The sequence below is a fragment of the Devosia sp. FJ2-5-3 genome, assembly GCF_029201545.1.
Classification (GTDB): domain Bacteria; phylum Pseudomonadota; class Alphaproteobacteria; order Rhizobiales; family Devosiaceae; genus Devosia.
Genome location: NZ_CP104007.1, coordinates 935,611 through 1,050,953, shown reverse-complemented (window position 1 = coordinate 1,050,953; position 115,343 = coordinate 935,611). Strand labels below are relative to the sequence as shown.

Sequence of the window (115,343 nt, the reverse complement as noted above, 5' to 3'; positions counted from 1 at the left end):
ACACCACAAAACCCCTCATCGCCAGGCTTCTGGAGCTCCGCGTCGACCAAATCACCACCGACGACCCCGAAGGCGTGCTTGATTTGATGGGTGCGGCTTAGGGCGCACCGTGCGACGAGAAGTCCTTCAGTAGCCCGCCCTGTGCAAATGCACGGGCCCAATCCCCTCGCCCCTTAGGGGACTTCGAGCCGGCCGAAGGCAAAATTGCTCCGGTGGAGCAATTTCAGGCGATAAGGCCATGAGAGCTATGCTCGAATGGCTGGTTGGGGTGAGGGGTGAATGCCCATCATCACACTACCGACACTGAACCCCTCATCCGGCGCTACACACCACCTTTTCCCCTCAGGGGAGAAGGGAAGTACCGAGAACCCTAAGCAGCCCCCAGAGTCTAAGTGGAGCTCTCCACACGCTCGATCAGCCCCCTCGCCCCTCAGGGGAGAGGGTTGGGGTGAGGGGTGAATGCCCATCAGTTGGCCGAAAAATCTTGAGAGATGGGCTCGACTGGCTGGCCAAGCTGAGGGGTGAAAGCCCATCATCACACCACTGACACTGAACCCCTCATCCGGCGCTTCGCGCCACCTTCTCCCCTCAGGGGAGAAGGGAAGTACCGTGCCCAGCCCCCTACTTCGGATCCTTCCGCGGAGCATCCTTCAGCATCTCAATAAGATACGCATGCGTCGCCGGGTTAGCCGCAATCACACACCCTGTACGCTCGTAAAATTCCGGCCCCCGTCCCCACCAATCGCTCACCACGCCCCCAGCCTCCTCCACCAGCAGCACGCCCACCGCCCAGTCGATCAGCCCGCTCTCCTCGAAATAGCCGGTGAGCCGCCCCAGCGCGACAAAGGCGCAGCTATTGGCCGAACTGCCCACAATGCGCACCGCCCCCACCTTGGCCCGGATCGCATCCAGCCGCGCATAAAACCCGTCATGGGTGAATAGTCCCGGCGTCGCCAACCCGGTGCCGATATTGAACAGCCCCACATCCGTCCGGCCACTCACGCTGAGGCGCTGGCCATTGCAGAACGCGCCCTGCCCCTTGATGGCGGTGAACATTTCCCCGTTCACCGGATTGAACAGCGCTCCGCAGACGGTCTCATTGCCGCGCCGCAGCGCGATCGAGATCGTGTAATCCATCCCGTTGATGAAATTGGTGGTGCCGTCGATCGGATCGACCAGCCAGCGGTGATCTCCCTCCCTTTCGACGGCTTCGAATTCTTCCCCGGTAAAACTCCAGTCCGGGTACCGCTCGAAGAGATATTTGCGAATGAGCAGTTCGCTGTTCTTGTCGGCGTCGGAGACGAAATCGGCAGGTCCCTTGATGCCGATTTCGATGTCCCGAAACCGCTCGAAATAGCCCTGCGTCAGGGCCCCGGCCTCACGCGCAACCGCCACCATGTCCGCCAATACGGCCTGGTAATCCATCACAAAATCTCCGCTTATTTTTCGGCCGGGCTGGGCTCGAAGCCGGGCGCATCGCGCAGCCGGCTCTCGTCGAGTTCGCCCTTGGTTTCGAGAATGGGATAGGCCACCGAGGCCAGATGCGCGTTGATGCGCTTGAGGTCACGCAGCATGTCGAGATGCACCGAGCTGGTTTCCATGGCCGCCGGCACGCGCTGGCGCACCCGCAGCAGATGCGCCTTGGCCGAAAGCGATTCCAGCCGTCGCACCTCGACCTTGGCCGCCACCAATTGCCGGGCCAGCACCGGGTCTCGCGTCATGAACACGGTCTGGCTGAGCTGCATGTTGGCGATGGTCTTTTCGTAAAGCGCCACGATTTCGGCAAAACCTTCGGCGGAAAATTTCACCTGCCGCTTGGCCAGCTTGGCGATGCCCTCATTGAGCCCGCCCTCGACCATGTCGCCCACATGCTCGAGATTGATGGCGTAGCTGATGATCTCGGTGGCCCGCGCCGACTCTTCCTCGTCGAGATCCCCATTATCCAGCCGGCTGAGATAGAGCTTTATCGCGTGCTGCAAACGGTCGACATCGTCGTCGAGCCCGGCAATCGTTCGCCGCGCCGCCGGCCCTGGTTTCCGCAACGCAGCCAAGCTGGCCTCGAGCATGTTGAGCACGATATCGCTGACCCGCAGCGCCTCCCGCGCCGCCGCGGCCAACGCGATCGTGGGCGTATCGAGCGCCGATTCATCGAGATAGCGCACGCCCCGTTCCGGCTGGGTCGGCGCCGGGATCGCCAGCGCCGCCAGCTTGCCGATCGGCCCGATCAGCGGCAGGAAAACCACGAGCAGGACAATGTTGAAGCCGACATGAATGGCAATGGTCAAGTCATGCGCGCTCGGCAAAACACCGACCAGCACCCGCGCCAGGGGAACGGCAAAAATGGTCAGCGCCATCGCCCCGATGGCCCGCACCACCAGATTGGCCAGCGTCAGCCGCCGCGCTTCATGCCCTTCGCGCAGCACCGCCAGAAAGGGCGGGATGGCGCCACCCAGATTGGCGCCGGCGACGAGCACGATGGCCAGCGGTGCCGACAAAATGCCCGATTGCCCCAACATGGCGACGAACAGCACGATGGCAAGGCTCGAAGAGGCCATCAAGGCCAGCCCGCTCGCCAGGATCAGCGCAAAGACCGGCGCCTCGCCCAGCCCCCTCAATACCGCGATCATCAGTTCGGATTCGCGCAGCGGCCCGGTGATATTGCCCACCAGCTGAAGCGCCAGCAGCATCAGCCCCAGCCCGAGGAATGCCCGTCCCAGCCCCTTGCCCCGCGCATCCCGACTGAGGGAAAACAACGTCACCCCGGCCAGCATCATCACCGATGCGAACCAGTGCACATCCAGCGACAAGATCACCGCCGCGATGGCGGTCCCCACATTGGCGCCCAGCATCACCGCCTGCGCCATACGCGGCCGGATCGCCCCATTGGCGGCAAACGACGCGGTGATGACGGCCGTCGCCGTGCTCGATTGCAGCGCCAGGGTCGCCATGAACCCGCTTAGCGCCGCCCAGAGCCGGTTTCCCGTGCCCTTGGCGATCCAATGGCGCAGCGAGGCCCCGAAGGCCCGCATCACCCCGGTCTTGATCAGCCTGAGCCCCCAGAGCAACAGGGCCCCGGCCCCAAGCAGGTCGATCAGCTGTATAGTAGAATGCATGTTCTCCTACCGAAGCAGAATAGAACATTTATTGTACGCTTATTCCCGCCGGAGGCCAGCCCTTTCCCACGGGTCGGCTCGCCTCAGCGCGGCGGAAACACCCGCCAGCGCTTGGGCCGGAACGCGATCTGGCTGCGCTCGCCGGCCGGATGATCGAATGGCAGGTCGATCTCCACCCGGTGCTTGCCGCCACCCACGTCCAGTTCCACCCGGCGCGTGCCACCCACACGGCGGCTGGTGGCCACGACGCCCGCCAGCCCCGGTCCGCCCTCGATCAGTTCCACATCATGCGGCCGGAAATAGAGATGGGCTTGCCCGTCGGGCTGATCCTTCGCAGCGACACCGATCGGCCGGTCGTCGAGCCAGAACTCGCCATTGCTCACCCGCACCGGCAGCGCGCTCGATTCCCCGATGAACCCGAAGACGAACGGCGATTGCGGATTGTCATAGACATCATCGGGCGTACCCACCTGCTCGATCCGCCCCTGGCTCATCACGCAGAGCCGGTCCGACAATTCCAGCGCCTCTTCCTGGTCGTGGGTGACGAAAACCGTCGTGTGCCCGGTCCGGTCGTGGATTTCGCGCAGCCATTTGCGCAGATCCCGGCGCACCTGCGCGTCGAGCGCCCCGAAAGGCTCGTCCAGCAGCAGGACGCGCGGCTCGATCGCCAGCGCCCGCGCCAAGGCGACGCGCTGCCTCTGCCCGCCCGAAAGCTGGTTGGGATAGCGTTTTTCAAGGCCGGACAGTTGCACGAGATCGAGCAATTCCAGCGCCCGGCGACGAATTTCACCCGCTGCCGGCCGCAGCGCCTTTGGACGCACCTTCAGCCCGAACGACACGTTTTCCAGAATCGTCATATGCCGGAACAGCGCATAATGCTGGAACACGAAGCCGATATTGCGCTCCTGCACGCTCTTGTCCGAAGCGTCCTCGTGGCCGAAAAAAATCTTGCCCGCCGTCGGCGCTTCCAGCCCGGCAATCAGCCGCAGCAGCGTGGTCTTGCCTGAGCCGGAAGGCCCCAGCAAGGCAATCAGTTCGCCCGAGCGAATGTCCAGCGAGACATCATGCAGTGCCGGAAACCGGTCAAATTCCTTGCGAACATTTTGTACGCTTACGTCCATGCGGGCACTCGGTTTCGAACTCTGGTCAAGACCCGGCGGAACAGGCCCCGCCGGAAGTGCCTAGACCCTATCTTCCAAGTCGAGATTAACAAGACCGCCCTCCTGCTTTTGCATCCGGCCCAGCGGAAAATTCTCCCATCAATGATGGTGATGGCAGAATGAAACGACCGCAAGCTTTTGTGCGCCCCTTATCGGCCCACCCCTCCGTCACGCCCCCTATGACGGAAGCCCGATCCTAAAACCGCCCGATTGTGAAGGTGTGGATAGAATGGCTTTTCTCTTCGCCTCGTCGCCCTGAGTACAAAATACCAAAGCCGCTGTGTTCCCGGCACAACAATGTCGATCCACTGAGTAGTGATTAACTGCGTTCGCTTCTAAAATCACAATCATCGAACATCTGGAGCGTCACATGACCACCAAGACCCTTCTCCTTGCAGCAGCTCTGCTGGCCGGCGTTTCCCTGCCCGCCGCGACCCTCGCGCAGGATTTCAACCCCGATGCCACCATCCGCATCGGCTCGCTCTATGAGCCGCAGAACCTCGACAACACGGCCGGCGCCGGCCAGGGCATCAACGAAGCCTTCAACGGCAATGTCTACGAGGCCCTGTTCCAGCTCACCGACGAGGGCAATGTCGAGCCCCGGCTGGTGGAAGGCTACGAGGTCAGCGAAGATGGCCTCACCTACACCTTCACCCTCAAATCCGGCGTCAGCTTCCACTCCGGCGACCCGCTGACCGCGGCCGATGTGAAATATTCCATCGAGCGCGTCACCGCCGAAGCCTCCAAGAGCTCGCGCAAGCGCAGCCTTTCGACCATCACCGCCATCGAGACGCCCGACGACCAGACCGTTGTCATCACGCTCTCGGCCCGCTCGGTGTCGCTGCCCTACAATCTCTCCTATGTCTGGGTGGTGAACGACGCGGCCGCCGACATCACCGCTTCGGCTGACGGCACCGGCCCCTATACGCTGGGCGAATGGCGTCGCGGCTCGGCCCTGGCGCTCGAGCGCAACGACGCCTATTGGGGCGAAGCCCCGACCAATGGCGAGGTGATCTACACCTATTTCACCGACGCCACCGCGCTCAACAACGCGCTGCTGACCAACGCCGTTGACATCATCACCTCGGTCCAGAGCCCGGATTCGCTCGCCCAGTTCGCCGGCAATGCGTCCTTCACCGTCACCGAAGGCGCCTCCACCACCAAGGAATTGCTGGCCTATAACGACCGCGTCGCCCCCTTCGACAATGTGAAGGTCCGCAAGGCACTCGCCCGCGCCACCGACAAGGCACGCCTGCTCAACTCCATCTGGGGTGACTATGGCACGCTGATCGGCTCCTTCGTGCCGCCGACCGACCCTTGGTATGTCGACCTCACCGGCGTTGATGCCTATGACGTCGAAAGCGCCAAGGCGCTGCTGGCCGAAGCCGGCTATCCCGATGGTTTCGAGTTCACCCTCGACACGCCCGACTACGATCCGCACCCGATCGTGGCGCAGTTCCTCCAGGCCGAATATGCCAAGATCGGCGTCAAGGTGAATATCAACATCATCACCGCCAATGAGTGGTACACCAAGATCTACCAGGAGAAGAATTTCGAGGCGACGCTGCAGGAGCACGTCAACCACCGCGATATCGTCTTCTACGGCAATCCTGACTTCTACTGGGGCTACAACAATCCCGAGGTCGTCCAGCTGATCGCCGACAGCGAAGCCGCCGCCACCGAAGAGGATCAGGTCGCCAAGCTGACCGAAGCCAATGAGCTGATCGCCGAAGACGCCGCCAGCAACTGGCTCTACCTCTACCCCCAGATCGTCGTCTCGGCCGCCAACGTCACCGGCTACCCGATCAACGGCCTGAACTCCCAGTTCTTCGCCTACGACATCCAGAAGTCTGAGTAGTCTGGGCTACCCCCTCCTAACCTCCCCCTCTCCTGGGGGAGGGACCCATCGAGTATGCTGAGACGCCTGTAAGCCACCGGCCGATCCCTCCCCCTTCTCAGGGGGAGGCCAGGTGGGGGTTCTCTCCGCAACCACCGGCCCCAGACGTGCCCCCAGCTTCCCTCGGGCTCGACCCGAGGGCCTCTCGGCAAGCCACGATGCCAAGGCGAGCGGATCACAAGCCCCCTCCCCAGCCCTCCCCTCAAGGAGGAGAATATCTGCCGGTGTGATCAACAGGATCGCGCCCCAAACGCGATCTGCCTCCCTCCCCTTGACGGGGAGGGCCGGGGTGGGGTGCGCAACGCGCTCGATCAACGGACCAACCCAAAACCTACAAACCCTGTGCCCACCGCCCCACCCCCGATGGCTTTGCACCCATCACCCCGCTATTCTGCGCAAACCAATGCGCAAGGAACCACCCCAATTCTCGCCTATCTCATTCGACGAACCCTGATCCTTGTCGCCTCGCTGTTCCTCGCAGCCGTGGTGCTTTTCGTGCTGCTGCGCCTGCTCCCCGGCGACCCGGCCAATGCCCTGCTCGGCGTCGGCGCCACCGAACAGCAGATCGCCGCCGCCCGCGCCCAGGTCGGCTCCGATCAGCCGCTCTATGTCCAATTCGTCAGTTTCGTAGGCAATCTCGCCCGGCTCGATCTCGGCACCTCCTTTGTCAGCCGCGCCTCGGTCCTCGAGGAAATCGGCAACCGCATGTCGGTCACCCTGCCGCTGACCTTCTTCGGCTTCATGCTCGCGCTCATCCTCGCCATCCCCCTCGGCATTCTCGCCGCCGTCCGCTCCGACAAATGGTATGGCACCGCCGTCTCCGTCATCTCCCAGCTCGGCATTGCCATCCCCGTCTTCTGGCTCGGCATCCTCCTTGTCACCCTCTTTGCCATCAATCTGCGCTGGTTGCCCTCGGGTGGCTTCCCCCTGCGCGGCTGGAGCAATTTTGGCGAGGCGGCCATCGGTATGATCCTGCCGTCCCTCACCATTGGCCTCGTCATGGGCGCCTCGCTCTTGCGCTATGTCCGCGCCGCCACGCTCGACGTGCTCGGCAGCGATTATCTGCGCACCGCCCGGGCGCTGGGCGCCAGCTTCCCCGAAGCCCTCCTCCGCCATGGCCTCCGCAATGGCGCGGTCCCGGTCATTTCCATCCTCGGCATCGAGCTTGCCAGCACCTTCCTCGGCGCCGTCGTCATCGAGCGCGTCTTCTCGCTGCCCGGCCTTGGCTCCATGCTGCTGCTCGCCATCCAGCAGCGCGATTATCCCAATGTTCAGGGCGTGCTCTTCGTCTCCACTCTGCTGGTCCTGCTCATCGGCTTTGCCGCCGACATCGCCCAGCGCCTGGTCGATCCGCGCTTGCGCGGCCGCACGAGGGCCTCGGCATGACCATCGCCGTCAGCACAAATTCATCGCGCCGCTTTTCCCTCACCCTCTGGGCCGGCCTCATTCTCGTCGGCATCCATGTCCTCACCGGCCTAGTGTCGATGGTCTGGCTCCCTTATGAGCCGACCGGCATGGTCGGCATGCGCCTTGAAGGGCCAAGCGCCCTGCACTGGATCGGCACCGACCGCTTGGGCCGCGATCTCTTCACCCAGCTGATGATCGGCAGCCGCATTGCCCTCATCGTCGGCCTGAGCGCGGTCGCCATCGGCGCTGTCATCGGCGTCACCCTCGGCATTCTCGCCGCTTTCGCCAGTAATTGGCTCGACGACGCGCTGGCCGCAGCGCTCGATATTCTCATCGCCTTCCCAACATTGCTGATCGCCATGCTGGTCGTGGCCGCCAGCGACACGGCAAGCCTCTGGTCGGCAACCCTGGCCCTTGGCATCGCCCTTTCGGCCATCGTCGCCCGGCTTACCCGCATTCTCGCCAAGCGGGTGCTGGTGATGGACTATATTACCGCCGCCCGCACCTCGGGCAGCTCATGGCCAAAGATCGTCGCCATCCACATCCTGCCCAATATCTGGCCGACCCTGTCGGTCAATTTTGCCCTGCAGTTCGGCCTCGCTGTCATTGCCGAGGCCTCGCTCTCCTATCTCGGCCTCGGCGCCCCGCCGCCCAATGCCTCATGGGGCCGCATGCTGCAGGAAGCCCAGGGCACGGTCTACACCGCCCCGCTCGGCGCCATCGTGCCCGGACTTGCCCTGGTCTCCCTCGCCATCGGCGTCAATCTCCTTGCCGACGGCCTGCGCGAAACCATCGATCCGACGAGGCGCGCAAAATGAGCCTGCTCAAGGTTGAAAACCTCTCCGTCCACGCCGGCAGCAAGGCACTCGTGTCCAACCTCTCCTTCACTCTGGAGAAGGGCGAACGCCTCGGCCTCATCGGCGAGTCCGGCTCGGGAAAATCACTGACCTCCCTCGCCATCACCGGTTTACTCCCATCGGGGATCATACCGACCGGCTCCGTCCATCTCGCCGGCCAGGAAATCATCGGCACCCCCGACCGCCAGCTCGACCGCCTGCGGGGAACGGCCGCCGCCATCGTCTTCCAGGAACCCCTCACCGCGCTCGACCCGCTCATGCGTGTCGGCCGCCAGATTGCAGAACCTTTGGCCCGTCGCGCCCGCCGCGATGGCCAGTCGCTCGATTCACACGAGCTGACTCTAAACGTTAACAGTCTGCTAACCGAAGTGGCACTTGGTGAGCACGAACGCGTTGCCCGTTCCTACCCGCATGAGCTCTCCGGCGGACAGCGCCAGCGCGTCGCCATCGCCATGGCGCTGGCCTGTCGCCCCGACCTTCTCATTGCCGACGAGCCCACCACCGCCCTTGATGTCACCACCCAGGCCGAGATCCTCGCCCTGCTCGACAGGCTCGTCCGCGACCGCAATATGGCCCTGCTCTTCATCAGCCACGACCTCCCGGTCGTAGCCAATAGTGTCAACAAGATCATAGTCTTGCGCCAGGGCGAAGCCGTCGAAGCGGGCGCGGTCGAAGAGGTTTTCACCCGCCCCCGGCACGACTACACGCGGAGCCTCCTCACCGCTGCCCGGCAGTTCGACGCGGCGCTGGAGGGGCAGAAATGAGTCTCGTTTCCCTGGACAATGTCAGCTTCGCCTACACAGCCAGTCGACCCATCCTGGACAAGGTCTCGTTTTCCATCGAGCCGGGCGAAACCATTGGTCTTGTTGGCGAATCCGGCTCGGGCAAGACCACCCTGCTCCGTCTTCTCCTCGGCCTCGCCCGTCCCGACAGCGGCGAAATCACCTTCGACGGCGCCCCCCTCGACCCGCGCAGTTCCGCGTTCATGCGGCACTACCGGCGGCAAGCGCAGGTGGTCTTCCAGGACCCCTATTCCTCGCTCGATCCGCGCCAGACCATCTACTCGATCATCGCCGAGCCTTTGAAATCATTGAAGATTCCCGGCCACCACGCAAAAATGGTGGCCGAGGCGCTCGACCATGTCGGCCTGCCCGCCGACGTCGCCAGCCGCTATCCGCACCAGTTCTCCGGCGGCCAGCGCCAGCGCATCGCCATCGCCCGGGCCATCGTTCCCGGCCCTAGGCTCCTCCTCGCCGACGAAGCCGTCAGCGCCCTCGATCTCACCACCAAGGTGCGAATTGTCGAGCTCCTGGCGCGACTTAGCAGCACCATGAGCCTCCTCTTCGTCTCCCACGACATCGCCGTCGTCGCCGCTCTCTGCAAGCGCATGGTCATCCTCGAGAAGGGCCGTATCGTGGAGGCTGGCGAGACGGCTAACATCCTGAAATCCCCGCAACATCCCTATACGCAGCGCCTGCTCGCCAGCGTGCCGCGCCTGACCCTGAACGAGGCTCAATCATGACCGACTACGCCACCGAATATGCCGATTGGCAGGCCCGCCGCCTCGCCGCCCTCAAGGCGCCCGAAGGCTGGCTCAACATTATCGCCCGCGTCTGGCTGGCCGAAGGCACCGTCACCCTGGGCAAGGCCGGCGACAATGACATCGTCCTCTCCGCTGGCCCCGACTATGCCGGCAGCCTCACTCAGGACGCTGAGGGCAATGTCACCTGGACGCCCGAAGGCGGTGAGCCGCAAAAGCTCGAACTGGCCAAGTACAAGCCACCCCGCTTCATGGCCGAAAATCTCTTGCTTGAAGTGACGACGCTCAATGGCGAGAACGCAGTGCGCATTCGCGACACGACTTCGGACGCGCCTAACCAGTTGGCACCAATCGAGTATTTCCCCCTCGACGAAAGCTGGCGCATCACCGCTGACTGGGTCGCGCTGGAGACGCCCAAGGGCCTCACCGTCGACACATCCAAGTCGATCCCGACCGATGTCGAGGCGACCCACAAGGCCGTCTTCACCCGCGACGGCATCACCTATGAACTGCTCGCGACACACGGCACGCCGGAATCCCCGCAATTCGTCATCCGCGACGCCACCTCGCGCGACAGCACCTATCCAGCCTCGCGCTTCGTCTTCGGCGAAAACGTCACCGACAAGACCATCGTGCTCGACTTCAACAAGGCCATCAACCCGCCCTGCGCCTTCACCGAACACGCCGTTTGTCCGCTGCCGCCGGCGGAGAACGTCCTGCCCACTCGCATCGAAGCCGGAGAAAAACGCCTGAAATCATAGGCTTCGGACAAAAAAATCGGCCGGCAGCTTCAATGCTGTCGGCCGCATTGTCTTGGGGCATTTAGACGTGCCTATCTTCGAACGGCCCTGACGATCGCAATGAGGATGCAAGCACCCACAAGGCCCGCGATCAGATAGCCGAACCAACCGCCGAACGAGATTCCGAGAATGCCGAACAGAAAGCTGGCGATGGCGGCGCCGACAATGCCCAATACGATATTGAGGAAAATCCCAGTATTGGTCTTCATGATGCTGGAAGCGATCCAGCCGGCGAGACCGCCGATAATGATCGCTGCGAGCCAACCAATGCCTGTTTCGTCCATACTGACCCCCATAAGGTTATGCCGGCCCGAGCGCCGGACCCAAGCTTAACGCCCGAAAACGTGATCTGGTTGCGTAGTCACTTTTCAGCGAGCGATCGAACCATGGATTTTGCCGAGAGTCGATCCACCCATCGTGATGCAGATATTCACGCCTCGCAGCAAGAGAGCCACTCTTCCCGGCAACCCGGCCAAGACTTTAACCGATCCTCAACCAGTTCATCCAAAACGAGGATTTGGTCCGAATCAGCCATCGTTGAACACGCATCTTTAGGACGCCATCGCTTATTGATCTCCCTATGGCTGGCATGGCGCCATGCCGGAGCATCCATGACCGACACCTTGCGAGCGTCGACGTCGGCGCTGAACAGCCAGCATTCAAGAAGACTTGTCGTTGCCTATCAATACGGCTCCCTGGCGCTTGTCGCGATTGGACTGGGCTGGGCCGTTGTCTTTGCCTCCATCGGCTGGTGGCCCGTCGTGGCGATGGACATTCTGCTCATTGCCATCGGCCTTCTCAGCTATCTCCTCATTCGTCGCGGACGCCTCAATATTGGGCTTCTCATCTCCCAGACGGCGCTGATCCTGCTGGCCGGAACTATTGGATTGCTTCTCGACGTGCCGAACGCCGAGGCGCCGCGCGTCTCTCATCTTTACCTGCTCGTCATCGCGGTACTGGGCTATCTCAACTACCGGCGCCAACCGTCGAGGGCGCAGTTCGCCCTGATCGTCATTGGGCTCCTGAGCTTCATCGCGCTGGCCAGCTCACCCCTGCCGACACCGATGGCCATGCCGGTTCCAGATTCCGTCCGGGTCATCGGCAGCTGGGTCAACACCATCATCGCCGTTTTGATGCTCTGCGCCTGTGTCTATGCGATGCAGGCCGAGTTTTCCCGGATGGGCGAGTTGAGCCGCGATCTGATGGCGGCCCTCTGGAACGACGAATTCCAGCTTGTCTACCAGCCCCAGGTCAATCGGGACCGCACGACGATCGGGGCAGAAGCCCTCCTCCGCTGGAACAGTCCACAGCGTGGAATGGTGTCCCCCGCCGACTTCATCCCCGAGGCCGAACGGTCCGGACTCATGGTCCGCATTGGCGGCTGGGTGCTGGAAAAAGGCTGCAGGACGCTGGCCGAATGGAACCGGCACCCCGATTTCAGCCACCTGACCCTGTCCGTCAATGTCAGCGCCAGACAGCTTCTGCACAAGGATTTCGAGCCCCTGGTGCGCAAGGTGCTTGCCTCCACCGGCGCCGACCCGCGCAGGCTCATCCTCGAGTTGACCGAGAGCGTGCTGATGACCGAGATGGAATTGGTCGTCGGCAAGCTCGAAGCCCTGCATGGGCTTGGCATTACCGTTTCCCTCGACGATTTCGGTACGGGATATTCGTCACTGGCCTATCTCCGCCGGCTGCCCATCCAGCAGCTCAAGATCGACCGCGGCTTTGTCCAGGACGCCGTCAAATCCGCCCGCAGCGCCTCTCTGGCCGAAAATGTCATCCGCATCGGCCGTGACCTTGGCCAGCACGTCCTTGCCGAGGGCGTCGAAACCGAGCAGCAACACGCCCTGTTGGCCAGCGCCGGCTGCGTGCAGTTCCAAGGATACCTCTACGGCAAACCGGTGACTTTGGCCGAGTTCGAACGCCGCATGGAAGACAAAACCCAAAGCCACGCAAGCACCGCCCTGCGGACGGCAGGCTAACGGACCGCATTGCGATTGACCGTCACCGGACAACGGTACCGTCAAAGACGATGACCGGACGCCCGCTCAGCGGATCCTCGATCCGTCGCGCCGCCACGCCATACACCTCGCCCAGAAGTTCGGTTGTCAGCACCGCATCGGGCATTCCCTCGGCCACGACATGGCCGGATTGCATCACCGCAAGCCGGTCGCAATAGCGCATGGCGAGGTTAAGATCGTGCAACGCGATGACGACCGTCGTTCCCGCAGCGGCAGTCCGCCGAAGAAGATCCAGGACCTCGATCTGGGCATGGATATCGAGATGGCTCGTCGGCTCGTCGAGAACCAGTAGCCGCGGCTGTTGGGCGAGGGCCCGCGCCAATTGCACTCTCTGCCGCTCTCCTCCTGAAAGCGTCGTATAAAGGCGCGGTGCGAGACCGGCCAACCCGACATCAGCCAGTGCCTGGCCGACGATCGCCTCCTCCCCGTCGGTCTGCTGCCAGATCGACTGGAACGGGATGCGGCCAAGCCCTACCACGTCGGCAACGGTCAGCCGCTCCTCGGTGCTGGCGGATTGCTCGACATAGGCACAAATTTGGGCCCGCTGGCGGCGCGGCATCGCCAAGAGGTCACTACCCTCGAACCGCGCAGAACCCGAAACGATGGGGCGAAGCCCCAGCAAACCTGACAACAGCGTCGATTTTCCGGCGCCATTCGGCCCCACCAGCCCGGTGATCGCCCCTGCGTCGGCACGAAGCGATGCGCCACCCACGATCGTCTTGCCACCTGCCTTCATGGTCAGGACGTCGACGATCAGCCCGTTCATGTGACGCGCCTGTAGCGCATCAGCACGAAGAAAAAGATCGGGGCCCCGACCAGCGCGGTGACGATCCCCACCGGCAATTCGCGCGGATCGAACAGGGTTCGCGCCGCCGTATCGGCCCACAGCATGACGATCGCGCCGACCACCATTGACCAGGGCAACAGCACACGGTGCCGCGCTCCAGTCGCCAGCCGTACCGCATGCGGCACGACAAGGCCGACAAAGCCGATGGCTCCGCCGATGGCGACCATGATGCCTGTGAGCAGCGCGGTAGCCACCAGCAATATCCAGCGCAGGCGGCTGACGTCGATGCCAAGGCTCGCTGCCGATACGTCCCCGAAAACGAAGGCATCAAGCGCACGAGCGGAGTAGAGGACAACCGGCGAACAGAGGGCCAATGCACCCGCCACCAGCGCCACATCGCTCCACAATGATCCGCTGAGCGAGCCCATGAGCCAGGCGAGAATTTCGCGATAGCTGTCGCCGGTCGAAGACCAGAAGATGAGAAAGGACGTAGCTGCAGAGGCCAGCGCGGAGATGCATATGCCGGAAAGAATGGCACGGGATGGCGTCGCTCCACCCAGAAGCTGCGCAATCCCAAGCGCCAGCCCCAGCGCAAAGAGCGCTCCGAAGAACGCACCGATGGGCATGAGCAGGGCCGCCCCGCTCAGCAACATCGTCACGGCCCCGAGCGCTGCGCCGGAAGAGAGCCCCAGGAGATAGGGGTCTGCCAGCGGATTGCGGGTCAACGCCTGCATCACCGCACCGGCGAGGGCCAACCCGGCCCCCACGCCGCTCGCGACCATGACGCGTGGCAGCCGCAATTCCCAGACAATCGCGTCGCGCAACCGGCTGACCGGGCTCTCCGGCACCAAACCGAGATGATGGAGAACGATGGACCAGGCTTCACCGGTCGAGATATCGGCAGGACCGAGCGTGACCGCAATCAGCGCACTGCAAATCAGCAGCGCGCAAAGAGCGACAAAGGAGGATAGCCGCAAGGGAGCCGTCATGATCACGACATATGGCGGAGACGCGAACCGCCGAGCCCCAGCCTCACTGCGAAAAATCCAGCGCCTGCAATTGCGCCGCCATGTCGACGACCGCGGGCACATTGCGCACGCCCGCCTCCCCCGCCGGGAATGGCACGACGAGATAACGTTGGTGGATCACCGCATCGAGTTCTCGCGTGATGGGGTTTTCGGCAAGGAGCTTTCGCTTCTGATCGGCCGAGTTCCACGCCGCATCGACCAGCACGACCACATCGGGATTGGCATCGACAATGGCTTCCCAGCTTGCCGCTATCCATCCGTCGTCGATATCGGCGAAAATGTTGCGCAGGCCCAAGGCCTCCATGATCATGCCCGGCGCATTGTTTCCGGCGCCCACATAGGGAGCCTTGGTGCCGGAAGAATACCAGACCGCACGCAGTCCGCGCGTGTCGGCGGGCGTCCCCGCCAGCAATTCACGTTGTTGGCCGACCAGAGTTTCGGCCGCCTCCGATACGTCGAAAATAGCGCCCATCTCCGCCATTTCGGCAAACAGACCTTCGAAATCGAGCTTGGGCGGCTTCACTGACCTGCAGGCCGCCGGGGCGACATAACTGGCGACGCCCAATTGCGCCAATGTCGCCCGCTCTCCCGCGCCATCGGCTGCAAAATTGCTTTCCCAGCCGCCATAGACGAGATCCGGCTCGGCCTCGAGAACCACCTCCTGGGACGGGAGTTTTTCCGACAGAACGGCGAGACCCTGTCCTGCGAACTCTTGGGGCACCGGGCCGTCCTGAAAGCCGACACCGACAATGCGTTCACCCAGCCCGAGGGCGAGGAGCAGTTCCGTGGCGGTAGACTTGATCGTCACCACCCGCTGCGGCGGGCCGTCGAACTGTACCGACAATCCGCAGTTTTCCACGATCAGGGGATAGTCCGTCGCCGCCTCCACGGCATGGCCAAAACCGAACAGCGCAATCAGGGTCACAAGGGTACGCATGGCTTTCAATCCTGCCGCTGCTTTGCGGCGGTGGTCGCGCGCTCCTCGGCCATCTCGGCCATGGCCGCCTGATAGCCCAGGCGATAAGCCTCCGCGGACCCAAAACGGAACATATCGTCGTCTCCGACACGGGTAAGACTGCGCGCGCCGGGAGCCTCGAGGTCGCGGACAAGCCGCCCAAGCCCGCGCACCACAGCCACGGGAATGCCGCTGGTCTTGCCCTTGACGAGATCGGCCGCCCCGGCGATTTCGTCGGCCACGACCGCCACGGTGACATGCAAGGGCCGCCCGTTGGCGTCGTTTGCCCCGCGCAGATCGTCGGTCAGTGTGAGCCCTGCCGCACCGATAGCCTGGTCCGTCTGCCCCACGCGCCAGGCTCGCCCGATCGTGTCGGTGATGATGACGCCGATATTGACCCCAAAACGCTGGCGCAGGCCCGCGCACAAAGCCCGTGCCGAATGATCCGGATCCGCCGGCAGGCGCAGCGCTACCCCTTCGGGAACATTGGACATGTCGATCCCGGCCGCCGCCATGATCAGCCCTTGCCGCGTTTCGACGATCTTCATGATCCCGCCCGGATGCACCCGCTCGGCCACGACGCGCACAGTGTCGTCCGCAATGGCCTTTTCGCGCTCGCTGGCCGGCACCTGCATGCCCTCGGCCTTGGAAACTATCTTGCTGGTGACCACGAGAATGTCGCCGTCGCGAAGAGTGCTTTCCGCGTCCGCACCTGCCGAGGCCTCGAGCGCATCCCCAATCAGTGCGACGAGGTCATCACCCGCCACGATTTCAGGAATGCCTTCCAACCCCCAGACAGAAAATCGAGGCATCACACCGCCCCCGTGATCGACCGCAGTCTGGGCAGGATATCCTTTGCGTAGAGGGAGAGGAACCGGCTTTGATCGGGGCCCGGCGCATGGAACACCAGATGGTCGAAGCCATAGTCGATATAGGTCTTGATGGCAGCGACATGCTCGTCCGGGTCGCTCGAGACGATCCATCGCTTGGCCACCCGCTCGATCGGCAGGGCCGCAGCCAACCGTTCCATCTCTGCCGGGTCCTCGACTGAGTGCTTTTCCTCGGCAGAAAGCGACAGCGCCGCCCAGTGTCGCGTATCGTTCAGCGCGCGCTCGGCATCAGTGTCGAACGACACCTTTACCTCGATCATGCGCTCGAACGGCTTCGCCTCCCGCCCCGACTCCGCCCGTCCTGTCGCGACATTGGGCAATAATTGATCGACATAAAGCTCTGCGCCCTTTCCCGACGTGCAGATGAACCCGTCGCCCTCGCGCCCGGCATATTTGGCGTTGAGAGGGCCGCCGGCAGCGATATAGATCGGCACGGGCTTATCCGGCTTGTCGTAGATCGTGGCGTTGACGGTCTTGTAATATTGACCCTCAAAGCTGACGCGATCCTCGGTCCACAACTGGCGAATGAGTTTAACGGCCTCGCGCAGGCGCGCCGACCGCTCCTTGAGCTCGGGCCATTCCATGCCGGTTGCCGGCACTTCGTTGAGCGACTCGCCGGTTCCAACGCCGAGGATGACTCGCCCGGGGAACATGGCGCCCAATGTGCCGAACGCATGCGCCACGACGGACGGGTGCAGCCGGAATGTCGGCGTCAGCACCGATGTGCCCAGCACCAGCCTCTCGGTCCGCGCCAGTACGGCCGCCATCCAGGCCGGCGCAAACGGGGCGTGACCGTCCGTGTGCTTCCAGGGCTGGAAATGATCGGAGACGAAGACCGAGTCAAAGCCCGCTTCTTCTGCCTTGATGGCAAACTGCATCAGCTTGCCCGGGGCGAATTGCTCGGCCGAAGCCTTGTACCCGAAGCGCATTTTCCAAGGTCTCCTCCGAAGCGCGGTGGGCTCCACCCCCACCTAACCTCCCCCTATCCAGGGGGAGGGACATATTCAGTTTGCCGCGGCCATCGTGAGCCACAGAATGCGTCCGCCCCTACCGAAACGCCGGGATCACATGCCGTCCGTAATTGGCGATGATTTCCTCTTCGTCGCCGCTATCGAGATAAATGTTGAACTGGGTCACGCCGGCCGCCTCGAGGTCGCGCACCTTGGCGATATGGTCTTCAGGCTCGCCGAGCACGCAAAAACTCTCCACCACATCGTCGGTGATGAAATCGAGATAGGGATTATCGGCCTGGCCGTGCTTGGAATAATCGTAACCCCGGCGCTTTTCGATATAGCTGGTCAGGCTCGCCGGCACCTTATCGCTGTCACTGCCGTATTTCTCGACGATGTCGGCGACATGATTGCCCACCATGGCCGGAAACCACTTTACCTTTTCGATGGCGCGCTTCTTGTCGCCAAAATAGGCCGGCGCAGCGGCCATGGAACGATAATTGGACATGTCCTTGCCCGCGGCTTTGCCGGCCTCGATGCACTGATCGGTAAACCATTTGCAAAGCCCCGGATCGGCAATCTGCAATACGACGCCATCGGCGTGCTCGCCGGCCGTCTTCAGCGCAAGCGGGCCATAGGCGGCAATCCAGCTCGGCATCTCGTGGCCGACGGCCCAGGGAAATTTCACCGCCGCCGGGATTTCGCCGTAACTGACTTCTTCGCCACGCACCATGGCCTTAGTCTTGTCGATGAAGTCGGCCACCCGCGCCAGTGTTGCCGGCTTCTTGCCCATGACGCGCATCGAGCTGTCGCCGCGCCCCACAGCCAGGTCGAACCGCCCGCCGCTCTGTTTGGAGAGCGAGCCAAAAGTGGAGGCGGCGACCGACCAATCACGCACATCGGGATTGGTCACCAGCGGCCCGAACCGCATGTCGGTGGTGTGCTCCATGCACATGGCGATGGCGGCATAGCAATCGCGCCACAAAATATGGCTGTCATAGAACCAGCAATAGGAAAAGCCGGCATATTCAGCCGCGCGGACCAGATAACGGGCGCGATCCGCCTCGATGAATCCCTTGAAGGTGATGCCGAATTCCATTGTTCCCCCGCTCTCCCCTCTCGGCCACAAATTTGACCAGACGATCAAATTTTTGATCTTGGCAGCGGTGATTGTCAACGGGGTATTCGCAGCACCGGGATACAATGCAAAGGGCGATCCAATTGGACCGCCCCGCTTGATCTTCTGTCTTGGTGCGGAGTTGCTACCGCGCTGCCCAGTTGAGTCCGCGCCGCAGGATGGTTCGCATCTGCGGCACTTCGAATTCCTTCGAGACATGGCCGAGCGAGGAATAGAACACCCGCCCCTTGCCGTGCTTGCGTTTCCACACCACGGGCATGGTCACCCCATCGATCCAATAGGCATGTTCGCCGGTGAATGTCGTGGTCGCCAACACCTCGTTGGATGGGTCCACATGCATGTAATATTGCTCGGAGGTGTAGGGGAAGCTCTCGATCCCCTCCATGATCGGATCGTCCGACCGGGTCACATCGACGCGATAGTCGATGACATTGCCGGGATGGGCCACCCACTGCCCCCCCACCATGAACTGATAGTCGACCGCATCGCGGAACGCGTCGCCCATACCGCCGTGATAGCCGCCAAGGCCCACACCGCCGGCTACTGCCGCTGTGAGGTTGGAAAGCTCTTCCTTCTCGATCTTGCTCATGGTGAAGATCGGCACGATCAGGCTGAGATCGTGAATGGTAGGATCGGCAAAGGCCTCGGTGGTATTTTCCACATAGACCTTGAAACCGTCCTCCTCGAGCATCGACTTGATGATTACGGCGCATTGCTCGGGCTCGTGCCCACTCCAGCCACCCCAGACGATCAGCGCCTCACGCATCTTTTTCTCCTCTACCATAACTATTGTAGCCGCCCCTCGCGCAATGATTGGGACAGTGGTGCCGGCCGTTCGACCGGCGTTGTGATCTCCACAACCTTGCCGCTCTCGGCAGAGCGCTGGAAAGCCTCCATCACCTCCAGCACATGCAAGGCCAGATCGCCATTGCAGCGATGCGGCCGGTTTTCGGCAACCGCATGAGCCATGTCCGCCAGCCCGATCGAGCGGTAATTGCCGTCGGCATAAGGCTGGTCGGTGTCGACATCAGCCCATTCGCCGCCCTTTTCGAGATATTGGATCTGACCACCGAAATGGTTCGGGTCGGGCACGATCAGCGTGCCTTCGGTCCCGTAGATTTCAAGCGGTACATGTTTGTGGCCGGCAACGTCAAAGCTCATCGTGACCTGCACCAGCGCGCCATTGGCAAACTGCAGGGTGCCCGACACATGGGTGGGCACATGAACAGGGATTACCTCGCCATTGCGCTCCTTGGCGGTGATCGTGCGGGTCGTACGCAGCATGGAGCCGAAGCCCGATACCCGTGCGACAGGGCCGAGCAGATTGACGAGATCGGTGATGTAATAGGGTCCCATATCGAGCATCGGGCCGCCGCCGGCTTCGTAATAAAAGCCTGGGCTTGGATGCCAGCGCTCGTGGCCTGGGCACATGAAATAGGCCGTGCCGCCGACCACCTGGCCGAGCTTGCCACTATCGACAATATGCCGGGCGCTCTGGTGCGATCCGCCAAGGAATGTATCGGGAGCCGAACCGACGCGCAGATTTTTCGCCTTGGCCGCCTCGATCAGTTTCTTGCCTTCGGCAAAGACGACACCGAGGGGCTTTTCCGAATAGACATTCTTGCCCGCTGCGATGGCACGCAGGCCGACCTCGACGTGAGCCTTGGGAATGGTCAGATTGAGAATGATCTCGATTTCCGGATCTTCGAAAATCGCATCCATCGACACAGCCTTGACGCCGAATTCTGCCGCGCGTGCTTCCGCTGCGGCCGGATTGAGGTCCGCTACGCCCTTTATGTCCAGAATGGGAAAGTTCTGTGCCGCCTTGAGATAAGCAGCTGAAATATTGCCTAGGCCAACTATACCGATGCCAACTTTGCGCATCACGATCTCCTCACCTAATTCCTTTGTCTCATGGATCCTTGCGGAGCGCCGGTCCGGTCGTGCTCCAAGGTGATCCATAAAGTTCACTCAGCGCCACGGCGGCCGCGCCGCGCGCCCAGACCTCGTCACCGGCCTCCTCGATGACGATCTGCGTCACCTCGCGCAGCGGTTCGGCCAGAGACCGCGCGAAAGAGGCCTGAAGCGGCTCGATCAGTCCCCGACCAAGCGCAAGGCTCGATCCGACAAGGATCACTCGCGGCGGCGCGAACAAGCCTGCAAGATTGGCAATGGCAATCCCCAATGCCTCGCCTGCCCGGCTCGCTGCTGCTGCAAACATGTCGTCGCCATCCGCCAGCAATCGGCGCACATGGCTCATCCCACGCCCGACGCGCATGGCTTCGCGAAGCCGCAAATCGGCATGCTCTCCGGACAATATGGCCTTCTCGCTGGCAATATCGGCGAGTTGCTCGGACTGGGCGGTCGAAACACCCATCATCATGTGTCCGAGATCGAGGCTCAATTCACGCGCACCCCGGAACAATTGCCCGTTATGCATCACGCCGAGACCCAGCGCGTCCTCCACCGAAACAAGCACGAAATCGTCGCAATCGCGCGCTCTTCCGAACCAGTGCTGGGCCATGGTTATGGCGTTGGCATCGCTCTCGGCAATGGTTGCCACGCCCAGACGTTCGGCCAGGAAGCTTGCCAGCGGCACGTCGCGATCGCGGAAAATCGAGCTCGACCGCACCCGCCCGGAGCCATGTTCGACGATCCCCGGAACAGCCAGCGCCACCGACGTCACATCCGCAAGACCAAGCCCCGCGTCGAGCACACAGCGGCGCACACCGTCTTCGACCAGATCGGCAAATACCGGCAGGGGCAGACGATCCACGCGTACCGGCAGCGTGAGGCTCGCAAGGATATCGCCCTGAAAATCGGTGACCACGAACACGAGGCCATTTGGCGCGATCTTGGCACCAACAACCCGCGCAGCCGAGGCGTTGAGGGTCAGCATGACGCGTGGCCGTCCGCGTCCGGCTCCATCGCGCAGATCACCCTCGTGTCGAGGCGTGATCAGCGCATCGTCGAGCAGCGACGCGGTGATGGCGGAAATCGTCGTGGCCGACAATTGCGTACGCTCGCCGATCTCCACACGGGAAATCGAGCCGGCACGCCGGATCGTATCGAGCACATGGAACCGATTGATCGCACGCATCAATTCGGGATCGGCTGTCTTCATGCCAAAGCCCCGTACCTCCCACCGCTCATTTTATCAGCATGGCGGATTAATTACTGGCTTATTGGCACATCCGACCGACCTCACACAAGGGGTTGAGCGAGCAAAACGCTCGCAATTACTCCACCCCCTTGACAGTTTCTCAGCAAAGCGCACTAATTAATTTGCAATCAGGACAAAAATGTCCGGTGGGAGGACTACATGAACACTATTATTGGCCGCCTTGCGCGGCATAGGCTAGCTATTGCCCTCAGCGCTGTTGCCTTGATGGCCGGAGTTTCTTCGGCCTCGGCACAATCTGTCATCAAATGGCTGCACCTGGAGACCAACGCTGGCCGCCTCGCGACCTGGCAGGAAATCGCCGCCGCCTATGAAGCGGAGCACCCTGACGTCAAGATCGAATTCCAGTTCCTAGAAAACGAAGCCTACAAGGCCAAGTTGCCGACGCTGCTTCAGTCGAGCGAAGCGCCGTCCATGTTCTACACCTGGGCCGGCGGCGTGCTCGAAGCCCAGATTGCCACGGGCGCTCTCCGCGACATCACCCCTGCCATGGACGCCGATAACGGCGCGTGGCGCAATTCCATCAACAAGGCTGCCGTCGACGGCATGACCTTTGATGGCAAGGTCTGGGCCGCTCCGGTTCAGTCCGGCGTCGTCTCTTTCTTCTACAACAAGGAACTCTTCGATCAGGCCGGCGTCGATGGCACGGCCATCGCGACCTGGGACGACTTCCTCGAGGCGGTCAATACCCTCAAGGCGGCCGGGATCAACCCCATCGCTGGCGGTGGTGGCGATAAATGGCCGCTGCATTTCTACTGGTCCTACCTGGCCATGCGCGAAGTCGGCCAGGACGGCTTTGCGGCAGCCAAGGGCGGCGAAGGTTTTGCCGGCGAAGGCTTTGTCCGCGCCAGCGAAAAGCTCATCGAACTGGGCGCGCTCGAACCCTTCCAGCCCGGCTATCTTGGCGCCACCTGGCCCGATGCGATGGCAACTTTTGCCGATGGCCGTGCAGCCATCGTGCTGGGCTTCGAAAACACCGCAACGCCCACCATCCAAGGCGGCGCGGCAACAGATGGCAAGGGACTTGAGCAGAGCAACATTGGCCGGTTCCCGTTCCCCGTCGTTGAAGGTGCTCCGGGCCTGATCACCGACGATTTCGGCGGCATCAACGGCTGGGTCGTCACAGCCAATGCGCCACCCGAGACTGAAGAATTTCTCAAATTCTTCACCAACCCTGAAAACCAGGCAATCGTAGCCGAACGCAACGCCATTCTTCCCACCACGATCGGTGCAGAAGTCGGCGTCAAGGATCCGTCCATGGCAGAGGCCGCGGCCCAGAAGGCCAAGGCCACCTGGCACCAGAACTACCTCGACCAGGATCTGGGTCCCAATGTGGGCCGCGTGGTCAACGACATGTCCGCCGAACTGGCCGCCGGCCAGATCTCCGCGGAAGATGCCGTCCAGCAGATCCAGGACGCCTTCTCGCTCGAGATGTAGTCCGGTGCGGCCTCGCCTCAATCAGGCGAGGCCGCTCCTCGCGCCTGACCCGCCCCGGGAGACTGATCCATGAGCCAAACCAGTTCGCTCGCCGCCGCACCCCCGCTCGCTACCCGCGCGCCGGCAGTTGCCCGTCGCAGCAAACGTCACGTCCGCGGCACCCTGCCCGTCCTGGTGCTGTTTCTGCCACCGGCCCTGCTGCTCTTTACCGTCTTCGTCATCCTGCCCATGGGCGAAGCCGCCTGGTATTCTTTCTACAACTGGAATGGCTATGGCTTGCCCACCCAATGGGTCGGCACCAAGAATTACGAGCTGATCTTCAACAATGGCGCGTTTCGCCAGGCCCTGATCAACAATGGGCTGATCATCCTCGTCTCCATCGTCATCCAAATCCCGCTCGCCCTCTGGATCGCCACCATGGTGACGCACCGGATCAAAGGCGCGGTGATGTTCCGCCTCCTGTTCTTCTTACCCTATGTCCTGGCAGACGTGGCCGCAGGCATGATCTGGCGCTTTGTCTATGACGGACAGTTTGGTCTCGTGGGTGGGCTCTTTACGTCCCTGGGAATGGAAGCCCCGTTCTGGCTGGCCGACCGCCAGGTTGCCTTTTACGCTGTGCTCGGCGTCATCGTCTGGAAGTATTTCGGCTTTCACATGATGCTCTTCGTGGCGGGCCTGCAGTCCATCGATAAGAGCGTGCTCGAGGCGGCCGATATCGACGGGGCCACAGGCTGGCAGAAATTCTACCGTGTCACCCTGCCCATGCTGGGCTCGACGGTCCGTCTTTCGGTGTTCTTTGCCGTCATCGGCTCGCTCCAGTTGTTCGACATGATCATGCCGTTGACCGGCGGCGGTCCGTCCAACTCCACCCAGACCCTTGTTACCTTCCTTTACAGCTTCGGCGTCATGCGCATGCAGGTCGGCTTCGGCTCGGCCGTTGGTGTCGTGCTCTTCGTCATCTGCGTCGTCCTCGCCTTCAGCTACAAGCGGATCTTCATGAAAAATGACTGAGACAACCGCACCCATCGACGCAGCCACCGCCGGCGGCGGGCGCAGCGAGCGCCTGCCCACCAAGGTCTATCTCTATATAAGCCTGACGATCCTGACCGCGATCATCATCATTCCGCTGCTGAGTACGGCCCTGGGGGGCTTCAAGACTCTCGGCGAATTGCGGGGCAATCCCTTCGGTTTGCCGGCCAACTGGCAATGGAGCAATTACGGCGACATTCTCTTCAGCCAACGCTACTGGCTGCAGATGGGCAATTCCCTGCTCATCGCCGCCCTGACGGTCTTCCTCACCCTTTCGCTCTCGGCCATGACCGCGTTCACCTTCGCCCATGTGAAGTTCTTCGGCTCGGGTTTCCTTTTGAACTACTTCCTCATCGGGCTGATGTTCCCGGCGGCAACCGCCATCCTGCCGCTGTTCATCCGCATCCGCGATCTGGGGCTGCTGGACACCTATTGGGGGGTTGTCCTGCCGCAGGTCGCCTTCGGGCTCGGCATGTCGGTGCTGCTGTTCCGCAATTTCTTTCGTAATCTCCCCAGCGAGCTCTTCGACGCCGCCTTTGTCGACGGGGCCGGATATCTGCGGTTCTTCTGGAGCATTACCCTGCCGCTCTCCCGGCCGATCATCGCCACCGTGGGTATCATCTCCTTCGTCGGCTCCTGGAACAGCTACATCCTGCCGCTCATCATGCTCAACTCCGAGAGCAAATATCCCTGGCCGCTCGGCATCATGGTCTATCGCGGCGAGTTCTCGACTGATTGGCAGCTGATCCTGGCCTTCATCACCCTCACCATCCTGCCCACCGTGATCGTCTTCTTTGCGGCGCAGAAACACATCATCGCTGGCCTGACCGCCGGCGCCGTCAAATAGACCCAGGAGCACTGCAAATGGCTGGTCTTGAACTCAGAAACATCGCCAAGAGCTATGGTGCCGTCTCGGTCATCGAAGGCATCGACTTGTCCGTGGAAGACGGAGAATTCGTCGCCCTGGTCGGTCCGTCCGGTTGCGGCAAATCGACGATCCTCCGCATGGTTGCGGGGCTCGAGGACATCTCGGGGGGCGACATCATCATCGGCGACCGCGTGGTCAATGACCTCACCCCGCGAGAGCGCAACATCGCCATGGTGTTCCAGTCCTACGCGCTTTACCCGCACATGACTGTTTACAAGAACATGGCGTTCAACCTCGAACTGTCGGGAAAGCCAAAGGCCGAAATCGACCAGCGCGTCCGTCAGGCGGCGCGCATGCTCGAACTCGAGCCTCTGCTCGAACGCAAGCCGAACCAACTGTCCGGTGGTCAACGCCAACGCGTGGCCATGGGCCGTGCCGTTGTGCGTGATCCCGCCGTGTTCCTGTTCGACGAACCTCTGTCCAATCTCGATGCAAAACTGCGTGTGCAGATGCGCTCCGAGATCAAGGCGCTGCACAAGAAGGTCGGTGTCACCTCGATCTACGTCACGCATGATCAGGTCGAGGCCATGACTCTCTCCGACCGCGTAGTGGTGCTCAATCACGGCGTTATCCAGCAGGAAGGCTCGCCAATGGAGCTTTATCGCCGGCCGGCCAATCTGTTCGTCGCCGGCTTCATCGGCTCCCCGGCCATGAACTTCTTCGAGGCCACCATCGAGGGCAATTCCGCCCGCACCGCCAGCGGCCTCAGCTTCGCGTTCAATGCTGCGGAGGCAGTCAGCGACGGCCAACAGGTTACTATCGGTGTACGGCCCGAGCATTTCCAGGCCGGCAGTGGCCCGCTGTCGGGCGAGGTCACCTTTGTCGAGCCCACCGGTGGACAAACCTTCGTCACCCTTGACCTCTCAGGCCAGCCGACAATGGTGCTGGTGTCGAGCGAGGAGGACATCGAGACCGGCTCGCGCCTTTCGGTCACCGCACCCCTTGAAAGGACCTATGTGTTCGACGGCCAGAGTGGTCGCCGCATCAGCAAGAACTGAGGGCCCCCTCAGTCCACCAGTTCTGGCCGATCCTTGAAGTGCAGCAGCACTTCGGGATTGGCGAGACCTGGATTGTTCTCCAGCGCCTTGCCATTGACCGCATCGCGCACCGCCAATTCGGCGATCTTGTTCGATCGCGTGCGCGGGATATCCGGCACGGCGAGAATTTTTGCCGGCACATGCCGGGGCGTTGCGCCAGCGCGGATGCGTCTCTTGATCTCGCTCACGAGCGCATCGTCGAGGACCACCCCTTCTGCCAGACGCACGAACAGGATGATGCGCTGGTCGCCCTGCCAGTCCTGCCCCACCGCGATGGCCTCGAGGATTTGCGGGATCGGCTCGACCTGCCGGTAGATTTCTGCCGTGCCGATCCGGATGCCGCCCGGATTGAGCGTCGCGTCCGAGCGCCCATGGATCACATAGCCGCCGGAGGGCCGTTTCTCGACATAGTCTCCATGGGTCCACACACCCGCAAAGCGCTCGAAATAGGCGGCGCGATATCGTGCACCATCGGCATCATTCCAGAAGCCCAGAGGCATGGAGAGATGGGCGTTGCGGCAGACGAGTTCACCTGCTCCCGCGACGACGGGCTTTCCCGCCTGGTCGAACCCGGCCACATCCATGCCCAGCATGGCACCCTGCATCTCGCCCCGACGCACCGGCAATGTCGGCACCCCGCCCAGGAAACAAGCGCAAATATCGGTCCCTCCGGAGATTGAGGCCAGATGCACATCGCGCTTCCAGTCCCGATAGATGTGGTCGAAACCGTCCGGCAGCAGCGGCGAGCCGGTGGACAAGATGGTTCGGAGATTTTCCAGTCTATGCGTATCCCGGGGCCGTAGCCGTGCCTTGTTGCAGGCATCGATGAATTTCGCCGAGGTCCCGAAAACATCGATTTCCTCAGCGTCGATGATGTCAGCCAGCCGTCCTGCGTGCGGGAAGGCTGGATTGCCGTCATAGGTCACCAGCGTCGCGCCCGAGGCGAGGCCCGATACCAGCCAGTTCCACATCATCCAGCCGCAGGTGGTGTAATAGAAAAAGCGATCGCCTGCCCGCACGTCGCAATGGAGCTGCTGCTCCTTGAGATGCTGCAGCAAAAGGCGCCCCGCTCCATGCACGATGCCCTTCGGCTTACCCGTCGTGCCCGACGAAAAGAGGATCGCGTGCGGCGCATCGAAACCCTGCCGCAAGAAGTCGATTTCTCCTGCCGCGTGCGGGACCAGCCAATCGTCGAGCGCGATCGCCGGCCCCTCATAGGCCGACAGATCCTCCACCGCGCCTAGGAGCACGACACGCTTTGGCGCACTTGCCGCGACGACGGCATTGATGGACGCAGTCGTGTCGAAGCGCTTGCCCCCATAGCCATAACCGGGAACGGCGACCAAGAGGCTCGGCTCAACCTGACCGAGCCGGTCCGCTGCAGCCGCCGGCCCGAAATCGGGCGAGCACGAAGCCCACACTGCCCCGATGGCCGAACTGGCGAGGTAGAGCGCGATGGCCTCGATATCATTGGTGACGATCCCAGCCACCCGGTCGCCGACCCCGATCCCCTCTGCGCGCAACGCCTTCACCATGCGCGAGACCAGACCGTAAAGCCCGGCCCGCGTTAGCGTCCGGCGCGTTCCGTCCTCGCGATGGGCGATGATAGCCAGCCGGTCATCGGCCTCGCGGAGCAGGTTCTCCGCATAATTGACCTCCGCATCGGGGAAGAACCGCGTCTCCCGGATCGTGGCGCCCGGCACATAAACCCTCTCCCCGCGTTGGCCGACCACGTCGAATGCGGACCAGAGTGCGGAGTGGAACGCCTCCACCTCGTCCACCGACCAGCGGTGAAGCCCGTCATAGTCTGTCGGCGCAAGTCCCGCTTCTGAGGCAAACCGGGCCATTGCGCTGCCCGCAACTCTCTGCGGATCCGGATTGAACATGACATCGCCGTCCATCGGCTGCGCTCCAGAAATCATTTGGCCGTCCATCCCCCGTCGATGGCGATTGCGGCACCGGTAATGGACCGTGCCCAGTCCGAGCAAAGATAGGCGACGAGCTCGGCGATCTCCTCCGGCTGCACAAACTGCTTGCTCGGCTGTGGCGCGAGGATGATCCGGCTGATCACCTCCTCCTCGCTAATGCCGTGGACCCTTGCCTGGTCTTCCACTTGTTTTGCCACCAGCGGCGTCCAAACATAGCCTGGGCAGATGGCATTGACCGTGATCCCCTTCTCGGCCACTTCCAGCGCTGCGGTCTTGGTCAGCCCCACAAGTCCATGTTTCGCTGCCACATAGGCGGACTTGAAGGGCGAGGCCCGCAGCCCATGGGCCGAGGCAACATTGATGATCCGCCCCCAGCCCCCGGCCACCATATGCGGCAATGCACCTCGCATGGCGTGAAACGCCGCATCGAGATTGACCGCCATTAGCCGCTGCCAGTCGTCTTCAGCAAAATCTGCAATGGACGAGACCTTTTGGATGCCGGCATTGTTGACGAGAATGTCGATCCCGCCCAGCGCCTGCACCACTTCCTGCACGAGCCCAATACTGGCCGTTGAATCGGTAAGATCGGCGCGCACATAGTGAATGCGACCGTCCCCCAGTGCCTGCAGCGCGCGGATTTGGTCCGCAACCGCTTCATCGGACTCAAATCCGTGAACAGCTACGTCAAAGTCCATCGCCGCGAGTTTCCGAGCGACGGCCAAGCCGATTCCGCTGGTCGACCCCGTCACCAGGGCAATATGCCGGGCCCTCATTCCATCCCCCCACAGGCCTTGAGGCCTTTTGCGAAGTCTGGCGGTTCGCGCGGTCCAGTGCAAGCCGACGCTTGACGAAACCCTCTGCACAATTGAAGAGACTGTAGGGAATAAGGAGGGGAAGAGGCCATGGTCGGAAAGATCATCGCGCCCATTGTGGTGCTTGTGCTTCTCGTATGGATGGTGATTGCAACCACACGCCAGCAGGCGCCGACGGCCCCAGCCTCACCCGACGTCATCGACGGCGTCGCCGATAAATATATCGAATGTGCCGCTTACTATGCTCTCACCGCGCGCTATCTCAGCGCCGACGGGGACGGTGAGACGGGTGCCCAATATGACGAGCGAGCCAACACGGCCTTCGACGAAGCCAAGGCACTCTCCGGAGAACGCGATCTCGACCTGATGCGCAAGCGCGACACGCTGATGGCGCAGATGGGTGGCAATGCCAGCGCCGAGGGGCATGGCTTGGCAGAGCTGGGCGTCACCCATGATGAGGAATGCATCGCCCTGCTGGATGGCTAGCCTTTAGGGCCTGAGGAGTTCAAGGACATGCGCATTCTCGACACCCATCTGCACCTCGTCTATCCCAACCGTTTTTCCTATCCCTGGCTTGCCGATGCGCCGGAGATCAACCGGCCCTGGCCGCTGGAAGCCTATTTCGATGAGGCATTGCCGCTCGGCATCGAAACCGCCCTTCACATGGAAGTGGACGTCGCCGAAACCGACATGCTGCCCGAGACCGAGTTCGTCCTCGGACTGCCGCGCATTGTCGGTGCCATTGCCGCCTGCCGACCGGAACACACCGACTTCGTTGCCCAGGTGGAGCGCCTGAGCGAATTTGCCCATGTCAAAGGCGTTCGACGCATTCTTCACGAAGCGCCAGACGACCTTAGCGAGTCCGATCTCTTCATCGAGAACATCCGCCACCTGCCGGACTACGATCTCAGCTTCGACCTGTGTGTCCGCGCCGACCAATTGCCCATTGGTCAGAAGCTCGTCGAGCGTGCGCCCGATGTCACGTTCATCCTGGACCATTGCGGCGTCCCCGACGTCACCGGAACAGGCCTCGATCCCTGGCGGGATAACATCCGCGCCCTCGCGCGCCTGCCCAATCTCAACGCCAAGGTGTCGGGGATCGTCGCTTATTCCGGCCGCGACTGGACCGTCGACACGATTCGCCCCTATGTCGAGCACGTCATCGAGAGCTTTGGCTGGGACCGCGTCGTCTGGGGCTCTGACCACCCCGTCGTCACCCGCACCGGTTCGCTCACCCGCTGGGTCGAGGCAACGCGTGACATCATCTCTGGCGCGAGCCCAGACGAGCAGTCGCGCCTTCTTCACCGCAATGCGGAGCGCATCTACAAGGTTTAGCCGTCAGCGGTCGCCTTGAGCATGCGGGTCAGCGAATCCCGGCGGAGCACGAAATGCTCCACCAGCGCCCCCACGACATGGAAGGCGATGGCCGGGATCAGGACCAGCCGCCCAATCTCGTGGAGTTCTGCCGCCAGCTCGATCCCGAGGAACCACGCGATCGCTCCGGTCAGCGGCATGAAAAAGATGAAGCCATAGAGCAGGAAGTGCGTAATCGCCCCGAGCCAGTTGAGAATGGCAGGATTGGCGCTGTGCGGTGGCGGCGCGCCACGGCGCAGGCGGAAAAAAACGCGTATGGCGGCGAGAACCAACACTGTCATCCCGACGATGATGTGCAGCAGCGCGCCCAGCGTTTGGCCGCCGATCTCACCATCAAGCCGTTCATTGAATGCGATCTGCATCGCTTCGTTGACGAAGAGCTGGAACACCACCAGCGCTGCAATGGCCCAGTGCAGGATAATCTGGACCGTAGAATAACCCTTCACCTCTGCCATTGCCCCTCCTTTTCCGTGCTCATGACTAGGGAACTCATTGGCGGGACCTGCGTTCCATTGACGGATCATCCTGTGGGGGCAGATGCGACGCGACGCGGCAAACTCATTTCGAAATACTGTCCGCCTAGCGCTAGTTTTGGCAGCGTCGCTGCTGATATCCGCCTGTAATCCCGAGCAGAGCGCCCTCCATCCCGCCGGCCAGGATGCTGCTGAACTCTCCGATCTCTTCTGGTTCATGACATTTGGCGGTGCCCTCGTCTGGTGCATCATCATGGGTGCGGCCATCTATGCCGTGCTCGGCAAGAAACGCCCCCGGAGCGAGAAATTCGCCGATCGTTTCATTTTCATAGGCGGCGTGGCTTTCCCGACAATCGGGCTCGCGATCCTGCTGCTGGTCGGGCTTGCGCTGCTGCCAAGCTGGCGTGAACAGGATCCACCTGATGTGCGCATCCACGTTGCTGCCGAACAATATTGGTGGCGCTTTTCGTACGAAACCGAGGATGGCGCCCGGGTCGACACCGCCAACGAGATTCACCTGCCCGCCGGCTCCACCGTCGAGTTCGTCCTCACCAGTACCGATGTGATCCATTCCTTCTGGATACCTTCGCTTGGTGGCAAGCTCGACGCAATTCCCGGCCGGACAAATCTGCTGCGCCTTCGGCCGACGACACCAGGCGTCTATCGCGGCGTCTGCGCCGAATTCTGCGGCCCCTCCCATACCTTCATGGCCTTTCCGGTCATCGTCTCCGATCAAACGGAGTACGAAGCCTGGCTTTCAGCTCAGGCCCAACCCGCCACAAGCACGAACGGCGCAGCCTTTCTGGCCGCTGGCTGCGGCGCCTGTCACATCGTGCGCGGCGTCAGCGAAGCCGGCTCCGTCGGCCCCGACCTCACCCATCTCGCCAGCCGCCGAACCATCGCTGCCGGCACCCTGCCCTTCAGTCGGGAAGCGCTCGACGACTGGATTGTTGCGCCGACCCACATCAAGCGCGGCGCCCGCATGCCCTCCTTTGCCACCCTGCCCGATGCCGATCGTGCGGCCATCGTCGATTTTCTCATGGACCTCCGATGACCGATAAAAGCGCCGAAGCACAGCAATTGGCGAAAGTCTGGGAGCGGCCCACCGGTTGGCGGGCATTCTCGGACGTCAACAATTCGGTCGTTGGCCTTTGGTACATCGCCACCGCCTTTGCCTTCATGCTCTTTGCCGGCGCGCTGGCCCTCATCATTCGCGCGCAACTGGCCGTGCCCGACAACACCCTCGTCAGCGCGGACACCTACAACCAGATGTTCACCCTGCATGGCACGGTGATGATGTTCCTCTTTGCCGTCCCGATCTTCGAGGCAGTGGCCATCCTCATCCTGCCGGCCATGCTCGGGGCGCGCGACCTGCCTTTCCCGCGCCTTTCGGCCTTCGGCTATTGGTGCTTCCTCATCGGCGGCGTCTTCGTCTGCGGCTCCATCTTCTTCGACGCCGCCCCCGACGCCGGCTGGTTCATGTATCCGCCCCTTTCCACCGAGCAATCGGGCATCGGCGCCGACATATGGCTGCTCGGCCTCAGCTTCATCGAAGTGGCCTCAATCGCCGCGGCGGTCGAGTTGATCGTCGGGGTCCTCAAATGCCGCGCGCCGGGCATGCATATCAACCTCACCCCGCTCTATGGCTGGTACGTACTGGTGGTGGGCGCGATGATCCTCTTCGCCTTTCCGCCGCTCATCGCCGGCGACTTTCTCTTCGAGCTTGAACGCGCCTTCGACTGGCCCTTCTTCGACGTCCGGCGCGGCGGCGACCCGATCCTCTGGCAACACCTGTTCTGGATCTTCGGGCACCCGGAGGTCTACATCATCTTCCTGCCGGCCATCGCGCTCCTGGCCATGATCGTCCCGACTTTCGCCCAGCGGCCCATCGCCGGCTATTCCTGGATCGTGCTCTCGGCCATCGGCACCGGCTTCCTGTCGTTCGGCCTCTGGGTGCACCACATGTTCACCACCGGCCTGCCCTCCATTTCCCTGGGCTTTTTCTCAGCCGCGTCGGAATCGGTGGCCATCCCTACCGGCATCCAGCTTTTTGCCTTCATCGCCACGGTCATGCTTGGCACTGTGGTGCGGACAGTCCCGATGCTCTTCTGCCTCGGAGCCCTGGCTACGTTCATTATCGGCGGATTGACCGGCGTCATGGTGGCCGTCGCCCCCTTCGATTTCCAGGCCCACGACACCTATTTCATCGTCGCGCACCTGCACTACACCCTTATCGGCGGCATGCTGTTCCCTGTGCTCGCCGGCATCCGCTATTATTACCCGTTCTCCCAGGGCAAGGCGCTGTCCCGCGTGCTGGGAATCTGGTCGTTCTGGCTGATCTTTATCGGCTTCCACATCGCCTTCCTGCCAATGCACCTGACGGGACTTCTGGGCATGCCGCGCCGCGTCTACACCTATGGCGCCGAGCGGGGATGGGACGCGCTCAACATGACCTCGACCATGGGCGCCTTCATCTTTGCCGCCGGCTTCCTGCTCTTCGTCTGGGATTGCGTCCGCCCCAAAAGCCGCGAACCCAATGTTGCTCGCAATGTCTGGAACGCCGGCACGCTCGAATGGGCGGGCCGGGTGCCCGCCGACAATTGGGGCCTTCGTTCTATTCCCACCATCAACAGCCGCTACCCCCTCTGGGACGACAAGGACCTCCTCAACACGATCGATCAGGGGCGAGGCCTCCTCCCCAGCGCGGAGGAAGGCAAGCGCGAGACCCTCGTCACTTCCGTGCTCGATGCCGAACCCATCCAGGTCCTGCGTGTCGGCAAGCCCACTTTCCTGCCCATGCTGGCCGCCTTTGGTCTCGGCGGCGTGTTCATCTTCACCGTCTTCAAATGGTGGTGGATCACCGCCTTTTCGGGCGTCTTCTTCCTGGCCGTCCTGCTCTACTGGCTATGGACGGGCACAGGCGTTCACCCCGAAAAGGATACCAAGGACATCGGCGACGGCCGCCACCTGCCCCTTTACGTCTCGGGGCCGAAATCGACCGGCTGGTGGGCGATGTTCATCACCATGACCGGCGACCTCACCGCCTACCTCTCCGTGGTCTTCGGCTACTTCTTCTTCTGGACCATCCACACCGATTTCCCTCCTGCGGGCGAAACCGGGCCGGGCTGGCAGTGGCCCCTTGTCGCCTTCTGTCTTGGACTTCTTGCCTGGGGCGCCACCTTCGGTGCTCGCCTTGCCAACGGCTCCGGCTCGGTCGGGCTGGCGCGGGGCCTGCTTGTCATAGGGCTGGTCGCCGCTGCCAGCTGCGGCCTTGCCATCATGGCAGGTCCCTGGACCACCGGCCTCGACCCGACCCTCCACGCCTATCCGGCAATCGTCTGGGCTCTCGTGGTCTGGGTGGTCCTGCACCTCGGCGTGGGTATGATCATGCAGGCCTATTGCCTCGCGCGATCCATCTTCGGCCGCATGACCCCGAAATACGACGCCGATATATGGAACGTCTCGCTCTACTGGCACTTCGTCGGCTTCAGCGTCGTCCTGACCTCAGCAATCATAGGAGGCTTTCCGCTACTCCAATGAATGCGAACCGCGCCAATAACGAAATCGAACGCGAAACCGGCCATGGCACCGACCTCTGGAAGGTCATCGCCGCGCCCATCATCTGGGCGGTACACTTCCTCGTCTGCTACGTACTGGCGGCCGTCTATTGCGAAAAGGCCGGCCGCGGCGCCTCTCTCGAGGAAATCCGCATCTGGCTCATCGTCGCAACTATCGCTGCCCTCGCAGGCATCGCCGCCTCCACGCTCCGCCTCTGGAGCGTTCGCGCCCGTAGCGTCACCGACAATGATTTCGAGTTCGAACATAATACGCCCGAGGAGCGCCATCGCTTCCTCAGCCATGTGGCGCTGATGCTCTGCGTGCTCTCGGCTGTCGCCGTGCTCTACGTCTTCATTCCCGTGGTCTACCTTTCGTCCTGCCGATGAGCCCACGCGCCCTCACCCTCCTCGGCCTCGCCATCCTGGCCCTTGCCTGGGCAGGCCCCTTGCCGCGCATGGTGCCGGGGAGCTTTGTCGCGCATATGAGCCTCCACATGGCCGTGGTCGGCATCGGCGTGCCGATCCTCGCTGCCGGTCTCGCCCCACGCCTCGCCCGCCATCCTTTCATGCGCTCGCAGATGGCCCTGCCGGTGGCGATCAGCCTTCTCGATTTCGTCGTGGTCTGGGGCTGGCACACCCCCGCCCTCCACCACGCCTCGCGGACCGACCCCTGGGCGCTGGGCTTCGAGCAATTGAGCTTTGCCGTGGTCTCGCTCGCCGTCTGGGTCCTGGCCCTTGCTGGCACGGCAGAAACGCGCCGCACTGCGGCCCTCGCCGGTGCGCTCTCGCTGTTTTTCACCTCCATGCACATGACACTATTGGGCGCCCTGATCAGCCTCGCGCCCCGCTCAATCTATGGCGATCACCTCCACCACGGCTCAGCCATGTCGCCCGTCGTCGAACAGCAATTGGGCGGCGTCATCATGCTGGCAATTGGCGGGGTGATCTATCTCCTGGGCGGCCTGGTGCTCATGGCCCGCGTCCTCAGGCGGGAGACGGTGACATGAAGCGCCTCAAACCCTTCATCATCGGTGCGGCCGGCGGGATTTTCGGCCTGGTCCTCCTCCCCCTCAGCGGCATGCTGCCGATATCCGCAGTGCCGGGCCCGCCAGCCATCATCGACTGGTATCTCAACATGGCCGCACAGCAGTCGATCGCCCTGCGATCGCTCGAAATTGCCGTGCCCGAGCTCGATGACCGGGAAAAAATCCAGCGTGGCGCCGGACACTATGAAATGGTCTGCGCCGACTGCCACGGCAGCCCCACCCATCCAGCGAGCACTCTCGCCGACACTCTGAGCCCACCCCCGCCCCTGCTCACCGAGCGGATGCAGCAATGGCATCCATCCCAGCGCATCTTCTTCACCGTCAAGCACGGCATCCGCCGCACCGCCATGCCAGGCTGGCCCAGCCAGATGCGCGACGACGAAGTTTGGGACATGGTCGCCTTCATCGAGGCCCTGCCGCAGATCACTCCGGAAGACTACGCCGCCCTCACACCCGGCGATGCCCGCAATGACTGCGCGCGCTGCCATGGCAACAATGGCGAAGGGCCCCTGCCCGGCGTCCCTCGGCTCGATATCCAATCCCCGGCCTATCTTGAAATGGCCCTGAAGTCTTTTCGCGACGGCATGCGCCAGAGCGGCACGATGATCGCTGCCAGCCGCGGCCTCACCAATACCGAAATCAGCGAACTCGCCGCCCATTTCGGCCGCAGCCGCGACCTGCCCCCTGGCAACGAAACGACCGGCGCCGCCATCGCCAGATCGGGCATCCCGGACCGGGACATCCCTGCCTGCGCCTCCTGTCACAATTCCGAAGCCCGCGCGGAATATCCGCGTCTTGCCGGCCAGGACATCGACTATCTGCGCACGCAACTGGAACTCTTTGCCGAATATGGTGCCGAGCGCGGCGGGCCCAATGCGCACATCATGGCGGAGATCGCCCGCGAACTATCACAAGACGACATAGAGGCCCTGGCCGCCTATTTCGGTCGATAGCGCCTCATCCTGATCGATCATGGAACCCTGGGCCTCTACCCCCGTTCCGGACCATAGGCCAAATTTCAGGGAGAGAAATGACATGGCGCAGGCGAGTCACGGATTTGGGTTCTGGGCAGTCCGAATACTCGCTCTGGTGATGATCATTTTCGGCCTTCCAATCGCCGCTGGCGGCGCCTGGCTGATAACCCTCGGCGGATCCTGGTATTATCTCTTTGCCGGCATCGGCCTCATTGTTTCGGCTGTCTTCCTCTGGCGCCACGACAGTGTCGGCGTCTGGGCCTACCTGCTCACTTTCCTCGGAACGCTGGTATGGGCGCTATGGGAGCGCGGCATGGATGGCTGGGCGCAAGTCCCGCGCCTCGTTGCGCCGACCATTATCCTTCTGCTCGTCCTGTTCGCGATCCCCGCCCTGCGACGCCCCTTCGCCGCCTCCCGAGCCGCCATTGCCGCCTCTCTGGTCGGTCTTGGCGCCCTGGGCCTCTCCGGCGGTGTGCTGACTTCCGTTCAGCAGACCGACCTCTTTGCCCAGGAAGCCCCTGCACCAGAGCCTGGCCCGACCCTCGCCCCGGCACCCGCGCAGCCCGACGCCGAAATCGCTCCTGCAATCGTCCCCGAAAACGAGGAGCCAGCGGCCGGCACAACACCATCGCCCAACCGCGCACCCGGCATTGTTGCCGAAGTCGGCGCCGATTGGCCTGCCTATGGCGGAACCTACGAGGCGGTTCGCTTCTCCCCGATTGGCCAGATCACCCCGGAAAATGTCGGCCAACTCGAAAAAGTCTGGGAATTCAACACCGGTGACATGCCTTCAGAGGCGGCCGAAGGCAAATACTCGCCTGAAAACACCCCGCTCAAGATTGGCAGCAATCTCTACCTTTGCACGGCCATGAACATTCTTATCGCCGTGGATGCCGCTAGCGGGCTCGAGGAATGGCGCTACGACCCCGGCGTATCGACTGACGCCATCCCTTATGGCGCCACCTGTCGCGGCGTCGCCTACTATGAATCTCCCGAATTATCCCCCGACGCCGCCTGCGCCACCCGCATCCTCGTCGGCACCCTCGACGCACGACTCATCGCCGTCGATGCCCAGACCGGCCAGCCCTGCGCGGACTTTGGCAATCAGGGCCAGGTCAATCTCGAGGACGGCATCGGCGACACTGTTCCCGGCTGGTACGCGGTCACCTCCCCGCCGACCATAGTGCGCGGCGTTGCAGTGCTTGGTGCGCAGGTCAAGGACGGTCAGGATGAGGATGCACCCTCGGGCGTCGTCCGCGGCTATGATGCCGTCACCGGCGAATTGGCCTGGGCGTGGGACCTCGGCAATCCCTCCAATCGCGGCGCGCCGTTGGAAGGCGAGGTCTATACGCGCGGCACGCCCAACATGTGGACCATTGCCGCAGCCGACGAAGAGCTCGGCCTCGTCTACCTGCCGCTCGGCAATTCTTCCGTCGACTACTACGGCTCCAACCGCAGCGAACTCGAAAACGAGTATGCCACGTCCCTAGTGGCCGTCGATGTCACCACCGGGGAAGATATCTGGCACTTCCAGACTGTCCGCAACGATGTCTGGGATTATGACCTCGGCTCGCAACCCTCGCTGATCGATTTTCCGACCGCCGAAGGGACCGTTCCCGCACTGGTTCTCGCTTCCAAGCAGGGCGACATCTACATCCTCGATCGGGCGACGGGCCAATCGCTGTTTGACGTCGAAGATCGCGCAGTGCCCCAGGGCGGCGTCGAGCCCGACTATCTCTCGCCCACCCAGCCCTTCTCGGCCTATCATACCCTGGCCTTTCCCGGCCTGACTGAAGCCGACATGTGGGGCATGACACCGCTCGACCAGCTCTGGTGCCGCATCCAGTTCCGCCAGTCTCACTATGAGGGCATCTATACGCCCCCCACCACCGACCGGCACTGGATCCAATACCCAGGCTATAATGGCGGCAATGACTGGGGCAGCGTCGCCGTTGACCTGGAGCGTGGCCTGCTCATCGCCAATTACAACAACATGCCGAACCACAACCGCCTCGTCCCGCGCGAGGAGGCCGATGCGGCCGGACTGGCGCCCATCTATGATGCTTCCGGGCAGGCAGAGACTTCCCTCGGCGAAGCCGGCCCTCAGATCGGCGCCCCCTATGCCATTGACGTCAATGCCGGCTGGCGCATGCCCACGGGACTGCTCTGCACCCAGCCTCCCTATGGCGGCATCCGCGCCATCGATCTGGCTACCGGCGAGACCGTCTGGGATCGTCCCTTCGGCCAGGCCCGCAATAACGGCCCCTTTGGCCTGCCGACTTTCCTGCCGCTCGATATCGGTACGCCCAATAATGGTGGCCCGATCATCACGGCTGGTGGGCTGATCTTCGTTGCCGCCACCACGGATGATCTCATCCACGCTATCGACATCCAGACCGGCGAAACGGTCTGGACCGATAGCTTGCCGGGCGGTGGCCAGACGACGCCGATCAGCTACGAAATCGACGGACGCCAATACATCGTCATCGCTCCAGGCGGCCACCATTTCATGGAAACCGCCATCAGCGACGCGGTCATCGCGTATGCGCTACCGGCCGAGAACAACTGAGCTGGACGGCCGGATCTGGATCGCCCGCTTGCCAAGCCCACCGGCGACACCCTCCCCTTGTGGGGAGGGCTAAGGGTCATAAACTGGATGCGGATAAAAACTACGCCATAGCCTCGAGCACGCCCCGCCAGCCCTGCGGATCACCCGCCTGGATCCGCGCCGCGGCAAGGCTCGCATCGGCGCTGAGCCGACGCACATCCTGCCCCGCAAGGCGCCTCCGGATTTCGTCCTCGATCACTGGATGCAAATTGAGGACGCCACCCACAAAGCCCATTGGGCGCGGCCCAATCCTTGTCGAGAGCGCCTCGGCCAGCATTGCCAGCTCGCGCCCTGCGGTGCGCAAAATATCGAGCGCAATTGCGTCTCCGCCCTCGGCAGCTCTTGCCACACCCACGGCCAGTTTGCCGATCCGTCCGCGATCCCCAGCGTAAACGAACTGGCGCACATCGCTCCAGTCCGAACCGCCCACCTCGGCGAAAAGCCCCTTTGCCAGGGCATCGACTGCAGCAAACGAACCCGCCTGGTCCAGTACCCGATAAATCCGATCCAGCGCCCGAAGCGCGATCCAGCTGCCCGAGCCTGCGTCGTCGATAAGAATGCCGCGACCACCGACCCGGGTGAATGTGCCGTCGGCGGCAATGTGCACACCGATCGAGCCGGTCCCGGCAGAAATGAGATGCCCCTCGCCCGGCGCAAAATTGGCGAGATAGGCCAGCAGCACATCGTCAACGACGATCATCCGGTCCCGCGCTGCACCGAACACGCTCTCCAGCATGTCCTTGACCTCGCCAGACACCGCCGGGCCGAAGCCCGTCATGCCCAGCGTGATACTCGCAACGCCCTGCCCCGCAGCGGCAATGTCGGCGGCTATCGTACTAAGGGCATCGCGCAGGCGCTGGTTTTCCGCCGGATTGAAGATATGACCGGTCGCGCCGCCAGCCTTGCCGCGCGCGACTTCCGCCCCGGCATCGTCGCAGATCACCCAGCGGCTGGCCGTGCCGCCGATATCCAGGCCGAGATGTAGTCCTTTGTTCACCGGGCCACGCCCTGACGCACAAAGGCACGCGTGATCTCGCGCGGATTGGTGATCATGGTTCCCACCACGATGGCATGGGCACCCGCCTCAAAACCCTGGCGCACAAGATCGGGAGTATTGTAGCGCCCTTCACCGATGACCGGCACACTCAGGCGGGCGACAAGCTGTTCCACCAGCATCAGATCCGGCGTATCCGGTTTTGGCTCGGTCGCCTCGGTGTAGCCCGACAATGTCGTGGCCACATAGTCCGCGCCCCAGTCAGCCGCTGCCAGCCCCTCATCCAGTGTCGAGATATCGGCGAAGACTTCCGCGCCAAGCTCCTCACGGATGCGCCGCACGAGAACTTCGGGGGCATCGCCGTCGCGCGCCCGGATCGTGCAGTCGAGCGCAATGATCTCGGCGCCGGCTGCAACAATGGCCTCGGCCGCCGAAAAATTGGGCGTGATGTAGACCGGATACGCGTCCGAAAAAACTTTATGGATGCCGATCACTGGCAGACCGGCCGATTTCACTGCTGCGATGTCTCCAGGTCCGTTGGCCCGGATCGCCACCGCCCCGCCGTCACGCGCGGCGAGCGCCATGGCACCCATGAACTGCGGCCCGTGCAGCGGGTTGTCCGCGCGCGCCTGACAGGAAACGATCAGCCCCTTGGGAAGCCTCACTTTACCGCACCTGAAGTCATGCCGGCGATGAACTGCTTGGACAGCAGGATATAGATGATGATGATCGGCGCCGCAGACAGGGTCAACCCCGAGAACAGCACGCCCCAGTCGGTGGTATATTCGCCCATGAAGGTGGTCAGTCCCTGCGGCAGGGTTTTCAGATCATCGTTCTGGATGAACACGAGCGGGAAGAAGAAGTCGTTCCAGATGGGCACGACGTTCTGGATAGCGGCGATCACCATGGCCGGACGCACAAGCGGCAGCATGATCGCCCACATGATCCGCGCCTCGCTCGCCCCGTCCATACGCGCGGCATCTTCGAGTTCATTGGGCAAGGTGCGGATGAAGCCGGTCATGATGAACACGGTCGAGGGCAGGCCCATCGCCGTGTAGACGAAGATGAGGCTGAGCTGATTGTTGAGGATCGACAGGTCCCGCATCAGGATGAACAGCGGTATGATGGCCAGCTTGAGCGGCAATGTCAGCCCGGCCAGGAAGAACATCAGGATAAAGGTCGAGCCCTTGAATTCGTATCGGCCGATGGCATAGGCCGCCATGGTCCCCAGCGTCAGGATCAGCACCATGGAGGCGCCGGTGACGGCAAACGAGTTCAGCAGGTAGCGCAGGAAATTCGTCTGCGTCCAGATTTTCACGAAGTTCGCCACTTGCGTGAAGTCGGGGATCGAAAACGGTGACTGGAAGATTTGCGGCGTGGTCTTGAAGGCCGAGAACACCATGATGACGATCGGCGCCAGCATGATGATCGTGTTGGCAATCAGGATGATCTGCAGCAGCCCATCGCGCCCCAGCGTTCCCAGAATACCCTTGCGGTCGGAGTAGTGCATGCTCGAGGACGCGCTCATAGCTGGATCTCCCGGGCCCTCAGGCGTGTCGTGATGACGCCCGCCACCAGCGCAATGAACAGGAAGATCAGGACGGCCAAAGCACTACCAAGGCCGAAGTCCTGTTGGCCGGCCGACACATTGCCGAATGCCGTGCGGTAGAAATAAAGCCCCAGCACGTCCGAAGACCCAAAGGGCGAGCCGTCCAGCCCCGCCATGATATAGGGGAGCTCGAACCAGTTGAACGCCCCCACGAACAGCAGCGTGAAAACGATCGTCGCGCTCGGCGCCACCAGCGGCCAGACGATTTTCGTGATCTTCACCCATTCGCTCTCGGTTTCCATGCGCACAGCATCGAGGATTTCCCCGGGAATGCGCTGCATGCCGGCAAGGAACACCAGCGTGGGAAAGCCCACCATGTGCCAGGCCTGGGCTACGATGATCGACCACAACGCCGTCCCGCTCTGCCCCAGCCAGGGTTGCGCCAACCCACTCAGCCCGATCGAGCGGAGGGTCAGGTTCACGACGCCGAACAGCGGGTGGTAAAAGAGCTTGAACAGATAGGCCACGATAATGGTCGAAAGCACCACCGGCAGAAACACCGCAATCCGATGGAAGCGCGCGCCGGGCAATTCGCGCCAGAGCGCATAGGCGAGGATAAACCCGAGCCCGTTCTGCAGCACCATCAGCGCGAAAAAGACAATGACGTTGTTCTTGAAGGCGTTGAGCGTCCAGCTCCGATAGGGCTCGACGAACAGCACAGTGTGGAAATTCTCGAGTCCCACAAACGCGCCCCGCCGCAAGCCCTGCCAGTCGAAGAAGGCATAGGCGAACGCGGAAATGATCGGATAGACGATGAACAGCGCCACAAAGGCCAGTGGCGGCACGATAAGCGCGGTAATCCAGAGGCCGCGGCCGGTCATCCGAAGTTGGGGCATTGTCGTTGGACTCGCTTGGTTTAGGGGGCGGACTTGCCACCCCCACCCGACCTCCCCCTTTCCAGGGGGAGGAGAAGTTCTTTGTGCTTGGCAGATCCTTGCCACACCCACCGCACTGTCCCTCCCCCTGACAGGGGGAGGCTAGGTGGGGATGTGACGAGCGTGAGCTCTTACTTCTTGAACGGCTCGTACCAGGCGGCAAGACCTGACGTCAGGGCTTCGCCAATGGCTTCCGGTGTGGTTTCACCCGAGAACAGCTTCTGCATTTCGCCCTGGATCAGAACGGAACCGGAGGGCTCGCCGAAGCGGAAGTGGGCCAGCATCAGATAGGGGATCGAGTGCTGGTTCAGCTCGTTGATCTCGGCCAGATCGGCGCTGTCGAACTTGACTCCCGGAACGGCGGAGAGGGTCTTGAGCGTGTCGGCCATGGACTGGCCGAATTCGGTGCTGGCCAGATAGTTCAGGAACTTGAACGCGGCTTCCTTGTTCTTGCCGGCTTCGTTGATGGCATAGCCACCGTCGAAATAGATGGCGACGAGCTTTTCGTCGTCAGCGGCGCGACCCGGAGCGGCGAACATGCCCATCTCGATGTCGGGATTCATGGTCTTGAAGGTCGAGAGCTCATAGGAGCCGCCCACGAACATGCCGGCCATGCCCGAAGCAAACAGCTGCTGGGCGGACGGGTAGTCGAGGCCGATGAAGCCGTCGGCGAAATAGTCCTTGGCCAGCGCGGCAACGTCGCCCAGGGCCGAGGTAAAGCGCTCATCGGTGAAGTCGGTCGTGCCGGCGATCAGTTCGTCGTAGAAATCGCGACCGAACAGGGTCGAGCCGAGGCCGAAGGTCACGGTCTCGTTCTGCCATGCCGTAGCAGTACCGTTGGCAAACGGAATGACGCCCGCATCCTTGAGCTTCTGGGAAGCTGCAACCAGTTCTTCCCAGGTGTTGGGCTCGGCAATGCCGTTCTGGTCGAAAATGGTCTTGTTGTAGATGACCAGCTGGGTCTGGCTGGCAAACGGAACGGCGTAGAGCGTGCCGTCCGCGCGCATCGACTCGGCAGCAAGGGCCGCAGGGTTGAAATTGGCGATCGCCGGAACGTTCTCGGCGGTCAGTGGCTCGAGATAGCCACCAACGGCCAGATTCTCGAGGCCACCATAGGCGCGAACCTGTGCCAGGTCCGGACCGGTGCCGCCAGCAAGGGCAGTCGCCAGGATGGTGTTGTAATTGGTGGCTTCAAAGGTCTCGAACTTGACCGTGATACCTGGATTGGCAGCCTCGAAGGTGTCGATGAACTGCTCATAGGCGGCGCGGTCTTCCTGGCGCCAGCTCCAGAATGTCAATTCCTGGGCCATGGCCGGTGCGGCCATGATCAGTGCGGCGACTGCTGCGCCGATGCGGACGATGTTGGTTTTCATTATTCCCTCCTTGATGAGCTCGATCAGGTCCCGACCGGGACCAGCCGCCGACCGGTATCGGCGGAAAAATAGTGCGCGCCGGCCGGCTCGAGGCCGATGGTGACGATTTCGTCGGGCGCATAAAGATCGTTTGGCGTGGTTCGCGCGGCCAGCAGGGTGCCGTCGGCAAGGCGCACATAGACATAGGCGTTGTCGCCAAGATATTCGGTGTAGACGACCTGCCCGGCAAATCCTTCGCCGCCATTTCGCGACAGACGCACCGCATCGGAACGCAAGCCAAGCTTGAGCCTGGTCTCCTCCGGCAGGGCCCCCGGCGTCACGCTGCCGCCCTCCCCTTTCATCGCCAGCGTATCGCCCCGCCGCTCGACATCGACCAGCGTCATGCGCGGCGATCCGATGAAGGTGGCAACAAAAGTATTTGCCGGCGTTTCGTAGAGTTCGCGCGGGCTGCCGACCTGCTCGATCCGTCCGGCATTCATCACCACGATCTTGTCGGCCAGCGTCATGGCCTCGACCTGGTCGTGGGTCACGTAGATCATGGTGCCGCCGATATCGCGGTGCAGCTTGGCGATTTCCAGGCGGACTTCCGAGCGCAGCGCCGCATCGAGGTTGGAGAGTGGCTCGTCCAGCAGGAACACCGCCGGCTTGCGCACCAGGGCACGCCCGATGGCGACGCGCTGGCGCTGGCCACCCGAAAGCTCGCGCGGCTTGCGCTGGAGCAGCGGCTCCAGTCGCAGCATGCGCGCCGCCTCGGCGATCCGCGCCTCGACCTCGTCCTTGGTCAATCCCATCAGCCGCGCGCCAAAGGCCATGTTTTCGTAGACGTCCATATGCGGATAGAGCGCATAGGACTGGAACACCATCGCGATGCCGCGTCGCGAGGGCGGCACATCGTTCATGCGCTGGCCGTTGAGGATGAACTCACCGTCGGTGATCGGATCGAGCCCGGCGATCAGCCGCAGGAGGGTTGACTTGCCACAGCCGGATGGTCCGACAAACACCACGAATTCACGATCCCCGATCTCGAGATCGATCCCGTGCAGCACCGCAGTGTCCTTGAAACGCTTCTTGATGCCGCGCAGTGACAGTTGAGCCAAGATACCTCCTTAGGGCGCCCGCTCCGGACGGTCGCACCAATACGGGCCGCTCTCCGAGAAGAGGCCCACAGTTCAGGAATATTGAATTCCAAAACGAGAAAGTGTCAAGAATAGAATATTACAAATCCACGACGCCCGAGAAAGCACGCTTTTGAAGGTGTTCAGGCCTTCAGCACTGTGACGGCCGTTTCGCTGTTGTGGATGTAATCATAGGCATCGCCCTGGTGGCGCAGCAGCAGGATGAACAGCATGTCCATCAACACAAGCTGGGCGTCGCGGGCGGTGATGGCCGATGAACGCACACGGTCCTCGTCGGCCACGGTGAACAGCTTGATGTCGGCCACTTCCGCCAGGGGATTGGACTGGAGCCCCGTGACGGAGATCACCGTCGCCCCCCGTTTCTTGGCGAGTTCGGCAATGCGCAGGGTTTCCACGCTGCGCCCCGAATAGGACAGCGCCATCAGCGCATCGCTTTTGCCCAGTGCCGAGGCGTTGGAAATCTGGATGTGATTGTCGCTGTTGAGCAGCACTGTCCGCCCGAGCTTGAGCAGCTTGTAGGAAAAATCCTTTGCCACCAGCGATGAGGCCCCGACACCTGCCAGGAGAAGTTTCCGCGCCCCGACGAGCTTTGCAAGCGCCGCCGTGATCGTCTCCTCGTCATTGGCGGAAGCGGTTTCACGCATGGATAGAAGTTTGCTGCTGATCAGCTTCTGCACGATGGTCATGTGGCTGTCGCTGGCGTCGATCGATCCATGGATCACGCCGCCCGGCGCGTGCCACTCCATCGCCCGAGCGGTCGTCACCGCCATTTTCAGCTGCTGATAGCCGCTGTAACCCAGTTTCTGGCTGAACTTTACGACGCTCGATTGGCTGCGCCCGGTCGCTTCGGCCAGGGCTGCAGAGGACAGATCCAGCATTCGCGCCGGATCCTCGAGAATGAATTCGGCGATCTCCCTGTCTGCGAGGGTCATCGACGCCTTCTGCGCCTCGAGCAGTTTCAGAACCGACATGCTTGTTTCCATCACTGATGCGCCGCAGCTCCCGCGCCTCGGCCCCAGCGGCAACCCGGTAGACGAGCGCGCAGCGCCAAGGCAGTCTGCCTCTGCGGCGCAACTGCCCTCACGCAACGACCCTGAATGACTCCCAAATCACTCTAGCCACGCCCTCGCCAGCTTGGCGGCGCAATACCCGCCGCTTTTCCACCATTCTACACACACACTGACGCATTTCGGAATACAATATTCCAACTTTCGTTGACAGACGGAATATTCGTTCATAGCATCGAGCCATTCTATGAGTGATGGCACGATGGCAAAAAGCACACTGATCGCGGAACTCGAACATCTGGTCTCCGAGGCCCGCAATCCTGACACGATGCAGATCGACCTCATGTCGACCGAGCAGATTCTCGCCGCCATGAACGCGGAAGACGCCAAGGTGGCTGGCGCGGTGAATGCCGTGCTCCCACAAATCGCCGAAGTGGTCGACTGCATTGTTGAGGCCTTCAAGGCCGGCGGTCGGCTCATCTATGCCGGTGCGGGCACCAGCGGTCGCCTTGGTGTGCTCGATGCTTCCGAATGTCCGCCCACTTTCGGCGTCCCCGAGACCATGGTCGTCGGCATAATCGCCGGTGGCGACCGTGCCTTGCGCCACCCCATCGAAGGGGCCGAGGATGACCGCAACGAAGGCCGCCGCGATCTCGAGAAGGCCAAGCTGGAGGCCCGCGACGTTGTCGTCGGCATCGCCGTCAGCGGCCGTACGCCTTACGTCATCGGCGCGCTCGAATATGCCAATGAAGTGGGCGCCACCACCGTTTCCCTCTCCTGCAATCCCATTTCGGCCATTGCCGACATCGCCAAAATCGCCATTTCGCCGGTCGTGGGACCTGAGGCGCTTACCGGCTCCACCCGCCTCAAATCGGGTACCGCCCAAAAGCTCGTTCTCAACATGCTCACCACCGCATCCATGATCCGGATCGGCAAGAGCTACGAAAACCTCATGGTTGACCTCTCGGTCTCCAACGCCAAGCTCTCGGCGCGCGCCACCCGCATGCTTGCGGAAGTCTCAGGCTGCTCCAATGACGAGGCCGAGCGCTATCTGGTCGAGGCGGGCAATAATGTGAAGCTGGCCATCCTCATGGCCCTCACCGGCATGAATGCTGCAGACGCCCAGGCGGCCCTCAGTGGCGCTGATGGCTTCCTGCGCCGCGCCGCTGCCGATCACCCCCGCATCGCGAGCTGATCATGGATCTGCTGGTCAATCTCTATAGCCGCAAGATGGACGAGCTGCGCAGAAAGGCAGAGGCCGTCGAGGCGACTATCCGCGTCGCCCTGCCCCCCGAGCAGCACATCATCAAGGATTGGGTGCGCACCCACTTTTCCGAATATTGGGTCAGCGAAGTTTCGGCCGCCATGGCCCACCAGCCCCCCGGTTGCCTCATCGCAACTGTTGACGGGCAACTGGTCGGCTTTGCCTGCCATGATGCCACCGCGCGCGGCTTTTTCGGCCCCACCGGCGTCTCCGAAGACCAGCGCGGCAAGGGCATTGGCCTCGCGCTCTTCTATCACACTCTCGTGGCGATGAAGGCCCAGGGCTACGCCTATGCCATTATCGGCTCGGCCGGGCCTGTCGACTTCTACGTCAAGGCCGCCGGCGCCATGCCGATTCCCTCCGACAATGAAGACATCTACCAGGGCCTGCTGCGCATCAAGCCCAAGACCGAACCGGAAAACTGACCATGGCTTCGACCACACCCCTCGCCCTTTTCGTCGGCATGCCAGGCTATGAGCTTTCGGCTGACGAAATCGCCTTTTTCCGCGAGACCAATCCATTCGGGCTTTTTCTGTTCAAGCGCAATCTGGACAACCACGACCAGATCCACAAGCTGGTCAGCCAGTTCAAGGAAGCCGTCGGCCGCGACGACGCCCCGGTCTATATCGACCAGGAAGGCGGCCGGGTGCAGCGCCTCGACAATGGCAATTGGCCCCTCTTCCGTCCGCTCGGCCATTTTGCAGCGCTTGCCAAAAAGGACCGCGAGCTGGCCAAGCACGCGCTGCGCCAGAGCCATCTGGCCATGGGCTCGATGATGAGCGATCTCAACATCGGCTCGGGCACGACCCCGGTTGTCGATCTTGCCCGTCCGGGCACCCATGACATCATCTCGTCGCGCTCGCTGGGTTCGGACCCCGAGCTCGTGGCAGAATTTGGCCGCGTGGCGATCGAAGCCCTGCTCGAGGTCGGCTCGATGCCGATCATGAAGCACATCCCCGGCTATGGCCGCGTCGATGTCGACCCCCACCACGACCTGCCCGTCGTCCGCGCTTCAGTCGAGGAGATGATGGACACAGATTTCCTCCCCTTCATCCGCCTCAAGGACACGCCTTGGGCGATGGTGGCCCATCTGATCTTTACCCAGATCGATCCCGACCTGCCGGCCTCGATCTCGCCGCGCGTCTGCGAGCTGATCCGCGATACGCTGGACTATGATGGCGTGCTGATCACCGATTGCCTGACCATGGATGCCCTTACCGGCAGCTGGGATGAGCGGGTAACCGCCGCCCTCGACGCCGGCTACGATATAGCCCTTCATAGCCAGGGCGACCTTTCTCAGAGCCAGGCGGCCTGCAAGGCAGCCCGTCCTTTGAGCGAGAAAAGCCTCGAGCGCATCGCGCGCGCAGAGGGCAGGCTGGGAACACACCGCGTGGACGTGCATGCACTCCATGCCGAGGTGGAACAGATTTTCAGGGAGCGTGGCGTCGCCTGAGGCGAACCACCAAGCAAGGAGACTGGAAAAATGAGGAAACTCACACTTCTGGCGGCAACGTCCGCAGCAGTGTTGGCAATGGCGGCACCCGCTTTTGCCCAGAACGTCCTGACGCTCAGCTCGGAGCAGACGACCACGTTCGTGCGCAATTTCAACCCGTTCGGTCAGACCTCTGCCCGCTACACCACGCTCGACTTCATGTACGAGCCGCTGGTGGTGTTCAACCGCCTCAAGGGCAATGAGCCCAATTTCCGCCTGGCCGAGAGCTTCGACCTGGCCGACGATCTGATGTCGATCACGTTCACCCTGCGTGAGGGCCTCAAGTGGTCGGACGGCGAGACACTCGACGCCGACGACATCGTCTTCACCTACGACTATCTCAAGAAGTTCCCGGCGCTGGACTTCATTTCCGTCTCCCAGCAGCTGACATCGGTCGAAAAGGTCGATGATCGCACCGTGCGCTTCAACCTCACCGAAGCCAACTCGCTCATCGCCAACACCATTGTCGGCATGCCGATCGTTCCCGAGCATATCTGGGCCTCGATCGAAGATCCCGTAACCTTCGCCAACGAGAACCCGGTCGCTTCCGGGCCGATGACCGAAATCACCCGCTTCACGCCGCAGGTCTACGAACAGTGCGCCAACCCGCACTATTGGGATGCGGAAAACCTCAAGGTCGACTGCCTGCGCATGCCGCAGCTGGCCGACAACCCGCAGGTTCTCGCCGCACTCGCCGAAGGCACGCTCGACTGGGCAACCAGCTTCATCCCCGACATCGACAATACCTTTGTCGCCAAGGATCCCGAGCATCACAAATACTGGTTCACCCCCTCCAGCCTCGTTTCGCTGCAGATGAGCCAGGTCTCGCCTGACGAAAACGCCCGCAAGGCCTATAACGACGTCAACTTCCGTCGCGCGCTCTCGATGCTGATCGACCGCCAGACCATCGTTGATATCGCTGGCTACGGCTATCCGCTCGTCAACGAGGACCCGTCGGGCCTGGGCGAACTCTACTCGGCCTTCGCCAATCCCGAAGTCGAGACCCAGTTCGGCCAGTATGCCAAGTTCGACCTCGACGCTGGCATCGCTCTTCTCGACGAAGCCGGCTATGTCGACGCCGACAATGACGGTTTCCGCGACAATCCCGATGGCACCCCGATCGCCATCGACTTCATGGTTCCAAACGGCTGGACCGACTGGATCGACGCCGTGCAGATCTCCATGGAAACCATGCAGGAAGCCGGCCTCAACGTGAAGATGTCGACCCCCGAAGCCGCTGTGTGGACCTCCGCGCTCATCTCGGGTGAATATTCGATGACGCTGAACGCCCTGGCATCGGCTGCCGACCCCTACTTCCCCTTCATCCGCTCCTTCAACCCGGATGATTTCGGCAAGTCGCGCTTCACCGCGCCGCACTGGTCGAGCGAGGAAGTTACGGCCCTGCTCAGCGAATATAAGCAGAGCAAGGATCCTGCAGCCCGCAAGACGGCGATGGACAAGATCCAGCTGATCGTGGCCGAGGCCCTGCCGATCGTGCCGCTCTACAACAGCCCGTCCTTCTACGAGTACAACACCAGCCGCTTCACCGGCTGGGCGGATGCTGAAAATCCGAAGTACTCGCCGGTCGTGTCCAACGCCAATCCAGCGCGTCTGCTGCAGCTGCTCGACCTCGAGCCAGTCGCACAATAATCATCACGGGAGGCGCGCTCTGGCGCGCCTCTCTCCTGCCGGAACGCGCTCTTCCCGCACCAGACGGGGATCCAGTCAGGCAGCCACGAGAGAAGGAAAAAATATGGGCTTCCTGCTGCGACGCCTGGCGTTCTACCTCGCGGCCTTCCTCGCCGCCGCCACCATTAACTTCTTCCTGCCGCGCCTGATGCCGGGTGATCCCATCCAGATCATGTTCGCCAGCGCCGGCTCCGAACTCAGCCTCGAAAACCTCAACGCTCTGAAGCTCACCTTCGGCTTCATCGACGCGCCGGTTCACGAGCAGTATTTTTCCTATCTCAAGAGCGTCTTCACCGGCGATCTCGGCCGCTCGATCAAATACTTCCCCCTCCCCGTCACTGAATTGCTCGGCCGTGCGCTGGTCTGGACCCTCGGCCTCGTCGGCATTGCCACGCTGATCAGCTTCACCCTCGGCACGTTCCTTGGCGTCATGGCCGCCTGGCGCCGTGGCTCGCGCTTTGACTCGGTCGTTTCGCTCTTGGCGATCTTCTGCAGCTCCGTCCCGGCCGTGGTGATCTCGCTCATCATGCTGTTCCTGTTCGGCTATACGCTACGCTGGTTCCCCAATGGCTATGCCGCCAACCCGATGCTCGATCCCGCCTTTACCTGGGAATATATCTCGAGCGTGATCTATCACGGCACCCTGCCCCTGGTGACGCTGGTCATTGCGCTCTCGGGCGGCTTTGCCGTCACCATGCGCAACAACATGATCAATCTCCTCGGCGAAGACTATATCGTCATGGGTCGCGCCAAGGGCCTCTCCGACAAGAACGTCATGCTGTGGTACGCCGCCCGTAACGCGCTGCTGCCGACCGTCTCGAGCCTTGCCATCGCCATCGGCACCATTCTCTCCGGGTCGCTGATCATTGAGGTGGTGTTCAACTATCCCGGCCTCGGCAATACGCTCTACCAGGCCATCCTCGCGCGCGACTATCCGGTCATCCAGGGCCAGCTCCTGATCATGACTGCCGCCATGCTCGTCTCCAATTTCGTCGTCGATCTGAGCTATGTCCTGCTCGATCCGCGCCTCAAGAAGGCCTGAGCCATGCCCCTGCTCCGCCAGCTCCTGCACAACAAGAAGGCGGTGGTCGGCTTGACCATCATCATGTTGATCCTGCTCATCGCCATCTTCGCGCCGTTCCTCACCGAATATAGCCCGACCAAGCGCGTTGGCCGCCCACACCAGGCCCCGTCCTGGGACCATTGGCTTGGCACGACCCGCCTTGGCCACGACGTGTTCTCGCGCCTGATCCATGGCGCGCGGGTTTCGCTCGCCGTCGGCTTTGGCGCGGGCCTGCTCATCACCATCATCGGCACCATTCTGGGCATCATTGCCGGCTACAAGGGCGGCGTGATCGACGAGGTCATCAACTTCTTCACCAATATGGTGCTGGTCATCCCCAATTTGCCCCTGCTGCTGGTGCTTGCCGCCTTTATCGGTCAGGCCAGCCCGATGGTCATTGCCATCATTCTCGGCCTCACCTCCTGGGCCTGGGGCGTGCGCGTTACCCGTTCGGAAACGCTCTCCATTCGCCAGCGCGACTATGTTAAGTCCGCCGAAATGCTGGGCGAGCCGAGCTGGCGCATCATGGCCTTCGAGATTTTCCCGAACCTGATTTCCATCGTCGGCATCAATTTCATCGGTAGCGTCATCTTCGCCGTCATCGCTGAAGCCACGCTCGAATTCCTTGGCCTGGGTGATCCGAACACCGTCTCCTGGGGCATCATGCTCTATAACGCGCAGAACGCTTCTGCCCTCTCGGTCGGCGCCTGGTGGGATCTGCTCTCGCCGTGCTTTGCGCTGGCGCTGCTCGGCCTTGGCCTGGCGCTGGTCAATTTCGCCATCGACGAGATCGCCAATCCGCGCCTGCGCACTGGCGGCATACTCAATCGCTGGACCCGCATGGTCCATGCCGGAGAAGGCAAGCTATGACCACTCCCGTCCTCTCCGTCCGCAATCTCACCATCGACTATATCGGGGCTGAAAAGGATTTCTCGGCCGTCAAGAATGTCAGCTTCGACATCCAGCCGGGCGAGCTCTTCGGCCTCGCCGGCGAGTCGGGCTGCGGCAAATCCACCATCGCCTTCGCGGTCAGCCGCCTGCACCGCCCGCCTGCATTGATCCGCAAGGGCAGCCAGATCCTTGTCGACGGTCGCGATGTGCTCACGCTCGACGATCAGGAATTGCGAAAGTTCCGCTGGCGGGAAGTCGCCATGGTGTTCCAGAGCGCCATGAACTCGCTCAACCCGGTGCTGACCATCGAAGAGCAGTTCTACGATGTGCTGCGCACCCACACCGACATCACCCGGGCCAAGGCGCGCGAGCGTGCTGCCGAACTCCTCAAGCTGGTCGATATTTCCCCCGACCGCCTGTCCGCCTACCCCCACCAGTGCTCGGGCGGCATGCGCCAGCGCATCGTCATCGCTATCTGCCTCGCGCTCAATCCCAAGCTCTTGATCATGGATGAGCCCACCACCGCGCTCGACGTTGTCGTGCAGCGCGAGATCCTCCAGCGCATCGACGTGCTGCGCAAGCAGCTGGGTTTTGCCGTGTTGTTCATCACCCATGATTTGAGCCTGATGGTGCAGGTCTCCGACCGCATCGGCATCATGCTCGAAGGCAATCTGGTCGAGGTCAACGCCGCCCAGACCATCTACCGCTCGCCCCAGCACGACTACACGCGCCGCCTCTGGGCCTCCATGCCCAAGCTGCACGGCGCCCAGATCTCTCGCGAGGCCACATCATGAGCCAAACCGCGCCCATCCTCGCCCTCGACAATGTTTCGAAGATCTTTGGCGGCAAGGACAAGCCCGTCTATGCCGCCCGCGACGTTTCCTTCGCGCTCCATTCCGGCCGCACGCTTGCGCTTGTCGGCGAAAGCGGCTCTGGCAAGACCACGGCTGCTCGCCTCATCATGCGTGAATATGTTCCAGACCAGGGACAATTGCTGTTCAAGGGTGCACCACAGGGCAAGGCCGACGCCAAGGCGGTCAAGGCCTATCGCTCGTCTGTGCAGATGGTCTTCCAGGACCCTTTCTCTTCGCTCAATCCGGCCCACACCATCTTCTATCACCTCGAGCGCCCGCTTCGCCTCCACCAGAAAGGCCTCAACGCAGCACAGCGCAAGGCTGCGGTCGAAGAGCTGCTGGCCCGGGTCAAGCTCGACCCGGCCATTGTCATGCCGAAATATCCCCACGAGCTTTCGGGCGGCCAGCGCCAGCGCATCTCGATTGCCCGTGCGCTCGCGGTCAATCCGCAGGTCATCGTCGCAGACGAGCCCACGTCCATGCTCGACGTCTCGGTGCGCCTCGGCATTCTCAATCTGCTCAACGACATGAAGGCGGAGCTGGGCCTTGCCCTCCTCTACATCACCCATGACATCGCCACGGCCCGCTATGTGGCCGAGGACATCATGGTGATGTATGCCGGCCAGATCGTCGAATGGGGTGCAACAGACAGCGTGCTCGAAAACCCGCAGCACCCCTATACCCGCCTCCTGCTCTCGGCCGTGCCCGATCCGGACCGGCGGTTTTCGGAAGCCGGCGCAGAACTGGACCAGGTGGAAACGATCCGCCGCCAGTCCGCACTGCCACAGTCCGAAATCCGCCAGATCTCGGAAAACCACTTCATCCGCCCCATGCCCGAAGAGCGGTGATGACGATCAATCTCAAACTGACCGATGCGCCGACCAGCGATGAACTGGCGGCCATCGGCGACGGTCTTGCCGCCTTCAACGCTGCCGATGCCGGTCCCTCCGACCGCCTTCCCCTCGCCATCACCCTCACCGATGAAGTCGGCGCCTTCCTGGGCGGCCTCTCCGGGTACACCGCCTGGGGCTGGCTCTATATTCAGTGGCTGTTCATCGCCGAGCCCCTGCGCGGTCAGGGCTGGGCGCCGCGCCTACTTGAGGCCGCAGAAGCCGAAGCCCGCGCGCGCGGCTGCCACGCCGCCCATATCGACACCTTCAGTCCTGTGGCCCTCAAGACATACCAACGCGCTGGCTACAAGACCTTCGGCGAACTCCCGGACTTCCCCAAGGGCCGCACCCGCACCTTCCTCCAAAAGCAGCTCTAATTACGATCTAAACCTGTCGCCGACGACGCGGCAAAGCGATCGCCTGCCAAGCCTTGGCAAATCGTCCTTTCCCCCATCTTGCGACCATGAAGCCAAGCGCCGACACGCAACCGGGGTACAGCCGCAGCGCGCTGGCCAGAAAGCCAATGGCGCGCCTCCGCTTGCCGAACTTGTGCATGTAGTGGGCGAGATCGAGCCGCAGCAGCGCGTGCTGATAGGGGTAAAGGGCAAGCACATCCTTATTCTTTTTGAGGATACGAATGAGCCCCGTGCACTCCCGGCGCTTGTTGCGTGAAATGCTGTCGGCCGACATGAATCCAAGCACCACAGGGATCGTGTCCTCGTAAATGTCGGTGTTCCGCGCCACGCGAACCGCAAATTCCCAGTCTTCATTGGCCCGCGCTACTGGGTCGAACCACACATCTCCGGGGTAACAATTCCGCCGGAACAACGTGTTTTGCAGGCTGATCCGATTATCCATCAGCAGATGCTGCAGCGTATCGCCGCCGACAACCAACCTCGTGGCGGGGTCCGGTGCGACCGCGGCCTTCCCCGCGCCGAAAGAGAACTTCTGGTCACGCCCATAAAGGATCTTGGGTCCCGTCACCACTCCATAGGCCGGGCCCAGCGTGGCCATCAACTGCATCTGCCGCTCAAGTTTCCCGGGCAGCCACAGATCGTCGCTATCATGGAAAGCGATAAAACTCCCCCGTGCCAACGCTATCCCCGAGTTGCGCGCGGCCCCGGCCCCGCCATTCTTGGGGCGCCGGAAAAACTTCACCCTCGGGTCGTGAAAGCCCAGGACGATCGGCTCTACATCCTCCATAGATCCGTCATCGACAACGATCAGTTCAATGTCGGTCCAGGATTGCGACAGCACGCTGGCCATCGCATCACCCAAGGTCTTCGAGCGATTATAGGTGGGTATGATCACCGACACGGTCGGCGAGCGCTCCGGGGCAATAGCGGGTTCGTGCTCTTTATTCATTGTGTGACCATGTCCAGATCCGCCGGTGGCCAGGAGCCATGGGCGGCAGCCGATAGTTTCGCGGTTTCGATCCTGCGCTTATGCTGCTTGTTGCGCGGCACATGGTTCTGGAATTCACGTTGGAATGCCCTTCCCAAGACGCTGGCCACTTCGGGCATCTTTGAAGCAGCGCCCTGCCGAACGACGGTCTCGTAGACCTTGAGGAGGCGCGCGCTCATATGCTCGAGGCTGAAATTGTGCTCCACGATCTGGCGACCCATCCGGCCCAGTGCCTCTCGCAAACCAGTGTCGGCGAGCAGAAGCCCGATCTGCTCCGCCAGATTGTCACTCCCGCCATCGCCGATGCCGTAAAAGCCCTGATGCATGAAAAGAGCGACGGAATCCGCGTCGAAGACGCGCGAAAATCCGCCTTCCCCCTGCACGATCAGTGGACGCCCGATGGAGAGGGCCCGCAGGGCGGAACTGCCCATGCCGAGCACGATATCGGCCGCCGCATAGGCCGGCCTTGGGTCCCCTTCCTCGCCGAGAAGCGTCACCACCTCTCGCCCATGCCGCGCATTGACGGCCGCCGCACGATTGAAAAGGGCCTCGTAGGCCGGTCCACCGCCGACGATCGCCAGCCGGACCCGATAGCGATCGGCGGCGACATCGATGGCGTCGATGGCGCGAACCAGGGCATCAAGCTTGAGATCGACGGCAAGCCGCGACACGATCACCGCCAATAGCTCGCCCTTCCCGAGCGCCAGCCGACGACGAAAGGCACTGGCGTCTATTCCTGGATTGTCCCGCTCGATATCGATTGGCGGCTCGATCGCCCAGACCGGCCCGGGCCGGGCCTTGCGCCCCGCTTCCGTCAACTCGGCCGTGCCCATGATCAGCGGCAGCGATGGCGGCACGAAGGGCGAAAGCGTCATATCGAGAATGGTTGCCAGCACCGGCACCCGCCCGACAAGCCCTGCGCCCAGATAGGCGTCGAGGCATGGCGGCCATTCATATGTGTGGATGAGATCAGCCTTCTCCCGCCGCGCCAGCGCGTAGAGCTGGGCGATCTTGGGCGGCGCGGGCCGATATTTGAAATCCACGGCGCGGACGAATTTCAGGCCACGCTCCCTGACATAGGGCACCAGCGGACCATCGGTGCCGTAAATGATGACGTCATTGCCCTTCGCGGCAATGGAGGCGGCCAGATCGATGGCGTTGATCTGGCTCCCGCCAATGCTCAATTCATGCGGATAGACGATGATTTTCATGTGACACCAGCACGCCCCCTGCTCTGTAGCCCGACCCTACCGACGCGCCCGGACGGCCGGAATCAACACAACGGGCTAGCGCAGATCGTCCTGCTCGGCGCGGACGGAACGCCTGCCTGCATCCGGTCCCGCCAGGTCTGCCATCCACCTTCCGCTCCCCAGCAGCAGGATGAAGAGCACATAGGTCGCGCCCCAAAAATGAACCATCCAGCCGGCGAGGAAAAAGCCGCACATGGATATGAGAAACGCAAGCCTGCACCGCTCGGCGCGCGCATCGAGGCCCTTGGCAAAGCCGACCGAAAGTGTGGTGGAAAAGAACGCTACGGTCATGAAAACGGCCGCGGGAATGCCGCCGACAATGGCGTTGACCAGCCAGAACATGTCGACGCTGAACGGCATCCACTCTGGCCGGTCCCATTCCCCCAGCCCCACACCGAAAATGGGATGGTTGAGCACCGACTGTGACCCGAATTCCCAGATCAGCAGCCGGAAATAGGCTGACGCCTCATCCAGCGCGAAATAGGAAAACAGGATCGCCGGAAGCGGACGGTTGGACAGCAGGTCCAGCACGAGCACCAGCGAAAAAAAGCCACCGATCAGCAGCCACCAGCGGTTCTTCAGCTTCCCCAGGACCTTGTCCCAGGTCAGCAGCATGACCTGCACGATCACGGTCGACATCGGTCCGGAGGACATCGAGAGAAATGCTGTGACAGCGACGATCCCCGTGCTCGCCAGCCGCCGCGTCGCCGATTTGGCATGACCGCGGACAACATAGGTCATGGCAAGCGCACCCGAGCAGAACACGCCAAACAGGATCGGATGCTCGAACACCGATTGGACGCGCCTTATGCCCATCCTTGGCGGTTGGTAATTGATGATGTGGGTGGGCAGGACCTTGGTGGCCAGCTCCAGCACGATGTTGCGGCCTGTCGCCACCTCCAGCAGGGCGAGCGGAAACAGCACCATGCCGACGATCACGAACAGCAGGCGGGCCAGGGCTTCGTAGTCGCGCGAAGAGCGGATATAGGCGCGCGCGACCATGAACGTGCCCAGGGTCTCGAGCACCTGGCTGCCGGCCTGCTCGACCGCTCCGGGCAATCCATGCGCCATCACCAGGGCGACGCAGATCCAGCACGAAAACAGCAGGATGGCGACATCGGCGACGCCGATCCGCCCCGCCTTGCCCCCAAAAATCCGGAACAGGGCCGGAAAGAAGGTCACGATCAGCACAATCCGGTAGGGCTGCATGGAGAGCGAGCCCAGGGGAATGATCCAGGGAATGATCAGGGACCAGCAAAGGGCCACCACTGGCCAGCCAAGTTTCACCCTGTCGGACGCGGGATTGATCGCCTTGGAAACCGGCTCCGCACGGGACGCGCGCAATTGGTTTTCGGCCTGCCGCGAGCGCAACACCCGCTTCGGTCTCTCGAGCGTTCGAACCGATTGCGATCGGGCCAGCCGGGCGTCAGGCACACTAATTCTGGACAACGCGCTCGAACTCCAGTTCCGGACTGCTGCGGACCCCGAGCAACCCTTTCAGAATACCGGCTCGCGCAATACTGACCCGGTCATAGGCAAAGGCCTGTGCGTCGATGGCGATCTGCCGTGCGAAGCGCTGCCGCAACGCGGCGTCAGCAGAAAGATGGACCAGGGCCGCTGCCAGGCTCGCGACGTCTCCTGGCGGCACGACCAGCCCGTTTCGGCCATCGTCCACCATGCGCGAGGCGCCCATGGGCGTGGTGATCACCGGCACGCCACAGCCGCCGGCCTCCAGTGTGACCTGCGGCCCGCCTTCTTCCAGCGTCGGAAAAACGAACGCATCGCAGGATCGGTAGAGATCACCAAGATTGGCGGTAAAGGGCATGAGTCTCACCCCATGCTGCGCGGCCTCTGCCAAACGCCTGCCGAGGCAGGGCTCGACATCACCCACGATCAACAGCTCACCCGCGATCCCGCTCCGCTTCCAGGCCTCCAGCAGTTCGGGAATTCCCTTGCGAACGCACGCGGTGCCGACGAACAGAGCCCGAAAACCATCGCCCCGTTCCACTGCGCCCGTGCCGGCAAAGCGCGCGGGCTCCCACCCGAAACTGGTCGGCAGGATCCGCTCGGCAGACACGCCTGCTTCAACGAGGGAGGCCTCGGCGCATGGATTGGAGGCAAAGACAAAGTCGTAAAGTGCCAGCTCCAGGAGTTCGGCGGCAGCGGCCTCTTCGGTAATTGCGTGCGCCGGTGCCAGGCCGGCCCTCCGATAGGCGCGGTCAAGGATGGGCTTGGCGGTTGCCATGCAGCAATTGATCATTTCCCGGACCGTGACGATCCCCAATTGCTTTGCATGCTGGACCAGTTCCGGCGGAGATCCCGGCCAGAAATAGGCGATCGTCGATTGCGGATCGGCCGCATCGAGCGCCCGCCTGAAGTCCTGGGCAAGCTGTCGATCGGCCATGGACCGCACCAGGCTCCAGGGCAGCCTGGCGAACGGGAAGTGCAGACATTGCCGGAACTCGATGTTCTCCGGGCCCTCGGCGCGACGCCGAGGCACGAACAGGATGGGCCGTATGGATTGAGAGACGAATTGGGAAAGAATGTTGACGCAACTTTGCGGCCAGCCCCCGCCGGCATAGGGAAGTCTGCAATAGGTAAGGCAAGTGATGCCCGGTGCTGCGTCCTGCCTCACGGTGCGACCTCGGCGTCGGTTGCGATGACAGTTCCGCGCCGACGCCACGCAGTCTTGAGATGGCCGATCCATTTGAACGAATGGGCCATCTGGCGAGCGCCCTCGTTGGCCAGGGTGAAGAGGGAGTGGATCCACAGCACGACCACCGGCCAGGGGCGCGGTGCAGCTACCATCATGTCCCGCTCCAACCGCAGAGCTTGCCCGAAGCGGGATTTGTACTCAGCCTCGCCTTGGCCAAAATCCATCATTTTTACAGATGAATCTCTGGATAGATCGCCGATCATCCTGATCATCGAAAAACGACCGACAGCATAATCAGAATAAACCGGATCAAATCCCGGCGTCCCGACAGCGAATACTTGGGCATATGCTGTTCCTGGCCAGAAGGCGACTGGCCGGCCGGCGCAATAGAGCATCCAGACCCGCGACCAGCCCATTTTCAACCCCAACTGCAGGAGCGCGCGATCGAGCGCCACACCCGAGAACGCGGCACCCAGCTTGTGTTGGTAGGTCACTGCCGCCACCGCGGTCATGTCCCTGCAGGCTTCGTCCAGATCGTCGGGATCGCGGAAACACCGCAGCTCTACATCACCCTCGAAATGCTTGAACAACTCACGCTCTTCGCGACGAAGCTTCTTGCGCGTCGAGGCTGTGCGCCGGGCCAGGAACGCCTCAAGGCTTTCTGAGACGTCGATGACCCAGCGGTGGGAGGGCACCTGCCCGTGGCCTCGAAACAACCAGTGGTTGACGGATATGGCCGCTGCAAGCCGGTCGCCGGCAAGGTCGAGATTGCGGGCGATGAGGAGGTCGGCGTCACCACAGGCCAGCGCATCGCGCAACTTGGCAAAGGCGAGCGCTTCGTCGGCTCGCCCGCGCGCGCCCAAAATGCCGTCGAACGACAAAATGAGGCCCCGGAGCCTGACCTGGGCCAGCGTGGAATAGCCCAGTTTAAGCGGCAGATGCATATCCTCTATCCGCGCGACCACCAGCATGTCGCGATCATCGGCGCGGATATGAATGACATGGGGGCGGACAGCACTTGGAAGCTCTTTTACGACCGTGAGGAAGTAGTCGATATCGGCATCGATATTGGGAACGTTAAGCGAGGCCCACACTGCTCGCAGGGCCTCGACTGCTTCGATCGTCCTCGCAACGACAACCTCTACCGTCCCCATCGACAATGCCCCCGGGGTTCAAGGACCCACGTGTCTGCTCTGATCGGGTGAGTCTATCGCATCCAAACTACAGCCGGAAAATCGACCGAACGGGCTATCAGGCGACCGGGAATCGACAAAAAATCCCGCTTTTTCCTTACCGCCAACCAAAAAAATGCCCGCGTCAACTCGTCGCTCCCGGCCTCAAATACGCGCGTTAATCGGACAGTTACAAATTACTAACACCGAAGCAAAAAACGTCTTCCCAAGAGCAAATCTCCGGCACCCCTTTTAGTACGAATCAGAAGTACCACTAGCCACCCATCCACTGCCTGGCGGATTTTAAGCCCCAAAATTGCCCAGATGCTGGGAGATTTCCATAGCCTCCATAAAAAGAATAGGTGATTAACTATGGGGTACTGGCCCGATGGAACTAATACTGGATTACCCGAAGGGGTTATACTTGATGTGCGCACGGGTGACATCATTGTCACCAAAGCGGGTACTGTTTTGTCTGGCCTCGATATTCGGGGAACGGTCTACATCCAGGCAGACAACGTAACTATTCAGAACAGCAAGATCACCAGTGGCGGCTTCTCGGTCATCAACGTCAAACAGGGTGTGACCGGCACTGTCATCCAGGACAGTGAGCTTGATGGTCTCGGTAAGGCCGGCAAGGGCATTATCGGCCATGGCACGTTCCTGCGGAACGACATCCACCATGTCGTCGACGGCATCGATGTGAACGGCAACAACACTCACATCGAAGGCAACTACATCCACGACCTGATCGGTTACATGGATGATCCGCACTATGACGGCATCAACATCGACGCCAGCAATGTGACGGTGAAGCGGAATACGGTCATCGTCGACCATTCGCAGACCTCCGCGCTCATGGTCTCGAGTGACTGGGGTACGGTCCGCAACGTTCTCGTGGAAGACAACCTCCTCGTGGGCGCCGGCTACACCGTGTACGCAGTGACCGGCAAGGCCGGCCCGGGCACGCTGGTGGATGTCAAGTTCATCGACAACCATTTCGGCAAGGGCCAGTGGGGCACGTTCAACACGAACACCACGGTCCACCAGTCGGGCAATACCACCGATGGACATCAGCTGGTCGCTGGCCTGTCCGATGACGGCGCCTATGTGCCGTCCAATCCGAGTGAGCCCCAGCCGGGCAATCCGGATCCGGTGCCTGAAGGTCCAGATCCCGCGCCGATCCCTTCCAAGGGCGCGACCGAGGGTGACGACGTTCTGACCGGTGATGCCAGCGCCAATACAATCAATGGCCTGGGCGGCAACGACCGCATCGATGGCGGTGCCGGCAACGACACCATCAACGGTGGTGCGGGCAATGACACGATCATTGGCGGCCTCGGCCGGGATACCCTCACCGGCGGCGCCGGCAACGACACCTTCGTCTTCCGCTCCACCGGCGATTCCGGGACCAGCAACTCGACCCGAGATGTGATCACGGACTTCGTCACGGGCCAGGACAAGATCGACCTCAGCGCCATCGACGCCAATAGCCGCACCTCCGCTAACGACGGGTTCACCTTCCTGGCGGAAAACGACGCGATCTTCACCAAGACGGCCGGCGAACTGGCATGGCATACCGATGCCGCCAATAACCGCACGATCGTCCAGATCGACGTCAACGGCGACGGCAAGAGCGATCTCGATATTGCCCTCACCGGGATCAAGCAGCTGACGGCCCGTGATTTTGTCGGCATCGCCGGCACATCCGATCCTGCTCCGACACTGCCCACCACCCCGACGCCGACGCCAACTCCAGGTCCGACCAATGCGATCAACGGCACCTCTAATGCCGATCGTCTGACCGGCACCAATGGCGACGACATCATTGACGGCCGCGCCGGCAACGACACCCTCGTCGGCGGCAATGGCAATGACGTCCTGATCGGCGGTACGGGCCGGGATACGCTCACCGGCGGCGCCGGGAACGACGTGTTCCAGTTCAAGGCCGTCAACGAAATGGGAACCCGCGCTGGGGCCCGCGACGTGATCACGGACTTCATCAAGGGCCAGGACAAGATCGACCTCTCCGAGATCGATGCCAATAGCCGCGCCTCCGGCAACCAGGCCTTCAGCTTCGTTGCTGGCGATGACACCCTCTTCAACAAGAAGCCCGGCGAAATTGCCTGGCACACCGAAAAGGGCATCACCGTCATCCAGGGTGATATCAACGGTGATGGCCGCCACGACTTCGAGATTCAGCTGACTGGCAACATCCAGCTGACCGAGGGTGACTTCATCCTCTAATCTCCTGCGTCTCGACCTTACGAACTGAAGGAAGGCTCCCGTCCGAAAGGATTGGAGCCTTCCTTTTTGCTCCCCGGCCGCAAGGCGTCCGCCGCTGTCGAGCGGCCCAGATAGGAATCGCCCAGCCACATGGCGAGCTTCATGATGGTGAAGGTCGGGTTGGCGCTGCCCGCAGTCGGAAAGACCGAGGCGCTGGCAATTGCCAGATTGGGAATCGTGTGACACCGCAAATTCGGTCCAACCACCGAGCTGGCAGGATCGGTTCCCATGCGCGTCGAGCCTGACGGGTGGGCGCAGGCTTCTGCCCGATCGCTGATATTGCCTGCCGGATCCAACACCGAAGGGTTCCAGTCAAGCGGGCAGAGATTGTCGAAGCCCGAGTGTTTCCAATAGCTTGCCAGGCGCCGCACCGTTGATCGAAAGGTCTGCTCGTCCGCGGCGCGCGGCTTCCAGTCGAACTGGGCCAGCTTCATTCCCATGCGATCGGCCTGTGTTGACAGGCGGATACGATTTTCCGGGTGGGGCAATTGCTCGACACAGGCCATCAGGCGGAATGGAACGTCGCGGGGCACATAAAGCTGACGGTAGCGGAGCCGCCAGTATGCAGCCGTGGACAGCAGCCCCACTTGGCCGATGGCCTGGCGCAATTGCCCGCTTTCCAGCCGCCTCTCCTGCAAGCCATGGGCGATCGACCTGATGATCGACAGTCCACTAGTTGCCAGATCCATCGACACATAGACAAAGCCGCTCGAAACACCGTCCTCGACCTGCGCACTGTGGGCCAGTTCGAGGTGCAGGTCGCGTCGCGTCCCCTTGATGAAGCGAAATCCGAGCATGTGATTGGTCAACTCCGGGCGCTGTCGGTTGACCACGGCAACCTCCGCCTTGAGATGATCCTGGAAATAGCGCCCCAGGGCATCGGTGCCGGCAAAGGCGCGCCCGTCATTGGCGGCATCGAGCGCCAACAAAAGGCGGGTTGATTCAATCGTGCCCGCTGCAATCGTGAATTCCTCGGCGCGGACCGTCACGCTGGCTCCGGAAAGACTGCGTGCGGTCAGCGCCCTCAGCCTCCCCTGCTCGCGGTCGAGATCGAAACCGACCACGGTCGCATGGAGCACGACCGTCAGATTGGCGCTGTCTCGGATTTCCTTGCCCAGCGCGGTCAAGATGTTGCAGCGCGCAAAGGTGGGGCACTTGGCCCAGCGCGCCCGGAAATTCTCGACATCGGCGAGAAGAAGGCCCGTCGCCCCGGGCATGGCCGCGTCGATATCTTCAAAGGAATCGTGCCCGATCTGGAACAAATCCTCCAGCTCGTGATGATATCGGTCGAGTGTCTCCAGCGCGAAGGGCCACCCCTCCTGCGCGACATGGTCCCGCCTGCCGTGTTCGTCCGGACTGATCGGAATTATGCGCCCGCCCCAGCGCGAGGATGAGCCACCGAGGCCCCTGTAGCGACCGGTTTTCTCGCGTCCATAGCGCCCATCCGGGTCGTCTATGCCATTGAGGTCATGTATCTCGCCGTCGAAATCGAGCCCCCCGCTTTCGAGGACCATTACCCGTTTGTGGTGCCGGGCGAGCCGGGTCGCCAGCAAAAGCCCGGCTATCCCGCCCCCCACAATGCAATGGGTTGCGCCGGTCGGCAAATCTGAGCTTCCTGCCACGAGATCGCGTATTGTCATCAAGGACACCCACATATGTTAAGAGGAGTCTTAGCGTGACCTGAGGTGTGGCCTGCTGAGCAGTACGGCGGGGGGATTTCACCGTTCGGTCTAAGCCATTCATGGCTCTCGGGTTATTGCCCCAGATAGTCCATCGCACCACTCTGGGCCAAATTCAGGGAGTGCAGGAATGCCCGAAGCGCCGCGTGTCAGCATTATTCTGCCCCATCTGAACGAACCCGACCTGCTCAGTTGCCTGCGATCGCTCGACCGGCAGCGTGCGGACGGCATCCCATTCGAGGTGCTCGTGGTCGATAATGGCTCGACAGTGCTGCCGGAGGGAACGGTGTCGCTCGTTTCGGGGGTCCGCCTGCTGTATCAACCCATTCCGGGGCCAGGCCCGGCCCGCAATCTTGGCGCCGAGGAAGCCCGCGGCGACCTTCTCCTCTTCATCGACGCGGACTGCATCGCCATGCCGCACTGGTTGTCGCGGATCGTACATTATTTCGACGAGCATCCCGAGATCGACATCATCGGTGGCGACATTCGTATCCAGCCTGCAAAGGCCAACCAGCTCACCGCCGTCGAGGCCTATGAGAGCGTCTATAGTTACCGCGCCCGCTATTATGTGGAGCGCCATGGCTTTGCCGCCACCGGCAATATGGCGGTGCGCGCGGAAGTGTTCCGCAAGGTCGGGCCCTTTGGCGGCATCGGCACCATGGAGGACACCGCCTGGGGCCAGCGCGCGACGGGCATGGGCCACCGCATCGCCTTTGTCGAAGGCGCCTGCGTCAAGACCCCTTCATGCCGGTCCTTCGGTGAACTGGCGCGTCGCTGGGATCGCCACATCGCCCACGAATTCGGCGAAATCGAAAAATCCGTCATGGGCAAGACCCGCTGGCTCGTAAAGAGCGCTGTCATGGCCCTGTCGCCGTTCGGCGAAATTCCAACCATCCTGCGCTCCAACCGACTCGACACCGCGCAGGAGCGCTGGCGGTGCTTTGTCTGCCTCGCGCAGGTGCGGCTTTATCGGGCCCGACGCATGGTGGGACTGGCCTGGCATGACAACGCATCCTCCATGGTTGACCTCTGGAACCGCGAAAAGCGCTAGCCGACCCAATCCATCGGTCTAGGCGCGCCTTCGTTTTTAGGCCCACCGCGACTGGTGCTCCATCGCAAAGGCGATGTCCGGCATGGTTGGGGACATGCCAACTTGCTCAAAACCACAATGGGGAATGGCCGATGCTGAACGGTGTCGATGGAGACGGGCGAATGGCGAGTGCACCGGGGGAAACACCCGACCGGATAGCAGGCATGAGGCTCGATAGCGCCACAAGCGCCGATCGCCTGCCCCAACTCTGCGATCTGGCGACCGAAGGCCTCAAGCGCATGATCCTGCCGGATCTGCGTGTCGCCCACACGATGCGCAGCGTCGGCAATCGCAATGGCTCCGGCACCACTGCCGAGGGCGATAATCTGCGCTATGCGGCGAACGTCGCCCAGGGACTCGGCTGGCTACCAGAACAGGTCCAACGCGACGTGCTCGGCGGCTGGACAGCCATAGACCTCGCCCTCAATTGCGTCGAGCGCGCCCGAATATCGGGAGAGCCGGGGGCTGTCGCCCTGTCGGCCTGGGCCGCTGCGGAAACCGCGGGCGTCTACACGCCCGATCTGTTCGCAATCCTTGCCATGGCGCTCTCCAGCCCGACGGCAATCCATACCGTTCCCTGCGCTTGGGCCCTGACCGCAGCGCTGGCCGCACGCCATCTTGGTGACACCAGCGAGGTGCAACGGCTCGCGACAGCCAAACTCAGGCAAGGGCAGTCCGCCTCGGGTCTTTTCCCCCACGTCCTGCCATCGGATTCAGCGGGATGGATCCGTCGCCACATCGGCAGCTTCGCCGACCAGGTCTATCCCATCCAGGCTCTCTCTCGCCTGAGTGCGGCAAACGGTGATCGGGAAGCGCTGCGGGCCGCCAATGCCTGTGCGGCGCGGATCGTGCTGTTGCAGGGTAGTGCTGGGCAGTGGTGGTGGCACTACGACACCCGCGACGGTCAAGTCGTCGAGGGCTATCCGGTCTATAGCGTGCACCAGCATGCCATGGCGCCCATGGCCCTGCTCGACCTCCTCGATGCCGGCGGCGTCGATTACCGCGCGGCGCTAGCCAAGGGGCTACGTTGGATCGACAATCGTCCCGAGACCAAACAACCAATGGTCTCAGAGGCCGACGGCACCATCTGGCGCAAGGTCGGCCGCAGCGAGCCCAGCAAGCTCGCCCGCAAGCTGGGTGCCTTCACCACCGCAGTCAGCCCCGGCCTGCACGTGCCCTACATCGACACAGTGCTCCCGGCCGACAAGGTCGACCGCGAATGTCGGCCCTATGAATTTGGCTGGATGCTCTATGCCTGGCGCTCCCACGGCGTCATCGACCAGCTTCGCCGGACCGGCAGCATTCGTCTGCGACTGGACTGAAATTTCGCGATTGAACGCGGCGCCGCGCCAATAGCTCCGGGCCTCTGACGCGACCCCTCCGGGGTCGCGTTGCATTTCACGGTTCGCGCAGCGCTTCGTCTAGGCCACGGATCAATGGATGGAGGAAATAGGATATCACCGTGCGTTCGCCGGCATGGATCTCGGCGGACACCGTCATCCCGGGCAGAAGCACGAAGTTCTCCGGCAAATCCGTGAGCCGCCCTTCTCCCAGCTTGATGCCGACCTTGTAGAATGCCGGACCCTTGCTCTGGTCGGCGCCATTGGACGGCGAAAACGAACTCCCGCTGATCGTCGTGACCGTACCGTCCATGGTGCCGTGCACCGGGAACGGGAAGGCGTCGAATTTCACCCGCGCCAGGTCCCCCAGCGCCAGATGGCCAATATCTTCGCCGGCGACCATCACCTCGACATCGAGCGGAACATTGATGGGCACAAGCGTGATCAACGGCTCTGCCGGCTGGATCACCGAGGCGATCGAGCGTTCGGCCACTTCGAGCACGGCGCCATCGGCCGGCGCATAGAGCTTGGACATGGTGGCCCGAAGCTCCACCTTGCGAAATTCCTCCCGCGCCTCGGCATGTTTGTCATCGAGATCGACCAATTGCTCCAGCGCCATGCGCCGGTAGTCCTCGATAAAATTCTGCCGTTCCGCCACGGTCTTGTTCAATTGCTCGATCGCCTGCGCATGCTGCCCGACGATCTGGCTCACCGAAACCTGAAGATCGAGATTGAGGTCGCGGCTTTCCAGCAGAGCGAGCCGCGAACCATTGCCGGTCTGGGCGAGATCGGAGCGCATGCTTTCGATTTCGCGTAGCCCCGCCAGCCGCTGGTCGAGCGCAGTTTGCTGGGTGAGGGATGCGTCAATGACCGCCTGGCTCTGCGCGATCTGCGCGTCGAAATCGGCGATCCGCGCTTCATAGGCGAGCCGACGCTGGCGGAAGAGCTGTTCCTGCATCTTCTCTTCGGCCGATGCAGCCTCGCCCGGCGCATAGGACAGCCCGTCCACTTCCGCCCGTAGCCGCGCGACCTGGGCGCCGAGATTGGCGAGCCGCGATTTCAGCTGCCCGGCGTCTGAGGAGCTGAACGTCGGATCGAGCGTCGCCAGCAACTGCCCCTTCTTGACGATATCGCCGGGCCTGACTGCGATATCGCGGATGATCGAGGTCTCGAGCGGCTGGACCACCAGCATGGGTTGGCTGGTGGACAATTTGCCCGGCGCCACGACGATCTCGTCTATTTTCGACACGCTGGCCCACGCAATTGCTGAGCAAATCGCAGTTGCCACGAGGTACAGCGTCAGCCGCGCCGCAATCGGCGGCTTGCGCTCCTCGAGCGCAATGGCGTCGGTCTGGAAATCCATGACCGCGCTCTGGGCAACGGGCTTTTCAACCACTTCGTTGGCGGCCTTGGGCGGCTTTACCAAGCGGGGCTTTTTCTTCTCTGCGACACTCATCCTGCAAGCTTCATCTGCTGGTTCCACAGGTGGCGATAGGTGGTGCAGCGCGACACCAGCTGGCTATGCGGACCGATATCGACCAGATGGCCGCGATCGAGCACCAGTATGGCATCCGCATCGGTCAGCATCGACAGCCGGTGGGAGACGATGATCACCGTGCGTCCGGCCGCTATGCCCTTGATGGAGCGCTTGACGATGGCCTCGCTCTCGGGGTCGAGCGCGCTGGTGGCTTCGTCGAGAATGAGGATTTTTGGTTTGGTCACCAGCGCCCGGGCGATGGACAGGCGCTGCCGCTGCCCGCCGGAGAGGTTCTCGGCCCCCTCCTCGATCAGCGTGTCGAAACCACGTGGCAATTGCTCGATGAACTCGGTCGCGCCGGCCAGCCGCGCCGCTTCCACCACCTCTTCAAAGGTCGCATCCGGCTTGGCCGCGGCTATGTTCTCGCGCACCGTGCCGCGGAACAGGAAACTGTCCTGCAGCACGACGCCGATGTTGCGCCGCAGATGCCCCAGATCGAGCTCGCGCACATCATGCCCGCTGATGCGGATCAGGCCCTGCTGGATGGGATAGAGCCCCTGGATCAGACGCGTCATCGTGCTCTTGCCCGAGCCGCTTCTGCCCACGACGCCCAAAACACTACCACCGGGCATGCTGAAGCTGACATCATTGAGCGCGAAGGCCCCGTCCTGCCCATAGCGGAAGGCGACATTTTCGAATTCGACGCCGCCGCTAAGGTCCGGCCGCAGCCCCTCGCTCCTGCCGGCATGCTCCACCCGTTCGTTCATCACCTGGCCCAGCATGCGCACCGAGAGGGCGACCTCCTGATACTCGTGAACCATGGTGACGATCTGCACCAGCGGCCCCGAGACGCGGCCCGCCAGCATGTTGAAGGCGATCAGCGCACCCACAGTCAGCACGCCATCGAACACCTGCATGGCACCGAAGACGATGATCGCCACCGACATCAATTTCTCGATGAGGCCGGTCACCGCCTGCGCGGTCACCGAAATCACCTCCACCTTGAACCGGCTGTTGATGGTCTGGGCCGAGCGGTCATCCCAATTACGTCGCTGCAACGGCTCCATCGCGAGAGATTTGAGCGTGCGCACCCCATGCATGGTCTCCACAAGCAGACCCTGCCGCTCGCCCTCGGCGGCATAGAGATCGGCGAGGCGCTTGCGGAACGGCGCAACCAGCAAGGCCACAACAAGCCCGATCAGCGCACTGCACCCCAGCACGATCAGCGCCAGCGTCGGGCTGTAGAGGAACAGCACCGGAATGAACACGAAGAGCGACATCGCGTCGAGCAGGGTCAGGAACAGCCGACCGGTCAGAAATTCCCGGATCCGGCTCGCCTGCTGCATATGCTTGACGAGCACACCGGCCGAGGCATGTTCGAAAAAGGTGATCGGCAGATTGAGCAGATGCTTGAATGTGCGCGTCGCCACGCGGATATCGATCCGGTTGGTGGCGTAGACCAGCAGATAGCGCCTCAAAAAGACGAAAAGCGCCTCGAACATCAGCGCCACGCCGATACCCACCGCCAGCACGGCCAGCGTCGAATAGCTCTCGTGCACCAATACCTTGTCGATGACGAGCTGGAAAAAGATCGGCGTCGCCAGCCCCAGCGCATAAAGAAACAGCGCTGCCACCGCCACATCGATGAACAGCCGCCGCTGCTGCAGGATTTCCGGAATGAACCAGCGGAAGCCGAACGGCTGCTCCGGGTCGGACATGCCGAAACTACGCTTGGCCAGCAGCACCTCGCCGTTCCAGTGCTTGGCAAACTGGTCGAGCGGCACGACGATCATGCCGCCCGACGCTTCCGCCAGCGGGTCGAAGATGCGCAGCACACCGGCGCCGGCATCATTCTTTTCGGCGCCCACCAGCACGACCCAATTGCCATTGTTCAGCCTGACCAGCGCCGGATAGGCCTGACCCAGCTGGAGCAAGGCCCGTGGCCGCAGCCGGGTTTTCCTGGCCTTGAGCCCGCCATTCCGGGCCATGCGCAGCACCAGATCGGGCCCCACCCCCTCGTCGCCGACGGCATATTCGGCGACCAGCCGCTCGGCACTCACGTCAAGTCCATGGTGCCGCAGGATGGCGGAGAGGCAGATAGGTCCGGTCTGGATCGACATGTGAAGGGCTTACGCGGTTACATGAAATTGGGGGAGTTGGTGCCGTTCGAACCGGCCGGCTTGGCCGGGATCTGGTCGGGTTCGTTGCGGCGGATGGCCCCCGCCTCGATCAGCCCGTTCATGGCGTTCTGGAGAACTTCGAAGCTGTTGGCAAAGCCCTCGAGCGACATGACGATGCGCATGCGGTGCTCGGGCACCGGCTGGCCCCTGTCGTCCCGCATGGTGTGCGACAGGCTCACCAGGTCGAGCCGCATGATCGTTCCGGTCACCGTGATTTCGCCAATGGCATCGGCATAGATTTCGGCCTGCATATTCAATACTCCAGTTGGCGTGACGGCTCAGGAAGCGAGCTGTGCGTTGAAGACGACGTCGACATAGTAGTTTGCGGAATTGTAGCTGCTGTTCGGGAAGGCGCTGGACGTGCCATAGGCGTAAAGCCCGTTCCCGCCGCTCGAAGAGCTGGAGGGTGCAGTCAGCGGACCGGACGTCATGGCTTGCTCGAAGCCTCTCCCGCTGACCGAGTAATTCCCGTTCGTGTGATAGGAAATCACATAGGTCGTGCCCGCGGTGATGGCGATCGGGTTGGCAAAATTGGCCGTCTGCCAGCCGCTGGCGGTTTCGTTCTGGAAAGTCACCCGCCCCAGATTGGTCCCGGTGGAACTCCACAGCGTTGCCTCATGGGGCCCGATATTGTTGGGACCCTTGTAGAACTTCGCCCCGGTGATGAAGCCGGCTTGCGAGCTGGTGAACTTCATGCCCAGATTGACCCCGTTGGGATCGTTGACCGAGACGGTCTGCGGCACCGAATTGGCTGGAAACAGGGAGATGCCACTGGAGACAGGAGCGGCCGCCACATTCAGCCCGACATTGGCCGACGCTGTGCCGCCCCGGCCATCCGAGATGGAATAGGTGAAATTGGCAGCGCCCGAATAGCCGTTTGTCGGCGTGAAGGTCACCACATTGGTCTGGGCATTGAAGGTCACGGTGCCGTTCGTGGCCCCGCTGACGCCGGTGATGGTAAGTGCATCGCCATTGGCGTCGGTATCATTGGCCAGAAGCGTTGCCGCCTGGATCTGCAGCGCCGTATTGGGCTGTACGGTCAAGCCGCTATCTGCAGTCGCGACGGGCGCCGTATTGGTGCCTTGCTCGTAAAAGACATCCACCCAGTAATTGGTGGCGTTGTAGCTATTGGTCGGGAACACACTCGATGCGCCGTACGAATACAGCCCGTTGCCATTGCCGGACCCGCTGGCCGTCTGCGCCGCGGTGATCCCATTATTGGTGATTGGGGCGGAGAAAGTCGCACCGGTCGCCGAATAATAGCCACTGGTGGTGTGATACGAGACCACATAGCTCGTGCCTGCCGTGACCGCGATCGGGCTCGCAAAGCTGGCCGACTGCCAGCCACTGGCCGTCTCATTGGTGAAGGTTACGGTCCCCAGCTTGGTGCCGGTGCTGGTCCACAGCGTGCCGGTATGAGTCCCGGTGTTTTGCGGTCCCTTGTAGAAACGCACGCCATTGATCGTGCCCGCCTGGGCGACGCTGAACCGCATCCCCAGTTCGACCGAGGAGCCATCATTCACGGTGGTCGTCGCCGGCGTCGCATTGGCGGCAAACAGATTGGCGCCGGTGACCGTCGCGGTAACCGCCAGAGACACCCCGGCGGATGCCGTGCCGCCGCGCCCGTCAGCGACGGAATAGGTGAAGCTCGCCGCGCCGGTATAATTGTTGGCGGGGGTGAAGGTGATGACATTTGTCGCCGCGTTGAAGGCGACCGTGCCATTGGTGGCCCCGCTCACCCCGGTGATGGTCAGCGCGTCGCCATCGGGATCGGTGTCATTGGCCAAAAGGCTTGCCGCTGTGATCTGCACCGCCTCGTTCCGCCGCACGCCGATGCCGGTGTCGTTGGTGGCGACCGGAGGCCGATTGGCTGCCGCGGCAACATTGAGCCCAACATTGGCGCTTGCAGTGCCGCCCTTTCCATCGCTGATGGCATAGGTGAAGGAGGCCGCGCCCGAATAGCCGGCGGTCGGCGTGAACACGACCGAATTGGTCTGCGCGTTGTAGACCGCCGTACCGTTGATCCCATTGCTGACGCCGGTGATCACAAGCGGATCGCTGTCCGGGTCACTGTCATTGGCCAGAAGTGTCGTCGCGCTCAGCGTCAACGCCGTGTTCTGGGGGGTCGAATAGCCGCTGTCATTATTGGCAACAGGCGGCCTGTTGGTGCTCGGCGCATAGTACACATCCACCCAGTAATTGGTGGCGTTGTAGCTATTGGTCGGGAACACGCTCGATGCGCCATAAGAATACAGTCCATTGCCATTGCCGGACCCGCTGGCCGTCTGCGCGGCAGTAATCCCGTTATTGGTGATGGGGGCGGAGAAGGTTGCGCTCGTGGCGGAGTAATAGCCTGATGTCGTGTGATAGGAGACGACATAGCCCGTGCCGGCCGTCACTGCGATCGGGCTCGCGAAGCTGGCCGACTGCCAGCCGCTGGCCGTCTCATTGGTGAAGGTGACCGTCCCCAGCTTGGTTCCGGTGCTGGTCCACAGCGTGCCGGTATGCGTCCCGGTATTCTGCGGTCCCTTGTAGAAGCGGATACCGTTGATTGTGCCCGCCTGGGCGACGCTGAACCGCATCCCCAGTTCCACCGAGGAGCCATCATTTACGGTGGTCGTCACCGGCGTCGCATTGGCTGCAAACAGATTGGCGCCGCTAACCGGCAATGTGACCGCGAGCGACACCCCGGCAGACGCCGTGCCGCCCCGACCATCGGCGACGGAATAGGTAAAGCTCGCCGCCCCCGTGTACCCGGTCGTGGGCGTAAAGGTGATCACATTGCTCGTCGCGTCGAACGACACAGTACCGTTCGTCGCACCGTTGACCCCGGTAATGGTCAGCGCGTCGCCGTCCGGATCACTGTCATTGGCCAAGAGGCTTGCCGCCGTGATCTGCACGGCTTCGTTGCGGCGTACGCCAATTCCGGTGTCGTTGGTCGCGACCGGCGGTCGGTTGGCTCCTGCCGAAACGGTCAGTCCGACAGTTGCGCTGGCCGTGCCGCCGCGCCCGTCGCTGATCGAATAGACGAAGGATGCAGCCCCTGAATAGCCGGTGGTCGGCGTGAACACGACCGAATTGGTCTGCGCATTGAACACCGCCGTGCCGTTGACCGCATTGCTGACGCCGCTAATCACAAGCGGATCACTGTCCGGATCATTGTCATTGGCCAGCAAGGTCGTCGCACTCAGCGTCAACGCCGTATTCTGCGACGTCGAATAGCCACTGTCATTGGTGGCCACCGGAGATCTGTTGGTGGACTCGCTCGTCGAATTCATGATGACGTCGACCCAGTAATTGGTCGATCCGAACGAGCTGGTCGGCATCACATTTCCGGTGCCGTAGGTATAGACCCCATTGGCCCCGGCCGGCGCTGTCAGCAGGCCGCTCGTGTGGCTTGTAGCGAAGTAATTGCTTGTCGTCGCATAGTGGCCATTGCTGTGATAGCTCGCAACATACGTTTGCCCGGCCGTGATCGGCACGGGATTGCTGAACATCACGGTCTGCCAGCCGCTAGCGGTTTCGTTGACGAAAGTGGCCGTGGCCAACAGTGCGCCCGTGCTGCTCCAGAGCGAGCCGGTATGCGTGCCCGTATCGAGCGCACTCTTGTAATATTTGATCCCGCTGATGACCCCGGCTGCAGACGCCACGAATTTGACGCCCAGATTGACCTGGGCAGCGTCGGCATTGCTGAGAGTGGTTGGCGTGTCCGTCGGCTGAAACAGCGTGCTGGTGCTGACGGCAGCGGCGACGGTCATGTTGACCATGGCCGCGCCCGTTCCCCCGCGTCCATCCGAGATCGAATAGCCGAACGATGCCGGGCCGGTATAGCCGGCGGCGGGGGTGAAGGTAAGGGTCTGCGCTGCGGCATTGAAGGTCACGGTACCGTTGGAGGCCGATCCCGCCCCGATCACCGTCAGTTCGTCATTATTGGGATCGGTGTCGTTGGCGAGCAGCGTAGCCATCGAGAACGTAATCGGCGTGTCGCGCTGTACCAGATAGCCGTCGTCATTATTGCCGATCGGCGCCGCATTGGGCGTGGGTACGCCGCTGAACACCACGTCGACGAAATAGTTGGTCCCCGAAGCATCGATCGTGGGAAAGGCGCTGGCGCTGTCATACGAGTAGGTACCGGCCGTCGCGGTGAGCGGACCACGGGTCTTGGGCGAGGTAAAATAGTCCGGCGACGCGGCATAACCGATACCGTAGCTGCTGGCCACATAGGTCGTGCCCGCCGTTATCGAGATCGGATTGTCGAAGACGACGGTCTGCCAGCCGCTCGGCGTTTCATTGCGGAAGGTGGCGCGCGCCAGCAATTGCCCGGTCGAAGTCCAGAGCGAGCCGATATGTTCGCCGCTATTGCCCGTACCCTTGAAATAGCGCAGCCCGACAATGCTGCCAGACTGGTTCGAGGAGAATGTGACCCCCAGATTGACCGGCCGATCGTCCTGGTTGAAGGGTGTCGTCGGCAAATCGCCCGGGCCGAAAAGCGTGCCCGATCCGCCCTGGTCGACCGTAACGGTCCGGCCGGCACCGGGAGTTTCGAGATTGATGCTGTCGTCGACGGCGCGCGACAGGATCGTGTAATTGCCGCCAACCAGCGGCGTCCAGCTATAGCTCCAGCTATTGGAGCCCTTGGCGCGATGCCAGGACTGACCGCCATTGGTGGACACTTCCACCACCGAAACAAGGCCGCCACCGGCATCCGTCGCCGTGCCGGTGATGGTGACTGTCTTGGCCGCCTCGAGCGGTTCGCTCAGCGGATTGATCACCGTCGTCGGCGCCGCATTGTCCGTCGTCTGGGCGGCCGCAACGAGGCTCTGCATCAGCGTCGTCGGCTGCACGCCCATATCGGCGAACAGATTGATCATCGCCTGCTGCACATTGCGGTCGATCGGCGTCGTCTCGAGGTCGTGGTGGCTGTCGAGGCCCCAGGACCAGTAGACAGTGCCCGCGCCGAATACCAGCGCCCCGCTGGGCGCACGATAAAGCGTCAGGCTGTGGTCGGCCGTGCCGGGGCCGGTCGATGTACCATAGTCGAGCAGCAGCGTATTGACGTCGACCGTCGTGGAGGACAGCGGCACCAGGCCCGCCGGACGGAAGCCGTTGTCGACATCGGAATCCCACTCATAGCCGAGCAGGTTCTTGGTGAGCGTATAGACCTCGCCGGGATTGGTATTGGCGACGTCGGTATTGCGCCAGAACCGCAGATTGGACATGTCATAGGGCACGTCGATCGCGTCGAGCCGATACGAATCCACCGTGAACATCGTGCCGGTGAGCGCATTCTCCGGCTTTCCTGACCCGAGCACCGGATCGCGCCATGTGGACGTCGTCCCGTCCGGATCGCTATCCCTGTTGTCCCAGCGTTCCTTATAGGAAACGAGCGTCTTGTACGGGGTCCCCGTGCCATCGATGCTGGTCTCCCAGCGGGTCTGCCAATAGACTTCGTTGCCGCTCCAAAACGACAGATTGACCCCAGAATCGCGCGCCGCTTCGACATTGGCGCGCTGTTCGGCCGACCAATATTCGTCGTGCCCGACCGACAGGAAGATCTTGCTGTTCAAGAGCTGTGCGCCGTCTGCAGCAGCGTCGATGCCGGAGATGTAATTGATGTCGTAGCCATTCTGCTCGAGAAAGCGGATGGCCGAGTATTCGGCGCCGAAGATGTAGTCCTGCGGCCCGGCCGCAAAACCGCCATCGCGGGTGATGATGGGCCGGTTATAGCTGACCTTGCTGGCGCGCCCGGTGCGCAGGCCGCCGTCGACACCGCCGTAAAAATTGTAGCCGCCCCACCAATTATACGCCTGCCAGGTCGTATCGGCGGTCTGGAAGGTGACGTCGCTGGGAGCTTCATCGTTGCGAACGATGAAGGGGATCATGTTTTCGCCCATCGAGCCGTCGAGGCGCGTCAGCTTGGCGAAATAGACCCCCGAGACGGCATCGTCCGGGATATCCCAGGACGCCGTGACCGACCAGTTTCCGGCATCGACCAGCTTGGTCTCCGGATCGAATATGGGCAAGGGCTGAGATTGAGCCGTAGTCAAATTCCGATTGATGGTGTGCATCAACCTGGCGCCGTCGCCATTGTAATAGCCAAGGCGATAGACATCGATCTTGTAGTTCTTGGAATCAGTGCTGATCTTGAAATCGACCGTTTCCCCGTGATTGAGCGTGAACTGGGAGGCGAAGCCCTCGATCGTCGAATCGTGCTGGTCGATCAGCCATTCGCTCTCGGGCGTCCCCTGCTTCATGTTCTCGAGGACGATCGCATTGGGCGCGGCGTCCAGGTTCACGAGAGCGGCGCTGACGGTCCGGGCAAGGCCCATGCTGTCCCCGCTCGCCGCGCTCTCTTCCGGTTCATAAAGGTCGAGGACGCGCTGCGAATACCCGGTCGGCTGGCCATTGCTCGCTGCAGGTCCCCCTGTGCGGATCGAGCACATGGTGCAGGCCCGGCCCGTGCAACTGCCACAGGGCGTCGTGCCCGCCGCGTTGATCCAGCTGGTGCGCCAGTCGAGCATCGCCGCGGAATTTGTCTGCTCGGTCTCGGGCGCTCCGACGGAATTTGAGCCGGACGGCGCGGTCAGGGCCTTGGTCGGGGATTGCGCGGTGGCGGGCGAGACGCTTGCGCCGGCCCCGGATGTTTGCCCGGTTTCCGCAGACGGCCCTGTCGATGGCGCTCCCGAAGTCACTGGAGCGATCGCTGACGCCGTCGCCGACAAATCGGTTCCGCCCACCACTCCACTATCCGCCGGAGGCGTCGAAAGGAGGGATGGTGTGGCAATGGGTTCATAGGCTTTCGGGGCGAAGACCTGGCTCGCACCGGCGCTCGCACTCCCCGAGAAATAGGACACGGGCGCGGCCATGCCGCCGATCACGGCCGAAGAGCTGGCCAGGGGATTGTCAGTGCCGCGCAGCCAGTCAGTCTTCGCCAGGGCGTGCTTTTCGCGGAGCGGCATCACCGGACTGCCGGCATCCCGCGACACGGCGAAGCGGGCCTGTTCGCTACCGCGGCGGAACCGCTGTGCCCTCGAGCCATCCCGCGTCGCGCGGGCCAAGGATGACATTCCCACCCAGCTCAATTGGGACTGGTTGGTGCGCTGCTTCTCGGCGATGCTGAAGCGTTCCACTGACATCTTGTTTGCTCCTCTTCCAGACTTGTCCCACGCGTCCGGGGAGTAGAAAATCAGCCGAAGGGTTAGCGGTATCCCCGAGAGCTAGACCGTCGGCTGCGGCGACCAATACCTCTGAAAACCAGGTGTCGGGCGGGCCATCCTCCCGGCCCGGCCCGACGCCCGGCTTGCGCAGGAAACACCGCCGTGTCCGCAGCGCCACGAACGCTGCCTGGACGGCCGTCTTTCGACCCTGCTAATGGACGCAGCTGACTTTGACCCTGCGCCTCCAGATCGATCAGATCGGTATTTCACTGGACTGCCTATCGCCCTATGGGATTAGGACTGATCCCGATCCGATCTAGTAAAGTGTTCATGCCCCCCTGGCCGAGGGCTGCGGGCTGGGCTGGCGCTGCACCGAAAACTTGTCCCAGGCCGCATGAACCCCAGCGCGATGCACCGCCGAGCCGCCGATGCTGCGCAGCAGCTCCCCGCTGAGCACGGCCAGCCGAAAGATCACATTGACGAAAGCGCCATGGTGGCGCTCGTAATCGATGATGCGATTGGCGGTCAGCAGAGCATAGAGCCTGGCATTGCGGCTGTACTCGCCCCCGATATGGATGAAGACGGCCTCGGGGACGAAGGCGATGTGCTGGCCGGCCTCCCGTATGCGCCGCTGATAGTCCACTTCCTCGCTATAGAGAAAGAAGCTCTCGTCCCAGGGCCCAATGCTGGCGCGCGCATGCGACGACACCAGCAGCGCCGAGCCGCTGGCCCAGTCGACGAGCCCCGTCCGCTCATAGCGGCCGTCATTGCAGACGCACTCGCCCTGATCGAGCCCATAGCCGAGCTTTGTGCCGAGCAGCGCGTCGGCCCAGGCCGTCTGCAGCGATGGCTCGCGGCGCAGCGAATGAAACAGCGTTCCGTCCTCATGCAGGATGCGCGGCACGGTGATGCCGATATTGGGTGACAATCGCCGCATGAGATGGGCCACCGATCCAGGCGCAACCCGGATGTCCGGGTTGAGAATAAGCAGGTCCGCATCCGGAGAGATGGTCGCCGAACCGGCATTGATGCCGGCTGCGTATCCGCCATTACGCCCCGTCTGGACCACCCGCACCCCAATGGGATGTCTCAGCGCGATGGCGACGGAATCATCGGCCGAGGCGTTGTCGACGACGACGATTTCGGTCTGCCCGATGCCGGCCAGCCCCGCGCCCAGAGTGTCGAGAAGCCCTCCCAGCGTATCCCCACTATTGTAGGTCACGATGATGACTGCCAGTTTGCGGTGTTCCAGGCCCTTGGCATCGGGCTGGCCTGAGGTTTTCACGGCCATCTGCGCCTCCAAATAGCAGTTGGCACATCAGCTTCTGGCAGACGAGCGGTACACTAGTGATTTGAGCTATCGGAGCGTCGTTGTGCTTATTTCCCTAGTCATAATTACGCCCCAATTGGACGCCCTCCGACGCCCGGGCACTCGTAAGATACCTCCCCCGCACCTATCCGACTGATTGTTGGGTCTTTGCGACGCCGCATAGCGTCACCTCCTCGCTAGGGAGGGATCAATGACATTGGTCACGGGTGGAACCCAATTCGGCCAGCCTTTGAAGGGGTCCGGCCTGCTGTACGGGCTACGTGTGGACGCGATCTGTATGGAGGAGGCCCTGCAGCGCTGCCGACTGGCGCTGGAGACGCGGCGCACCCTGCTGGTAGGCGTGCTCAACGCCGCCAAGATCGTCAGCCTTCAGAACAATACCGAGCTTCGCAACGCCATTCTCGACTGCAACATGCTGCTGGCCGACGGGCAATCGGTGGTTTGGGCGAGCCGCGTGCTTGGACACAAATTGCCCGAACGCGTCGCCGGCATCGATCTCTTCGTCCAATTGCTGGGTCTCGCCGACACCGAACACCGGCGCATCTATCTGCTTGGCGCCACGCCCCAGGTTCTGGCCGCCCTGGTGCAGGAAATCGGCCAGCGCTGGCCCGGCGCCGAGATCGTCGGCAGCCAGGACGGTTATTACACCGAGGCCGAGGCGAAAGCCGTCGCCGACAGGATCCGCGATGCGCGTCCGGACATGCTGTTCCTCGGCATGCCCTCGCCCAAGAAGGAAATCTTCCTCCGGCGGTTCCAGGATCATCTGGGCGTGCCGGTACTGCATGGCGTCGGCGGGTCCTTCGACGTCCTCGCCGGCCTCACGAGGCGTGCGCCCCTGCTCTGGCAGCGCATGGGCCTCGAATGGGCATATCGCCTGCTCCAGGAGCCCCGGCGCCTCTGGAAGCGCTACCTCACCACCAACACCGCCTTTGTCAGTCTCACCCTGCGCGAGCTCGTGCGCCCCAGCGCCGAACTGCAACGCCTGCCGGCATCCGATCCGGCGCAGCCTTCACGCCTTCAAATCTCACCATAGGAAATATCATGTTGAACGAAGTCTTCAGCGGCAATCTCGTCGTCGTCGGAATGGGTTACATCGGCCTGCCCACCGCGACCGTGCTTGCCACGCGCGGCGTGCAGGTCACCGGCGTCGACGTCAATCCGCGCATCGTCGAAACCATTTCGCGCGGCGAGGCCCCCTTCATCGAGCCCGACCTCGCCGTCGCTGTCAGCGGTGCCGTTGCCATGGGCCGCCTCTCCATGTCCCGCGACATTCCCGAGGCCGACGCCTTCATCATCGCGGTGCCGACGCCGTTCAATGACGACCACACGGCCGACCTCTCCTATGTAAAGACCGCCGCCGAGCAGGTCGCAGTCAAACTGCGCCCGGGTAATATCGTGGTGCTGGAATCCACCAGCCCTCCGGGCACTACCGAACTGGTCAGCCGCTGGATCGGCGCCGCCCGTCCAGACCTCGCCATGCCCCACGTCGTCGGCGCCAATGCCGATATCGCCGTCGCGCACTGTCCCGAGCGCGTCCTGCCCGGCAGGATCATGATCGAGATGATCACCAATAACCGGGTCGTCGGCGGGTTGACCACGAGTTGCGCCATCAAGGCCGCCAGCATCTACCGGGTGTTCTCGCAGGGCGAGATCCTCCTCACCGATGCTGCCAGCGCGGAAATGGCCAAGCTGGTCGAGAACGCCTATCGCGACGTCAACATCGCCTTCGCCAATGAGCTCTCGCTCATCACCGAACATTTGCGGCTCGATGTCTGGGAAGTCATCAAGCTTGCCAACCAGCATCCCCGCGTCAACGTCCTGTCACCCGGCCCCGGCGTCGGCGGCCACTGCATTCCCGTCGATCCCTGGTTCATCGTGGCGGCCGCGCCGGACCTGGCTAAGCTCATCCGCACCGCGCGCGAGGTCAACGACCACAAGCCCCGCCACGTGGCCAACCGCGTCGTCGCCAAGGCCAAGCGCTTCGTCAGCCCCTCGGTGGCGTGCCTCGGCCTCACCTTCAAGGCCAATGTCGATGACATCAGGGAAAGCCCGGCGATCGAGGTCGTGGGCCTGATTGCCAGCGCCCTGCCGGAGGTCGAGATCATGGTCGCCGATCCCTATGTCGACACCCTGCCCGCCGAACTCGTCGGCAACGCCAATCTCCGCCTCACCAATGCCGGGGAGGCGGTAGACAGGGCCGACATCATCGTTCTCCTGGTCGAGCACGACGCCTTCAAGGCGCTGCGCCACACCCGCCACAATGGCAAGGTGGTCTACGACACCCGAGGCGCGTGGGCGTGAGCCCGCTCGCCCGGCACGAAGTCGATCGGCCGCTCGGCATAGCCGAAGAAGTGCTCGATTGATTGCACGCTGCGCTCCGAGGCAAGACCGTCACCATAGGGATTGACGGTCTTTGCCATCGCATCATAGGCGAGCTGGTTGGTCAAAAGCCGGCTCGCCTGGTCGAAGATCAGATTTTCATCCGTCCCCACCAGCGATACCGTCCCGGCCAGCACCGCCTCCGGGCGCTCCGTCGTTTCCCGCATCACCAGCACCGGCTTGCCCAGGCTCGGCGCCTCTTCCTGCACGCCACCGCTGTCGGTCAAGACGATATCGGACTTGTTCATGGCGTAGATGAAGTCGCTATAGCCGAGCGGATCGGTGATGATGATATTCTCGATGCCGTCGAGCTCGGGCAGCAGGATTTCGCGCACCGCCGGGTTGAGATGGGCGGGCAACAGCATCTGAATGTCGGGGAAGGCATGGGCAAGGCGCGCCATGGCCCGAGCCGCGCGCGCCATGGGCTCGCCCCAGGATTCGCGCCGATGCGCCGTCACGAGGATGGTGCGCCTTCCATCGAGCCGCAGCAGATCGGGGTTCACCGGCGGGATCTGGCGCGAGGCGACATCGAGCAAGGCGTCGATCACCGTATTGCCCGTCACCACGATCCGACGCGGATCGATTGCCTCCGCCACAAGGTTTTGCCGCGCCGTTTCCGTCGGCGCCAGGTGTAGCGCTGCAAGGCGCGAGACCATGCTGCGGTTCATTTCCTCAGGGAAGGGATCGAAGGCGGTATAGGTCCGCAGGCCCGCCTCGACATGGATGACCGGCGCCTTGGTGTAGAACGCGGCCAATGCTCCGGCAAAGCATGTCGTTGTATCGCCCTGCACCATGACCGCATCGGGATGCTCGATCTCGAGCACGTCGGAGATCCCCTCCAGCGCCCGGGCGGTGATGCCTTCGAGGCGCTGCCGGTCCGCGATGATATTGAGGTCGTAGCGCGGCTTGATGCCGAATATGGCATTGACCTGGTCCAGCATCTGCCGGTGCTGCCCCGTCACCACGACAATGGGCTCCAGGTGATCCGATGCCTCCATGGCGGTGATCAGGGGCGCCATCTTGATGGCCTCTGGTCGTGTTCCATAGACGACTAGTACTTTGCGCATGCTCCCGCCTCCCCTGCCCTTCAAAGGCATTCCGGGGACGCTAGGCGTGCCGGCGTGCGGCCCAAATACCTACATTTTGGTAAGCGGATACCGGGGCATGTGGACCCCTGTTTTGGCCCCTAGCCCAAGTCGACTATGGGACTGTCCAAAAGGGTAGCGCCGGGATTGAGTCATGCGCCGGACGGCCTGTTAATCCCCCGTTAAGCCTAGTCCTCCGGCAACAAACGGCGCCGGAAACCCTAACGTGGTTAACTATCGGCTAATCGGACGGGGCAAATCCTCGTCATCTCAGCCTCCCCCTAGTCCTCTCGGCGGAATTCTGGTTGGGCGGATCGCGACTAACGTTCCCACACTTTTATTTTTGGGGACGAAAATGCTCGATCAATTCGTTGAAGGCCAGGCGGTCTTGGGCGCGCGTGCGCGCTCCGCCTGGATGCCCCTGACCAGGGGGCGGCAGGCCTATGCAGCCGGCAAGCGCCTGATGGACATCGCCATGGTCCTTGTCGGCGCTGTGCTTGTCGTGCCGCTGGTCCTGGTCCTGGCGCTTCTGGTCAGGATGGATGGCGGACCGGCCTTCTACCGGCAGCCGCGTATCGGCCGTCATGGCCACATCTTCCTGCTCTGGAAACTGCGCTCCATGGTGCCGGATGCGGACAAGGCCCTCGTCGCCTATCTCGACGCCAATCCCGCCGAGAAAGCCGAATGGGACAAGCACCAGAAGCTGCGCCGCGATCCGCGCCTGACCGCGATCGGACCGTTCCTGCGCCGCTATTCGCTCGATGAACTGCCCCAATTGTGGAATGTGCTCGTCGGGGACATGAGCATTGTCGGCCCGCGTCCGATGATGCCGCAGCAGCGCCTGCTCTACGAGGGACTGGCCTATTACGATCTGCGGCCGGGCCTGACCGGGCTCTGGCAGATCAGCGAGCGCAACAATTGCAGCTTTGCCGAGCGGGCCCGCTACGACGAGCTCTATTGGGCAACCGTTTCGGCTGCCACAGATGTCCGGACCATGTTCAGGACGATCGGCGTGGTTCTGGGCGGCACTGGCTATTAAGCCGGCGCCGACCCCAGCATTCCGCGCCGACCCTGCATTCCGCGCCGGCTACGGAGCCGGCGCCATCGCCGTATCCGTCTGTCCAATCGGCGTTTCCACCAATGTCACCTTGATCAGATCGGCCGGCTGCAGCTGGCTGATTTCCGTTGCCGGCAGGGTGACGGTTTCTCCGTCCTGTTGCCGCACGATAGAATAGACCAGTGTTGTCTGGATCTGTGCGGCCAGCACGATATTGCTGTCGGTCTCGATAGACTTCACCAGCATGCGGCGGGCGGCAGATTGTTGCTGGAGGATCTTTTCAAGGCTCGCCTGGTCCTGCTGCAGGAGCCGCGCCGTTTCCGACTGCTGCTCGTCCTCGAGCTTGGCCAGGTCGCGCTGGGAGTGGTTGAGGTTTTCACGGGCCGTCATCGTGGCGATGATGATGTCGAGCCGCTCGGACCGCAGATTGGCCAGTTCGCGCTCCACATCGCTCAATCGGGACGTTGTCGCAGACCCTTTCGCCACCAGGTCGCGGATCGATTCGACCTGCTGACCGGTACGGGCAATTTGCTCGTCCACTGCCGCCAGCTTTTGTTCGAGGGCGTCGATTTCGGCATGATAGAGCGCATCGAGATCGACAAGGCCGGTTTTCTGCCGCGCCATCTCATTGGCATGCGCCTCAAAGATGCGCCGCTCCTGCGCCATGATTTCGGACACCGCCGGATCGGCGGCATCGAGCAGCACCGGAAAACTGATCTCCTTATCCAGCGCGAACTCGGCCCTCAGCCGTGCCAGCCGCGCCTCGAGGCGCAATATGTCGCTGTCGAAGCCTTTGATGTCGGTTTCGAGCCGGATCGTTTCACTCGCCCCGCCGGCGCCGTCGGAGCGCAATTCGCCACCCGCCATGGCCACGGCCTGGATCACGCTCATGCCCGGTCGATATTCGAATTCTCCCGGCGTCGTCACATTGCCTGCCACATAGATGGGCGGATATTTCAACACCTGCACCGAAGCATCCGGCTTTTCGATCAGCCCGAGCTTCTGCTGCAATTGCGTGGCGATCTCCGCGCCGAGCTGGTCGGCTGAGAAACTCTTGGTCGAGATCGCGCCCAGAGAGGGAATATTGATCGTCCCGTCGGCCGCGACGTCGAATTCGCCACCAAGGGCGTCCCACCGCCGATATTCACCCAGCGACGGCACGAACTGCACGACGGTGAGCTTGAGCCGGGTCATCGGCACCAGGGCCTCCGCCCTCGCCACGAGGGGCGATGCGGCGACCGATGCCATCAGGACTGCCCAGAACAAGAGACGTCTTTGCGATCTGGGTCGCTGTTGCAATTTCGGCATGGTTCGATCCGCCCCTGTCAAAGCTTTGGTGCGGCATCGTATCCCGCCCCGGGTTCGACCAGAACCGACCAGTGCGGCTTAGCCCAAGCGGCCTAGCGCGCGGCGATGACTACCCATGTTGGCAATAGTGAAGCCCATACGGTCCCTTATCCTCATCCCTCAGACACCACGCATCCATCATGCGGATGCAGAAACCGCGTTGCGTGAGGCAGGAGACGGCATTGTCCAATTTTGATTTCAGTTTCTATTTCGCCCTGTTTCGCCGCCGCTTGCCTGTTTTCATAACGGTATTGGTCCTCGCCGGCGCAGCCTTTCTCGCCGGGATTTCCCTCTGGCCGGTGTCCTATCAGGCGACGGCGCGAATCCTGGTCGAATCACCGCAGATCCCAACCGATCTCGCCAAATCCACTGTTCCCACCGGTGCCGCCGAGCAATTCCAGATCATTCAGGAAGACGTGCTCTCCCGCCAGAACCTGCTCGATCTCGCCGATCGCTTCAAACTCTACGTCAGCAAGCCCCTGCTGACCGACGCCGATATCGTCACCGACATGCAGGCCCGTCTCGGCATCCTGCCGATACCGATCGGCACGGGCAGCGGCGCAACCGCCACCGTATTTCAGATTTCCTTCAAGGCTGATCGCCCGGGCACCGCTGCCGATGTCGTCAATGATCTCGTCTCGATGATCCTCAAGAAGGACGTCGAACTCCGGACCGAGCGCGCGCGCGAAACCGTGACCTTCTTCAATAAGGAAACTGCCCGCCTCAATGCCTCGCTGCGCCTCGTCGAGGAGCAGATCCTTTCGTTCAAGAACACCAATTTCAACGCCCTGCCGGACAGCATCGATTTCCGCCGCAACCAGCAGACCAATCAGCAGAGCCGGCTGCTCGTCCTGGCCCAGGAAGAGGCCGGGCTCAATCGGCGTCGTCTTGCCCTGCAGTCCCGTCCGCTCAGCCTCATTGCCAATCCGGTCACCCCGGACGAACAGACCCTGGCCTCCCTCCGCCAATTGCTCGTGCAGCAGCGCGCCGCCTTCACCGAGGACAGCCCCACCATCGTGGCGCTGCGCAACCGGATCGACACGCTCGAAAAGAGCCTGATGGCCACCAACCAGACCGGCGAGGGCGAAGGCGACGAGCAATCCGCCATCCAGAGCTCGGAAATGTTCGACATCCGCGAGCGCCTGGATGAAATCGCCGACGAGCGCGAACAGCTCAACAAATCGCTCGCCGCGCTCACCGCCTCCATCGAGGCCACGCCCGGCGTCGAGACCGCCCTCAATTCCCTCCAGCGCGACCGCCAGAACCTGCAGGCGCAATATGACGTGACCGTCTCCCGCCTCGCCGAAGCGTCAACTGGCCAGCAGATCGAACTGCTGCTCAAGGGCGAGCGCCTGTCCCTGATCGAGAGTGCCGTCGCCCCGCAGCGGCCCCAGGGTCCCGGCCAGCGAATGCTCATCCTTGGCGGCGGGCTGGCCGCGCTGGCCGTCGCCCTCGCCACCCTGGTCGTGCCCGAACTGCTCAACAAGCGCATTCGCCGGCCCGCGGAAATGGTCTCGCGGCTGCAGATCGTCCCCTTTATCACCGTGCCCCATATCAGCCGCCCCGCGCGCGGCTATGGCTGGCTCAACCGCTTCTTCAAGGGCCTTGGCACGCGGCTGGGGATGGGGGCACACCGTAATGCGCCCTCCACTCCCTTCCCGTCCCCAGCCTTTGCTGCATCCTCCAAAACCAGATCGGGCCGATAGATCATGGACACCCTCGACGGAGAACTGGGCACGCTCAATACGGCCGCCAAGCCGACGCTATCCTGGTCCCACATGCCCGCCCTCGAAATCGACCTCTGGCGCCTCGAACGGCACAGGATCATCTCGCTGACACGGCGACATCCCGGCTCGGCCGCCTTCGACGTCATGCGCACCAAAGTGCTGCAGGACTCCCGCGACAAAGGCTGGACTATCCTGGGCATTTCCGCCCCGACCGAAAACTGCGGCAAGGCGACCGTTGCGGCAAACCTCGCCATAAGCCTGGCCAAGCACGAAAAATTCAAGGTCGCCCTGATCGACCTTGAATTGAGCCGGCCGAACCTGTCGCGCATCTTTGGTCATTCGGGCCGCTATTCGACCGAGGATTTCCTGCGTGGCCGCTGCCGCACCGAGGATTTCCTCGTCCGCCTGGGCGACAATCTGGCCATCGGCACCAGCGCCCCCGGCACCAATTACGTCGCCGAACTGCTGCACAGCCCCGGCGCTGCAGAAGTCCTGGCGCGGATGAAAGCCGAACTCGACGCCGACATCATCCTCTACAATCTTCCCGCCCTGCTGGAGGGCGACGACTGCCTTGGCCTGCTGCCGCGGGTCGAGGCCTCCCTGCTTGTCGTCGCCGCCGAGGAAAGCACGATCGACGACATCGACGTCTGCGAGCGCCAGATGCGCGAGCGCACCCATCTCCTCGGCGTCGTCCTGAACAAGTGCCGCTACGAAACCGGCAAGAACAGCAATTTCCAGATCTGATCAGCCTTCGCGGAACGTCCGCATGAACCGCTCTTCGACCGGCCCCATCAGATAGGACCAGACGGACCGCTCGCCCGTCTGGAAAAATCCTTCCGCCGGCATGCCCGGTGCCAACTGCGCCTCGGCAGGCAGCTTGGCCAGTTCCGCGTCCGCCACATCCACGCGCACCGAGAAATAATCCATCCCCGTCAGCGGGTCCCGCAACAGATCGGGCGCGATGGCGTCAACCGTACCCACCAACAGCGGCGTGCTGCGCGTGTCAAAGCTCAACAGCCGGATATCGGCCGCCTGTCCCACATGAAGCCGGCTGACCTCGGTCGGACTGACCCGCAAATCCACCACGAGGTGCACGGCCCGCGGCACGATCAGCATCAGCACATCGGCCGGCGAAACCACTCCACCCACCGTATGCACGCTCGATTCATGCACCGTGCCGTCGACAGGCGCGCGGATCTCGAGCCGCGCCAGCCGTGCCTCGGCGGCGATGACCTTCTCGCCAACCTCGGCAATGGTCTGGGACACGCTCTGCAATTCGCCCAGCGCCTGGGATCGGAAATCGCTCACGGTCTGGTCCGACTGCAACCGCAATTCGGCGATCGAGCTCTGCGTCGAGGCTATGGCCGAGCGTACGCCGGCCAACTGCCCCTCGATCTCCGCCTTGCTCCGCCGCACTTCATTGACCCGCTGGGCCGACACAAGCGCCTGCCCGGTGAGGGTCTCGAGCTGCGCCAGTTCGGCCGTCACGATATCGAGCTGGTTGGTATAGGCGGTGATCTGGGCCTCCTGCCCCTCGATCAGTGCCTCCTTTTCCGTGATCAATTCGCCGATCCGGGACACCGAACTGTCGAGCGATTGTTTGCGCGTCAGCAACAGGCGGAGTTGGTCCTTCATCGCCTTTTCCAGGAGCGGATCGCCTTCGAGCACGCTCGGGATTTCGGGCATTTCCATCGAGGTGCTGCCCACGCTCTCGGCAGCGAGCCGAGCGCTGGTCCCCAAAGCCTCGCGCAGCTGGGTCTTCATCACGCCCAGTTCTGCCCGCGCAAACACGTCGTCAAGCTTAACCAGCAGCTGGCCGGCCGTAACCGTGTCATTGTCCTGCACCAGGATCTCGCGGACAATCCCGCCCTCGGGGTGCTGCACTTTTCGCGACCCGCCCTCGACGACGACAATGCCCGAGGCAATCACCGCGCCTTGCACCTGCGCCAGCGCCACCCAGCCCCCCAGCCCCAGGAACAGCACCGCAATGACCATCAGTCCGAGCAGCGCGTGGCGGTGCAGACTGCCCAGGAAATGATCCTGCGGTTTGAGGGGACTTATCTTCGGCCTGCCGATCTGGAGCGGATTACGCATGTCGCGCCTGCGCTGGCGGCAGCGCCACCTGTTCGAGCACTTCCCCCTTATTGCCGAAGGCCACCTGCCGGCCGTCGCGCATGAACATCAGCTTGTCGACGGCCGCGATGGCGCTCGGGCGATGGGCGACGATCACGACGATGGCGCCGCCCTTGCGGGCATTCAGTATGGCAATGGTCAGCGCCTCGTCGCCCTCCATGTCGAGATTGGAATTGGGCTCGTCGAGCACGATCAGGAACGGATTTCCATAGAGCGCCCGCGCCAGGCCGATGCGCTGGCGCTGCCCCGCCGAAAGGTTTGAGCCGTGCGCGCCCAGATGGGTTTCATAGCCATTGGGCAGGGAGGCGATAAGCTCATGCACGCCCGCGGCACTGGCTGCGGCCAGAATGGCCTCCGTGTCATGGCGCTCGTCAAACCGGCCGATATTCTCGGCGATCGTCCCGTCGAGCAGTTCCACCGCCTGCGGCAGATAGCCAATGGCGGCGCCCAGTTCGAGCGGATCGTAATGGGCCAGCTCCGAGCCATCGAGCCGGATTGCTCCCGAAAGCACCGGCCAGACACCCACCAGCGCCCGGGCGACGGAAGATTTGCCCGCCCCCGAGGGACCGATAATCCCCAAGCCATCCCCGGCATTGAGCGTGAAGGTCACGCCCCGTGCCACCGGAGCATGGTCGGCGTCGATGCCGGTCGCAAGATTTTCCACGCTCAGCGTCTGCCGCTTGATGGGCAGGCGGGTTGGCCGCTCGACCCGCGCGGCAGCCTGCAGCATGCGATTGACGCGCACGCCCGCCTGCCGTGCGCTGACGAAATTGCGCCAATGGGCGACCACCTGTTCGATCGGCGCTAGCGCTCGCGACGTCAGGATCGAGGCGGCGATCATGATGCCGCCCGTCGCCTGGTTCTGGATCACCAGATAAGCCCCCAGCGCCAGCACCGCCGATTGCAGCAGATAGCGAAAGCCCTTGGTGATCGAGCTATAGAACGCCACGCGGTCGAAGGAGCGCGTCTGGGTGCGCACCAATTGCTCGGCGGCCCGGGCCCAGCGATGGGTAACCGCGTCCTGCATGCCCATGGCAAAGATCGATTCGGCATTATTGTCCGCATCGCGCGAGAGCGCTGCCCGTTCCGCCGCCGCAGCCGTGGTCGCCATGGCCGGCCGGTGTGAATTGAGCTCGTTGAGCACCAGCAGCAGCGTCATCACGACGCCACCGGCCAGCGCCATCGTCCCCAGCCAGGGGTGGAGATAAAAGGCCAGCGCCAGATAGATCGGCACCCACGGCACATCGAGCAGCGATATGGCCCCCGGTCCGGACACGAAGAGGCGCACCTGGTCGAGATCCTGCACCGGATTGCTGAGGCGCAAATGGCTCTGGTTGATCTTCATCCGCATGGTGAGCGGAAAGAGGCGCTGGCTCAACCGGTCGTGGAGCAGTCCCCCGATGCGCCCGGCCATGCGCGCCCGGATCCACTCGATGCAGGCATAAAAACCGAACAGCACCACCACCAGCGCCGTCAACGCCACCAGCGTTTCGGGTGAACGGCTCGGTATGACGAGGTCATAGACCTGCAGCATGAAGATCGAGCCGGTCAGCATCAAGATATTGGAGGTGACGCTGAGCAGGAAAAGCACAACGAGTTGGCCACGCGCCAGGCGGACGACATCGCCGAGCGAGTTCGGAGCGGCGCTGGCAACCATCATCGACAAGACGGCCTCCTCGCGAGCAGCCTCGCCATGACGCCGGGCGCCGCTGACAGGCCTCTATCGATAGCAAGGCCGTGGGCGCGGCCTCGCTAGCTCTATCTGCTTATATCAAGTCGGCAAGCTAAGCAGAACGCCCCTTATGGTCCGCCATGCCTGCTGGTCGGGCTAGCGTCCTAGTCCCATTGGAAAATTGCCGCCTACCGGGGCACTGCTAGATTTTTGTCCGACACCGGCAAACCACTCTGCCGGCGAGAGGGCAAGACCATGATGCAGCAGGTGACGATGGGTGAGGGCGTGGTGATCTACCAGCCCGACCTGGTCAATCTCTACGGCTGCACGATCGGCAATAATAGTCGCGTCGGCAGCTTCGTCGAAGTCCAGATAAACGCAGTCATCGGCCAGAACTGCAAGATCTCCAGCCACTCCTTCATTTGTGAAGGCGTGGTCATAGAGGATGGGGTCTTCATCGGCCACGGCGTGATGTTCACCAATGATCTCTACCCGCGCGCCACCACGGAAGATGGTGCGCTGCAGGGTGCCGGAGATTGGTCGGTCGTCCCCACCAGGGTCTGCCGCAACGCCTCGATCGGCAGCAATGCCACAATTCTGGCCGGCATCATTATCGGCGAAGGCGCCCTGATCGGCGCCGGCTCCGTCGTCACGCGCGATGTCGCGCCGGGCGAAACAGTCGCCGGCGTTCCGGCGAGGCCCACGCGCCGGCAAGCCCACACCTCTCCCCTGCCCCACCAACAAGAGCTTCGAACATGATCGGCATCGGTGTCATTGGCTACGGATATTGGGGCCCCAATCTGGTCCGCAATTTCTCCGACATTCCCACCGTCGATTTGCGCTGGGTCTGCGATCTACAGACCGAACGCCTCGCCCGGCTGCGCTCGCGCTATCCGGCCGTCCAGATCACCGAAGACATGGCTGATGTCCTCAACGATCCCAAGGTCGACGCCGTCGCCATCGCCACCCCCGTCTCCAGCCATTTCGAGCTGGCCATGAAGTGCCTCAAGGCCGGCAAGAGTGTCTTTGTCGAAAAGCCCATCACCGCCACTGCCGAACAGGCGCGGCGCCTCATTGATGAAGCCGACCGGCGCGGCCTCGTCGTCGCCGTGGACCACACCTTCATCCACACCGGCGCGGTCAAGAAACTGCGCGACATCATCCAGAATGATCTGGGCGAGCTCTATTATTACGACTCCGTCCGCGTGAACCTCGGCATCTTCCAGCACGACGTCAGCGTCATGTGGGACCTCGCCGTCCATGATCTCTCGATCATGGATTTCGTCATTGGCGCCCAGCCCGTCGCCGTCTCGGCGCTCGGCATGTCCCACATCGAGGGCTCGCCTGAGAACATCGCCTATCTCAACCTGCATTACGACTGCAAGTTGATGGCCCATATCCACGTCAACTGGCTGGCCCCGCTCAAAGTCCGCCGGACCCTGGTCGGTGGCAGCCGCAAGATGGTCGTCTATGACGATCTCGAGCCCAGCGAAAAGATCAAGATCTACGATCGCGGCCTCACCATTGATCCCATGGCCCCCAAGGCTGGCGAGCGCCGCAACCAGATGCGCATCGGCTACCGGGCCGGCGACATGTCCGCCCCCCAGCTCGACATCACCGAGGCCCTCGGCTCGGAACTGGCAGAATTCGTGTCCTGCGTCGAACGCGGCACCAAACCCATCGCCGACGGCGCCGCCGGTCTGCGCGTCGTCACAATTCTCGAAGCCGCGACCCAGTCGATGGCCCAAGGCGGCTCGATTGTCGAACTCGCCCGCGAAAAGGTGTTCTCATGATCCCGTTTCTAGACCTCCGGGCGCAATACGCCCTCATCCAGCAACAGATCGAAAGCGCGGTCACCAATGTCCTGCGCTCCGGCCATTATGTGCTGGGCGATGAGGTGAAGGCCTTCGAAGAAGAGTTCGCCACCTATTGCGGCACCCGCCACGCCATCGCCGTCAATACCGGCACCAGCGCGCTGCACCTGGCCTTGCTCGCCGCGGGCATCAAGGCCGGCGACGAGGTCATCACTACCCCCTTCACCTTCATCGCCTCGGCCGCCGCCATCCGCTATATCGGTGCCCGCCCGGTTTTCGTCGATATCGATCCGAAAACCTTCAACATCGACCCCAACCAGATTGAGCGCGCCATCACCCCGCGCACCAAGGCCATCCTGCCCGTCCATCTCTACGGGCAGATGGCGCCGATGAACGACATCCTCATCATCGCCGCCCGCCACGGCCTCGCCGTCATCGAAGATGCCTGCCAGGCCCATGGCGCCGAATATGATCGCCAGCGTGCCGGCAGCATCGGTGTATCCGGCTGCTTCAGTTTCTATCCGGGCAAAAACCTCGGCGCCTATGGCGAGGGCGGCATCGTCGTTACCAGCAATGACGAGCAGGCGCGAAAAATCCGCATGCTCCGCGACTGGGGCCAGGAGCGCCGCTACCACCACGTCATGGAAGGCTATAACTACCGCATGGATGCCATCCAGGGCACCATATTGCGGGTAAAGCTGCGCCAGCTCGAGGCCTGGACCGAAGCCCGCCGCGCCCGCGCCCGCCTCTACACCAAACTGCTCGCCGGCTCCGATGTCATCGCTCCGCTCGAAATGGAGGGCAATCGGCACGTCTGGCACATTTTCGCCGTCCGCTCCGCCGACCGCGATGGATTGCGCGCCCGGCTCCAGCACGATGGCATCGAGACCGGCCTCCATTATCCGGTCCCCGTCCATCTTCAGCCCGCCTATGCCGATCTCGGCTACCAGCGCGGCGATTTCCCTCAGACCGAAGCGGCGGCGGACAGCGTGCTGTCGCTCCCCATCTATCCCGAACTCTCCGAGCGCGATGTCGCCTTCATCGCCGACGCAGTGAGGCAAGATGTCTACGCTGCTTGAAGAACCCACCCAGAGCCGCACCGTCGCCGCCATTCACGGCCGCAACACCAGCCAGAGCGACCCCGCCTTCGAGGCCGGCTTTGCCGAATGGCTCGAGACCCACTATGGCGACCATCTCCTCGACGCCTATGCCCGCTTCGCCACCGGCGACGGCAAGCTCGACGCGATGATGCGAAAACTGCTCTTCAAGGCCGGCGCCCGCTCCTGCGGCTCGGGCCTGCAGGTGGGTAGCCAGGTCGGCTTCAAGCATCTCGAAACCTTCGAGATCGGCACCAATGTCTTCATCGGGGCCGGCGCCTATATCCAGGGCCGGTTCGACGGCCATTGCAAGATCGGCAATCAGGTCTGGATCGGCCCGCAGGCCTATTTCGACGCCCGCAATCTCGAGCTCGGCGATCACGTCGGCTGGGGCCCCGGCGCCAAAGTGCTGGGCTCGCAACATACGGGCCTGCCCACTGATGTCCCGGTCATCGCGACCGATCTCGAAATCAAGCCGGTCCGCATCGGCGCGGGCGCCGATATCGGCACCAATGCCACCATCCTGCCCGGCGTCACCATTGGCGAAGGCGCCATCATCGGCGCCGGTGCCGTCGTCAACACCGACATCCCCGCCTACACCGTGGCCGCCGGCGTCCCCGCCCGCGTGCTGCGCAAGCGCTGAACCAGAAGGATTTCCATCACATGAGAGGCAAGCGCATTCTGATCACTGGCGGCGCGGGGCTGATCGGCTCCCACATCGCCGATCTCGTGGCCCGGCAAGACCCCACCGAGATCGTCATCCTCGACAATTTCGTGCGCGGCCGGCTCGACAATCTCGACGAAGCCCGGCGGCTTGCCAATATCACCATTGTAGAGGGCGATATTCGCGACACCGCCAAAGTGGCCGAGACCATGGCCGGGATCGACATCCTCTTCCATCAGGCTGCGATCCGCATCACCCAATGCGCCGAGGAACCGCGCCTCGCCCATGACGTTCTCGCCACCGGCACGTTCAACGTGCTCGAAGCGGCCGTGAATGCCGGGGTGAAAAAAGTTGTCGCCGCCTCATCGGCCTCCGTACTGGGCGCAGCCGACATCTTCCCCACCACCGAAGAGCACCATTCCTACAACAACCGCACCATTTACGGCGCCGCCAAGGTCTATAACGAAGCCCTGCTGCGCAGCTTCAACGAGATGCGGGGCCTCAATTATGTCGCCCTGCGTTATTTCAACGTCTACGGCCCACGCATGGACGTGCATGGCGCCTATACCGAGGTGCTGATCCGCTGGATGGAACGCATCGCCTCGGGCCTGCCGCCCATCATCATGGGCGACGGCACCCAGACCATGGATTTCGTCCATGTCCGCGACATCGCCCGCGCCAATATGCTGGCCGCCCAATCCGAGGTCAGCGACGAAGTCTTCAACGTCGCCAGTGGCAGCGAAATCAGCCTGCGCGATCTGGCCCAGCTTCTCCTCGATGTCATGGGCTCGTCCCTGACGCCCATCCATGAGCCGGCCCGCAAGGTGAACCCCGTGCCGCGGCGTCTGGCCTCCACCGAAAAAGCCGCTCGCGACATTGGCTTTACCACCCAGATTTCCCTTGAAGCCGGCATGGCCGATCTCGTCTCCTGGTGGCAGGCCAGCCGCATGGCGCAGCGGAGTGAAGTGGCATGAACAAGCCCATGCGCCAGCTCCCCGTAGCCCGCCCGATCCTCGGCGAAGAAGAAGCCGAGGCCACCCGCCGCGTCATCCTCTCCGGCTGGGTCACGCAAGGTCCGGAAGTCGCCCGCTTCGAGGAAGAATTCGCCGCCTATGTCGGCGCCCCCCACGCCTGCGCCGTCTCCAATTGCACGACGGCGCTGCACATGGCGCTCATCGCCATCGGCATCCAGCCGGGCGACGAAATCATCACCGTCAGCCATTCCTTCATCGCCACCGCCAATGCCATTCGCTATTGCGGCGCCGTCCCGGTCTTTGTCGACATTGCTGAACGCAGCTTCAACATCGACCCGGAAAGAATCGCCGCCGCGATAACGCCGCGCACCAAGGCGATCCTCTGCGTCCACCAGCTCGGCATGCCCTGTGACCTCGCCCCCATCATGGCCATCGCCGCCGAACACGGCCTGAAAGTCATCGAGGACGCCGCCTGCGCTTCGGGCAGCGAAATCCTGGTCGACGGCGACTGGCAGCGCATTGGCCGCTGCCACGCCGACATCGCCTGCTTCTCCTTCCATCCGCGCAAAGTCATCACCACCGGCGATGGCGGCATGCTGACCACGCGCAACCCGGACTATGACCGGCACTTCCGCCTCCTCCGCCAGCACGCCATGAGCGTGCCGGACACGGTGCGCCACGGCGCGGCCAAGGTGATCTTCGAAAGCTACGAGACCCTGGGCTATAATTACCGCATGACCGACGTCCAGGCCGCGATCGGACGCGTCCAGCTGGCTCGGCTCCCCGAAATTCTCTCGCGCCGCCGGTTCCTCGCCGCCCTCTACACCACCCGGCTTTCCGCCCTCGACATCGCGCCACCGGCCGAGCCCAATTGGGCCCGCAGCAATTGGCAGAGCTATTGCGTAACGCTCCCCGAGCGCGCCGATCAAATCGAAATTATGCAGGCCCTGCTCGACCGCAATATTTCCACCCGGCGCGGTGTCATGAACACCCACCTTGAACCGGCTTATGCACACGCCGGCAGCTTCCGCACCTCGGGCGACCTCGCCAATTCCGAGCGGGCGCAGAACCGTTCGGTCATCCTGCCGCTTTTCGTGCAGATGAGCGAAGACGATGTGCACTATGTCGTTGATGAACTCGCCGCGGCCCTCGCCGCCTAGAACCCTCAGCTGCCTTGGCCGTGGCACACCGCCGTTCTTCGGAACGGCGGTTTTTTTATGCCGCCTCGGGCTGATGACCCAGCACGCGATAGACCAGCGGGCGCGCCAGCGAGGGTATCCATTTCTGCGGAATGATGCGGATCAGCTGGCCGAGGGACATCCAGCAGGCCACCGCCGTCACGCCGAGGCCAATAAGGACACCACCGAGGGGTGAAAGAAATTCCGCCGCGCCAAGCGCCACGATCGTCTGCAAGACCAGCAGCCCGGCCAGCTGCAGATTTTCCCCCGACCATACAAAGCCCGTGAGCCTGCCCACCAGCACCGCGATCAGCACGCCATGCCAGAGATAGAGCCCGGCAAAGGCGATGCCCGCACCCGCAACCCCGATGGTGTTGACGAGAAAATAGGCCAGCCCGACATGCACCGCTGTCGCCGCCACTTCCGTCCAGAAGAACATCGCCTGCTTGCCCTTGGCAAGGATCAGATAGCCCATCGGCCAGGCCATGACGCGCAACAGCATCCCCAGGCACAGCCAGCGCAGGACCGGCACGGCATCGGCAAAAGCGCTTGAATAGAACAGCGTGATCACGATTGGGGAGAGCGCGATTGTGGCCAGCAGGCCCGGCCCCGCCAGCAACATGCTGACCCGAGCCTGCTCGTTGACGAGCCGGTTCGCCGCCTCATGGTCCTCGGCCAGCCCCGATAGCCTTGGATAGAAATCGGTCCCCATCGCCTGGAGGATGAACCCCACATAGATCCCGCCCAGCGCCCAGGCCGCCTGGTAGTTCCCCGCCGCCTCGACGCCATCGTGCTGCACGATCAGCACGCGAATGACCAGGGCCGCCCCGGCGGTGAGGATTCCGCTGGCCATGAAGGCGAAACCGAGCCCCAGCAGCATGCGCGTCTCGGCGCTGAACGAAGATAAGGTCAGCACAATTTTGGGCAGGATCACCTTGCGGCCATACCAGATCGCCGCGAGCCAGGATGTAAGGGCCATCGCCACCAGCGACCACACCACCCCGGCCTCGCCGAGGAAATAGACCAGCACGATGGCGACAATCGTATTGAGCACGGCCCCCAGCACGGTCATCCGCGCCAAATCGCCCATGCGCCGATTGCCCTGGAGGATCGCAAAGGGCGAACCGGCGATGATCCGCAGAAAGAGCGCGGCGCTCAGAAGTCCGATCGCCGGCGCGTTCGCCTCATCCCCAAAGGTCAGCAGCGAAACCGGACCCGACAGCATAAAGAGCAGGACGGCCCCAACGATCCCGAGCAGCAGGGATAGCCGCGTGATGGTCTGCGCCACTATGGCGATCCGCGCACTGTCGCCTTCTGCGACCGAGACGGCCACCTGCCGGACGCCGCTGGATTGCACGCCCATCCCGGCAATACCGGCGCCCAGATCAAGGATCACATTATAGAGACCGAAGAGTCCGACGCCATTTGGCCCCAGCAATACAGCCAATACTTTTATCCGTAGAATAGAAAGACCAATGCTGATCAGCTGGGACAGGCCGATCACCGACATGGATCGGATAATGTCGCCATAGCGCCGGCTCTGCTCGCCGTGTTCCTGCTCCGCCGCGCTCATGCGATCACTCCAAGACTGGTCCGCTTGCTATCTTGCTGGCCTGCAAGAGATCGGCAATCGACCACGACTTGGCTTTTCGGCGGCCCTCTACATCTTCCTGGTTACACAGCCTCGACCGAACCCCATCGCACTCCCACGGGCCGAACTTGCGTCGTGCGAATCGCTTTGCGCCGCCTCCAAATGCCTTTGGTTAAGTATTCGTAACCCGAACGATCTGGGTGGCCTAGGGCGGCGAGGCCGAACTAAATCGAACGCCGCCAACCGTTTGAACTATTTGAAGAAAACTTGAAACGAGTCACGCACGAGTCACGCCACCTGTGTTCAGTTCGCTATATAAGTAGTTCTACGTTCCACATGGGGGAAAAGATGGTCGAACCATCCAACGTCGAAGAGAGTGGTGCATACGCTTTTTGGCAAAATACAACAATGCCAAACACTGGAAAAACCGGAATACTTATCCTCGCGGATACCGGTGTAGCATTCCAGAGTTTGCTCAACTCGATGCAAAAATGCTTTCCGACAGTGCAAATCGTGCTGTCCAGCCAGATACCAGACGATGACAATGCACAATTCGAGCCACGGCTAATTCTGATCGATGCATTTGCATTCCGCAGTGTTTCGACCATGATGGGGGAATGCCGGGAGAAATATCCAGATGCCCAGATCGCACTCATGGTAGAAGGAGGTTGGAATGAAGACCCGGCGCTTCGGGCCGTTGTGGCAGAACGCGCCATCCAGGGACTTGTCCCTTTCAATCTGCCGATCAACGTTTGGTTGGCCACTATTTGGCTGTTACTGAACGGCGGGGAATACTTCCCCCATGTTGTCTCTCCGAGGTCTGCCGCGCGCGGTTTCCTCTCGCGTCGTGGGCCGAGCAATTCTTCCGATCCGCATGCGGATTCGGCCGGAGTGCTCTCTTCACGCGAGGCGGAAGTTCTCGAGCTGATGTCGGACGGGCTGCAGAACAAGATCATCGCCTCCAAGATGGCCTTGTCCGAGCACACGGTTAAAGTCCACGTGCACAACATTATTCGCAAGCTCAAGGTGCACAATCGCACCCAGGCCGCTGCGGTTTTCCGGTCTCTGGATCGCCGCCCTCTCTATGATTCACCTTCTATTCGCGCTTCTGCATCAGTATGATACACTGAGCATGCAACATCGGTGTGCCAACATGAGATGAAGAACTTTACGGAGATGATCGTGCGCCGGGGGGCGGACTAGATCAAACCCCTTAATAATAATCTAACGCGGGTCGTTAAGGTTATGCGCGAAATTACCGACATATCTCCGAAGGTTACTATCCGACTACTTGGTGACTGCAACGTATTCTGCTCGGGAAAGATCGTATACCCAACTTTCCACTTTCTACGCATATTAGCCTACCTCATCATCGAAGGTCGGGGGCAGCCGATCTCTCGCAGGCGCATAGCCAATCTGATTTGGTCCGAAGGTGCATCGGAACAGGTCAGCGCCGATGTCCGCCAGGCCGTAGCGCGCATCCGCCGCTTTCAGCAGGAGCATGATTTCCAGCTGCTGACGAGCGACGCCAACATGGTCTGGTTGACGAGGGAGGACCACGTCTACACCGATCTGATCGAGTTTCGCGAGCTTATCGCGACGCCCGGCCCAAGGGCATGGGTCCGCCTCTGCGAGATTTATGGCGGAGACCTGCTGGGAGGGCACAAGCCGGCCGGCCAGGGCTTTGAGGAATGGCTCGACCACCATCGCACGGCCCTGCGTTTCGACTTCATCAACGCCATCTCGCAGGCAGTGCTGCCGACCAGCCTTCTCACCCATCAGGAGCGGCATTTCTGCGCCACGCGCCTGCTCGACGAAGACCCCTTCCACGAGGGCGCACACCGTGCCCTCATGTACGAGGCGGCGCTCAATGGCGATTACACCCTGCTCCGGCATGTCTATGAGGAATGCCGCAATCTGCTCAATCGTGAGTTGGGGGTCAACCCGACCGCCGAGACGGTCGCATTCTACAAAAGCCTTTTGAGCCGGGCCCCGGCGACCTAGAGCGTTTCCAGGAAAAGGGGACATCGCTTTTTCGCTTTGGAAGCGCGACATTTCATAGCGCCAGCGATGCGGTGAAATGCTCCAGTCAGTCCCGGAGCCGGCTGAGCAGGCGCTCGGCGATGTAGTCCCCGATGGGGAGGGACGACGTCGCCGCCGGCGATGGCGCGTTGCACACATGCAGCATCCGCGCTGTCTCCAGCATCAGGAAATCCTGCACCATGGTCCCATCCTTGCGCACCGCCTGCGCGCGAATGCCGGCGGGCATCGGCGTCAGATCCGACAGCTGCAATTGCGGGCAATATTTCCGGCAGGCCGCGAGGTAGCGGCTGGCAAAGACACTATTGCCCATCTCGTCCAGCCCCGATTTCATGTTCTTTCCGATCAGCCGCCAGAAGCCGCCGAACCGCGCTTCGTCAACCAGATCGCGCAGGGAGATCGAGCCCTTGCCATATCCCTCCCGCGCCAGTCCCAGCACGGCATTGGGCCCGAGGCTGATCCCCCCATCGATCATCGGCGTCAGATGGATGCCTAGAAAGGGCAGATCCGGGTCCGGCACCGGATAGATCATGGCATTGACCAGCCCCTGCCGATGCGCCGGCAGCCGGTAATATTCTCCGCGGAACGGCACGATGGCGAAATCCACCTCGAGCCCCGCCATGCGCGCCACCCGGTCCGATTGCAGCCCCGCGCAGGCCACCAGCGCCGAACTGGTAAAGCTCCTGTCGCCCAGATCCACCTCTACGCAGGCTGCCCGTTCGCTGATCCCCCTAGGGGTCGCCCCCATCGCGATTTCCCCCCCGCCCGCCCGCACATCGGCGGCGAACGCCAACAGGATCTCCCGATAGCTCACGATCGCCGATGCGGGCACATGCAGCGCGCTCAACCCTGTGATAGCCGGCTCCATCTGCCCGATTTGAGGGCCCGTCAGCGCCTCCACCGGGATCCCGTGGATGCCCGCCCGCTGCTCCAGTGCCCTCAGGCGCTCGACCTCGAGCTCAGATGTCGCGACGATGAGCTTGCCGCGCTCTTCGAAAGCAATTCCCCTGGCCCGGCAATACTCCTTGGTCCTTTGCATCCCGGCTCGGCAGAGCCGTGCCTTGAGGCTCCCCGGCGTATAATAAATCCCGGAATGGATGACCCCCGAATTGCGCCCCGTCTGGTGGCGCCCGAGTTCATCTTCCTTTTCGAGGACGATCAGCTTCGCGCCCGGCCATTCAGCCAGGAGCGCACGCGCCGTCGCGAGCCCGACAATGCCCCCGCCAATGACACAAAGATCGTAATGCATCCCGGCCCTCCCCCCCAGACCGCCCGCAGGGTTTCCCAGCCGCCGAGTGGCGTCAATGGGCCGGCAATGAAGCCATCTCGCCGGCGATGCGCTGGGTGACTTCGGTCGCACTCTGCTGCCAGGATGGCATGGCCCAGCTGAACCGACGCTCGAACAGGCTCGAATTGAGCGGCGAGGCGATCGGTCGTTGCGCCGCCGCCTTGTAGTCGTCCCCCGAAATGTCCACCACGTCTGCCCAGGGCCCGCCAATGGCGCGGCTAGCTGCATACACGTGCCGCGCCAGGCCCGCCCAGCTGGTGCTGCCCCGGCAGGTCAGGTGGTAAAGCCCGTAATGATGTTCATCCAGCCGGTCGACGAGATGGAGAATGGCGTCGGCCACGTCCAGCATCGAGGTCGGCGATCCATATCGGTCCCCCACCACGTTCACCGTCTTCTTGGTCGTCGCCAGATTGAGCATGGTGCGGATGAAATTGCTGCCATAGGGGCTGTGTGCCCAGGCCGTCCGCAGGATGACGTTCCGCGGATTTGCCGCAGCGACCGCCAGCTCCCCGGCATATTTGGATAAGCCATAAGCGCCGAGCGGCGAGGCTGGATCGGTTTCGTCATAGGTCTTGCCCTTGTCGCCGGCAAAGACATAATCGCTCGAAATATGCACCACGCTGGCGCCCACGCGCTCCGCCGCCGCCGCCAATGCGCCCGCTCCGTCGCAATTGATGGCAAAGGCCAGATCCGGCTCGCTCTCCGCCTTGTCGACCCCCGTATAGGCCGCCGCCGAAACCACGATCTCGGGCCGCAGCTGTTCCAGCACGGCGGACAGCGTTTCCGGCCGCAGCAGATCCAGCTCCGGCCGCCCCATGGCGATGAGCTCGACATCCCCGCGCAGCGCGGCCTTTTCCATCAGGCAGCGCGCCAGCTGCCCGCTCCTGCCGCTCACGAGAATTTTCATAGTGCCATGGCCCTGCCGCGGCGCGTCGTGGCCTCGCCCGAGTGCTGCAGCGGCCGCCACCAGCCGGCATTGCCCAGATACCAGTCCACGGTCTTGGCCAGCCCCGTGGTCAGCGTCTCGACCGGCCTCCAGCCCAGCTCCCGCTCGATCTTGCCGATATCCATGGCATAGCGCCGGTCATGTCCCGGCCGGTCGGGCACAAAGGTGATGAGATCGCCGTAAAGGGCGCCATTCGGCCGCGGCACGCGTGCATCTAGCAGCCAGCAGATCGCTTCCACCATGTCGAGATTGGAGCATTCCGCCCGCCCCCCGATATTGTAGCTCTCCCCGATCTTGCCCCGCGCGCTCACCAGCGCGAGCGCCCGCGCATGGTCCTCCACATAGAGCCAGTCGCGCACATTGCTGCCCGTGCCATAGACGGGCAGCTTCTGCTCGGCGAGGGCATTGAGGATCATCAGCGGAATGAGCTTTTCGGGAAAATGATAGGGCCCGTAATTGTTCGAGCAATTGGTCAACACCACCGGCAGGCCATAAGTGTGGTGCCAGGCCCGTGCCAGATGATCCGACGCCGCCTTGGACGCCGAATAGGGCGAGGACGGCGCATAGGGCGTCTCTTCGGAAAACAGGCTCCCGTCAAACGGCAGATCGCCGAAAACCTCGTCGGTCGAGACGTGGTGGAAGCGAAATTCCCGCTGCCCTTTCGGCGACAGTTTCTGCCAATAGGTCAGCGCCGCGTGCAGCAGCACATAGGTGCCCACCACATTGGTTTCTATGAATGTCCCCGGCCCGTCGATCGAGCGGTCGACATGGGTTTCCGCCGCCAGGTGCATGACATGGTCGATCCCGTGCTGTTCGAGCAGCCGGCCGACCAGCGCCCCATCGCAGATATCGCCCCGCACAAAGGTGAAATTGGGCTTGTCCCGCAATCCCCGGATCGACTCCAGATTGCCGGCATAGGTGAGCTTGTCGAGCACCACCACGACATTGCCCGGATCGGACATCAAATGCCTGCACACGGCCGAACCGATAAATCCGGCGCCCCCGGTGACCAAAACCCTCATGCCTGTTCCTCCCGCAGCTCGCTGAGATCGGATACATCCAGCGTCGGCGCCAATCGGTCTTTTTCGGAAAGCTGCATCGCGGACGCATCGACCGGCCAGGCGATGGCAAGGCGCGGATCATCGAACCGGATCGCCCGCTCGTGGTCCCGGCTATAGGGGCGCGAGACTTTGTAGATCACCTCTGTATCCGGCTCGAGCGTCACGAAACCATGGGCATAGCCCGCCGGCACCAGCAATTGGTTCCAGCGTGCTGCCGAAAGCTCGACCCCGATCCAACGGCCGAATGTCGGCGAATTCGGGCGGATATCGGCGGCCACGTCGAAGATCGATCCGCGCACCACGCGCACCAGCTTGTCCTGCGCAAACGGGGCAAGCTGATAGTGCAGCCCGCGCATCACCCCGCGCTGGCGCGACACCGAATGATTGTCCTGAACGAACTGCGTGCGGATTCCGTGGCGCGCGAAGTCGTCCGCATTCCACACCTCGCAGAAACTGCCCCGCTCATCGCCATGCATTTGCGGCTGGATTTCCAGCACGCCGGCAAGGCCCGTCTCGCGAACCGAAATGCTCACAGCGCCAGTTCCCCGATCCGCCGCTTGAGATAGGTGGCGTAGCGCGATGCGCCCAGGCGCCCGGCCCGCTCCATGGCGCGGTCGGCGTCGAGCCAACCCAGTTCGAGCCCGATTTCCTCGAGGCAGGCGATCTGCATGCCCTGCCGCTGCTCGATCGTACGTACAAAGGATGCCGCGTCATGAAGGCTCTCATGCGTGCCGGTATCGAGCCAGGCATAGCCCCGCCCGAGCCGCGCCACATTGAGCAACCCCCGCTGCAGATAGTCATTATTGACCGAGGTAATCTCGAGCTCGCCGCGCGCCGACGGCTTCGTCGCCGCCGCCACCTCCACCACGTCATTGGGATAGAAATAGAGCCCGGTTACCGCCCAGTCGGACTCCGGGAATTCCGGTTTTTCGACGATACGCGCCGCTTTTCCGGTGCACGGGTCGAAGGTGACGACGCCATAACGCTGCGGATCATCCACCTGATAGGCAAAGATCGTCGCGCCGTCATCGCGCGCTGCCGCCGCCTTGGTGAGATCGGCCAGCCCGTCGCCAAAATAGAGATTGTCCCCGAGGATCATCGCCACCGGATCGTCGCCGATGAAATCGCGTCCGATGATGAACGCCTCGGCCAACCCATTGGGCTGGGCTTGCTCGGCATAGGACAGCGCGATCCCGAATTCGCTGCCATCCCCCAGCAGCGCCTCGAAACAGGGCAAATCGCGCGGCGTCGAGATAATGAGGATATCCCTGATCCCGGCCCGCATCAGCACGCTGAGCGGATAATAGACCATGGGCTTGTCGTAGATCGGCAGGATCTGTTTCGAGATCGCCAGCGTCAGCGGATAAAGCCGCGTCCCGCTCCCCCCCGCCAGGATGATACCCTTCACGACCGACCTCCCACACAGCACGAGCCTGCATGGGACCATCAGGGATCACGACAAGAAATCGACCGTCCGGCCAAAGCCCCATAGCCATTGGAGCTATCGGGCACTTCGCGAAGGATGAGCGCACACCCCCAACCCAACCTCCCCCTGAAAAGGGGAGGAGCCGCATAGCGTAAGTGGCAAAAACGCCCCCCACCCACCGGCCCGACTCCCTCCCCCTCGCGGGCTTCGGCGCGTCCGCAGGCAAATCGCTCCAGTGGAGCGATTTGAGCAGAGAAGGCCATGAGAGCTATGCTCGAATGGCTGGCTGGGGTGGGGGGCCAAGAGCACCGTACCCATCACATCAATCGCGCGTGGGACACGAACCTCGAAAACCCGCCGGCCAGTCCCTCCCCCATCTTCACGGGAGGCTAGGAGGGGGTATCCTGCCCGTTTTCCTCAACAGCGCACCAGGCTTCCTCGGGCTCGACCCGAGGGCCAGCGCGAGAGCCCCAGACCGACATCGTGCATTCGGATAGTGACCCTCGGGTCAAGCCCGAGGGCAGCATCTCGCGCGCGGCAACACCGCGTCCATCCCGGCGCATCCACCCACCGGCCCTTCACCCTCCCCCTTGAGGGGAGGGCAGCAAAGCTAGGCCACTTGGCCGTAGCGGCGCTGGGAGGGGGGCTTCCTGTCCTGAACGGATAACGGAGCCCTACCCAACGACCTTCCCGCCCAGCATCGGGTGGGCCACGCCGGTCGTCGTCGGAAAACTGATCGGCAGCCCGCGCACAACCCGCGCCGCCAACAACCCAAAACACTCCGCTTCCACCGCGTCGCCGCGCCAGCCAACACTGTCCGCGTTGACCGCCTCGACCCCGGCCCGCGCGCCGAGCATCTTCATCAGCGTCGGATTGTGCCGTCCGCCACCGGACACGATCAGCCGCGTCGGCCGGCTCGGCAGCAAATCCAGCGCCTTGCCCACCGCGCCGGCCGTAAAGGCCGTCAGCGTTGCCGCCCCGGTCGCATCATCAAGGCCATCGACCATGCTGGCCGGAAAATCAAACCGGTCGAGCGATTTCGGATAGGCCGCCGCGAGATAGTGGTGCTCGAGGAGCTTCGCCAGCCGCGCCTCATCCACCGTTCCGGTCGCCGCCAGCGCCCCGTCCCGGTCCATTTCACCAAGGCCGCGCGCCTTCATGAAGTCGTTGATCGGCGCATTGGCCGGGCCGGTGTCAAACGCCACCAGTACGTCGGCGCCGTCCCAATAGGTCACATTGGCGACCCCACCGAGATTGAGCACGGCCGTGTCCTTGGCGACGCCCAGTTTGCGCAACAGCGCCCGGTGATAGGTCGCGGCCAGAGGCGCGCCCTGCCCGCCCGCCTTCACATCGGCACTGCGGAAATCATAGACCACCTTGGTGCCGAGCATCTCGGCCATCAGCGCCCCGTCGCCCAGCTGGCGCGTATCGCCGATCCGGCCCGGCTGCGGCGCGCGGTGCAACACGGTCTGCCCGTGGAACCCGACAACGCCGATATCGGCCATTTTCATGCCCGATGCCGCGACAAAATCCAGCACTGCCTGGGACTGCGCCTTGGTCAGCGCCGCCTCGGCCCGCGCAAAGATCTCGGGCTCCGGTCCCTCAAAATTCCACGCCCGCGCCGCCGTCAGCGTCTCTTCGAGCAGCGCCCGCACTTCGGAATTGTAGGGCGCCAGCGTATAGGGCCCGAACTCGGCAATGGTCTCGCCATCGGTCTTGAGGATGGCAATGTCGATATTGCCGTCGAGCACGGTGCCGGTCATCAGCCCGATGGTCCAGATCGGTTCCATGGCAAAAATCCTTAACTAGCGTTGATGCAGTCGCTGACAGCGCGACGCAGGGCGAAGATGCCGCTGTCAAAATGGCGGGTGGGATGAACGCGGTTGGTAAGCAGCGTCCAGGAGTGGCCGCGCTCGAAATCGATCCAGAGCCCGGTCCCGGCAAAGCCGGTATGGCCGATCGTATCCTTCGAGGCGAGATCGCCGCCCGACCACCCCTCATAGGGCCGCTCCCAACCATGGGTGCGGCGCCCCGAAAGCGGGGTGCGCATCAGCGTTACCGCCTTGGCGAAATCCCCGGTGGCGCTCAGCGCCGCGTGGCCAAAATCGAGCACGGACGCGACCGTGCCGAAGAGCCCGGCATGCCCGGCCCCCTGCAGCGCCGAGCAGTTCTCGTCATGCACTTCGCCGCAGAGAACGCGTCCCCGCCAGGCGCAGTATTCGGTGGCCGCCGCCGTCTCGGGCTCTGCCCTCCAGGCAAAGCCATTTCGAGGCGCGATGTTGCGGATCGTCGTCCCCGCCAGCCGTTCGATGGCGATACCGAGGAGGATATAGTTGATATCCGAATAGACCGCTGGCCCCGCCGGCCAGTCCCGCTGCAACACAAAGTGGCGCAGCAGATTGGGATCACTCCCATAGGTATAGAGCGGAAACACCCCCGGAAACGGCGTCTGGTGCCCCAGACACTGACGGAAGGTGATTTTGCGCTGCCAATTGTCGGCATTGTACTGGGCAAAATCGGGAATGACCGAGATCAGCGGCGCATCAAGATCGATCGTGCCCGCATCTGCGAGCTCAAGAATCCGAGGCGTCGTGAACAGCACCTTGGTCAGCGAGGCCAGGTCGAACCAGGTCGCTTCCGATATCGGTCGCGACGCCGGCACCTTCTGCGCCTCGCCAATGGCGCGCACCATGCGTTTGCCCGCGCCATCCACATAGCCCAGCACCCCGCCAGGGATCTTCCCGGCGGCAACGGCGTCGGCCAAAAGGCCGAAGGCCCTGTCGAACTTGTCCTGCATCAGCTTTCCAGTCTCGCCTGATGATCGTCACCCACCTCGACCCAGCTGGCGAGTTTTGGCTCATATCCCTTGGGCCGGATCAGCGAGGGCACCGCTGTCGTATCCACGTCATAGCGCTGCCGCCGCCGCTCCATGCCCGGCACGGCTGCGATCAGCCGCTTGGTATAGGAATGGTGCGGCCGCGCCAGCACCGCCTCGGCCGTCCCGATCTCCACCACCTGCCCCGCATACATCACCGCCACGCGGTGCGCGATGCGTTCGACCACGGCCATGTCATGCGAGATGAAGAGATAGGCGAGGCCAAATTCGTGTTGCAGATCAATCAACAGATCGAGCACGCGCGCCTGCACCGACACGTCCAGCGCCGAAACGGCCTCGTCCAGCACCACCACATCCGGGTTGAGCATCAGCGCCCGTGCGATGCAGAGCCGCTGGCGCTGCCCGCCCGAAAACTGGTGCGGATAGCGCTCCAGCGCCTCGGCAGTCAGCCCCACCTTTTCCAGCAGAAACACCATGCGTTCCCGCAGTTTGTCGTCGACGCGCTGGCCCGCCGCAATCGCCGGCTCGGCCATCAGGCTTTCGACATTGAGCCGCGGGTTGAGCGAAGCAAACGGGTCCTGGAACACCATCTGCACCGGCCGGTTCGACTTGCCCGGCGCGGTTTCAATCTTGCCGCGGGTCGCCTCGACCAGCCCGAGAATAGCCCGCGCCGTCGTCGATTTCCCCGAGCCGCTTTCGCCCACAATGGCAAGGGTTTCGCCGGCAACGAGATCGAAATCGACGCCCTCTACGGCGTGGATCGCGCCCTTGTTGCGCGCGAAGAACCCACTCCCGGTTGGGAAACGAACGGTCAAATTCTCGACCGCCACCACCGGCTTACGCTCGCCTGCCGGCTGGTCCCGCCGGATCGAGGTGCCGCCATCGAAATGCGGCACGGCCTTGAGCAGATGCCTGGTGTACTCATGCTGCGGATTGTCGAGCACGTCGTCCGTCGGCCCCTGCTCCACTGCCAGGCCATGCTGCATCACCATGATCTGGTCCGCGATGCCCGCCACCAGCCCCATGTCATGGGTGATGAAGATCATCGCCATGTTGAGCTCGGCCTTGAGTTCGGCCAGCAGCGCCATGATCTGGGCCTGCACCGTCACGTCGAGCGCCGTAGTCGGCTCGTCGGCAATAAGAATGCGCGGATTTCCGGCCAGCGCCATGGCGATCATCACGCGCTGGCGCATGCCGCCCGAGAGCTGGTGCGGATAATATTTGAGCCGCTCCGCCGCATCGGGAATACGCACGCGCTCCAGCGCTTCCTGCGCCGCCTTCCTGGCGTCCGCACCCACAAGCCCGCGATTGAGCCGAAACGCCTCCTCGATCTGCTCGCCGATCGTGTGGACCGGATTGAGCGAGGTCATCGGCTCCTGGAAGATCATGGCGATCTCCCGGCCGCGAATGCCGGTCAATGCGTTTTCGTCCGCCGCGGTAATATCGAGCGTCGTCCCGTCCGGGCGCACCAATTCGATCTGGCCGCCGACAATCCGCCCGCCGCCGAAATCGACGAGACGATTGATCGACAGTGCCGTCACCGACTTGCCCGATCCGCTTTCACCTACGATGGCGAGGGTTTCCCCCGCCTTGAGCGCGAAGCTAACGCCCTTGACCACCGGACTTTCCGCCGCGCCCTTGCCGAAGCCGACGCGCAGATCTCTCACGCTGAGAAGATTGCTCATGACGCTCTTCCCTGTGTCTTGGGATCGAGAATATCGCGCAGGGCATCCCCGAAAAGATTGAAGCCGAGAATACCGAGCATGATGGTCAGCCCCGGGAATGCCAGAAGCCACGGCGCCTGCTGCATGAGGTTACGCGCCTCGCTCATCATCAGCCCCAGCGACGGTGCCGGCGGCTGCGTGCCGAGGCCGAGGAAGCTCAGCCCCGCCTCTGTCAGAAGCGCCCAGGCCAGCGCCAGCGTCACCTGCACGGTCAGCGGCGCGACGAGATTGAGCAGAAGGTGCCGGCTCAGGATATAGCGCTGCGAGCTGCCAAAGGTACGCGCCGCATCGACGAAATCACGGCGCTTCAGCGACAGCGTCGGCCCTCGCACCACGCGGGCAAAGATCGGCGTATAGACCGCGGCGATGGCGATGACGCTGGTCATGGTCCCCGGCCCGACAATGGCGATGATCAACAGCGCGAGGAGGATCGCCGGAAACGCCAGCAGCACGTCCATCGAGCGCATGAACACGCCATCGAGCCACCCGCCCCACCAGCCGGCGAGGAGGCCAATGATGGTCCCGAGCAAGGTCGCAAGACCCACCGAGGCAAAGGCGATGACGAATGACTGCCCGATGCCGGCCATCAGGCGGCTCGCGGCATCGCGGCCAAACAGATCCGTGCCCATGAGATAGGTGCCATTGGGCGGCTTCAGCCGATCCACGCGAAATTGCTGGATCGGATCATGCGGCGTGAAGCCGAAATAACCGCAGATCGCCAGGATCAGATAGACGAGAATAATAGCCGCGCCGATGCGGCCGGTCGGATGGGCCGCGATGGCCTTGAGAATGCGCATCAGCGGGCTCCCAGACGAATACGGGGATCGAGCGCCGCATAGGCAAGGTCCACCAAGAGGTTCACTACGAGGAAGTTGAAGGCGATAAAGAGCACGCATCCCTGCACCAGCGCATAATCACGCTGGCCGATGGCTTCGAGCGTCAGCCGCCCTAGCCCCGGCAGGGCAAAGATCTGCTCGACGATGACGGCGCCACCCAGCAAATAGCCGAATTCCACGCCGCTCAGCGTCACCACCGGAATTAGCGCATTGGGCAGCGCGTGGTGCCAGACGACACTCCGCTTGGGCACGCCCTTGGCGCGCGCCGTGCGGATATAGTCGTCGCTCAGGACGTCGAGCATGGCCGAGCGCGAAATACGCGTCACCGAGGCGGCAAAGGCAAAGCCCAGCGTAATGGCGGGGAAAATCAGCTGCGCCAGATTGGCGACGGGATCGACCCAGAAGGGCACGAAACTGCCCATGGTCGGGATATAGCCGAAATAGACCGACAGCACATAGATGATGAGGAGGCCAACGACGAAACCCGGCGTCGATTGGCCCAGCATGGCAAAGATGCGCACGACGACGTCGGTCGATTTTTCGGCCCGCGTCGCCGCCAGCACACCGGCCGGAATGCCGATCGCCAGCGCGATCACCATGGACATCAGCGCCATCTGCAGCGTCAGCGGAAAGCGCTCGAGGATAATGGTCATGACCGAGCGGCCATGGGTCACCGAGATGCCGAGATCACCCTGCACCACGCCCGTCAGCCAGCGGCCATATTGCACCAGCACCGGCTGGTCGATGCCGAAATACACCGCCAGCGCCTGGCGCTGCGCCGGTGTCAAAAGGCCGGATTCGGTGCCGAGCATGGCGGTGATGGCATCGCCCGGAATCATGCGGATGGAAAAGAACACCAGCAGCGACACGCCGATCAGGATCAGCGGAAATGTCAGCAGCCGTCGCGCCAGATAGTTCATGGCCTAAGGTCCTGAATGAAAGAGTGAAAAGGCCGACCTCTGGCAGGAGGAGGCGGGCCGCAGGGCCCGCCCCAAGATCGGAGATTACTGACCGAGCGTCACCTTGGTGAGGCCGAACAGCGTGCCGGTTGCCGATGGCTCAAAGCCCGAGAGGGTCTTGAGCTGGGCGGTGTAGGTGTTGGAGGTCGAGAGCCACACCCACGGAGCAAGCTCCGTGATGCGCTGTTCGAACTTGGCGAAGATTTCCTTGCGCTTGGCAAGGTCGGTCTCGACACGGCCCTGCTGAAGCAGGCTGTCGATCTCGTCATCGGCGAAGTTGGAAACCTTCTGGAGGTTGCCTTCCTTGGTGAAGTAGCGGTTGTACATCGGGTACGGATCCGCGCGACCACCGTTCTGGGCAACAGCCATGTCGAAATCGCCAGCCAGCCAGCGGTCGACATAGACGGACAGCTCCATCAGTTCGATCTCGAGCTTGACGCCGATTTCAGCCAGCTGGCTCTGCAGCACCTGCGCTTCAGCCGAAGCGACCGGGGGCTCACCGGTGGCGGCGATCACCTTGGCGGTGAAGCCGTCAACGCCGGCCTCGGCCATCAGCGCCTTGGCCTTTTCGATGTCCTGCTCGTAGCAGAAAAGGGTCGAGGGATCGACGGCATAGGCCGGCATGGTCAGGGGACCGGTCACCTTGCCTTCGCCGACCAGCGCCGTGTCGAGCACGTCCTGGCGGTCGACGGCGCAGGAAATCGCCTGACGGACCTTGAGATTGTCCATTGGCGCGCGGGCCGGGTTGAGCTGCAGCACGTTATAGGCGAGGCCCGGAACAGCGTTGAGCTGCAGGTTCGCCTCGTTCGGCACCAGCGTCGCGATCAGCGGATCGTTGATCAGCGCGAAATCGGTCTGGCCGGCGCGGAGCGAAGCCAGGATCGCGGTCTCGTCGGGCAGGACCGAAATGCTGATGCCGTCATAGGCGATTTCGCCGCCGGCCCAGTTCGGGTTAACGCTCAGCTCTTCGCGGGAGTTTGGCTCCCAGCTGTCGAGCACGAACGGGCCAGAGCCCAGCGTCTTGGTGGCGACGGCGCCCTCGGCAATCGCCTTGGCCGGCAGGATGGCGGCGTTGATCGAGGCCATGGCGACCAGGATCGGCGCGTCCGGCTGCGACAGGGTGAACACCACGGTTGCCGGGTCGGTCGCTTCGATGGAGGAGATCGAGAGGAAGTTCGAGCGGGCGACAGCGGCGGTGGCTTCGTCGAGCAGGCGCTCGAACGAGGCCTTCACGTCGTCTGCGGTCACCTGTGCGCCGTCGCTGAACTTTGCGTTCGGATCGAGCTTGAAGGTCAGCGTCAGGCCGTCGTCGGAGAACGACCAGCTCTCGGCAATGGCCGGTACCACGTCGAGCGCGGCATCATGCCGAACCAGCGGCTCATAGATGAGCTCGAGCAGGCGCAGCGACGAAAAGGCCGGCTGGGTGTGCGGGTCGAGACCGGCGGCGTCCTGCGCCCAGGCCATCCGCAGATTTGCAGCCTGCGCCGGCAGCACGACGCCGACACTGGCCACGAGAGCGGCGGTCAGACCGGCGAGCACGGTCCGGGAAAACTTGAAAGTCATGACATCTCCCTTTGAGGTGCGTTGGTGTGCGCCAGCTTGCACCCCGATAGTCCTGGCGCAGCCAGGCGAAACCGTCCCGGCCGTTGAGCCGAGCTTAGGAGGCTTCGCGAGGCCTTGTCGAGAGTGGTATCACAATGGACTGGATTTGATAGCAGATTGGATGTCCAATCCCCTGTCCGTCTACAGCTAAAAAGGCCTGTCGGGTCAGTCTGTTGCCGAGATGGTCTGCCCGGCCTGTGGTTCGCCGCGCTCGACCAATGCCCCATCCGCACGATAATCGTTGAAAAAGGCCGGCAGACCCTCCCCCTCGGCCAGCGTCGGCGTGGTCTGCAAATGCATGTGCAGATGCGGCTCGGAGGTGTTGCCGCTGTTTCCGCACCGGCCCAATTCCTGGCCCGCCGCAATTTCATCGCCTGGCTTGAGCGTAATGCTGCCCTGGCGCATATGCCCCAGAAAGGCGAATTCGCCGTTCCCGAAATCAATGACGACGTGATTGCCGGCGGGATTGCCGGCATCGGTTGCGCCAATGGCATTGTCCGGCAAATCGGCGACAACCGCCGCAATCGTGCCCTTGCCCGGCGACAGGATCGGCTCATCCCAGCAATAATAATTTTCGAGCACGCTGGGGTCGCCCGCATGGGTATTGCCGTCGCGAGAGATCAGCACATCGATGGCAAAACGCTGCGCGCGGTGGACCGCATGATAGTTGGTCTCGAGCGTGCGCCCGCCCCAGACGACAAGCCAATCCCCCTTGAAGGGCAGGGTTAGCTCAGCCTTGGTGTCGTAGTCGAGATAATCGCTTTCGGCCAATTGCGGCTGGGGCTGCACCCGAAAGCCGACAATCTCCCCGTCGGGGCCAATGGCCAGTTCGGTAATGAGCGGCGTCTCCGAAAGGGACCAGCGAGACACCCGGCTATAGACGGAAACATCGCCGATAGCAGTCACATGCTCGCTTAGAATTTCGGTTTCAGCGCCGAACCCGTCCGTCACCCCCTGGTGAAACTGCTCGAGCCCCGCAATATCGCCGAACAGCGCCTGCACCGGCGGGGACATCTCGTCCCACAGCTCCGCAAACTGCCCCGTCACAAACGCCTCTGCCGCCTCCTGCCCCTTTTGCAAGGCCGGCTCCTGCCCGAAGGCGGGCACGGCAAACATCATGGCAAAAACGATTGGTAAAAACCGCATGGGCCAAACCTCCTCTTGTCATTTCAGCATAATGGCCAAAGTGACCGGGATATGACGCCACCTCGCACGCTGAAATTGGTTCGGAGCGCTCAGACGTCCAATGGGCTTGACGGCTCAAAAGGACACACCTCGAACGGGCCCGCGTGTCCACGGCTCAAGGAACCCACCCGGCTTCCCTCGGGCTCGCCCCGAGGGCCACTCTCGAGGCCCCGATACCGGCAATTTGCGCGTGAACAAGCCCGAGAGAAAGCTCGCCCGGCTCAACACCGGGCGCGCCAATTCAGCAATCGAAAAAGACTACTTCCCGCCCATCGCCGCTTCGTCGCAATAGACGATGACATGGGGATGGTTGTGCAGTGCCGACGCCGGGCAATCGAGGCTCGGCTCGGCGCGGAACGCCTTGTCGAGCGCCTCGGCCTTGTTGGCTCCGATCGCCACCAGCACGATTTCCTTGGCCTGCATGATCGTGCCGACGCCCATGGTCACGGCCTGCGGCGGCGGCACTTCGCCTTCCGGGAAGTCCGACGTATTTGCCGCAATGGTCGAGGGCGTCAAATCGACGATCCGCGTGTGGCTGTCGAAGGGCGAACCCGGCTCGTTAAAGCCGATATGCCCGTTCTGGCCGATGCCGAGCAGCTGCAAGTCGATACCGCCGCGCGCCGCAATCGCGGCTTCATAGTCGCGACAAGCCTGTTCGATGTCGCCTTCGACACCCGGCAGATGGCCGCTCTGTGCCGGAAGATCGATCTGGCTGAACAGATGCTCTTCCATATAGCTGCGGAACGAGGCCGGATGCCCCGCTGGCAGGCCGATATATTCGTCGAGGTTGAAGCTCTCCACTTCGGCAAAGCTGAGCCCGCCCTGGCGATAGAGTGCGATCAGTTCGGCATAGATGGAAATGAAGGTCTTGCCCGTGGCAAGTCCGAGCGTTGCAGCCGGATTGGCCTGCACTGCGCCGGCGATATGCTGTGCAACTGCGCTGGCCACGGCCTGCGCCGTGCCGAATACCCGAAACTCTGGAGTGTTCATGCTGAGATCCGTAAACTTCCTGTGCCGCCCGACGCCTGGACGGACTTGGTACCAACTGCAATGGCGGCTGCGAGGCATTCGCTGCCATCTGCGCCATTGAGCCAGGCATGCAAGAACCCGGCATTGAATGCGTCACCCGCCCCGGTCGTGTCTATGACCTCAACGGCGGGAGAAGGCAAATGCAGCGTCTGCCCGTCCACCGCCAAATAGGCGCCGTCACCCCCGCATTTGACCGCGACGATGGGGAAATGGCGAGCCAGTTCCGCCAGTGCCCGCGCCGGGTCGGCGTGCCCGGTCAGCGCATGGGCTTCTTCCTGATTGGGAAGGAAAATATCGGCCCCGGCACAGCGCTCGAACAGCTGCGGATCTCGGATCAGCTGGTCGTCCCAGCTGGGGTCGATCGACACGCTCAACCCGTGCCGCTTTGCCGCGGCAATGGCGTCGGGCATTTCGTGCAGCGTCGCATATTCGGCAATATGGAGGTGCTGCGCCTCGCCCCAGGCAAGGCTCTCTTCAAAGCTCTGCGGTCGCGCATGGCCTGCGCGCTTGGAGAGGAATGCCCGGTCCCCTTCCCCGACCATGACCACGGTCAGCTGCGGCCCGGCCGTGTCGTGGTGGTCGAGAAACCGCAGATCGAGCCCCAGGGC

General features: G+C 62.7%; 98 protein-coding genes (2 of these 98 only partly in view). 45 read left to right on the top strand and 53 right to left on the bottom strand.

The annotated features are described in order from the left end of the window. A protein-coding gene (locus N0P34_RS05060) for a glycerophosphodiester phosphodiesterase family protein (RefSeq protein WP_275605926.1) crosses the window boundary here: on the top strand, positions 1–101 show its final stretch. 739 nt of this gene lie to the left of the window's left edge; the window shows 101 of its 840 coding nt (coding positions 740–840); the start codon falls outside the window, past its left edge; the stop codon is at positions 99–101. A gap of 520 nt (positions 102–621) precedes the next feature. On the opposite strand, the gene N0P34_RS05055 is transcribed toward N0P34_RS05060, so the two are convergent. The 3 genes from N0P34_RS05055 to N0P34_RS05045 form a co-directional block, all read right to left on the bottom strand. After that, on the bottom strand, positions 622–1,425 hold the full coding sequence (locus N0P34_RS05055; protein ID WP_275605925.1) for an inositol monophosphatase family protein: 804 nt from the start codon (positions 1,423–1,425) through the stop codon (positions 622–624). 14 nt (positions 1,426–1,439) lie between these two features. After that, positions 1,440–3,113, bottom strand: coding sequence for a Na/Pi cotransporter family protein (locus N0P34_RS05050; RefSeq protein WP_275605924.1), 1,674 nt, complete (start codon positions 3,111–3,113; stop codon positions 1,440–1,442). Positions 3,114–3,196: 83 nt separating this feature from the next. Beyond that, on the bottom strand, positions 3,197–4,234 hold the full coding sequence (locus N0P34_RS05045) for a sulfate/molybdate ABC transporter ATP-binding protein (protein ID WP_275605923.1): 1,038 nt from the start codon (positions 4,232–4,234) through the stop codon (positions 3,197–3,199). A gap of 409 nt (positions 4,235–4,643) precedes the next feature. Here N0P34_RS05045 and N0P34_RS05040 point away from each other — a divergent pair, with 409 nt between their 5' ends. The 6 genes from N0P34_RS05040 (at position 4,644) to N0P34_RS05015 (ending at position 10,735) form a co-directional block, all read left to right on the top strand. Continuing rightward, positions 4,644–6,131 carry an ABC transporter substrate-binding protein gene (locus N0P34_RS05040; protein WP_275605922.1) on the top strand — a complete coding sequence of 496 codons (1,488 nt, stop codon included), beginning with the start codon at positions 4,644–4,646 and terminating at the stop codon, positions 6,129–6,131. Between the two features lie 402 nt (positions 6,132–6,533). Beyond that, positions 6,534–7,556 (top strand): ABC transporter permease, encoded by a 1,023-nt coding sequence (locus N0P34_RS05035; protein ID WP_275605921.1) that lies wholly within the window; start codon positions 6,534–6,536, stop codon positions 7,554–7,556. Beyond that, on the top strand, positions 7,553–8,395 hold the full coding sequence (locus N0P34_RS05030; RefSeq protein WP_275605920.1) for an ABC transporter permease: 843 nt from the start codon (positions 7,553–7,555) through the stop codon (positions 8,393–8,395). The genes N0P34_RS05035 and N0P34_RS05030 overlap by 4 nt, the downstream gene beginning before the upstream one ends. Next, a complete protein-coding gene (locus tag N0P34_RS05025; RefSeq protein ID WP_275605919.1) occupies positions 8,392–9,198 on the top strand; it encodes an ABC transporter ATP-binding protein in 807 nt (268 codons plus the stop codon). The genes N0P34_RS05030 and N0P34_RS05025 overlap by 4 nt, the downstream gene beginning before the upstream one ends. Further along, positions 9,195–9,956, top strand: coding sequence for an ATP-binding cassette domain-containing protein (locus N0P34_RS05020; RefSeq protein ID WP_275605918.1), 762 nt, complete (start codon positions 9,195–9,197; stop codon positions 9,954–9,956). The genes N0P34_RS05025 and N0P34_RS05020 overlap by 4 nt, the downstream gene beginning before the upstream one ends. Then, positions 9,953–10,735, top strand: coding sequence for a DUF1684 domain-containing protein (locus N0P34_RS05015; RefSeq protein ID WP_275605917.1), 783 nt, complete (start codon positions 9,953–9,955; stop codon positions 10,733–10,735). The genes N0P34_RS05020 and N0P34_RS05015 overlap by 4 nt, the downstream gene beginning before the upstream one ends. Before the next feature lie 71 nt (positions 10,736–10,806). Here N0P34_RS05015 and N0P34_RS05010 read toward each other — a convergent pair whose 3' ends face one another. Next, the gene (locus N0P34_RS05010) at positions 10,807–11,058 is read right to left on the bottom strand and encodes a GlsB/YeaQ/YmgE family stress response membrane protein (protein ID WP_275605916.1); all 252 of its coding nucleotides are present in this window, start codon (positions 11,056–11,058) and stop codon (positions 10,807–10,809) included. A 327-nt stretch (positions 11,059–11,385) separates the two neighbouring features. Here N0P34_RS05010 and N0P34_RS05005 point away from each other — a divergent pair, with 327 nt between their 5' ends. Continuing rightward, positions 11,386–12,756 (top strand): EAL domain-containing protein, encoded by a 1,371-nt coding sequence (locus N0P34_RS05005; protein ID WP_275605915.1) that lies wholly within the window; start codon positions 11,386–11,388, stop codon positions 12,754–12,756. Positions 12,757–12,778: 22 nt separating this feature from the next. Here the strand turns inward: N0P34_RS05005 and N0P34_RS05000 are convergent, their stop codons facing one another. From N0P34_RS05000 to N0P34_RS04960, 9 genes are all read right to left on the bottom strand, one after another. Beyond that, positions 12,779–13,561, bottom strand: coding sequence for an ABC transporter ATP-binding protein (locus N0P34_RS05000; RefSeq protein WP_275605914.1), 783 nt, complete (start codon positions 13,559–13,561; stop codon positions 12,779–12,781). Continuing rightward, on the bottom strand, positions 13,558–14,571 hold the full coding sequence (locus N0P34_RS04995; RefSeq protein WP_275605913.1) for a putative F420-0 ABC transporter permease subunit: 1,014 nt from the start codon (positions 14,569–14,571) through the stop codon (positions 13,558–13,560). Before N0P34_RS04995 ends, N0P34_RS05000 begins: the two co-directional genes overlap by 4 nt. Positions 14,572–14,614: 43 nt before the next feature. Continuing rightward, entirely contained in the window at positions 14,615–15,547 is a 933-nt protein-coding gene (locus tag N0P34_RS04990) for a putative F420-0 ABC transporter substrate-binding protein (RefSeq protein WP_275605912.1), read from the bottom strand. Positions 15,548–15,552: 5 nt separating this feature from the next. Next, positions 15,553–16,377 carry a coenzyme F420-0:L-glutamate ligase gene (gene cofE, locus N0P34_RS04985; protein WP_275605911.1) on the bottom strand — a complete coding sequence of 275 codons (825 nt, stop codon included), beginning with the start codon at positions 16,375–16,377 and terminating at the stop codon, positions 15,553–15,555. Beyond that, positions 16,377–17,384 (bottom strand): glucose-6-phosphate dehydrogenase (coenzyme-F420), encoded by a 1,008-nt coding sequence (gene fgd, locus N0P34_RS04980; RefSeq protein ID WP_275605910.1) that lies wholly within the window; start codon positions 17,382–17,384, stop codon positions 16,377–16,379. Before fgd ends, cofE begins: the two co-directional genes overlap by 1 nt. 118 nt (positions 17,385–17,502) lie before the next feature. Further along, positions 17,503–18,504, bottom strand: a complete 1,002-nt coding sequence (locus N0P34_RS04975; protein WP_275605909.1) for a TIGR03842 family LLM class F420-dependent oxidoreductase — start codon at positions 18,502–18,504, stop codon at positions 17,503–17,505. A 163-nt stretch (positions 18,505–18,667) separates the two neighbouring features. Beyond that, complete coding sequence (locus N0P34_RS04970; protein WP_275605908.1) at positions 18,668–19,309, bottom strand: ThuA domain-containing protein; 642 nt, start codon at positions 19,307–19,309, stop codon at positions 18,668–18,670. 20 nt (positions 19,310–19,329) lie between these two features. Continuing rightward, positions 19,330–20,427 (bottom strand): Gfo/Idh/MocA family oxidoreductase, encoded by a 1,098-nt coding sequence (locus N0P34_RS04965; RefSeq protein ID WP_275605907.1) that lies wholly within the window; start codon positions 20,425–20,427, stop codon positions 19,330–19,332. A gap of 28 nt (positions 20,428–20,455) precedes the next feature. Further along, entirely contained in the window at positions 20,456–21,667 is a 1,212-nt protein-coding gene (locus N0P34_RS04960; RefSeq protein ID WP_275605906.1) for an ROK family transcriptional regulator, read from the bottom strand. 198 nt (positions 21,668–21,865) lie between these two features. Between N0P34_RS04960 and N0P34_RS04955 the strand changes: the two genes are divergently transcribed. From N0P34_RS04955 to ugpC (N0P34_RS04940), 4 genes are all read left to right on the top strand, one after another. Then, positions 21,866–23,161, top strand: coding sequence for an extracellular solute-binding protein (locus tag N0P34_RS04955; protein WP_275605905.1), 1,296 nt, complete (start codon positions 21,866–21,868; stop codon positions 23,159–23,161). Between the two features lie 69 nt (positions 23,162–23,230). After that, a complete protein-coding gene (locus tag N0P34_RS04950) occupies positions 23,231–24,172 on the top strand; it encodes a sugar ABC transporter permease (protein WP_275605904.1) in 942 nt (313 codons plus the stop codon). Then, positions 24,165–25,037: a carbohydrate ABC transporter permease gene (locus N0P34_RS04945; protein ID WP_275605903.1), complete on the top strand. Its 873-nt coding sequence runs from the start codon at positions 24,165–24,167 to the stop codon at positions 25,035–25,037. The genes N0P34_RS04950 and N0P34_RS04945 overlap by 8 nt, the downstream gene beginning before the upstream one ends. A gap of 17 nt (positions 25,038–25,054) precedes the next feature. Continuing rightward, on the top strand, positions 25,055–26,116 hold the full coding sequence (gene ugpC, locus N0P34_RS04940) for a sn-glycerol-3-phosphate ABC transporter ATP-binding protein UgpC (RefSeq protein ID WP_275605902.1): 1,062 nt from the start codon (positions 25,055–25,057) through the stop codon (positions 26,114–26,116). An 8-nt stretch (positions 26,117–26,124) separates the two neighbouring features. On the opposite strand, the gene N0P34_RS04935 is transcribed toward ugpC (N0P34_RS04940), so the two are convergent. Then, complete coding sequence (locus N0P34_RS04935) at positions 26,125–28,077, bottom strand: acetoacetate--CoA ligase (protein ID WP_275605901.1); 1,953 nt, start codon at positions 28,075–28,077, stop codon at positions 26,125–26,127. Continuing rightward, a complete protein-coding gene (locus N0P34_RS04930; protein WP_275605900.1) occupies positions 28,074–28,856 on the bottom strand; it encodes a 3-hydroxybutyrate dehydrogenase in 783 nt (260 codons plus the stop codon). Before N0P34_RS04930 ends, N0P34_RS04935 begins: the two co-directional genes overlap by 4 nt. Before the next feature lie 129 nt (positions 28,857–28,985). Here N0P34_RS04930 and N0P34_RS04925 point away from each other — a divergent pair, with 129 nt between their 5' ends. Both N0P34_RS04925 and N0P34_RS04920 read left to right on the top strand, forming a co-directional pair. Next, positions 28,986–29,381 carry a hypothetical protein gene (locus N0P34_RS04925; protein WP_275605899.1) on the top strand — a complete coding sequence of 132 codons (396 nt, stop codon included), beginning with the start codon at positions 28,986–28,988 and terminating at the stop codon, positions 29,379–29,381. A gap of 27 nt (positions 29,382–29,408) precedes the next feature. Continuing rightward, complete coding sequence (locus tag N0P34_RS04920) at positions 29,409–30,230, top strand: amidohydrolase (protein ID WP_275605898.1); 822 nt, start codon at positions 29,409–29,411, stop codon at positions 30,228–30,230. On the opposite strand, the gene N0P34_RS04915 is transcribed toward N0P34_RS04920, so the two are convergent. Next, on the bottom strand, positions 30,227–30,724 hold the full coding sequence (locus N0P34_RS04915; protein ID WP_275605897.1) for a cytochrome b/b6 domain-containing protein: 498 nt from the start codon (positions 30,722–30,724) through the stop codon (positions 30,227–30,229). The genes N0P34_RS04920 and N0P34_RS04915 overlap by 4 nt on opposite strands. A 136-nt stretch (positions 30,725–30,860) precedes the next feature. Between N0P34_RS04915 and coxB the strand changes: the two genes are divergently transcribed. The 6 genes from coxB (at position 30,861) to N0P34_RS04885 (ending at position 38,888) form a co-directional block, all read left to right on the top strand. Further along, entirely contained in the window at positions 30,861–31,796 is a 936-nt protein-coding gene (coxB, locus tag N0P34_RS04910) for a cytochrome c oxidase subunit II (protein WP_275605896.1), read from the top strand. Further along, positions 31,793–34,282, top strand: coding sequence for a cytochrome c oxidase subunit I (ctaD, locus tag N0P34_RS04905; protein ID WP_275605895.1), 2,490 nt, complete (start codon positions 31,793–31,795; stop codon positions 34,280–34,282). Before coxB ends, ctaD begins: the two co-directional genes overlap by 4 nt. Next, positions 34,279–34,686, top strand: a complete 408-nt coding sequence (locus N0P34_RS04900; protein ID WP_275605894.1) for a hypothetical protein — start codon at positions 34,279–34,281, stop codon at positions 34,684–34,686. The genes ctaD and N0P34_RS04900 overlap by 4 nt, the downstream gene beginning before the upstream one ends. After that, positions 34,683–35,306, top strand: a complete 624-nt coding sequence (locus N0P34_RS04895; RefSeq protein WP_275605893.1) for a cytochrome c oxidase assembly protein — start codon at positions 34,683–34,685, stop codon at positions 35,304–35,306. The genes N0P34_RS04900 and N0P34_RS04895 overlap by 4 nt, the downstream gene beginning before the upstream one ends. Next, positions 35,303–36,298 carry a c-type cytochrome gene (locus N0P34_RS04890; RefSeq protein ID WP_275605892.1) on the top strand — a complete coding sequence of 332 codons (996 nt, stop codon included), beginning with the start codon at positions 35,303–35,305 and terminating at the stop codon, positions 36,296–36,298. Before N0P34_RS04895 ends, N0P34_RS04890 begins: the two co-directional genes overlap by 4 nt. Before the next feature lie 82 nt (positions 36,299–36,380). Beyond that, on the top strand, positions 36,381–38,888 hold the full coding sequence (locus tag N0P34_RS04885) for a membrane-bound PQQ-dependent dehydrogenase, glucose/quinate/shikimate family (protein ID WP_275605891.1): 2,508 nt from the start codon (positions 36,381–36,383) through the stop codon (positions 38,886–38,888). Positions 38,889–38,988: 100 nt separating this feature from the next. On the opposite strand, the gene N0P34_RS04880 is transcribed toward N0P34_RS04885, so the two are convergent. From N0P34_RS04880 to N0P34_RS04850, 7 genes are all read right to left on the bottom strand, one after another. Further along, on the bottom strand, positions 38,989–39,924 hold the full coding sequence (locus tag N0P34_RS04880) for a BadF/BadG/BcrA/BcrD ATPase family protein (RefSeq protein WP_275605890.1): 936 nt from the start codon (positions 39,922–39,924) through the stop codon (positions 38,989–38,991). Next, entirely contained in the window at positions 39,921–40,586 is a 666-nt protein-coding gene (locus tag N0P34_RS04875) for an N-acetylmannosamine-6-phosphate 2-epimerase (protein WP_275605889.1), read from the bottom strand. Before N0P34_RS04875 ends, N0P34_RS04880 begins: the two co-directional genes overlap by 4 nt. Continuing rightward, positions 40,583–41,449, bottom strand: a complete 867-nt coding sequence (locus tag N0P34_RS04870; protein WP_275605888.1) for a carbohydrate ABC transporter permease — start codon at positions 41,447–41,449, stop codon at positions 40,583–40,585. Before N0P34_RS04870 ends, N0P34_RS04875 begins: the two co-directional genes overlap by 4 nt. Next, the gene (locus N0P34_RS04865; protein WP_275605887.1) at positions 41,446–42,366 is read right to left on the bottom strand and encodes a sugar ABC transporter permease; all 921 of its coding nucleotides are present in this window, start codon (positions 42,364–42,366) and stop codon (positions 41,446–41,448) included. Before N0P34_RS04865 ends, N0P34_RS04870 begins: the two co-directional genes overlap by 4 nt. Before the next feature lie 170 nt (positions 42,367–42,536). Next, positions 42,537–43,778, bottom strand: a complete 1,242-nt coding sequence (locus N0P34_RS04860; RefSeq protein WP_275605886.1) for an extracellular solute-binding protein — start codon at positions 43,776–43,778, stop codon at positions 42,537–42,539. Positions 43,779–43,801: 23 nt separating this feature from the next. After that, a complete protein-coding gene (gene ugpC, locus N0P34_RS04855) occupies positions 43,802–44,875 on the bottom strand; it encodes a sn-glycerol-3-phosphate ABC transporter ATP-binding protein UgpC (protein WP_275605885.1) in 1,074 nt (357 codons plus the stop codon). Between the two features lie 161 nt (positions 44,876–45,036). Then, positions 45,037–45,885, bottom strand: a complete 849-nt coding sequence (locus tag N0P34_RS04850; RefSeq protein ID WP_275605884.1) for a MurR/RpiR family transcriptional regulator — start codon at positions 45,883–45,885, stop codon at positions 45,037–45,039. Between the two features lie 298 nt (positions 45,886–46,183). On the opposite strand from N0P34_RS04850, the gene murQ reads away from it, so the two are divergent. From murQ to N0P34_RS04805, 9 genes are all read left to right on the top strand, one after another. Next, positions 46,184–47,116 (top strand): N-acetylmuramic acid 6-phosphate etherase, encoded by a 933-nt coding sequence (murQ, locus tag N0P34_RS04845; protein WP_275605883.1) that lies wholly within the window; start codon positions 46,184–46,186, stop codon positions 47,114–47,116. After that, positions 47,116–47,610 (top strand): GNAT family N-acetyltransferase, encoded by a 495-nt coding sequence (locus N0P34_RS04840; RefSeq protein WP_275606925.1) that lies wholly within the window; start codon positions 47,116–47,118, stop codon positions 47,608–47,610. Before murQ ends, N0P34_RS04840 begins: the two co-directional genes overlap by 1 nt. Positions 47,611–47,612: 2 nt before the next feature. Next, entirely contained in the window at positions 47,613–48,638 is a 1,026-nt protein-coding gene (locus N0P34_RS04835; protein ID WP_275605882.1) for a glycoside hydrolase family 3 N-terminal domain-containing protein, read from the top strand. A 30-nt stretch (positions 48,639–48,668) separates the two neighbouring features. Then, complete coding sequence (locus N0P34_RS04830) at positions 48,669–50,327, top strand: ABC transporter substrate-binding protein (protein ID WP_275605881.1); 1,659 nt, start codon at positions 48,669–48,671, stop codon at positions 50,325–50,327. Between the two features lie 103 nt (positions 50,328–50,430). Continuing rightward, positions 50,431–51,408, top strand: coding sequence for an ABC transporter permease (locus tag N0P34_RS04825; protein WP_275605880.1), 978 nt, complete (start codon positions 50,431–50,433; stop codon positions 51,406–51,408). Positions 51,409–51,411: 3 nt separating this feature from the next. Beyond that, entirely contained in the window at positions 51,412–52,299 is an 888-nt protein-coding gene (locus tag N0P34_RS04820) for an ABC transporter permease (RefSeq protein WP_275605879.1), read from the top strand. Beyond that, positions 52,296–53,114: an ABC transporter ATP-binding protein gene (locus N0P34_RS04815; protein ID WP_275605878.1), complete on the top strand. Its 819-nt coding sequence runs from the start codon at positions 52,296–52,298 to the stop codon at positions 53,112–53,114. Before N0P34_RS04820 ends, N0P34_RS04815 begins: the two co-directional genes overlap by 4 nt. Further along, on the top strand, positions 53,111–54,022 hold the full coding sequence (locus N0P34_RS04810) for an ATP-binding cassette domain-containing protein (protein WP_275605877.1): 912 nt from the start codon (positions 53,111–53,113) through the stop codon (positions 54,020–54,022). Before N0P34_RS04815 ends, N0P34_RS04810 begins: the two co-directional genes overlap by 4 nt. Further along, a complete protein-coding gene (locus tag N0P34_RS04805) occupies positions 54,022–54,441 on the top strand; it encodes a GNAT family N-acetyltransferase (protein ID WP_275605876.1) in 420 nt (139 codons plus the stop codon). The genes N0P34_RS04810 and N0P34_RS04805 overlap by 1 nt, the downstream gene beginning before the upstream one ends. Before the next feature lie 7 nt (positions 54,442–54,448). Here N0P34_RS04805 and N0P34_RS04800 read toward each other — a convergent pair whose 3' ends face one another. From N0P34_RS04800 to N0P34_RS04780, 5 genes are all read right to left on the bottom strand, one after another. After that, positions 54,449–55,429, bottom strand: coding sequence for a glycosyltransferase family A protein (locus N0P34_RS04800; RefSeq protein WP_275605875.1), 981 nt, complete (start codon positions 55,427–55,429; stop codon positions 54,449–54,451). Continuing rightward, entirely contained in the window at positions 55,426–56,679 is a 1,254-nt protein-coding gene (locus N0P34_RS04795; RefSeq protein ID WP_275605874.1) for a glycosyltransferase family 4 protein, read from the bottom strand. Before N0P34_RS04795 ends, N0P34_RS04800 begins: the two co-directional genes overlap by 4 nt. A 75-nt stretch (positions 56,680–56,754) precedes the next feature. Further along, the gene (locus tag N0P34_RS04790) at positions 56,755–58,092 is read right to left on the bottom strand and encodes an O-antigen ligase domain-containing protein (protein WP_275605873.1); all 1,338 of its coding nucleotides are present in this window, start codon (positions 58,090–58,092) and stop codon (positions 56,755–56,757) included. A 61-nt stretch (positions 58,093–58,153) separates the two neighbouring features. Further along, positions 58,154–59,122, bottom strand: a complete 969-nt coding sequence (locus tag N0P34_RS04785; RefSeq protein ID WP_275605872.1) for a glycosyltransferase — start codon at positions 59,120–59,122, stop codon at positions 58,154–58,156. 227 nt (positions 59,123–59,349) lie between these two features. Then, the gene (locus tag N0P34_RS04780; protein WP_275605871.1) at positions 59,350–60,528 is read right to left on the bottom strand and encodes a GNAT family N-acetyltransferase; all 1,179 of its coding nucleotides are present in this window, start codon (positions 60,526–60,528) and stop codon (positions 59,350–59,352) included. A 447-nt stretch (positions 60,529–60,975) separates the two neighbouring features. Here N0P34_RS04780 and N0P34_RS04775 point away from each other — a divergent pair, with 447 nt between their 5' ends. After that, positions 60,976–62,793 (top strand): M10 family metallopeptidase C-terminal domain-containing protein, encoded by a 1,818-nt coding sequence (locus N0P34_RS04775; RefSeq protein WP_275605870.1) that lies wholly within the window; start codon positions 60,976–60,978, stop codon positions 62,791–62,793. Positions 62,794–62,810: 17 nt separating this feature from the next. On the opposite strand, the gene N0P34_RS04770 is transcribed toward N0P34_RS04775, so the two are convergent. After that, a complete protein-coding gene (locus N0P34_RS04770; protein WP_275605869.1) occupies positions 62,811–64,436 on the bottom strand; it encodes a GMC family oxidoreductase in 1,626 nt (541 codons plus the stop codon). A gap of 205 nt (positions 64,437–64,641) precedes the next feature. On the opposite strand from N0P34_RS04770, the gene N0P34_RS04765 reads away from it, so the two are divergent. Both N0P34_RS04765 and N0P34_RS04760 read left to right on the top strand, forming a co-directional pair. After that, complete coding sequence (locus N0P34_RS04765) at positions 64,642–65,562, top strand: glycosyltransferase family A protein (protein ID WP_275605868.1); 921 nt, start codon at positions 64,642–64,644, stop codon at positions 65,560–65,562. Positions 65,563–65,765: 203 nt separating this feature from the next. Further along, a complete protein-coding gene (locus N0P34_RS04760) occupies positions 65,766–66,923 on the top strand; it encodes a hypothetical protein (protein ID WP_275605867.1) in 1,158 nt (385 codons plus the stop codon). Positions 66,924–66,999: 76 nt separating this feature from the next. Here N0P34_RS04760 and N0P34_RS04755 read toward each other — a convergent pair whose 3' ends face one another. From N0P34_RS04755 to N0P34_RS04735, 5 genes are all read right to left on the bottom strand, one after another. Further along, entirely contained in the window at positions 67,000–68,367 is a 1,368-nt protein-coding gene (locus tag N0P34_RS04755) for an HlyD family type I secretion periplasmic adaptor subunit (RefSeq protein ID WP_275605866.1), read from the bottom strand. A gap of 26 nt (positions 68,368–68,393) precedes the next feature. Beyond that, positions 68,394–70,538: a peptidase domain-containing ABC transporter gene (locus N0P34_RS04750; RefSeq protein WP_275605865.1), complete on the bottom strand. Its 2,145-nt coding sequence runs from the start codon at positions 70,536–70,538 to the stop codon at positions 68,394–68,396. 17 nt (positions 70,539–70,555) lie between these two features. Further along, positions 70,556–70,849: a hypothetical protein gene (locus tag N0P34_RS04745; RefSeq protein ID WP_275605864.1), complete on the bottom strand. Its 294-nt coding sequence runs from the start codon at positions 70,847–70,849 to the stop codon at positions 70,556–70,558. 27 nt (positions 70,850–70,876) lie between these two features. Then, on the bottom strand, positions 70,877–77,734 hold the full coding sequence (locus N0P34_RS04740) for a DUF4082 domain-containing protein (protein WP_275605863.1): 6,858 nt from the start codon (positions 77,732–77,734) through the stop codon (positions 70,877–70,879). 349 nt (positions 77,735–78,083) lie between these two features. Continuing rightward, on the bottom strand, positions 78,084–79,046 hold the full coding sequence (locus N0P34_RS04735) for a glycosyltransferase family 2 protein (RefSeq protein WP_275605862.1): 963 nt from the start codon (positions 79,044–79,046) through the stop codon (positions 78,084–78,086). 229 nt (positions 79,047–79,275) lie between these two features. Between N0P34_RS04735 and N0P34_RS04730 the strand changes: the two genes are divergently transcribed. Continuing rightward, a complete protein-coding gene (locus N0P34_RS04730; protein WP_275605861.1) occupies positions 79,276–80,118 on the top strand; it encodes a WecB/TagA/CpsF family glycosyltransferase in 843 nt (280 codons plus the stop codon). An 8-nt stretch (positions 80,119–80,126) separates the two neighbouring features. After that, positions 80,127–81,386, top strand: a complete 1,260-nt coding sequence (wecC, locus tag N0P34_RS04725; RefSeq protein ID WP_275605860.1) for a UDP-N-acetyl-D-mannosamine dehydrogenase — start codon at positions 80,127–80,129, stop codon at positions 81,384–81,386. Here the strand turns inward: wecC and wecB are convergent. After that, complete coding sequence (gene wecB / locus N0P34_RS04720; protein ID WP_275605859.1) at positions 81,359–82,531, bottom strand: UDP-N-acetylglucosamine 2-epimerase (non-hydrolyzing); 1,173 nt, start codon at positions 82,529–82,531, stop codon at positions 81,359–81,361. The genes wecC and wecB overlap by 28 nt on opposite strands. A 373-nt stretch (positions 82,532–82,904) precedes the next feature. On the opposite strand from wecB, the gene N0P34_RS04715 reads away from it, so the two are divergent. Beyond that, positions 82,905–83,588: a sugar transferase gene (locus tag N0P34_RS04715; RefSeq protein WP_275605858.1), complete on the top strand. Its 684-nt coding sequence runs from the start codon at positions 82,905–82,907 to the stop codon at positions 83,586–83,588. Between the two features lie 48 nt (positions 83,589–83,636). On the opposite strand, the gene N0P34_RS04710 is transcribed toward N0P34_RS04715, so the two are convergent. Continuing rightward, positions 83,637–84,854 (bottom strand): SLBB domain-containing protein, encoded by a 1,218-nt coding sequence (locus N0P34_RS04710; RefSeq protein ID WP_275605857.1) that lies wholly within the window; start codon positions 84,852–84,854, stop codon positions 83,637–83,639. Positions 84,855–85,135: 281 nt separating this feature from the next. Here N0P34_RS04710 and N0P34_RS04705 point away from each other — a divergent pair, with 281 nt between their 5' ends. Together N0P34_RS04705 and N0P34_RS04700 are read left to right on the top strand one after the other, a co-directional pair. Continuing rightward, positions 85,136–86,659, top strand: coding sequence for a lipopolysaccharide biosynthesis protein (locus tag N0P34_RS04705; RefSeq protein WP_275605856.1), 1,524 nt, complete (start codon positions 85,136–85,138; stop codon positions 86,657–86,659). A 3-nt stretch (positions 86,660–86,662) separates the two neighbouring features. Then, positions 86,663–87,424 carry a CpsD/CapB family tyrosine-protein kinase gene (locus N0P34_RS04700; protein ID WP_275605855.1) on the top strand — a complete coding sequence of 254 codons (762 nt, stop codon included), beginning with the start codon at positions 86,663–86,665 and terminating at the stop codon, positions 87,422–87,424. Here the strand turns inward: N0P34_RS04700 and N0P34_RS04695 are convergent, their stop codons facing one another. Both N0P34_RS04695 and N0P34_RS04690 read right to left on the bottom strand, forming a co-directional pair. After that, positions 87,425–88,774, bottom strand: a complete 1,350-nt coding sequence (locus tag N0P34_RS04695) for an HlyD family type I secretion periplasmic adaptor subunit (protein ID WP_275605854.1) — start codon at positions 88,772–88,774, stop codon at positions 87,425–87,427. Then, the gene (locus N0P34_RS04690; RefSeq protein ID WP_275606924.1) at positions 88,767–90,473 is read right to left on the bottom strand and encodes a type I secretion system permease/ATPase; all 1,707 of its coding nucleotides are present in this window, start codon (positions 90,471–90,473) and stop codon (positions 88,767–88,769) included. Before N0P34_RS04690 ends, N0P34_RS04695 begins: the two co-directional genes overlap by 8 nt. A 267-nt stretch (positions 90,474–90,740) precedes the next feature. Between N0P34_RS04690 and N0P34_RS04685 the strand changes: the two genes are divergently transcribed. Genes N0P34_RS04685 through N0P34_RS04660 form a run of 6 tightly spaced genes read left to right on the top strand, consistent with a single transcriptional unit; the run spans position 90,741 to position 96,194 of the window. Then, positions 90,741–91,244: an acyltransferase gene (locus N0P34_RS04685; RefSeq protein ID WP_275605853.1), complete on the top strand. Its 504-nt coding sequence runs from the start codon at positions 90,741–90,743 to the stop codon at positions 91,242–91,244. After that, positions 91,241–92,278, top strand: coding sequence for a Gfo/Idh/MocA family oxidoreductase (locus tag N0P34_RS04680; RefSeq protein WP_275605852.1), 1,038 nt, complete (start codon positions 91,241–91,243; stop codon positions 92,276–92,278). Before N0P34_RS04685 ends, N0P34_RS04680 begins: the two co-directional genes overlap by 4 nt. Next, entirely contained in the window at positions 92,275–93,378 is a 1,104-nt protein-coding gene (locus tag N0P34_RS04675) for a DegT/DnrJ/EryC1/StrS family aminotransferase (protein ID WP_275605851.1), read from the top strand. The genes N0P34_RS04680 and N0P34_RS04675 overlap by 4 nt, the downstream gene beginning before the upstream one ends. Further along, positions 93,362–94,039, top strand: a complete 678-nt coding sequence (locus tag N0P34_RS04670) for an acyltransferase (RefSeq protein WP_275605850.1) — start codon at positions 93,362–93,364, stop codon at positions 94,037–94,039. Before N0P34_RS04675 ends, N0P34_RS04670 begins: the two co-directional genes overlap by 17 nt. A 20-nt stretch (positions 94,040–94,059) precedes the next feature. After that, positions 94,060–95,034, top strand: coding sequence for an NAD-dependent epimerase/dehydratase family protein (locus tag N0P34_RS04665; RefSeq protein WP_275605849.1), 975 nt, complete (start codon positions 94,060–94,062; stop codon positions 95,032–95,034). Continuing rightward, the gene (locus tag N0P34_RS04660) at positions 95,031–96,194 is read left to right on the top strand and encodes a DegT/DnrJ/EryC1/StrS family aminotransferase (RefSeq protein ID WP_275605848.1); all 1,164 of its coding nucleotides are present in this window, start codon (positions 95,031–95,033) and stop codon (positions 96,192–96,194) included. Before N0P34_RS04665 ends, N0P34_RS04660 begins: the two co-directional genes overlap by 4 nt. 55 nt (positions 96,195–96,249) lie before the next feature. On the opposite strand, the gene N0P34_RS04655 is transcribed toward N0P34_RS04660, so the two are convergent. After that, entirely contained in the window at positions 96,250–97,785 is a 1,536-nt protein-coding gene (locus N0P34_RS04655) for an O-antigen translocase (protein WP_275605847.1), read from the bottom strand. 366 nt (positions 97,786–98,151) lie between these two features. Between N0P34_RS04655 and N0P34_RS04650 the strand changes: the two genes are divergently transcribed. Together N0P34_RS04650 and N0P34_RS04645 are read left to right on the top strand one after the other, a co-directional pair. Continuing rightward, a complete protein-coding gene (locus tag N0P34_RS04650; RefSeq protein WP_275605846.1) occupies positions 98,152–98,925 on the top strand; it encodes a response regulator transcription factor in 774 nt (257 codons plus the stop codon). A 123-nt stretch (positions 98,926–99,048) separates the two neighbouring features. Beyond that, on the top strand, positions 99,049–99,807 hold the full coding sequence (locus N0P34_RS04645; protein WP_275605845.1) for a BTAD domain-containing putative transcriptional regulator: 759 nt from the start codon (positions 99,049–99,051) through the stop codon (positions 99,805–99,807). 85 nt (positions 99,808–99,892) lie between these two features. On the opposite strand, the gene lhgO is transcribed toward N0P34_RS04645, so the two are convergent. The 14 genes from lhgO to N0P34_RS04575 form a co-directional block, all read right to left on the bottom strand. Beyond that, on the bottom strand, positions 99,893–101,092 hold the full coding sequence (gene lhgO, locus N0P34_RS04640; protein ID WP_275605844.1) for an L-2-hydroxyglutarate oxidase: 1,200 nt from the start codon (positions 101,090–101,092) through the stop codon (positions 99,893–99,895). Between the two features lie 52 nt (positions 101,093–101,144). Further along, positions 101,145–102,038 (bottom strand): dTDP-4-dehydrorhamnose reductase, encoded by an 894-nt coding sequence (rfbD, locus tag N0P34_RS04635; protein ID WP_275605843.1) that lies wholly within the window; start codon positions 102,036–102,038, stop codon positions 101,145–101,147. After that, positions 102,035–103,099 (bottom strand): dTDP-glucose 4,6-dehydratase, encoded by a 1,065-nt coding sequence (gene rfbB / locus N0P34_RS04630; RefSeq protein WP_275605842.1) that lies wholly within the window; start codon positions 103,097–103,099, stop codon positions 102,035–102,037. The genes rfbD and rfbB overlap by 4 nt, the downstream gene beginning before the upstream one ends. Next, positions 103,096–103,671, bottom strand: a complete 576-nt coding sequence (gene rfbC / locus N0P34_RS04625) for a dTDP-4-dehydrorhamnose 3,5-epimerase (protein ID WP_275605841.1) — start codon at positions 103,669–103,671, stop codon at positions 103,096–103,098. The genes rfbB and rfbC overlap by 4 nt, the downstream gene beginning before the upstream one ends. Further along, a complete protein-coding gene (rfbA, locus tag N0P34_RS04620; RefSeq protein ID WP_275605840.1) occupies positions 103,668–104,546 on the bottom strand; it encodes a glucose-1-phosphate thymidylyltransferase RfbA in 879 nt (292 codons plus the stop codon). The genes rfbC and rfbA overlap by 4 nt, the downstream gene beginning before the upstream one ends. A 692-nt stretch (positions 104,547–105,238) precedes the next feature. Further along, a complete protein-coding gene (locus N0P34_RS04615; RefSeq protein WP_275605839.1) occupies positions 105,239–106,354 on the bottom strand; it encodes an anhydro-N-acetylmuramic acid kinase in 1,116 nt (371 codons plus the stop codon). 11 nt (positions 106,355–106,365) lie between these two features. Continuing rightward, the gene (locus N0P34_RS04610; RefSeq protein WP_275605838.1) at positions 106,366–107,361 is read right to left on the bottom strand and encodes a serine hydrolase domain-containing protein; all 996 of its coding nucleotides are present in this window, start codon (positions 107,359–107,361) and stop codon (positions 106,366–106,368) included. Next, the gene (locus tag N0P34_RS04605; protein WP_275605837.1) at positions 107,361–109,085 is read right to left on the bottom strand and encodes an ABC transporter ATP-binding protein; all 1,725 of its coding nucleotides are present in this window, start codon (positions 109,083–109,085) and stop codon (positions 107,361–107,363) included. The genes N0P34_RS04610 and N0P34_RS04605 overlap by 1 nt, the downstream gene beginning before the upstream one ends. Continuing rightward, on the bottom strand, positions 109,082–109,921 hold the full coding sequence (locus N0P34_RS04600) for an ABC transporter permease (protein WP_275605836.1): 840 nt from the start codon (positions 109,919–109,921) through the stop codon (positions 109,082–109,084). The genes N0P34_RS04605 and N0P34_RS04600 overlap by 4 nt, the downstream gene beginning before the upstream one ends. Beyond that, the gene (locus N0P34_RS04595; RefSeq protein WP_275605835.1) at positions 109,921–110,880 is read right to left on the bottom strand and encodes an ABC transporter permease; all 960 of its coding nucleotides are present in this window, start codon (positions 110,878–110,880) and stop codon (positions 109,921–109,923) included. Before N0P34_RS04595 ends, N0P34_RS04600 begins: the two co-directional genes overlap by 1 nt. An 84-nt stretch (positions 110,881–110,964) precedes the next feature. Beyond that, positions 110,965–112,482: an ABC transporter substrate-binding protein gene (locus N0P34_RS04590; protein WP_275605834.1), complete on the bottom strand. Its 1,518-nt coding sequence runs from the start codon at positions 112,480–112,482 to the stop codon at positions 110,965–110,967. Between the two features lie 204 nt (positions 112,483–112,686). Continuing rightward, on the bottom strand, positions 112,687–113,667 hold the full coding sequence (locus tag N0P34_RS04585) for a M23 family metallopeptidase (protein ID WP_275605833.1): 981 nt from the start codon (positions 113,665–113,667) through the stop codon (positions 112,687–112,689). A 297-nt stretch (positions 113,668–113,964) separates the two neighbouring features. Continuing rightward, positions 113,965–114,696, bottom strand: a complete 732-nt coding sequence (locus tag N0P34_RS04580) for a glucosamine-6-phosphate deaminase (protein ID WP_275605832.1) — start codon at positions 114,694–114,696, stop codon at positions 113,965–113,967. After that, positions 114,693–115,343, bottom strand: the 3' portion of a protein-coding gene (locus tag N0P34_RS04575) for a sugar kinase (RefSeq protein WP_275605831.1). It continues 246 nt past the right edge of the window; the window shows 651 of its 897 coding nt (coding positions 247–897); its start codon lies beyond the right edge, outside the window; the stop codon is at positions 114,693–114,695. The genes N0P34_RS04580 and N0P34_RS04575 overlap by 4 nt, the downstream gene beginning before the upstream one ends.

What these genes read in the sequence shown, in the direction of transcription:
- N0P34_RS05055 (WP_275605925.1), bottom strand. Translation starts at nt 1,425, where the DNA reads ATGGATTACCAGGCCGTATTGGCGGACATGGTGGCGGTTGCGCGTGAG.
- N0P34_RS05050 (WP_275605924.1), bottom strand. Translation starts at nt 3,113, where the DNA reads ATGCATTCTACTATACAGCTGATCGACCTGCTTGGGGCCGGGGCCCTG.
- N0P34_RS05045 (WP_275605923.1), bottom strand. Translation starts at nt 4,234, where the DNA reads ATGGACGTAAGCGTACAAAATGTTCGCAAGGAATTTGACCGGTTTCCG.
- N0P34_RS05040 (WP_275605922.1), top strand. Translation starts at nt 4,644, where the DNA reads ATGACCACCAAGACCCTTCTCCTTGCAGCAGCTCTGCTGGCCGGCGTT.
- N0P34_RS05035 (WP_275605921.1), top strand. Translation starts at nt 6,534, where the DNA reads ATGGCTTTGCACCCATCACCCCGCTATTCTGCGCAAACCAATGCGCAA.
- N0P34_RS05030 (WP_275605920.1), top strand. Translation starts at nt 7,553, where the DNA reads ATGACCATCGCCGTCAGCACAAATTCATCGCGCCGCTTTTCCCTCACC.
- N0P34_RS05025 (WP_275605919.1), top strand. Translation starts at nt 8,392, where the DNA reads ATGAGCCTGCTCAAGGTTGAAAACCTCTCCGTCCACGCCGGCAGCAAG.
- N0P34_RS05020 (WP_275605918.1), top strand. Translation starts at nt 9,195, where the DNA reads ATGAGTCTCGTTTCCCTGGACAATGTCAGCTTCGCCTACACAGCCAGT.
- N0P34_RS05015 (WP_275605917.1), top strand. Translation starts at nt 9,953, where the DNA reads ATGACCGACTACGCCACCGAATATGCCGATTGGCAGGCCCGCCGCCTC.
- N0P34_RS05010 (WP_275605916.1), bottom strand. Translation starts at nt 11,058, where the DNA reads ATGGACGAAACAGGCATTGGTTGGCTCGCAGCGATCATTATCGGCGGT.
- N0P34_RS05005 (WP_275605915.1), top strand. Translation starts at nt 11,386, where the DNA reads ATGACCGACACCTTGCGAGCGTCGACGTCGGCGCTGAACAGCCAGCAT.
- N0P34_RS05000 (WP_275605914.1), bottom strand. Translation starts at nt 13,561, where the DNA reads ATGAACGGGCTGATCGTCGACGTCCTGACCATGAAGGCAGGTGGCAAG.
- N0P34_RS04995 (WP_275605913.1), bottom strand. Translation starts at nt 14,571, where the DNA reads ATGACGGCTCCCTTGCGGCTATCCTCCTTTGTCGCTCTTTGCGCGCTG.
- N0P34_RS04990 (WP_275605912.1), bottom strand. Translation starts at nt 15,547, where the DNA reads ATGCGTACCCTTGTGACCCTGATTGCGCTGTTCGGTTTTGGCCATGCC.
- cofE (WP_275605911.1), bottom strand. Translation starts at nt 16,377, where the DNA reads ATGCCTCGATTTTCTGTCTGGGGGTTGGAAGGCATTCCTGAAATCGTG.
- fgd (WP_275605910.1), bottom strand. Translation starts at nt 17,384, where the DNA reads ATGCGCTTCGGGTACAAGGCTTCGGCCGAGCAATTCGCCCCGGGCAAG.
- N0P34_RS04975 (WP_275605909.1), bottom strand. Translation starts at nt 18,504, where the DNA reads ATGGAATTCGGCATCACCTTCAAGGGATTCATCGAGGCGGATCGCGCC.
- N0P34_RS04970 (WP_275605908.1), bottom strand. Translation starts at nt 19,309, where the DNA reads ATGCGTGAGGCGCTGATCGTCTGGGGTGGCTGGAGTGGGCACGAGCCC.
- N0P34_RS04965 (WP_275605907.1), bottom strand. Translation starts at nt 20,427, where the DNA reads ATGCGCAAAGTTGGCATCGGTATAGTTGGCCTAGGCAATATTTCAGCT.
- N0P34_RS04960 (WP_275605906.1), bottom strand. Translation starts at nt 21,667, where the DNA reads ATGAAGACAGCCGATCCCGAATTGATGCGTGCGATCAATCGGTTCCAT.
- N0P34_RS04955 (WP_275605905.1), top strand. Translation starts at nt 21,866, where the DNA reads ATGAACACTATTATTGGCCGCCTTGCGCGGCATAGGCTAGCTATTGCC.
- N0P34_RS04950 (WP_275605904.1), top strand. Translation starts at nt 23,231, where the DNA reads ATGAGCCAAACCAGTTCGCTCGCCGCCGCACCCCCGCTCGCTACCCGC.
- N0P34_RS04945 (WP_275605903.1), top strand. Translation starts at nt 24,165, where the DNA reads ATGACTGAGACAACCGCACCCATCGACGCAGCCACCGCCGGCGGCGGG.
- ugpC (WP_275605902.1), top strand. Translation starts at nt 25,055, where the DNA reads ATGGCTGGTCTTGAACTCAGAAACATCGCCAAGAGCTATGGTGCCGTC.
- N0P34_RS04935 (WP_275605901.1), bottom strand. Translation starts at nt 28,077, where the DNA reads ATGATTTCTGGAGCGCAGCCGATGGACGGCGATGTCATGTTCAATCCG.
- N0P34_RS04930 (WP_275605900.1), bottom strand. Translation starts at nt 28,856, where the DNA reads ATGAGGGCCCGGCATATTGCCCTGGTGACGGGGTCGACCAGCGGAATC.
- N0P34_RS04925 (WP_275605899.1), top strand. Translation starts at nt 28,986, where the DNA reads ATGGTCGGAAAGATCATCGCGCCCATTGTGGTGCTTGTGCTTCTCGTA.
- N0P34_RS04920 (WP_275605898.1), top strand. Translation starts at nt 29,409, where the DNA reads ATGCGCATTCTCGACACCCATCTGCACCTCGTCTATCCCAACCGTTTT.
- N0P34_RS04915 (WP_275605897.1), bottom strand. Translation starts at nt 30,724, where the DNA reads ATGGCAGAGGTGAAGGGTTATTCTACGGTCCAGATTATCCTGCACTGG.
- ctaD (WP_275605895.1), top strand. Translation starts at nt 31,793, where the DNA reads ATGACCGATAAAAGCGCCGAAGCACAGCAATTGGCGAAAGTCTGGGAG.
- N0P34_RS04900 (WP_275605894.1), top strand. Translation starts at nt 34,279, where the DNA reads ATGAATGCGAACCGCGCCAATAACGAAATCGAACGCGAAACCGGCCAT.
- N0P34_RS04895 (WP_275605893.1), top strand. Translation starts at nt 34,683, where the DNA reads ATGAGCCCACGCGCCCTCACCCTCCTCGGCCTCGCCATCCTGGCCCTT.
- N0P34_RS04890 (WP_275605892.1), top strand. Translation starts at nt 35,303, where the DNA reads ATGAAGCGCCTCAAACCCTTCATCATCGGTGCGGCCGGCGGGATTTTC.
- N0P34_RS04885 (WP_275605891.1), top strand. Translation starts at nt 36,381, where the DNA reads ATGGCGCAGGCGAGTCACGGATTTGGGTTCTGGGCAGTCCGAATACTC.
- N0P34_RS04870 (WP_275605888.1), bottom strand. Translation starts at nt 41,449, where the DNA reads ATGAGCGCGTCCTCGAGCATGCACTACTCCGACCGCAAGGGTATTCTG.
- N0P34_RS04865 (WP_275605887.1), bottom strand. Translation starts at nt 42,366, where the DNA reads ATGCCCCAACTTCGGATGACCGGCCGCGGCCTCTGGATTACCGCGCTT.
- N0P34_RS04860 (WP_275605886.1), bottom strand. Translation starts at nt 43,778, where the DNA reads ATGAAAACCAACATCGTCCGCATCGGCGCAGCAGTCGCCGCACTGATC.
- N0P34_RS04850 (WP_275605884.1), bottom strand. Translation starts at nt 45,885, where the DNA reads ATGTCGGTTCTGAAACTGCTCGAGGCGCAGAAGGCGTCGATGACCCTC.
- murQ (WP_275605883.1), top strand. Translation starts at nt 46,184, where the DNA reads ATGGCAAAAAGCACACTGATCGCGGAACTCGAACATCTGGTCTCCGAG.
- N0P34_RS04835 (WP_275605882.1), top strand. Translation starts at nt 47,613, where the DNA reads ATGGCTTCGACCACACCCCTCGCCCTTTTCGTCGGCATGCCAGGCTAT.
- N0P34_RS04830 (WP_275605881.1), top strand. Translation starts at nt 48,669, where the DNA reads ATGAGGAAACTCACACTTCTGGCGGCAACGTCCGCAGCAGTGTTGGCA.
- N0P34_RS04825 (WP_275605880.1), top strand. Translation starts at nt 50,431, where the DNA reads ATGGGCTTCCTGCTGCGACGCCTGGCGTTCTACCTCGCGGCCTTCCTC.
- N0P34_RS04820 (WP_275605879.1), top strand. Translation starts at nt 51,412, where the DNA reads ATGCCCCTGCTCCGCCAGCTCCTGCACAACAAGAAGGCGGTGGTCGGC.
- N0P34_RS04815 (WP_275605878.1), top strand. Translation starts at nt 52,296, where the DNA reads ATGACCACTCCCGTCCTCTCCGTCCGCAATCTCACCATCGACTATATC.
- N0P34_RS04810 (WP_275605877.1), top strand. Translation starts at nt 53,111, where the DNA reads ATGAGCCAAACCGCGCCCATCCTCGCCCTCGACAATGTTTCGAAGATC.
- N0P34_RS04805 (WP_275605876.1), top strand. Translation starts at nt 54,022, where the DNA reads ATGACGATCAATCTCAAACTGACCGATGCGCCGACCAGCGATGAACTG.
- N0P34_RS04800 (WP_275605875.1), bottom strand. Translation starts at nt 55,429, where the DNA reads ATGAATAAAGAGCACGAACCCGCTATTGCCCCGGAGCGCTCGCCGACC.
- N0P34_RS04795 (WP_275605874.1), bottom strand. Translation starts at nt 56,679, where the DNA reads ATGAAAATCATCGTCTATCCGCATGAATTGAGCATTGGCGGGAGCCAG.
- N0P34_RS04785 (WP_275605872.1), bottom strand. Translation starts at nt 59,122, where the DNA reads ATGGCCGATCGACAGCTTGCCCAGGACTTCAGGCGGGCGCTCGATGCG.
- N0P34_RS04780 (WP_275605871.1), bottom strand. Translation starts at nt 60,528, where the DNA reads ATGGGGACGGTAGAGGTTGTCGTTGCGAGGACGATCGAAGCAGTCGAG.
- N0P34_RS04765 (WP_275605868.1), top strand. Translation starts at nt 64,642, where the DNA reads ATGCCCGAAGCGCCGCGTGTCAGCATTATTCTGCCCCATCTGAACGAA.
- N0P34_RS04760 (WP_275605867.1), top strand. Translation starts at nt 65,766, where the DNA reads ATGAGGCTCGATAGCGCCACAAGCGCCGATCGCCTGCCCCAACTCTGC.
- N0P34_RS04750 (WP_275605865.1), bottom strand. Translation starts at nt 70,538, where the DNA reads ATGTCGATCCAGACCGGACCTATCTGCCTCTCCGCCATCCTGCGGCAC.
- N0P34_RS04745 (WP_275605864.1), bottom strand. Translation starts at nt 70,849, where the DNA reads ATGCAGGCCGAAATCTATGCCGATGCCATTGGCGAAATCACGGTGACC.
- N0P34_RS04740 (WP_275605863.1), bottom strand. Translation starts at nt 77,734, where the DNA reads ATGTCAGTGGAACGCTTCAGCATCGCCGAGAAGCAGCGCACCAACCAG.
- N0P34_RS04735 (WP_275605862.1), bottom strand. Translation starts at nt 79,046, where the DNA reads ATGGCCGTGAAAACCTCAGGCCAGCCCGATGCCAAGGGCCTGGAACAC.
- N0P34_RS04730 (WP_275605861.1), top strand. Translation starts at nt 79,276, where the DNA reads ATGACATTGGTCACGGGTGGAACCCAATTCGGCCAGCCTTTGAAGGGG.
- wecC (WP_275605860.1), top strand. Translation starts at nt 80,127, where the DNA reads ATGTTGAACGAAGTCTTCAGCGGCAATCTCGTCGTCGTCGGAATGGGT.
- wecB (WP_275605859.1), bottom strand. Translation starts at nt 82,531, where the DNA reads ATGCGCAAAGTACTAGTCGTCTATGGAACACGACCAGAGGCCATCAAG.
- N0P34_RS04715 (WP_275605858.1), top strand. Translation starts at nt 82,905, where the DNA reads ATGCTCGATCAATTCGTTGAAGGCCAGGCGGTCTTGGGCGCGCGTGCG.
- N0P34_RS04710 (WP_275605857.1), bottom strand. Translation starts at nt 84,854, where the DNA reads ATGGCATCGGTCGCCGCATCGCCCCTCGTGGCGAGGGCGGAGGCCCTG.
- N0P34_RS04700 (WP_275605855.1), top strand. Translation starts at nt 86,663, where the DNA reads ATGGACACCCTCGACGGAGAACTGGGCACGCTCAATACGGCCGCCAAG.
- N0P34_RS04695 (WP_275605854.1), bottom strand. Translation starts at nt 88,774, where the DNA reads ATGCGTAATCCGCTCCAGATCGGCAGGCCGAAGATAAGTCCCCTCAAA.
- N0P34_RS04690 (WP_275606924.1), bottom strand. Translation starts at nt 90,473, where the DNA reads ATGATGGTTGCCAGCGCCGCTCCGAACTCGCTCGGCGATGTCGTCCGC.
- N0P34_RS04685 (WP_275605853.1), top strand. Translation starts at nt 90,741, where the DNA reads ATGATGCAGCAGGTGACGATGGGTGAGGGCGTGGTGATCTACCAGCCC.
- N0P34_RS04680 (WP_275605852.1), top strand. Translation starts at nt 91,241, where the DNA reads ATGATCGGCATCGGTGTCATTGGCTACGGATATTGGGGCCCCAATCTG.
- N0P34_RS04675 (WP_275605851.1), top strand. Translation starts at nt 92,275, where the DNA reads ATGATCCCGTTTCTAGACCTCCGGGCGCAATACGCCCTCATCCAGCAA.
- N0P34_RS04670 (WP_275605850.1), top strand. Translation starts at nt 93,362, where the DNA reads ATGTCTACGCTGCTTGAAGAACCCACCCAGAGCCGCACCGTCGCCGCC.
- N0P34_RS04665 (WP_275605849.1), top strand. Translation starts at nt 94,060, where the DNA reads ATGAGAGGCAAGCGCATTCTGATCACTGGCGGCGCGGGGCTGATCGGC.
- N0P34_RS04660 (WP_275605848.1), top strand. Translation starts at nt 95,031, where the DNA reads ATGAACAAGCCCATGCGCCAGCTCCCCGTAGCCCGCCCGATCCTCGGC.
- N0P34_RS04655 (WP_275605847.1), bottom strand. Translation starts at nt 97,785, where the DNA reads ATGAGCGCGGCGGAGCAGGAACACGGCGAGCAGAGCCGGCGCTATGGC.
- N0P34_RS04650 (WP_275605846.1), top strand. Translation starts at nt 98,152, where the DNA reads ATGGTCGAACCATCCAACGTCGAAGAGAGTGGTGCATACGCTTTTTGG.
- N0P34_RS04645 (WP_275605845.1), top strand. Translation starts at nt 99,049, where the DNA reads ATGCGCGAAATTACCGACATATCTCCGAAGGTTACTATCCGACTACTT.
- lhgO (WP_275605844.1), bottom strand. Translation starts at nt 101,092, where the DNA reads ATGCATTACGATCTTTGTGTCATTGGCGGGGGCATTGTCGGGCTCGCG.
- rfbD (WP_275605843.1), bottom strand. Translation starts at nt 102,038, where the DNA reads ATGAAAATTCTCGTGAGCGGCAGGAGCGGGCAGCTGGCGCGCTGCCTG.
- rfbB (WP_275605842.1), bottom strand. Translation starts at nt 103,099, where the DNA reads ATGAGGGTTTTGGTCACCGGGGGCGCCGGATTTATCGGTTCGGCCGTG.
- N0P34_RS04615 (WP_275605839.1), bottom strand. Translation starts at nt 106,354, where the DNA reads ATGGAACCGATCTGGACCATCGGGCTGATGACCGGCACCGTGCTCGAC.
- N0P34_RS04610 (WP_275605838.1), bottom strand. Translation starts at nt 107,361, where the DNA reads ATGCAGGACAAGTTCGACAGGGCCTTCGGCCTTTTGGCCGACGCCGTT.
- N0P34_RS04605 (WP_275605837.1), bottom strand. Translation starts at nt 109,085, where the DNA reads ATGAGCAATCTTCTCAGCGTGAGAGATCTGCGCGTCGGCTTCGGCAAG.
- N0P34_RS04600 (WP_275605836.1), bottom strand. Translation starts at nt 109,921, where the DNA reads ATGCGCATTCTCAAGGCCATCGCGGCCCATCCGACCGGCCGCATCGGC.
- N0P34_RS04595 (WP_275605835.1), bottom strand. Translation starts at nt 110,880, where the DNA reads ATGAACTATCTGGCGCGACGGCTGCTGACATTTCCGCTGATCCTGATC.
- N0P34_RS04590 (WP_275605834.1), bottom strand. Translation starts at nt 112,482, where the DNA reads ATGACTTTCAAGTTTTCCCGGACCGTGCTCGCCGGTCTGACCGCCGCT.
- N0P34_RS04585 (WP_275605833.1), bottom strand. Translation starts at nt 113,667, where the DNA reads ATGCGGTTTTTACCAATCGTTTTTGCCATGATGTTTGCCGTGCCCGCC.
- N0P34_RS04580 (WP_275605832.1), bottom strand. Translation starts at nt 114,696, where the DNA reads ATGAACACTCCAGAGTTTCGGGTATTCGGCACGGCGCAGGCCGTGGCC.